Origin of the sequence: Streptomyces mirabilis (assembly GCF_018310535.1) — a bacterium.
Taxonomy (GTDB): Bacteria; Actinomycetota; Actinomycetes; order Streptomycetales; family Streptomycetaceae; genus Streptomyces.
The window spans coordinates 916,597-1,028,767 of the sequence record NZ_CP074102.1 but is presented as its reverse complement, the minus strand read 5'-3'; the positions used below and the strand labels follow the sequence as shown (position 1 = coordinate 1,028,767).

The window sequence follows — 112,171 nt, the reverse complement described above, 5'->3', positions numbered from 1 at the left end:
ACTTCGGGATCGACGGCTTCGGCGCGGGGTTGGTCTGGTACGGATTCGCGCAGTTGTAGATCATGTAGCCGCGCACCTTCTTGCCGTCGGACTTCCGTGTCACGGTGCCGCGGGTGTACCAGGTCCGCTCGGCCTTCTTGTACGCCCACTGGTCGTAGACGACCTTGTCGCTCCGGTAACCGATACCCACGACCGCGGACGTCTTCGACGGGGCCTTGCGGATCTTGACCGCACTGCAGCTGATGGTGGTCTTACCGGTGTCGTACGCCTGTGCCGTGGTGGCGGTGACCAGGCCGCCGGCGGTGACGGCCAGGCCCAGAGAGGCTGCTGCGAGGGCGCGGTGGCGGGTTATCAAGGATGCTCCTTACTGTCGGGGTGATCTCGGTCAGAGGTGGTGTGTCGGGCGGTCGCGCCCCGGCCGGTGTCAGAGGACGCGGCGGGCGGCGAGGATCGTCCAGTCCTTGATCGGGGTGATCCGGACCGGCTTGGTGGTGCGGGGCGCCTCGATGACGAGGCCCTCGCCCATGTACATGCCGACGTGCTCGGGCCGTGCGGCGCTGCCGCGGCTGAAGATCAGGTCACCGGGCTTGAGGTGAGCGGGCGAGACCGCTTTGCCCTCGCCCACCTGCGTGTACGTGGTGCGAGTGAGCGTGACGCCGGCGTGCGCGTACGCCTGCTGCATCAGCGAGCTGCAGTCGCAGCGGCCCATGGGATCGGGAGCGTGCGAGTTCGTGCAGGATCCGCCCCACTGGTAGAGCGTCCCGAGCTGCTGCATCGCCCAGGCGATGGCCTTGCGCGCCTTCGGATCCGCGTCCTTGGGGATCGAGTAACCCTTCGGGACGCTCCCCTCGGGGATGCGGCCGAATCCGGAATTGTCCTGGCCCGGCGCGCAGCCGGTCGTGGCCGACGGCTCCTTGTCCGTGTCATTGCCATCCGCGTCACCGCCGCCGGGGAAGGTCTTGGCGATGGCGCCCTGCAGGGCGGTGGCCAGCTTCTCCCACTGCGCGTAGGCGTCCGGCAGGCCGGACTTCTGTACGGCTTGGGCGGCCTGGGTGACGGTCATCTGCTGCCACCCGCTCACCTTGAGCAAGTGCTTGTAGAACTGCTCGCTCGCGTAGGTGGGGTCGCGGATCTGCTCGGCGCTGCCCCAGCCCTGGGAAGGGCGCTGCTGGAAGAGGCCGAGGGAGTCGCGATCGCCGTAGGAGAGGTTGCGCAGTCGGCTCTCCTGCATCGCCGTGGCGAGCGCGATGATCTGTCCCTTCTTAGGGACGTCGAGGGAGAGGCCGGTGGCCACGATGGTCTGGGCGTTGGGGACCTGCTCGGCGGGCAGGTCCAGGCCCTCGACGCGCACATCCTTGCCGGACGCGCCGTCGAGGATCTTGGTGACTTGTTCGGCGACCTTGTCGCTGTCGATGTCGGTCAGGCAGCTGGTGAAGGAGCCGCTGCTCTGCACGGCGTCGGCCGAGGAAGCCATCATCATGCCGGTACCGGCGATCAGGATCGGGGAGAGGAAGACGACGCCGATGCCGGCGGCGAGCCCCTTCAATCCGAGCGGACCGCTCGCCGGTCAGCGGTTTCGGGCATGGGTGGGTAGCGCGACGTCATGAACGTGTCCTTGGGCGGTGCGGTGTCCGACGTGCCGCGTGCGCGAGGCGTGTCGGAAGGGCGCGGCAGCCGGGGTGGGCGATCGGAGGCGGGCCGGTGCGGGGCGAGTTGCCGCTCGCTTCCTGTGGCCGGGCCGTGAGCTAGGTGTGCCAGGGCAGGGGGGTACCTCCGTGAGGTGTGGCAGGGCAGTAGCCAGCGGTGGTGTGCGCCGGGCGGTTCAAAAACAGTAGGCGCGGATCGGCGGTTGACCAAAAAGTCGGCGTGAGGTGCCGGAAACCGATACCTCGACAGGGCACTTCTTGGTCGTCGGCGGTTTCGCCTCTACAGTTTTTGGACTCCCCCTCGCCCTCCTCGGTCTGCGGCCCTGGGCTTCTACATGCCCACTTCCGGCCCCCGAGGACTCCTGCGCGAGGCGGCTATTTCCCTCCGTGTTTCCGCACCCGAATCGGGGTCCCTCTTTGCCTTTTTCCCTTCACCAGGGCGACGCTCTGGCCGTTCTCTCCGGCCTTCCGGACGGCTGCGTCGACTCCGTCATCACCGACCCGCCGTACAACAGCGGGGGCCGGACCGCGAAGGAGCGCACCACTCGCTCCGCGAAGCAGAAGTACACCTCCGCCGACTCCAAGAACGACCTCGCCGACTTCACCGGCGAGAACATGGACCAGAGGTCCTACGCGTTCTGGCTGACGCAGATCATGACCGAAGCCCACCGCCTCACCAAGACCGGCGGGACGGCTCTGCTGTTCACCGACTGGCGCCAGCTCCCCACGACAACGGATGCGATCCAGGCTGCCGGATGGCTGTGGCGCGGTGTCCTGGCGTGGCACAAGCCGCAGGCCAGGCCGCAGAAGGGCCGTTTCACCCAGAACTGTGAATTCATCGTCTGGGCCAGCAAGGGGCCGATCGACGGCTCCCGCAACGCCGTCTATCTGCCGGGAATGTACTCGGCGTCGCAGCCCTCGGGCGCGAAGCGCCAGCACATCACGCAGAAGCCGGTCGAGGTGATGCGCGAGCTGGTCAAGATCAGTCCCGAGGGCGGCACGGTCCTCGACTTCTGTGCCGGCTCCGGCTCCACGGGCGTGGCCGCCCTGCTGGAGGGCCGGGATTTCATCGGCGTGGAGAAGACCGAGCACTACGCGTCGATCGCGGCCGACCGGCTCACCGAGACGATCCGCGCGACCCTCACGCAGGACGACGTGGTTCTTACCGCCTGAGCCGCGTCCGTGCTCGTCGCCACGGCGACCAGCTCCCACGCGCAGCCGTCGGCGGCATACCGCTGGAGCAACGTGCAATCCGCCGGCGGCGCCGCGCGAGGGCGTCCTCGCATTTCCCTCATTCCGCGTCTCGTAGGAGGCCGAATTTCTCAATGCCCGAATCCGCAAAGCCTGCCGACGATGGGGAGTTGGAGCCGATTCGTATTCCGGATCCGCAGCTGGAGGGAATCGAGGCGAGCGTGCGGCGGCTCATGGAGCAGTCGGCGCAACAGGCTCAGCAGCTCGACCACCTCGCGTCCGCCCCGTCGCCGAGCGGATCACCGTTCGCCGCGTTCGGAATGCCGGGACTCGGCGGCCCGCCGGCTGCCGCTCCGCCGGAGCCCCGCCCGATCCTGGAACTGGACGGAGAGGAGCGCGAGGACGAACTCGACGCCCTGTCCGACTGGGTCGACGATTTCTTCCTCCCGGTCTATGGGGCGGAGGTCACCACCGCGGCGCCGTGGTGCCTGCAGTGGCAGGAGCACGACGACGTCGTGGCCTGGCTCCACGCTCTGTGGCTCTCCTACCAGCAGCACAAGGACCCCGAATCCGGGCTCTCCGGCCTGTTCGTGTGGCATCGGGACTTCCTCACCCACGCCGTCGCGGCGATCCGCGCACCGGGCGGCCCGCTGTCGGCTTGCATGACCTCTCCCGACCGGCCCGCACACCGTCTCCTGCCCGGCCCGCCGCCGTCCGTACGCACGGAGACGGCGGCCACGGCGGAAGCCGCCGACCCAGACGAGCCGGCGTCATGAGCACGGGACAGGGACAGCCCGCCTTCGGACTGAGCTTCGACCCTCGCGCGCTGACCGATCTCCTCCAGGCCCCCAGCGACATACGCGACCTCACCCTCGCCTACCTGCAGGAAGTCGTGAACGCGCAGCGCTTCGGGCTGCGGCTCGACGGTGACCTGGAGGGATTCAGGAAGCTGTTCGTGGACTCGCGCAAGGACTGGCGTGTTGTCTACGGCGTCCGCCCGGCGCCCGCGGAGTCTGCCCATCCCAAGGAGATCCATGTCGTCGCGATCCGGCCGCGCGCGGGCAACGACGTCTACGACGAGGTCGGCCGCCGTCTGGGCATGACCCGCCGGCCGCTGAGCGCCCGCACCCATGCGGCTCGCTCCCGTTCCCCGCAGCTGGCCACTCGCGCGCCTGTGCCCCGGCCCGGTCCTCCGCCCACCGCGACGCCGCGTCTGCCCCGTCCCGCAACGGACCCCGCGCACCACCACACCCGCTGAACGCACGGAGCGTCGCCTATGCCTCGTGAACCCGCGCCGACCACCCGGCGTGCGGTCTCCCCGCTCGACCATCGCCTCGAAGCCGCCACCGGGCACGACATCGACACCCTGTGGGCCTACCGCGACCGCGGCGTGCTCGACGAGCAGCACGCCCTGCTGGTCGACCGGCACCGGGAGCTGGCCAAGACCCAGACCGGCGTCATCTTCTACCTGCGTCTCCTCAATCGCCTTTCCAGCGGCGAGTTCGACGTCGACGGTGCCCTGTTCACGCGTATCGACCGCACCGTGGACCAGTTGGAAGAGGCTGCCGATGCGCGGGACGCCGCCGTCCGGGCGGTGCTCGCCGCCCTGGAGCCCATCGAAGCCGCAGCAGCGTCCACCGCGCCCGACGCGCGGCAGCTCTCGACGGACGACCAGGCGGCGCTGCTCGCCATCGACGGCGGCGCCAAGCTCTACGAACACCTGCTGACCGGCCGGATGTCCGTGACAGCCGCCTCCGGCACCCGCATCTCCCACGCGAAGCTACGGCGGCTGGAGGACGCCGGCTTGGTCGCCCGGGACACCGGCCACCCCGTACACGCTGGCCAGCCGGCCGCGCTTACCGACGCCGGAAGAGCCGCGCTGTTCGCCGCCCGCAGGACCCCCACGACGCGGACGCCGAAGGTCCCAGCTCGACCCGGCACATCGCCGTCAACTCCGGCGCAGCGGCGCTGAACTCCACCGAAAGGCCCCTTGTTGTCTCCCACCGAACCGGCGCCGGTCCGGAAGCCCATCCCCCAGGTCGACTTCGATCTGGACGATCTCGACGCCGACGAGGAGAAGTACCTCGACTTCTACCGCAAGGTCGGTGTCCACGAGGACATGCTCGTCCCCCTCGCCGAACACCACGACGGGCCGCACAGCTACTACGTCCTGTTCGACCGCACCGCGACCTGGGGACACCCCGGCATGCCCCAGGTGCTCGCCGTTCATCTGCAACGGGACTACGAGAAGCAGACGTTCAGCTTTGAGCAGGCCCCGCTGCCGCTGCCCGCGATGGCGCAGTCCTGGCTCATCCACCGCGGCTGTCCGCACGATGCCATCGGCCTCGACCCCGAGCTGGGCCCGCCGCCGGCAGACGAGGCCACGCGGGCGCTGGAGCGACGCCTCGCCGGCGACGGCGACCACTACGCCATGGGCTACTCCTACACCAGCGGCGACCCGGACGACATGGTCGTCGTCGTGGCCCTGCGTGCCTTGGACGAGCGAGCCCCGTCGCCGTTCCGCGTCGTGGTCGAAGAGGTTGACACCGAGACGTGGACGCACACCCTGCGCGAGGGCGGCTTCGACACGGTGGGCGAGGCCCTGCAGTGGTGCGACGACCGGCTCACCGGCGAGGCTGGCCCTCTCCCGGCAGCCGCCGCCAGCCGCCCGGCCGGTGTGGCGAAGGCCCCTGCCGCGCACCCGCCCGGCCGTTCACGCTGAGCGCTCACCCCGACGCGGGCGGCGCAACATAGCCGACGATCGCCGGTTAGCCAAACCGGCGATTCTCCGGACTCTTATACAGCCGCCGGGACAACCCCGCGGCACCTCTCCCCGTAATCCCTATGCCCTCACGGAGGTTTCTTCCGCATGCGCTCCACCCGAATTGCAATATCCGCGGCGATGCTCGGCGCACTCGCATTGCCGATGCTGTCTGCCACTACCGCCGGCGCGACCCCGCTCCCGACTGCGGCCTCCATCACCAACTGCCACAACCTCCCGCCGCTGCCGTACGCGGTCCACACGAAGGCCGTGACCATCCGGTCCAAGGCCACCACGAAGTCCACCGCGGTCGGCGTGCTCTACAAGAGCCACAAGTTCACCGTCTCCAAGAAGAGCGGCAACTGGCTCTACATCAAGGACAGGACGACCGGCGTCAAGGGCTGGGTCTCCGGCACGTACGTCTACCGCGACGTTCGTATGTGCCTGGACTAACCGGAGTCCAGCACGCCCCGGTAAGCGGCTGAGCCGCCGGGTACGGCCGCCCCTCACATTCCCCTCCAGGCATCGGCCTTTCCAGAACAGGAGATCCCCCTTGTCCGACGGCATATCCGAGGATTCTGCGGATGTCGTGGGTGTGCTCACCGAACGGATCGAAGCGCGCTTCGACATGGGCATGGACCAGTTGAAGGCCGCGGTCGCCGCCGCGCCGACCGCGAACCCTGACGCCACCGACGTCGTCAAGTGGCACGGCCTTCTCGTCGAGGCCCAGTCCGTGCTGGAGCGCACGGAGGACGACCTCCTCGCCGCACTGCAGACCCAGCCCAGCGAGGTCGACGACCCGACGATGGGCCTCGCCCATCGGGTGAACGCAGCCGTCACCGCCCGCGACGGCCGTGCCCTGGTCGTGCGATGGCTCCTCGACCCGGACGCCCCGGGGAAGAAGGACCTCGCCGCAGAGCGCCTCGCCCGCCTTCGACCCCGCACCGGCCCGGCGGTGCAGACCAGCGCCCCCAACCGGCCCGCGGGTACAACCGCACCGGCGACGGCGTGGCGATCGGCAAGGGCCGCCCGATGAGCCGGGACAAGCCCAGCACCATGGATGCCGACCTGTAGAAAGTCTTCGGTAAGCTGGCCCCCGAGCTGTACGAAGCGGCGGGCGGCCACGATGCCTCGCCCGCGCTCGCCCGGGCCCTGGAGCTGCGTTCCTTCCTGGCGCTCACCGAAGAGCAGGTCGCCCGCGTCCGCGCCCGCGTCCACGCCGACATGGATCCCGACCGCGACATGGGCGAACTATCGGCGGACAAGCTCCGCTTCGACGCGCAGTGGCTGGAAGCAGCACTGGAGGCTCGCGACGGCTACCGCGCCGCCCTCGGCGAGCTGCTGCGCACCATGCCCCCGCCCGCCCAGCAGGCCCGGCCCGTATGAACGGCTCAGCTCAGGGCCTCCGCAACCCCGCCCCGCCTGCCGCCCCGGCACCCCAGCGTGCCGGGGCGGCCCGGGCCCGCCGACCGTGAAAGCCCCCGCTTGCCCCACCCCACGTCCACCGACATAGCCGGACGGATCGAGGACCTGTACGGCGCACCGCTCGCCGACCTCGAAGCCCACGCCCAGGACCAGCCGCCCGGCATGCTCTCCGCCCTGCTCGGCATGCACGACGACCTCGCCCTCGCCGAGCGCAGCATCGACTTCCACCGTGACCACCTCGCCAGGCTCATCCACCCCGAGCGGCAGATCGGCCCGCACGAGGTCTCCCACCTCCTCGACGGGACCCGCCGCCTCGCCGAAGCCGTCGCCGTCCGCGAGGTCCAGGCCAAATCGGTCGCCGCCGTCCTGCAGAGCCTGGCCCGCGTCCCGGCCCCGACGCCTGTCCCGCCAGCTCCCTCGCCGCCTGCTCCGGCTCCGCCTCTTCCGGCCCCGAGTCCGGCGCACAGCCGCTGACCCGCAGGCGATCCCCCTTTCATAACCCAGGAGTTCCTCCCTTGGCCATCACCGCTCTGCCCCCTGACACCGACGCCGACATCGCCCGGGTCACCGAGGCCCTCGCCATGATCACCCCGCGCTGGAACGTGAGGATCCTCCTGGCCCTCTCCGGCCCGCCGCTGCGCTACAGCGAGCTGGCGGCCAAGGTGTCCTGGCTGCAGAACGGCCAGCTCCACCCCAAGCTCAAGGCGCTGTGCGACGCAGGACTCGTCGAACGCACCGAACACACCGCACGGCATGTGACCTACGGCCACACCGAACGTGGCGTTGCCCTGCTGCCGGTCCTGCCGGTGATCGTCACCTGGGCCGAGGAACACCTGGAGAAGGCGGACCGCCCGCTGCCCGCGATCGAGCAGATCGAGGACAGCCTCACCCTGCTCACCCGCCGCCATGCCGCCGCCATCCTGTGGGTGCTCAAGTCCCGTGAGGAAGTCAGCGGCCGTGCTCTGGCCCGGATCGTGATGCCCAGCAGCGACTGGACCAACATCTATCCGCCTCTGCGGCAGCTCGTCTTCGACGGCCTGGTCGACACCGACGGCATGGGCCAGCCCTACCGGCTGTCCGCAGCCGGCGACGGCCTGGGCCCCGTGCTCGGCACCCTGTCCGCCTGGTCCGCCGGGCAGCCCCTCGACCAGGCGGCCCAGCACCCGGTCTGGGGGCACCCGCAGACGAAGCCCGCGCCGAGGCCGTGGACCAGCAGCCAGCCCCGGCCGGCCCCCACGGCACTCCCACCCGCTCGGACACCCCAGTCCCCTCCCGCCTGGCACAACGGGGATCTCTTCTCGCACGCCACGACCGCCCGCCCGAAAGCAGCCATCCCGGCGGGAGGCCCGCGCCGATGAGCACCCCCTTTACCTCTGCCGAAGCGCAGCGCGCTGTCGAACTGCTCGCCTCGCGGCCCCTGGTCCGCCTGGTCACCGAGATCGACGACAACGGCGCCATACCGCCGCGACGGCTGGCCGGCACCCTGCCCGACCTCTCCACACACCAACTGCGCAGCGCATCCGACACGGCCCGCGCCCACGGTCTCATCCGGACCGCGCCAGGCACCGGTCTGGAACTGACCGAGCCCGGGATGGAGTTGGCCGACCTCTACGACGCGATGGCCCGCTGGGCCCGGCGTCACGCCGTCCCGGCCCCCGTCTGCGAGTTCAGCAGCCGCATCCGGCACGCCCTTGACCTGTTGGCACCATCGCTCACCACCGAGCGCGCCGACGGAGCGGAGACGGGCCTGGCCCGTCTCCGCACGCTCCTGATCCACTGGCTGGCCGACAACCCCCAGGTAGCCAGGTTGTCCGAACCCGAGCCGGTCGCGTGAGCGAAGCGGTCACACCCCGGCACGCACGCCACACCGGCGGGCTGATGCGCAGCATCTACCTGCCGCGCACGGCGGACGCGCTGGCGTTCGCGATGTCCACCTACGGCATCCCGCTGCTCGTCCTGTCCACGACGCGCTCCGCCGCGCTGACGGGCGCAGCCTTCGCCCTGGAGTGGATCCCGCGGCTGGCCGCGTTCGGGTGGGCCGGATCGGTTGTCGACCGGCGCGGTGCCGCCGTGGTCTTCCACCGGGCCTCCCTGGGACGGGCACTGGCCCTCGCCGCCGGCGCGGTCCTGCTCCACCTCCACCCGTCCGGCACCGTGGCGAGCGCGACCGTGATGGTGCTGGCGGCGACGACCGGCGTGCTCACCGAGTTCAGCTATATCGCCGCCGAGACAGCGGGCGCCGCCGCCGGACGCCGAGCAGGACGGCGGGCCCACCGTGTCCAGGCCGTCCTGCTCGGCATCGACCAGACCGCGACCCTGGCCGGCCCGGCACTCGCCGGGGTGCTCCTGCTTGCCGGGCCACCGTCGATGCTCGCGGTGATCACCGTGCTCTCGCTGCTTGCCGCGCTGCTCGCCCTGCGCACCCCGCCCTCGCCCGTGGCACCGGCCCGTGCGCCGAAGGGACAGTCCGGCGCCGGACTCCTCACCGGGTGGCGCACCATCCGCTCGCTTCCCGCGCTCGGCTGGCTCGTGACCGGACTGACCCTGTCCAACCTGGCCACCGGCCTTCTCCAAGCGGCCGGCCCCGTGATCGTCGTCAAGCACTTCGGGCAGTCCACCACGGCAGTCGGCCTTGTCTGGTCCGCCGCTGCCGCAGCGACGCTCCTCAGCGTCACGCTCTGCCGGTTCGCGCTCGACCGCCTCGGCCTGTGGCCGGTCGGCGCCGCCTGCGCCGCCCTCGCCTCGCTCGGCTGTCTCGCCGCCGCCCTGGCCCCCGACTACCGGTCCTACCTCGTCCTGGTCGCGGTCCTCATGGCAGCAGATGGCGGCCTAGCGGTCGTCCTGCGCACCCTGCGCTCCCGCCTGATCCCTCCGGAGAAGTTCGGCAGCACCCTGTCGGCGACCATCCTCATCCTCCTGCTGCCCTTCCCCGTCGCCGGCGTGCTCACCGCACTCACCCCGCCCGACGCGCTGGGCCACGTCATCACCGTCTGTGCCGCGCTGCAGGCCCTCGGTCTGTTCTGCGCCTTCGCCCGCCTGCGAACCGATCCCGCCCTGCGCACCTGAACTCGCTGCGCCCCCAGCCTGTGGAGAACTTCATGTCCATCGCCGCCTTCGGATCGCACCGCGCGACCGGCCGCACCATCACCGAGCAGTTCCACGCCTTCGACGCCCACAACCCGCACGTCTATTGGGCCCTGGAACGCATGGCCGCCCGCCGCCTGGCCGCCGGCGCCACCCGGGTCAGCTTGAAAGACCTGTTCGAGGACCTGCGCCGCCAGCTCCCTCACGGAGTCGCCGGGCTGAACAACAACTACACCTCCCTCTACGCCCGCCGCTTGATCGACGAACATCCCCACTGGGCTGCGGCGTTCGAGCTGCGCCGCCGCCGTGCCGCCTGAGACACCCCTCTCCTCCCTCGTCCTGCCGTCCACCGATACGGAGAACCCTTCTTGTCCGCTCGCCCCCTCGTCCTCGTCGTTTCTCCCGGCGACGAGACCTATCGCGGCTACTGCCTGGAGCAGGTGGCCGCCGCGTACGACGTCGTCCTGCTCACCGGCACCGAGCCGTCGTGGGAGAAGCCGTTCATCGTTGACCACACCGTGGTCAATCTGAGCGCCCCCGCAGCACTGCTCGCCGGCGGCCGGGCGCTGGCCGAGCGCCACGACCTTGCCGGCGTGGTCACCTGGGACGAGTGGCACCTCGTCCCCACCGCCCGTCTTGCCCGCGCGCTCGGTCTGTCCTCGACGTCCGTCGAGGTGATGCGGGCCTGCCGCAACAAGGCAACCGCCCGCACCCTGTTCGCCCGCCACGGCGTGCCTTCGGCCGCCTCAATGAGGGCGCGGACCCTGCTGGAGGCCGGCCTGGCGACGATGACCCTCGGCCTGCCAGCGGTCATCAAGCCCGCGGCGTTCGCGGGCAGCATCGGCGTGATCCGCTTCGACCATCCCGAAGAACTGCCCGCCGCGTTCGCGTTCGCCTCGGCCGGCGCGAGCCGCAGCCGCGAGGACACCGGGGTCCTGGTCGAGGAGTACCTCGACGGTCCGGAAGTCTCGGTCGAATGCGTCACCCACCGCGGCGAAACCACGGCGGTCGCGGTGACCCGCAAGCACCTGGGCCCCGCGCCGTACTTCGATGAGACCGGGCACACCGTCGATGCCGCCGACCCGCTTCTGGCCCAGGTCGCCCCGGCCGCCGCTGCTGCGGTCAAGGCCCTGGGGATCACCGACGGCGTGCAGCACGTCGAGCTGCGCCTGGTGGACGGCAGGCCCCGGCTGATCGAGGTCAACGCGCGCATCGGCGGCGACATGATCGGCCACCTCGTCCGCCTCGCCACCGGCATCGACCTGCCCAGGGCCGCCGCCGACCTCGCCTGCGGCCGAGCGCCGGACCTCACCCCGACCCGCAGCGGAGCTGCAGGCATCCGCATGCTCTACCCAGACACCTCCGGCACCCTCACCGCCCGGCACATCAACCAGCCCTTCGCCGCCCACACCCCCTGGCTGCGGCAGGTGCAGTGGATCCGCGAGATCGGCGACCAGCTCGTTCTGCCGCCCGAGGGCGACCTGTTCACCGCCCGGGCCGGGTTCTACATCGTCACCGGCCGCACCACCGTCGAGATCACCGAACGCCTCGACCTCGCCGCTGACGAGATCACCGTCACCACGAGGGCGGACCGATGAACCCACAGCCCGATCCGCACCATGAAATCGACGGCGACGTCTACGTCTCCCCGCGCCACCTCGCCTCCACCACCGGAACCGGCGACCCCGCCCTCGCCCCGCTGCTCGACCTCGGCTGGGACCTGCGGTACGACGAGGACTCCAACGTGTACGTGAGCGCGCCCGACCGGCGCGTACGCCTGGGCTACCTGCCCGAAGGCGAGGACGACGGACTCTGGCGCATCAATGCTTATAAGGACTCCTTCGGACCGCCCGCGTGGGGCGTCTGCTTCAACGACCGCGTTCCCACCGAGTTCGTCCAGGCGTTCACCACGGTCCTGGCCACGGCGTACGAGCAGGGACCGGATGCTTACCTGGCCCGGCCGGTCTCCGGCATCGACGAGCACGATCCCTTCCTCGCGGTCGTGCCGTTTCTGAAGCAGGGCTGGGAGATCGACCGTCCACGCTGGGGCGTCTTCGCGGTCCAGGCCCCGGACGGGCACGCCGGCCTGGAGTTCACCACCGGCGACCTCGATCCGGAAGCCGAACTGACCACGCGCGAGTCCCGCTGGCAGCTGTGGGCGGGCAAGTCCATCGACCGGCCCGTCTGGTACGCCACGGCCAGCACCGACACCCCGGTCGCCCTGCTCACCGCCGTCACCGAGTGCGTCGCCGATCCGGCTCCCCTGCCCCGGTGGCGCGAGGTGACCTCCAGCTACATCAAGGGGATGGCCCAGCTCACCCCGATCCTCCCGCCCGGCCCGCCGGCTCCCACTCCGCTCGACGTGCAGCGGGCCGTCTCCTCCCGTCGTCCGGCTGCGCTGCCCGCGGCCAGCGTCCCGCGCTGGAGCACCACCAGCCGACCGGCCCTGCCCGGCCCGCGCCGGTAGAACGCTCCTGACCCGACCGGAGATCCTCCTTGTCCCTGCAAGCCCCTGAGTTCCTCGCCGAACTCCGCCTCCCCTTTCACGACAGCACCGTCGTGGGCAACACCTACCTCGCCGCGCCGACTCCAGGCATGCACCTTCGGCTCCGAATCGACTTCACCCGCACCATCTACGCGGACACCTACGGCGGTCTACGCCTTGCGGTCGTCCACCCGGACCGCGGCGAGATCGACGCGGTCGCCCTCAGTTTTCTGGACCACGGCACCTTCGACCGCCGCGACGTGGCCAGCAACCGGCCCCTGAACAATTCCACTCGCGGCACCTTCGACAAGTACCGCCGCGCCGGTCAACCACCCTGGGAGGGGGCTGAGTTCACCGGGCTCCGCGACGCCATCAAGGAATACACCGCTGTCTGGTTCCCAGGGGCATGGGCGGCGTCTGCGCCGAGCCGGGCTGCCAACAGGAGCACGCACACGGCTCCCGCCCCGCCGACCGCGCGCGGCGGCGCTCGCACTCGCTGAGCCGCGCCCTTCCAACCCGGCAGCCCGTCCTTTCTCCGCAGGAGCCCTGCCCGTGCTCACCCACCCCCTTGAGAACCTCGACCCGGCACAGAGCGTGCAGGTCCTGCCTCGTCACCTCGCCGGTCCCGGCGCCGTCGACCCCCGCGTCGTGTGGGCCTTCCCCTTCGAGGAGGGCTGGCCGTTCGCCCAGACCGATGCAGGCACGGCCGCCGCATTCAGCCCGTGCCTACGCCTGCAGACCACCTTCGACCCCCAGCCCGGCAAGCCCGGCAGGGGCACGTGGACCATCAATGCCCACAAGGCGCCGTTCACCCCGCCGGCCTGGCGGGTCACCTTCGACGCCACCACCCCCGCCGAAATGCTGCACGACATCCACAGCGAGCTGCTCGACCTCTATCTCGAAGACAGGTACAGCGACCAGGACCGGCTGTTCCAGGACGAGACGGCACCGTACGAGGCGTACGCGCTGCTGCTCACCCGCGGCTGGAGCCACGCCGTCAAGACCGACGGCACCCAGACCTTCCTCACCCCGGAGGGACTCGGCGGTGTACGCCACCGGCGGTTCCAGCGAGCCGGCCTGGCAGGCTCGGGGTGGGTACCCCAGTGAGCCGCACTGGACGGCGCGCTTCTCGTTCGGTACGCCCACCACGCTCGTCGCGGCCTTCACCGCCTCGCTCATCTCCACCGACCCACTGCGGCGCACCGTCCAGGACGTCCCCACCCAGACCTGCCCCGCGCCCTCTACGTCGCCACCCCGACAGGCAAGCAACCGAACGGCAACACACCCGTCGCCCCGCCACCTCCCGCCCCGGTCTCTGGCCACACCCGATGACCTTCCCCGTTCCCTGTCCCAAGGAGTCCTCTTCCTCGTGCACGCACGATTCGTTCGATCCGCTGCTGCCGTCGCCGTCGCGGCGGCCGGCACCCTGACCTGGGCGCCGGTCGCCAGCGCCGAGCCCTCCGAACCGACCCCCTCGGCCTCCGCCGCTCCCGCCGAGGCCCCGGCCCCGGACGCGGGCAGCGTCGAGATCACCACGAAGGACACGGCCGGAGACTCCCTGCCCGGCGCCGCGTTCCTGCTGCTCGACTCCACCGGCCAGGAAGCCGGACGCAGACAGAGCGACGCCCAGGGGAAGCTGACCTTCCCCGACCTCGCACCGGGCGTCTACCGGCTCAAGCAGACGGCTACCGGCAGCCCGCTCCACGAGGTCGTCGCCGACCAGGACGTCATCGTCACCCCAGGCGCGACCACCCGGCTGACGATCACCGACCCGTTCAAGGTCGCCAAGGTCCTCCTGCAGGCCAAGGACGACAAGACCGGAAAGCTCCTGCCCGGCGCGACCGTGAACATCGGCACCGGCAGCTCGACGCTGCTTACCCTGACTACCGGCGCCAAGGGCACGGCCTCCGGCGAACTGCCCGTGTCGAGCCGCAGCACGCAGTTCTGGGTCAAGGAGATCAAGGCCCCCGCCGGCTACGACCTATACAAGCCGACGAAGACGTTCACCGCGGGTCCCGGCGCCCCGGTGACGGTGACCGTCACGAACGCCAAGACGGCCACCGACCCGAAGCCCGACCCCTCAGACAAGCCCACCCACTCCCCGTCCAGTCCCGGCAAGCCGAGCAACGGAACCGGAGGCACCACGCCCTCCGCCTCGGACAGCGACACACCGGAGCCCGACTCCTCACCCGTGGCCGCGACCCCGATCGGAGACCCCACGCCGAAGGCGCCGACGGGCTCCCTCGCCCACACCGGAGCCGACGCCACACCGTGGCTGATCGGCGGCGGCGCCGTGCTGATCGCAGCAGGCGGAGGCGCTCTCCTCCTGGCACGCCGCAACCGCACGGACAGCCCCACCGACGACTCCACCGAGAGCTAACCCGCACTCCACCCTCTTCACGACTCCGAGCCCCCGGATTCCACAGCCTGGAATCCGGGGGCTCTGTCGTTCACGAACGCGCGCGGCCCTCGTTACGCTGCCGCAGTGATCGACCCCTCTTCGCTCCCCGGCGATCCCTCCGAGCTGCACCTGCGCATCTCCTACGACGACGAACTCTGGGACACCCCGCAGGCCGACACGCTGGAGCGCTGGAACGTGGCCGTCCTGCACCGTCGACGCACCCGCGCCGCGGGGCACGAGCTGGTCGGCCCCAGCGGGTGCGCGGCCCCCGATGCCCCGCTCCGCACGGTCGAGAACGCCCCCGTCGGGTCCATGACGTTCTTCCGGGTGCACCTCGACCGAGGCCGCAACGCCTTCTGGGCCATGGAGGAGGAGTCCGAGGAACTGTACGAGACTGCCCAGGTCCTCCTCGATCCCGAGACGGGCTCCTTCACCGACGAAGTCAGCGAACGACTGGAGTACGTCGGCTCAGCGTTGCTCGTCATGGATCGAGTGACGCTGGATCCCCCGTGGCGCGGGCACGGCCTGGCGGCCGTACTCGCGTGTGAGGCGATCACCCGGCTCATGTCCGGCTGCCGGGCCGTCGCCTGCTCGCCCGGCATCACCGACCTCAGCAGCCACCGGCTGACGGACAAGGCCGAATGGGACCGAGTGAACGCCAGGATCGCCCAGGGGTGGGAGCGCCTGGGCTTCCGCCCCTACCGGGACAACGTCTATCTCCTGTCGCCTGCCTCGCAGGACCTGGAGGAGCAGCGCGGCGCACTCCGCAGGCACCTTGCCGATCTTGGCGCGTCCTGGCGGACCTCTGCCTCATGACCGGCCTTGCCGACGCGTGAGGCGAGCGCACCAGGAAGGCCGCCACCCCCGAGGGCGAGCCGGTGCCTCCTCTTGGTCCAGCGGTGTCTTCGGAGGCGGCGCGATCCTGTCGGGCTTCAGGTTGATCTTGTCCGGCTACACGCAGGCCGGGACTCCCTCGTCGAGGGTGTAGCGGTGCCCGTCCGCCGGGTTGAAGGGGCACTCCCAGGAGGGCCTGCTGTAGACGACGAACTGCTCTCGTGGGTAACGGGTGGCCGGGCAGATTCCGCAGACCGGCCGCTGCGGATCCCCTCGGTCGGAATCGAGGTAGGGCGGGCCGGCGGGCTCCGGGATCTCCATAGCAGGCAGAGGGTAGCGACCGTCGCTGCGCTATCCGTGCCCTTGGCCGAGTTCGAGCGCCGGGACCAGTACCGCCGCCGCGTCACAGTCGGTGCAAGCCCGAAAGCCGTCTCGCATCAGGGCGTCCACGGCTTCCTGCGTGCCCAGCTCTGTTCCGCCGCCCGAGGCGTGGCGGCATGCGGCGTCGTGTACGACCGTCCGCCCCCGACGCTCGGGCGCGGGACGTAATACCCAGCCGGAGGCCGGCTGTGGTGGAGGGCCGGGCAGACGCCGGGTCGGCACGCCGGACAGATCCACTCCTTCGATGGGCGTCAGCTGCCGGTCGGTCACCCAGACGTTGTACTCGGCCGCCTCGACCCCGTTCGGTCGCGCGATCCAGGAGGGGACGCCTACGAGGTAACGCCATGGATGGGGGCCGGCGACCTCCTGGCGTGCTTGGAGCCGGACCCGCACGGTTTGCCCGTCGGGCAGCGTGAGCGATATGGCGGCCGGAGTGGGTCCGGCCGCTCGCCGGTCACCGCGCGGGCTGGTCACCTACCGGGGTCCTGGTTCCAGCTCTCGGGCCGAGGAGCGCAGCGCTGCCCGCTGCCGGCCTGCTGCCAGTAGGGATGCCACCACACCTGGACCGACAGTCGCAGCAGGCGGCGGCGGAGGGCCGTCGTTCGCTGCCGGTTGGCCGGGTCGGCAAGGCTCCGATAGGTCCGTTCCCAGGCACACTGTGCTGCGACCAGGTCCTCGGGGAGAGCAGAGCAACGCATACCAGCTATTGCATCATGTGTTCGATTTGCAGCGCATCCTTGCAGGTCGGCTGCGTAGGCGCGGCTGCGACTAGGCGCGCCGGTTGGCTGCTGAGCGCGATAGTTGGCCAGCGTGCCGCCGAGCGAGCCTCTGTGAGGCGGTCCTTAGGTGCGGCCTTGGTAGCCCTGAGAGAAGGCGGGCGCGACCATACGTTGTCGCATAAGCAGTTCAGCCAGGTCCTGAGCGAGGCGGGGGTGGACGCTGGGCCACTCTGGGGCGTGCGCCACGAACTCTCGGCTGTTGAAGATCGTGAAACGATTGAGCTCTGCGACGCGGAGGCGCGAGATGTCCTGGGGGTCGCGGGAGATGATCACCGCTAGACGGCTGCCGAGCGCCGCGGTCAGCCGTTGAAAGTTATGGAAACCTGTCCCGACACCATGGTCGAAGAAACCGACCGGTATTCCCGGCGGCGGGGGGCCTACGACGCCGGAGAAGCAAACCGGGTTGTCGCTGACCAGCAGACCACCGTCGCGTGGGCGATAGCAGGACCAGTACATGTCACTGGCCAGCAACGTTGAGACGAGATGGTTCCACTGGTCCTTGTAGTACGCGTCATCATCGTTTCGCAGGCGCCAGGGCTCGACCACGGTGCGAGAGATCATCCCCATCATGCTGGTCTGGATCTCTTCGTCGGACAGCCCACTGTCCTCGGCGCCGATCTCCTTGGACACCACGTACCGCAGGAAGCGGCTTCGCTGCCACTGCAGGGCCAGCAGCCAGGAAAGGGCATGGCGGGCATGCATGGGAACCGCACGCTCCCGACTCTGGACCAGTTCCCGGACGGCAGTGGCGGCCTCCCCCTCGATGTTGCTCATGGCGGTCTCCATCGAGGCGTGATCGGGCTCCCGACCGGGCCGGTATATGGAGTGGCCAAGATTGCGATGGCCTACGTTACGCACCGTCGAGTTGTACCGCTGCTCGCTCATCACCTGGTGAATGACTAGCTTGCCCTGCTGGTCGGCGAAGTGCTGGAGCAGGAACTGCGGGACGAAGTGGTGCTTCTTGGCGTGCGGCGGCATGACGCGACCTTAACGAGGACGGCGCTCGCCCTGGTCCATACCCCAGCATTGGTGCGGGAAGCGGATGGGGCTTCCACCGGCGACCCAAAGCGCCGCAGTTGGCCACCCCGGCCACCTGCGGCGCTCAGTCACAGCGGCAGCCTCTCCCCGGCCTAGTCCTCGACCCGGCCGCCGCCCCAGGCGGACTAGGCGCGTGCGGGGGGCAGGTCGTAGCGGCTGACGGCCAGGTATGTTTCCGGCGTCGCCGCTTCGAGGAGACCCTCGTCGCCCTCCAGATCGAGTTCCGGCTCCTGGGGACGGCGCAGCAGGTCACTCCAGTCGCTTGCCGCACCCCGCTCATAGGCGTCGCGGAGCAGGGGACGCAGCCGTGGGCGGGCTTCCTCCTGCTGTTCGCGGAAGATGCGCCGCTGCGTGAGTCGCTGTTCTTCCTGGGCTCCGTCGCTGAGTTCCAGGTCGGCCGCCGGCTGGTCCTCGGCGCGCAGTCCTGGGGTGCGCCGGGCGATCGCGAGGTCTTCCTCGTGGAGACGCTCGCAGGCGGCGAACAACTTCCGGGACATGCCGAGGTGGACCTCGGTTCCGGGGATGCGGCAGCTGAGGAAGTCGTCTAGGCCCATGGAGCGGATTCCGGCGCGCAGGGTGTGCTGTTCCGCGTCGGTCGCTGCTCCGCGGGCGTCGGCCCGCATGGCGAGAGTGAGGCCATCGTCTTCCAGGGGCGTGGTCAGCCCGGAACGCCGGTGACGGGAAGCACGGTCGGCGGGAACGGGCACGGTGCGCAACTGCGAGGTGGGAGCTGAGCGCAGCGCCAGGTAGGCGAGCATCTGGGCGCGGGCCGCGCCGATGAGCGCGTCGTCGCTGTCGCCGAGGTGGTCTTCCAGGTTGCCCGGGCCCGCCGCTTCGTCGTCGGTGTCGGACCCGGCAGGGGTGAGGGGCGGCTGGCCGGGGTGCAGCTCGTGGTCGATGGTAAGGAAGAGATCGTCACCGGGCCGTACGGACGCCCCGACCAAGACGGTGCGGTGCGCGTACGCACCGAGGACCTTGCTGCCGGCCGCCAGCTGCGCCCACCCCTTACGGAGCGTGCCGAGACCCACGTCGCCGCCCTTGGCCTCGATCAGCCAGTACAGCTCCTCTGCCTCGTGGCGCCCCCACAGATCGGGCAGCTTCTTCTTCGGATCCTTGAACGTGTTGAGCAGAGCGGGGATGGGGCCGCCGAGTTCGAGGTGCTCGGTCTGGCCGAGGCCCAGCAGCGAGCGGCAGGCCCACTCGGTCATCGTCATGCCCAACCGGTAGCTGGCGGCACTCTTCGCGCTGCGCTCGGTGCCGTGCGCGTACACCGGGTTCCAGGTCAGGCGCCGGCCCTTGGCGCCCGGTACGGGATGGCGGGGCTCGACGGGGTGGGCGCCGAGGTAGGCGTACAGCGGGGAGACCCGGGCGACGAGTTCCCCGTGTGCGTAGCGCGGCTGGTTCTGCAGGTGCGGGGTGACGTCGCGGCCGACTTCGGTGGCTGCCTTGATGATCTCCCGCCATGTGGTGGTCGGGGCGTACCAGCCGTCGGCCGCCAGAAACCCGTCCGATCCGGTCCACGCCTTGTGCTTGGCCGTCCGCCACTGCCTCCGAGGCTTCTTCGCAGGCCCACTTCGGAACAGGACCGGTATGTCGAAGCTGTCGGTGTAGGTAAGCGGTGGCCCGTCGGAAACGTGTGCGGGGATCATGCGGATCACTCTGGCACGGGCCCAGACCGCGCCCACCGCCGGGGATCGAGCCTTTTCTGGGACCGAGGTGGGGAATGCGTCCGCGGATTCCTGCTCCACTCACGTCTTGGAGACATTTAGCTGAGTCGGCAGCACGACGGCAAAGCTCTCATCAGCCCCCAGCGGCAGGGAAGGCTCGAGTGCACGCGGAGGCGTCAGTCGAGCCTCAGATACGCGGCCACGTCCTTGTACAGGGCAGCAACCGCCGGCGGCGTTCCGTGGGGGTAGCGGGTAGCAAAGAGGGCACCCACCCGCGGTTTGCTGGTGGTGTCCTTCTGGGCTTGGTCGAGGATCTGGGGGTCCAGGCGCCGCAGGTAAGCCTCCAGTTCGCCCGACTTGCTGCCGTCGTCGCCAAACTGGTCGGCGAGAGAAAACACGCCTGCGGTCCTCCAGTAGTCGGTCCAGGCGGTGAAGTCGTCGGTGTCACCAGGCGGGTTGGAAGGCCGAAGTCGTTGCTTGGCAAGTTGCTTGGCGAGTGCGCTGGTGCCGCGCAGAGCTGGCCCGTCGGCGATGACGGCCCAGGGGATGCCGAAGGCGGTGAGGTAGTTGATGTAGCCGCCGAAGTTGTTCTGGCCTCCGACGTCCAGCAGCGGGACGTTGGCCGACTCCGGCCCTCGCTCGGTGGCTGTGTTCCACCAATGGCCCAGGGCGCCGGTTTCCGACGCGCCCTCGCATAGGATCACGGCACGGGCGAAGAGCAGGGCCCTGGTGTCGGCAGCGGCCAGGTTCTGGATCCAGCCGGCTAGGTGTGAAGCAGTCGTTGCCGAAGTGCGTCTAACCGTAGTCGCTCCGCCTGGCCCCGGGGCTAGGCGAACGATGCGCTTGAGGTCGGCCGTCGTAGTCACCGGGACGAGGTCCGCGCTGTGGGTGATCAGGAGGGCTTGTACATCACGCAGGGCGGTTATGGTGATCCGTCGCTGCATGGTCGGATGCAAATGGACCGCCGGTTCGTCCAGGACGATGATGCGGCCGGGTCCACCCGTTGTCAGGGCCGCCAGCAGGATGGCCTCCTGCAGTCCTGCTCCGCTGAACTCAGCACGGCGTTCACCGTGACCGGCGTCGATCACGACGTCGATGGCCATCCCGTCCGACTCGGCCGATGCCTGCACGTCCAGGTGGGCCCCGGTGATGGTGCGAAACATTTCCTGGGCTCTGCGGAAGCTCTCACGCTGTTCCCGCGCACCGTTCTTCAGCCTGTACAACTCGGCCGGGATGCGGCTGCCGTCGCTCAGGTCAAGGGGGCCCTTAAGTTCATCGAGAGAGAAGTGTCGGCGCGCGGGCACCCGCCGATTGGCAGTCACCGTGACTCCCGCGGCCCAGATCTTTCCGAGTACGGCAACGAAGGGTACGGAGTGCTGCTCGGTCAGCTGCATCGCCTGGGCGAGCGCGGTCATGGAGACAGGCCGGGGGCTGGACCCGTCGTTGAGCGTGGGTACGTTGAACATGACCGGCTGGTCAAGCCCATCCAGGAGGGCTTCGAATTCCACCAGTTCAGGCTCGGGTGTTAGTACCCGTTCCATGGCCGTGGTCTTCCAGCCCTGGGCAGCTCCAGGGCGGAGCTGCTCCCGCCATGGTCCGTCCAGCTGGATGTGGTAGGTGTCCTCGCCGTGGTTGAACTGCCAGGCGCAGGACCAACCAGTGTGCTGGTGGGAGTCGAAGTCCAACCGGAGTGTGCCGTGGAACAGCGCGGCCACTGAGTCGGTGGAAATGCTGGTCTCAGCGGCCTGCTCCAATTCTTCGGTGCTGGGGCCCATCCCGTCGTGCTTCTGAGCGGCGATGCTGATGTAAGAGGCTTTCACGAACGTAGTGACCAGGTCCTGTTCCCACGGCTGGTCCAGTTCGAAGGAGACCGTCAACGTGAAGGCGGAAGCCCCGTGGTGGCCGGCCTGCTCGTACAGGGCGAGCAGATCGCGCTGCTCCGAGTCGCGGTAGCGGCCCAGGAACGCGGATACAGCGGAGAGTACTTGGCCCAGGTTCGACTTGCCCGCAGCGTTGGGGCCGGTGACCACGGTTAGACCCTGTCCCAGGTCCATGCTCAGCTCGGCGAAGGACAAGAAGCCCTGTGCCGTGATCCTGCTGATCTTCACCCTGTGCCCCCGTCCATTGGCTGCTGGCGACGATCCTTCCAGAATCTGCGAAGGCCAGCTGCTTCTCGCCAGATCAGGAAGACTGACACGCCGGATCCTGGTTTGATGGGCCTGCCGACTTGCGGCCTTGAGGATCGACTGACGCGCTACGCCACTCGCCGGGACTCCGGTGCCGGGCCCCGCACCCCGCAAGCCTCCAAGCACAGTCCCGCAAGGGCCATGGCATGTCAGTGGGCCCCCGTACAGTCGAGACCGTGACCTCTTCCACGCCGGGCGGCGACTCCTATGTGTACGTGATCGGCTCCGCCGGATCGACCCGCGTCAAGATCGGCACTAGCGTCAGCCCGAAGAAGGGGCTCAAGGAACTACAGACCGGCAACCCCGATCGTCTCGAAGTGCTGTGGTACACGCTCGGTGGCTGAGAGCTGGAGGCCCTACTGCACCAGGCATTTGCCGACTATCGACGCGAGGGCGAGTGGTTCGACTTTGGTGGCCTGGAGCCGGTCGGCGCGATTCCCGCGGCTGTCCACCAGTACTCCAGTCCCACATCGCAGCCTGGCCGCCCCAACACACGCACAGCACCAAGGCGTTCCGGTGTACGCACTGAGCGCGGCGAGCACTTGGTCACGCCGGAACGGCTGGCAGGCATCGTCAGGGACGTCGTCCTCGGTGTCATCCGCCCGGAGCCCGAGCAGGAGGAGAGCGGCGGCAACGGCCGAGAGGTAGTGCTGATCAAGCGGCGGCGCAACGCCGATGAGGACATGAACCGTCTGATGGCGTTCATGTACGAGTCCGCCGCCATCCGGCACGCGCGGCGTGCTGTAGCGGGGAAGGCAGGGTTAGCAGCCCTCGGCGGCTGGCCCAACCTGTTCCTCCTCGCCGTGCTGACGGTCGTCGCGATGCCCATCGCCGCGTTCCTCGGGCTGCGCGTGTTTACGCGGGACATCTGGCCCGTACGGAAGCTGCCCACACTCGCCATCGTGGGCTACGGGCTCTGGGGCCCTTTTGGGTTCGACAAACTGACTCGGGACATCGTCCTGTCCCGCCTACCAGTGGACGACATCGAGACCTTCGCCCGCACATACTTCACGCAGGCCGCCGTCACGAGTGCCTATCTCCTTGCCTTCACCTCTCTCGGGATGTGCCTCATTGGGTACGCCCAGCTGGTCAGGGGCAACACGGAGGACCAGCGCGCCAAGGCCAAAGAACAGACGAAGCGCAAGCCCCTTGACGGTGTGCAGCTCGCAGCGCAAGCCGCCGCCGCCTTGGACGCGGCTCTTATGACCGAAGCGACGAGCGGCAGGTCCGGCGCCAACACGGTCATCCCATCGGCCCTGTTGGCCGATCTCACTCAGGCCGTCCCTCGGCAACCGCGCGTCACGAACCCCTGATTCCCGTACGGCTTCCTTGGCCCGTTGAGGGGGCGGGCCTCAGCCGCGAATTGAAGTCGGCCTGTTGTCTGGTCGTCGCCCCGGTCACTGCCCGGCAGTGCAAGCGCGACTAAAAGCGGGAGAACCCGCCCGTGGCGCTCGCGATGCCTGCCAATCGTCCATCCCCACCTGTCAATTGCCGACTCCGCCGCGACGGGGCATCTGACCTGCGGTTTTGTCTGGCGTCTCACGTCGTGTCATCGGTCGGTTGTCTCAGCTTCCGTGTCATTTCCTCAGCTCTCGTGTTCGATACGAGCCGCTGACCTGCGATATGACATCGGCATGAGACTGCGCCGGAGAAAATGACACGGGATGTGAGATCCCACAATGGGACAGACCACAAGTTCGCCGGGGGCAGACAGGAAAGACCGCGGAAAGACTGGCCAACGTGCGTGAGGGCATGTCAACGTAGACGACCTTGCAAGAAACCCCAGGTCAGAGAGGTGATTGCCCGTGACCGTAGCGTCTGTTGGTCCCGGTTTCTCCACCACCGTCGAAGCCCTGCGGCTGCGCGAGTGGCAGCTAGGTCCCGGCCAGCCCACGCTGGTCATGGACCAGTTCTCCGCGGAGGACTTCCACCTGATTGTGGATGACCGCGCGGACGTGCACGTCAGTTCCAAGGACGGCCGGTTCTACCTCGGCTGGTTCCCGCTCGGCCGCCCCGGCACGGACGGCGAGGGATGGAAGATCGCCGTCACCGGCACGGCCAAGGTGCGCGGGTACCACCTGTCGTTCGACACCGAGACGCCGGCCGACATCGTCGCCGCCGCCGTGGCGCGCGTGCTGGAGACCTCACGCCTCCTATGACAGCGCGGGACACCGACAGACAGCCCTCGCCCTGCGAGCGGTCGGCTGTCTGCCGGCCGCTGACCGTTTCCACTGCTCCCCGTTTCCCCGTACCCCAGGAGGCTGTTCGTGACGTCCCCGGAGATGACCGTCGGCGATCTCATCGACCTGCTGTCGGGCTTCGACCGGAGTGCTCCGGTCCGCCAGGCCATGAATCCGTTCTTTCCGATGGCCCACCGCTTGGCGCAGGTCGTGCAGTCCGTGGACGAGACCGGCCGGACCGTCGTCTACCTCGCCGAAGGGCGCGACGAGGACGCACAGCTCGGCCACTTGCCGCCCGAGGTCGCCGTCGCCCTGACGTGGCAGGGCCCCGTTCAGGCGCCCCCGCGCCGCCCCCGCCGCCGTGCTGGCGGCAACTAGACCCGCATCGAGCCCTTGGAGGCGCCCCTGTACCCCGACTTCTCGCTCGACTCGTCCACTCCGCGCGGCGGGCAGCCCGCGTTCTGGGTCGGTCCCCGGCATCTGGCCGGTGATGATGGGCGCCTATTCGACGTCGTCGCCGACACGCTCGCCGGCCTGGGCTGGACGAGCCTGACGATCGTCCGCGGACGGCATGAGCCGGACGAGGCCCCGGAGGACCGCCAGGTCCTGCGCAGCACCGTCCTGCACATCAGCCCCGACGCCCTGCGCTGGGCCCAGTGGGGCCTGGCGGACGAGCCGTTCCACCTGGGCGAGCTGCCGATCGCCTGGCAGGTCTCCGCCCGAGCCGAGGCGAGCAGCCCGCTCGCCCAGTGGTCGGCCTACTTCACCCGCGACGTCCCCGGGGAGGCGGTGGTCGACTTCCTCGTCGCGCTCGACGCAAGCGAGCAGCCTGCCGTGTCGCTCGCCGGATCCGAGGTGGTCCTTGATGCTGTCGCCGCTCACGGATGGTTCCGCGATATCGACCAGCCCCAGGCGGCGGCGACGGACCCGACGTTCACCTCGCACATCAGCCTCGGCGAGGTCCCGCCCCTCATCCAGGACGCCGACCTGCGGACCCTGTCCGCCGAGGCCGACGACACGGAACCGGTCGGATGGCAGGCGTGGGCCGAGCCCGCGCTGGGCGCACCGTGTCTGTGGGCGGCATCGTTCGCCGCCAGCGTCCCGCACGATCTCGTCGCCGCGTTCGCCGCGTCCCTCAGCTCGACCGCGCCGGTCCTGCGGCGGGTACTGCCCGAGGCCACCCGGGAGCGCCTCCTGCGCGCGCCGGCCATCTAACGTCCCGCTCGTATCTCTCGACGATCGCAGTCCGGCACCCTCCCAGTTGGGGGTGCCGGACTTTCTTGCTTCTCGGGTGAAGTGGCCGTTCGGTCTTCGACGCCGAGGAAGAATGGCCGCCCGTTGATGGAACGATGCAGGATGCGGCGATGCACCCCAGCCTCGGCGTCTTTCTGGTCAGCGTTCTCATCATCGCCGTGATGATCGCGTTGGTGGTCCGTTCACGGCGCCAGCGCACAGCCGCCCTCGCGGCGCAGTGGTAGGCATTCCAGCAGCACTGAAGCTCCGGGCAGGGGCAGCTCCTCCAGGTTTCACGGGTCTACCAGCACGGCCGCCGTGGCTCCAAAGTTGTCGTGACCTGGTGCGACACCGGGCGGCAGCAGGATGCCTGGTTCTGGAACTGGCACGTTTCCCCGGGCGCGTACCTGCTCGTCGACGCCTCCAGCGGCTACGGGCCGCGCAGTCACAACCCGAACGTGCTCTACGTACAGCCCGGCCAGGTCCGAGCCTGGGTGCCAGGCCAAGCCGCTCGCGCTGCTCCACGTGTCAGTCCGTAACGCACTGCTGCCCCCGACCTGTGGTGGTCGGAGGCAGCAGCGTGACGTGCACGCAGGTCAGCTCGTCGCCGTGGCCTTGGCGAGGGCCTTGTCGAGGTGGCGGTCGACGAGGGCCGGGGAGCCGGAGACGACCAGCAGCAGGCTCCCGTCGCGGATCGCGGTCTGCTTGACCACGGTGCTCCGTCCCCCGGCGGTGAACGTCAGGAGCTGGCTCCACTGCTCGTCACCGCCGGCGTGGGGTGCGGACAGCTTCTGCGAGGTCACGTCGACCGGGGTGCCGCCCGCGACGACTTGATAGGTGGGGCAGCCGGTCATGGCGTCGAAGATCCGGTCGATGCCGTCGGAGAGCTTCTTCGCGCTGTCGCTGTACAGCTCCTCGGAGATCTCCGAGGAGCTGTTGCCGTAGGTGAAGTCCGCCTTCGCCTTGTGCGGGAAGGCGAGCGTGCCGCCGGTCGCCGCGTCGCCGCCCAGTCCGCTCAGGGCCGGGCAGCCGATGACGGTGACGTCGTCGTGCTGGGCGGGACTCTCCGGCTTGGGCAGGTAGCCGTTGCCGAGGTCGCTCGGGTCGAGCAGGCGGGACGCGAGCGCGGCCGAGGAGAGCGCGGCCGTCACCTGGACGCCACCGGACGGCTTTTTCGCCCGGGCGGCGGAGGGGGTCTTGTGCTTGTCTCCGGTGGTGTCGGGGGAGCAGGCGGGCAGGGCGAGGAGGGCGGCGGTGATACCGAGGGCGGTGGTGGCGACGCGAACGCGCATGACGGAACTGACCCCTTGGTGCTAGGCGACGGGTGGTCAGTGCAGGCCCGCGGGCCCGGTGGGGGCGTAGGGGTGGTGGTCAGTGCCCGAGGTGGCGCAGGCAGTCCTCGAACGTGGCGTGCGTCGCGTCCGCCGGCCCGGAGTGCCGGTTGTACCAGGCGGTGTCGATGCGGGTCTCCTGCTGCTGATGGCCTGCCCGGCAGCGCAGCCAGATCTCACCGCGGGTCGAGAGGATGAGCCAGTCCCGATACGCGCCGCACTCGGCACAGGCGACCATCTCGCCGTCGAGGACGAGCGGCTGCGCCCAGGGCATCATCTTGCCGTCGACCTGGTCGTGGCTCGGTACCCGCAGTTCCGGCGGAAGGAAGTCGTCCACGACGGCGGCCGGCTCGGCGGGCTCCGGCTCAGGCGCCGGCACTCCGAAGCCGGGCGGAACCTGGCCCTGCAGCTGCGCGTGCAGCTCGGCGAACTGCCTCTGCCCTTCGCTCGGCTCCTTGGCCCGGCGGCGTCTCCGGTGAAACACCCTGGCGTCCTCCTCTACCTCGTCATCTCGTCCTGCGCGCTTCATGATCGTGCCCCACGCCCCCGGCGGTTTCAATTCACAAAGTCCACAGTCACTTTCGGGCAGGTCGTAAGGTGTTTCCTCGCTTCCTGGGGCCGGGGCCCGCTCTGGGCGAGGCGCTTCCAGCGATGTGAGGACCGTCTACCGTGGCATGCCATGACTGTCCTCATCGTTGGCGGCAGCGGGTTCCTGGGCACCGAGTTGGTCCGCCAGGCAGCTGCCGCCGGGTATCTCACCGCCGCGACCTTCGCGACCAGGCCGGGCAGCAGTCGGGAGGCCACTTGGTACGACCTGGACCTGCGGGACGGCGACCGTGTCGAAGAGGTCGTCGCCTCGCTTGCCCCCTGCCTGGTCATCAACGCGAGCAGCGGCAGCGCCAACTGGGCAGTCACGGCCGAAGGTCCCGTCCGCCTGGCGATGACCGTCGCGAAGCACAACTGCCGCCTCGTTCACGTAAGCAGTGACGCCGTGTTCTCCGGCACCCGCGTCCACTACGACGAATCCTGCCTCCCCGATCCCGTCACCCCGTACGGCGCGGCGAAGGCCGCGGCGGAGACCGGCATCCGGCTTCTGGCCCCGGACGCCGCCATCGCCCGTACCTCACTGATCATCGGCGGCATCCAGTCCGAGCATGTACGCCTTGTACACGACCTCGCGACCGGCTGCCGAACCGGATCCCTGTTCACCGACGACATCCGCTGCCCGGTGCATGTCGGTGACCTCGCCGCCGCACTGCTGGAGCTGGCCTCCACCGACGCGCGCGGCATCCACCACCTTGCAGGTCCCGACGCCGTGAGTCGTCACGGCCTTGGACTTCTCATCGCCCAGCGCGACGGGCTCGACGCTTGCCGTCTGCCGGAGGGCCTTCGGGTAGCCACCGCGCTTCCCGGCGCACTCGACGTCCGACTCGACAGCCGTGCAACCCAGGTCAAGCTGCGCACCAGATTGCGCGGCGTCCACGAGTTCCTCTGACGTACAAGCGCAGTCGCACCTGCGGCGGGGCTCATCGTGTATTGCCCGGCGCCTCTTCACCGAAACGGCGGCCAGAGGCGGTGGTGCGGGCCGCCGCCGGGCGCGCGGTCGTCGGGCTCTTTGCCGTGCTGTTCTCCGGCATCGGCATCCCGGTAGCGTCGGCTGCCAGATCGGCCATCCGCCGTATCCGCCACACCAGTACGTCGCTGACCGATTCCGCGGTGTCGAGTTCGCGACGCTCCACTGCGTCGGACAGGAGAGTGGCCGGGTCGTGGCCGGCGGCTTCGGCTTCCACGATGGTCGCGGCCAGGGCGTACCAGCCGGGCTCGGCGAGGATCTGCTTGGCCAAGGTCGGCAGCGCCTCGCGCAGCACCACCGTCTGTCGCTGAAGCGCCGGTCGGTTCAGGCGCCGGCCGTGCTGGTAGAGCACGCCGAGGGGCTGGGCGGCGGCTTGTTCGTAGGCGGCGCGAAGGTGCTCGGCTGCCTCACGGGCGGCAGCAGCCTGCTGCGCGTGTCCCTTCTTGGCGTGCCAGTGCTTGGTCGCGGTGATGAGGAAGAACAGCATGTCGATCGCCATTGCGGTGCTCGCTCCGTCCTCGCCCCGGCCGAGTGCGGGACCGCCGTGGACGAGGTCGCGGGCGGCCTGCCGCAGGGCGCGGTCGTGCCCGCGCTCGGCACGTACGTGGGAGCGGGAGGCCCGCTCGAACGCGAAGGCGGCGTCCCGTAGTTCGCGGCGGGTGTGTGCGGCGGACGTCTTCGCGAGGGCGTCCAGGACTTCGCCGGCCGCAGCGATGTGGGCGGCGGCGACCGCGTCGTCACCGTGCTCGACGATGGTGATCGCCTTCCAGGCGGCCGACGCTGTTTTCCGGCGTGCGGCAGCCGGGTTGGCCGCACTGGCACGGCCGGGAGCATGTGTGGATGGGGTCTGGTCGGCGGACCAGCGCTCACGGATCCGTGGCAGGGACAGGTCCGGGGCCAGGCGCACTCCGGGGTAGAACACGGGCTCGCCGTCCTTGTTGTGGTCGTCCAGCAGAGCGACCTTGTATCCGAGCAGGTCGCCGGAGGGGGCTTCGCGCGTGCGGATCAGGAGGCCGGCGGCGGCGAGGCGGTCGAAGAACTCCGCTTCGCTTCGAGCGCCGGTCACCGCTCGGCGTACGGTCTCGCGCAGTTCCTCCCGCGCGGTGCGCTCGCGGCCCTGGCGCTGGGCCTTGTGTCGCTCGGCGCTGGTGGGGCGCTTCGCCGAGGTGCCGTCACCCTTGTTGAGGCGGCGCAGGCTCAGCTCTGCTTCGAGGGCGCGGGCCTGGGCCTGGACGCGGTGGGCGTCGTTGTCGAGGTCGGGTTTGTACCCGTCTTCGCGGACGAGGGTCGCGACGATGTGGATGTGGTCGTCGGCGTGCCGCACGGCCGCCCACCGGCAACCCGCTCCCGCCTCGGGGTCGTCGATCCCGGCGGCGGCGACCATGCGGCGGGCCACGTCGCCCCATTCCTCGTCCGTCAGGATCCGGTCCTCGCCACCGTTGCGTACGGACAGGTGCCACACGTGCTTCTTCGGGCGTTGCGCCTGGTCGATGTTCTCGACGGGCTGGTCCAGGAGCTGCTGGAGCTGCTTGAGGGTCGCGGTGGCGTCCCGTCCGGGGTCGGGAGCGTTGTGATCCCAAGAGGCGACGAGGTGCGGGTCGGTGTGCTCCTCATACTTGCCCGGCCCGTAGAGGTAATACAGGAGACCGATGGTGCGCTGGCCGCGCTTTTGGATCCGGGGAATCATGCTGCTGTCCTCGACCGGTTGATCAACGAGAATGGGCAGTGGGAAGCGCGCGTTCCACGCGCGCGGCGCGGGAAGTGCTCACGGATGAGCTGGATATCACCGCTGGCCGCGCTGCTTGGAGTTCTGCTGGGGGCCGGCGCGACGGCGCTGGCGGACCGGCGGCGTTGGCGCCGGGAGGCGGTCACGCGCCTGCTGGAACTGCGTACGCAGCTGTACGCCGAGTACCTGGTCGCGACGGAAGACACGGGCAGGGACCTGCTGCGCGTGCTGCAGACCACGGCAGTCGAGGAACGCGAGACGGCGGTTGTAACTGCGTTCGTCGGCTTCAATCTCGGTGCCACGCGGCAGCGGATCCATGTCCTGGCTCCGCTCGACGTCGTTCGGGCAGCAGACGAGATCTTTCGAGGTCTGCGACGCGCGAGCGACTACGTGACCACCGCGGACGCACAGGACACCCCAGCGCTCCTCGCCCTGAAGGACGAGGTCGGGACATTGCGCGACCGGTTCCAGGAAGCGGTTCGCCGCGACATCCGAAGCCTGCTGGCCGGCAGTGCCTCGTGGTCCTGAGCCGCTCGGTCAATCCGGTTCCAGCAGCCGGTCGGTGACCGTCTGCACGCGAGCGACCGCTCGCTGAACGGCCGAAACGACGGCGTCGAGTTCCGGCGGCTGTCCGCCGCTGTTGATGGCACGGGCGACCTGGTTCAAGTTGTTGCCGACCTGCCCGAGATGACGGCGCGCGGCGAACAGCTCGGCTATCAGGTCTCGGTGGCCCGCGATGACCGCAGCGGTGTTCTCGGCGTCGTCGGCGGCGGCGAGACCGGCGCGCACGAGGTAGGCGGGCAGGCTCTTGCGCGAAGCGCGTGCTGCGGTGGTCAGACGACTCCACTCGTCGTCACTGAGACGGATGTTGCAGACGCGTGCTCGCTTGTTCTTCTGAGGGGAGCGCTTACGCGCGGTGAATGCTGATGCGGCGCTCGCGCTGCTTCGCGGCTGCTCCTCCACCCCTGGCTGCGATCCGCCCTCGGTCGCCGCCTGACGGTCCAGCGCCCCCCGGTGCTGGACCACTCCCGCCACCCCAGGGGCGGGAGATGGCCAGGCTGCCTTCCCCGACGGGGAAGAGTAGCTTGGCCGATAACTTGCTCGCCCCGAGACCGAGTTGGAGTCGGGATCAGGTTCCGGGGTGGTGCCGTTCTTGGGTGCGTTCGTCATCGGGATTCGGGCCTCGTGGAGCGGGTGTGGTGCTGGATGGTCGCGGCCAGCGCGAGGAGATCGGCGGGGCCCGCAAGGACGCGGACGGGTCCGTCGGGGTGGTCCTGGACGAGCCACTGGCCGGTCGGCGTGAGGACGGCAGCGTGCAGGAGTCGCTGGCGGACCAGGACGTCCGCCCAGGCGCTGGCCTCGGCGACGGTGGGCTCGGACGAACGAGGGGGACGCGGAAACACGGCGTACCTCCTAAGCGGGGCGGTGGCCCGGCACGGAGCCGGGCCACCCGTTACGGATAGGGGCTTTGAGCTGGGGTTTTGTCGGTTCAGCCGCACTCGGGGCAGCGCCCGACGTGGCTGTTGAGCGCGCGCGCCATCCGCTGCTTCGTCGAGGCAGCCTGCTTCGCGCTGGACTTCGCCGCCGGCCTGCCCGCGTGCCGCTCGGAGTGAGCGAGCATGAATCCGATCTCTCGCTCGTACTCCGCGCGGGTGGTGTCGAACTGGTGGCAGGTCTTCATCGGGCGGTGCTCCTTGTCGTCGTGATGTCGTCGCTCCGCAGTTCTCGGAGGACGAAGGTGATTCGGTCGTTCCCGACCCCCATCAGGCCCTCGCGGCGGATGATTTCCCGCAGCTGCACCCGGGTGATCGCTTCGTTGCCGTCCCGTGCGAGCAGGGCGGGGACGTGGGGGCGGACCTCCCGGACAAGCTGGCGCTCCGACTCGTCCAGCTCGCGTACCGGGCGCTGCGTCTGCGGGGAGCGGGACCGGGCACGCTTCCCCTTGTTCTTCGTCCGGGGCTTCGTGGTCGTCTTCCGGCGGAGGGGGACCTTGTGTCCCCGGTCCGCGGTGATCTCGGTCCCGGACTCGGTGTCGGTCGGTCCCCGGTCCGCGGTGGTCTCGGTCCCGGACTCGGTGTCGGTCGGTCCCCGGTCCCCGGTGGTCTCGGTCCCTGAATCGACGGCGCTCGGTCCCCGACGCGAATCGGGGCCCTGAGCAGGGGCTTCTCGCGTGCTGCGGCTGGTCCCCGCGCCTGCGGCGTCCCCCTCCGCGGTCTCCGGATTGGCGGGACCGGTCCCCGGGACCGGGCCATTTTCCGGTGCCTTGGTCCCCACGACGGTCCCCGTTTCGTCACCTCCGGTCCCCGCGTCTGCCGATGCCTTCCAGTCCGCGATTTCGGGGACCGGTCCCCGCGGGCCGCCCGGTCCCCGGTCCGAGTCTGACTCGTCGGGACCGTGGAGATCGTGGACGCGGACCGGCACATTCGGCGTTGGCTGTGAGGGGACGGTTGCTGCCGTTGTGGGGCTGTGCGCCGGGGACCAGGGAGAGGGAAGCGGGACCGTGGCGAGCGCGAGGGCGTGCCGACGTGCGGCGAGCTGGTCGAGTAGCTGTGCGCGCTGGAGGGGGTCGGTGCCGACCGAGGCCCTGCCGACCGCCTTCGACAGGCGCCGTGTCAGCCGTCGACCGTTACGGTTTCGCTGCTGCTCGGGCGTGCGCTCGGCGAGGCGGGCGGCGAGGGCGACTGCGCGGGCGGTGGCCCGATCCCGGGTGATCTGTGCTGCGTCGCGGTCTCGCGCGGCGATGCCGAGGCGGGACAGGAGCCGCTCGCGTGCCTCCCGGCCCAGGACGGCGATCAGTCCGTGGGAGGCGGCGCCGGGGGTGCGTAGGCGCAGTTCGATGCCCATGGCGAGGTGCCACAGCATCGCTGCCATGACCGGCCCGACGAAGGCGCGGACCGTGCCGCCGACAGGGCCGCTCTCGGCGTAGGCGGGGATCACCTGCACTCCGGTGATCACCCAGACCAGGGTGCCCGGCAGACCGGGGGCGCCCTGGGTGGCCAGGTTCTGCCGGGCCATGAGCGCGGTGGCGAACAGGGCGAGTTCGGCGGCGGCGAACATGCCGGCCCGCTCGGCGGTGCCGGCCATGTCGAGGTAGTCGGCGGCGAAGCGCCAGCTCGTGTCGGCGCTGTAGGCGGTACAGCCGAGGGCGGCAACGGCGGCGACCTTGACCGCCGGGCCGCCGAGACGTTTCTGCGGGCGGGTTCCCCGGCGCCGGATGGTCCAGGCGGTCAGCACGAGCGCGAGGGCAGCAGGCACGACGGCGGCGAGAGGGAGCGGGAGGTCCGAAGCGGCACCGAAGCCGAGGACGGGGTGGGTCATGCGGCCTTTCCGAGAGGGGCGGGCGCCGTGGTCGACGCTGCCGGGCGGGCTGTCGGCTGCTGAGTGCCGGGAGCGGCGGGCGTAGGGGTGCTCGCTGCCTTGGAGGTCTTCTTCCGCTTCTTCTTGGGGCGGGGCACGCCATAGGTGCGGTCGCGGTCGAGGACCTTGTTGGCGGCTTGCCGGAGCAGGTCTCGGGCGTGCTTGTGGCTGATCTGCAGGGCGGCGGCGAGCCGGTCGGGTCGCCAGCCCCGGACGTAGGCGTGGTCGATGACGACCTGCCGCTCGGCCTCGGTCAGGTGCACGTCGCGTCCCTGGAAGAAGGCGGTCACGCGCCGGTAGTCCAGGCGCTGGTGCAGGCCGTCGTGCAGCGGGCGCCGCTCGGCTTCGGTGAGTCCGCCCCAGATTCCCTCCTTGAGGACGTTCTCAAGGGCGAAGTCCAGGCACTCGCGGCGTACGGGGCACCAGCCGCACAGCTCCTTCGCCTCCGCGATCTCTTCGTGGTCCCGGGGCCCGGGGAAGAACACGGCGTCGGCGTCCTCGACGTCCATGCCGTGACACCCTCCGCGGGTGTGCCAGCTGGTGTCGCCGACGGCGCGCAGGCCGGTGGTCGGCGCGTCGTGGGTGGTGATGTGGCGCAAGGGGGGTCTCCGATGTGCTGCCGCGTCGGCTGGCCGGGGCGGTGCTCGGCGGGCGCGGCGTCGGGTGCCGGCTGCGGCGCGAGGGCGTGCGCCGCAGCCGGTGCGGGACGGTGATGTTGTGGCGGTGCAGCGGACGGGATGCACGCGCCGGATGCGCCGGTCAGGCCATGGCGGGCTGCTGGGCCTGCTCGGTCTGCTGTGCCTGCTGGGCGGCTGCGAGGTCGAGGCGGCCGGGGTGCGGGGTGGCGCGCAGGGCGGTTGCGCGTACCCCGTCGTCGGGGCCGATCCGCCGTCGGCGACAGGGCTCGCCGGGCTGGGCCTTGCACCACTCGCAGCGGACGCTGAGGGCGTCGGGCTGTCCCTGGGCGATGGCCGCCTCGCGCGCTGCTCGGGCGGGCCGGTAGGGAGCGAGGGCGGCTCGGGCGGCGGGCGGTATGCAGGAGCCGATCTCCCGCAGCATCGCCTCCAGCCGCGGGTCGTTCTCGTCGCGACCGCTGGTGATCGCGCGGGCCTGTGCAGGCTCCGCGAGGCCGGCGGCGACGGCGCGGCGCGTGCCGACCAGCTCGGCGGTCCAGGCGGCCTGGTCGTCCGGATCGGCGGACGGCGTCGGGTCGGAGTGCCGGGCCAGGCGGTCGCGCCGGTAGCTCTCCCAGGGACGGGCCACGTCCGCGGGCAGGATCTGGTACGGCGAGGTGCGGATGTGCTGGCGGGCGGCGACACGGGCGTCCCAGCCGTGCGGGGTCGCCATCGGCACGTCGCCGAGCAGCTCGTGCCACTGGGCGAGCTGGTCGCGGGCCTCGCCCTGGTCGGTGCGGATGGTGCGGGGGTCGAGTCGGCCGATGTAGGCCAGCAGGGCTGCGGTTTCGCGGCGGTCCACGGTGTGGCTACTCCGTTCCGGTCGGCTCTTCGAGGGCGGCGAGGAGGGCGGCGGTGTGGGCCTCGGCCCGCGTCATGCCGCCCGGCTGAGCGGGGCGCTGGCCGGGCACGGCGTAGAGATTCGGGCGGCCCGGGGCGTGCTCCCGGGCGACCCAGGAGCGCCAGTCGGCAGCCCAGGCAGCCGCGGTCCGCGGCTTGAAGTCGGCGCGGTGGGCACGCCACTTCGCATCGGCTGCCTGCAGGCCCTCCTCGCCGAGGCGGTCGAGGTGTCCCTGCTGGCGGGTCCAGGCGTGGGTGGCTGGGTCGACCTGCCACTCGGCAGCCGAGGTGACGGCGGCACCACCACTGCTGTACCTACGGTTCAATTCCGGTTCACTACGGTTCTGTGTGCCGGTTTCCGGTACATCGCTGTGCCGGTTTCCGGTACGTCGAGGTGCCGGTTTCCGTCGGGACCTGCCGGTTTCCGGTACTGCCGGTTTCCGGACCCTCGCGGGGGATTCCGGTACCTCTCGCGGGCGGATTCCGCACCGTCGCAGGGCCGAGATCCGGAGTGTCAAGGCGGCCTCGGACTCGTCGGGCGACGCGGCGTCGCTGTCCTCCTGCTGCTCTCGCGGGGCCTGCGCGACGGCCTTGGCGGCGAGGGGCAGGCGGTAGACCGTGCTGCGCTGTGGGCCGGTGAGGTCGTCGAGCTGCTCCAGCTCACCGTCGTCGACGAGTCGGCTGATGGCTTCGCGCACCGTGGATACAGAGGCGCGCGTGCGCTTGGCCAGGCTGGTCAGGGAGGCCCAGGAGACGCACTGCTCGTCGGTCACCCGGTCGGCGATCGACAGCAGGACCAGGCGTGCGGTTCCCCGGCTGGAGCTGTGCTCCCACACCCACTCGCGGGCATCGCTGCTCATCGGCTGCTCCCGCTCTCGAGGCGGGGCCGACGGTTTGCCGAGGCCGGGGTGGTGTTCTCCAGCCCGGGTCGGGAAGGCACCGAGACGGAGGCGGCTGCCGCGCAGGCCAGGCAGTTTGGCCTTTTGCGCAGGGCAGGAGGCATGCAAGAATCCCCTTTGCAGTGTTGCCATGCTGAAGCGCCCCGTGGAAGGGATCAGCGTGGTGATGGTGGGCAATCTCCGCCCTTGCCGGGGCGGGTTATGCCGCTGAGCGTTCGGCGTCCGGGAGTTACCGCTCTCGGGCGCCGCCGCTGTATGTGGACCTACACGGTCTGGTCGGTACCTGCCGTGCTCCTCATGTTCGTGGCGCCGGGCGGGCTGCCCGGGGACGACGAACATACGCACGGACCCGTGTCAAGATCCAGAGTTGGTTCTTAATCTCTGTACTAGTCGCAGAGCGTGACGACGCGAAAAGCTCTCGTAATCGCTCGCGGTTGGCGGCGCGGTCTGCGGCAAAGCCTTCGGGTGGTCCATGGTCACGGTTGCCCGGAACTTGCGAAGTGCGCCAGAATGTCCGAAATAGAATGGGCGCGCGGAATTGGCCGCACTGCCATTGCGAAGTGGATTGAGTGCTCCCACCGCCGCCCCTGCACCTTCCGCTCGAAGATCAAAAACACCCTGCAGCCCCAGACGCGACGCATGTCGCCGGGTGAATATGGCACGCGTCACGTCGGCCAGTGCGCCTCTGCCGGTAAGCACGAACGGGCCGACCGAGGAGGCGCGCGTAAACGCGGAAACGTGCTGGTGAGAAAGAACTATCCATATTCAGGATCGGTGCGTCAACTGGTGTTAATGGTGGAGTACAGTGGCTCAACCCGAATGAACCCGCGTCCCGGAAAGGATCATGAAAGAGTTGACAAAGGAGCCGATGAGTCCGCGCGCGCGGAAGCTCAGCGAGCGGCTCAACCGCCTGTTTGACGTGGTGCACCCGCCTGATCGCGGCCCGTACAGCAATGCCGAGGTGGCCGAGCTGATGGCCGCGCGAGGGCTTGAAACGGTGACGTCCACCTATCTGTGGATGCTGCGCACCGGACGCCGCGATAATCCGACGATGCGTCATCTCGAAGCGCTCGCAACGTTTTTCGGTGTTCCTGCCGCCTACTGGTTCGACGATGAAGTCGCCGAAAAGACTGCGCAGGAGCTGAAGTTGCTGGAATTGCTCCGCGATTCGAAGATCAAAAACGTTCTTCTTCGCCTCTCCGATGTCTCGGCGGACGGGAAGGACGCGGTTCTCGGTCTCGTGGACGGCGTGCGAAAGATGGAGGGGCTTCCGCCCTCCAACTAGCCGACTTCTGGCTGCAGTTCAGGAAATGAGCAAGGAACGAGAATGTGGTCTGTACGTAGGCGACGCCAGGGGGATCTCCTGGCCGAGTTGGACCTCCCCCACGTCACAAGCGTCCGCGACCTACGGGACGAGATCTCCCGTCGCACCGGCCGCGAGGTAATTCTGGAGCCGCAAGAGCAGGCGCCGTCGGTCTGCGGGGCATGTGCCGTCACCGAGAGTGCCGTCTATGTGTTCTACGACCCGCGGACCAGCCCTCTGCACCAAGATCACATCATCGCTCACGAGTTCAGCCACCTGCTGCTCGGGCACCATGAGTCCCGCCCTCTGTCCGCCCTGGCGCCGGCTCTCATCACCACCATGGACCCAGCGGTCGTGCAGATGATGCTGGGGCGGACCAAGTACGACGAGGCCGAGGAACGCGACACCGAACTCCTCGCTTCGCTCGTCCAGAGCCGGATCATCGACCGTTGGCTGCGCAGCGACGAGTCCTCCGGCGACGACGTCCAGGACCGGGTCACGCACACCCTGCTGCGCCGACGGGAGGCGCGACGGTGAAGGACCTGCTCCACCCCATCAGCCTCGTCGTCGCCGCACTGGGATTCCTGTGCCTCCTGCGGGATGTCCCCGCCCGGCGACGCGACCCCGCCTCCACCGCCCTGGCCGCCGTCTTTCTGCTGTCGGGCCTGTCGTTCCTGTTTTCCATCACCCCGATGTGGAAGTACCTCGACCGAGTGCTGGGCACCGTGAACCTCTCCGTGCCGCTGGCAATGGGATGTGTGGTCGCGCTGATCGCCTGCCAGCAGGTGGTTCTCACCTACTGGGGCTCGCCTCCCGAGGTCGCCCGCAAGAGGGCGCGGACGTGGCTCAGCGTGGGCCTCGGGGTGATCGCGGGGCTGCTGGTGCTGTTCGCCTTGCTGACACCCAGCGCCCCCAGACCGATCGACTTCACGCTGTACTACGCCCACGACAACCTGTACGCGGCGTACCTCACCCTGTACGTCACCGCCTACACCCTCGGAGAGCTGTTCCTCGTCCGGGCCTGCTGGCGACTCGCCCGACGTAGCAGCCGCGCCTCCGTCCGCATCGGCCTGCGGGTCGTCGCCCTGGGCGCCACCATCACCCTCGGATACAGCGCCGTCCGGATCGGCGACGTCATCGCGGGCGCCTTCGACAGGTCCCTGGCACAGTGGGAGAGCTTCGCCTGGACCTGCGGCGACGTCGGCGCCATGCTCACCCTCATCGGCTGGCTGGTGCCCACGGTCAGTGACCAGGCCCGCAGCGTCCAGCACCGGATCAAGCAGCACCGCAGCTACCGTGGCCTGTGCCCCCTGTGGCTGGCCTTCTACAGCGAGGTGCCCGAGATCGCCCTGCCGATCGACCGGGCCGACCCCGACCAGCGACGTCGCTTCCGCGGCATCGGGATCAAGCTCTACCGGCGCGTGGTTGAGATCCGTGACGGCCGCTTCGTGATCCGCCCGTACCTCGACACAAGGGTGCGCGAGAGCAGCGAAGCCCATCACCGGGCGGAAGGGCTCCATGGCGAAGAGCTGAACGCCGCTGTCACCGCCGACCAAATCGTCGCCGGCATCGCTGCCCGCGCCGCAGGCGAACGTCCCGACCCCGACCAGCTCACCGACTTCGCCGACGCCGACCGCCAGACCAGTGGGCCCCTGGATGAGATCGCCGCACTCCTCGCCGTCGCCCGACACCTTCCCCACGAACCAGCCCGCACCCCCCACACCGAGCGAGCCTGCGCATGACGACCGACCTGACCCGCCAGCCCGCGCACGTCCAGCTCCGCGCCCTGGACCGCCGCGAGATCTCCAGCCGCGAACTGCTCGATCTCCACCTCGACCGGATCGACGGCAGCACCGTCAACGCCGTCATCACCCGCGACGACGCGGCCTGGCAAGCCGCCCACGCGGCTGACGAACGCCGAGCCCGCGGCGAGAATACTGGAATCCTTGATGGCCTCCCGCTCACCATCAAGGACAGCTTCGAAACGGCCGGCCTGCGCACCACCAGCGGAGCCGACGACCTGAAGGACCACATCCCCGGGCGGGACGCCGACGCGGTCGCACGACTCCGCCACCAAGGCGCGGTGATCATGGGCAAGACCAACACCCCCGCCTACTGCCAGGACCTCCACACCGACAACGCCCTCTTCGGCCCCACACTCAACCCGCACGACCCAGCCCGCACAGTCGGCGGCTCCTCCGGCGGACCCGCCGCAGCGGTCGCCGCCCACCTCACGCCCGCCGACCTCGGCAGCGACCTCGCAGGCTCACTCCGCCTGCCGGCCCACTACTGCGGGGTGTACGGCCTTCGGCCCACGCACGGGCTCGTCCCGGCCCGCGGCCATATCCCCAGGCTGCCGGGCTGGCTCACCAGCAGCGACATGGTCACGCCCGGACCCCTGGCCCGCCACCCCCGAGACCTCGACCTGCTGCTTGCCGCGCTGACCACACCGTCGCCGAGCGAGAACACACCCTGGCGCGTGGAACTGCCGACGCCGAGCAAGAGCATCGACCAGCTGCGCGTCGCGATCTGGGCTGAGGACCCGAGCTGCCCCGTCGACCAGGCGACCGCACGGGCCCTGGCCGCCGTCGAGCAGACGCTGTCAAGGACCGGGGCCCTGGTCCGCCGTTCCACAGGCCCCGTGCACTTCGGTGACTCCACGCGCCTGTTCGAGCAGCTCCTGCACGCCACCGCGACGGCCACCGCCGGCGACGAAGCCGCAGCCGAGGAACTCGCCGCCGCACGAGCACTACGGGACGACGACGCCAGCCCCCGCGCGGCATTCCTCCGCCACCGGACCCAGACCCATCGCACCTGGCTCCGTGCGGACGAAGACCGAGCCAGGCTCCGACAGACCTGGCAGCAGTTCTTCACGGAGCACGACGTCCTCCTCACGCCAGCCGCCCCCACCCCCGCGATCCCCGCTGGCAGCCGTTCGCTCACAGTCGACGGCACGGAGCGCAGCTTCTTCGACCAGACCGGGTGGGCCAACCTCACCAGCCACGTTGGCCTGCCCAGCCTGGTCATACCGGTGACCACGACCGAGGAGGGGCTGCCGATCGGCGTCCAGATCATCGGACCGGCGTACGCAGACCGTGTCCTCCTCGCCTTGGCGGAGGAGCTGACGCCGCTGCTTCGGGCTGTTGCCTCAGGCGCGTCGAGTTGAGGGCCGGGGGTCCAGCAGAGCAGCGGCACCGAGAATCGGACCAGTTCCCCCGCGCCAAGCCGAGCAGGGGCTTCCTGTCTCCCAGTCGGCCGGCGTCGCGTGCGGGTCTCACTGCGTCATCGAGTAGACCGCGTCGATGTCGCCGTGGTACTCCGTGGCGTCCTCGTCCTCGGCCGGGGGCTCGAAGCGGGCGAAGAAGTCGTCCAGGGCTTCGGGGGTGACGGCGAGCGCGTTGGCGTCCTGGCGCTGGTTGCGTGCGGCGAGGCGCCGCAGAAGTTCCTCCTTGGACGCCGGCAGGTAGACGATCAGCGGGCGTCCGCCCGCGGCGCGGACTGTCTTCTTCCACTCGTCGCGATCGGAGCGACGCCACAGGCCGTGGTCGAGGACGACGGAGTGGCCGACGAGCAGGTGCTCCGTGAGCTGCGCGCGTACGGTTTCGACCGCGGGGGCCTCACGCTCGAAGTACCCGTGTTCGGGGTAATCGACGCCGTACCGCCCGTGGAGACGGTGGACCTCCTCGTCCACGCTGAGTCGGACGAGGCCGTGGTCCGCGAGGGCCTGGGCGAGGTGGGTTTTGCCGGAGCCGGTGATCCCGATGAGCAGGATGGCGGTCGGCTCGCTCACGATGTTGTGCTCCCTCGTGGTGCTCGTACCGGTGGGGTCATTGTGGCGTACCCGTGGTTGTGGTTCTAGCGGGGGTTTGAACGGCGGGGGGCGCCGTGAAGGAGTCGGTGGGTGAGGTGGACGCCGAGAGGATGCGTGGCGTCGAGGCCGGTGTTCGGTGGCCATGGGGCGGTGGTGCCGTCGGCGGCGATCCGGTGGAGCGTGAGCCCGCCGAGGGCGGATTCTCCGGCTTTTTCGGCGACGGCGATCATCTCGGCTAGCGCTTCTTGGCCGACAGGGGGGTCCACGGGCCGGTCTCCCACCACGAGCGGATGGGGGCGGCTCCGCTGCCCTTGGCGAGGGATCCGTCCGGGTGGCGGTCGGGCAGGCCGAGGAGCTGCTGCTCGATGGGGGTGAGAGCGGAGTCTTTCCGGAGGTTGGTGGCAGGGTCGTCGACGGGGTGGAGCCAGCGGTATCCGTACTGGAGCATCAGGGCGATGCGGAGTCGGCCGGAGAGGTTGATGCCTCCGGTGTGCCAGGTGCGGTTCTCGAAGAGGACTGCGTCGGTTCCGGTGATGTTGGGGGTGATGGCGCCGGGTGGGTCGATGGCGCCGGCGGGGACGACTGGTTCTTCGGTGAGGCGGTGGCTGCCGGGGAGGAACATGGTCAGCCCGCAGTCGGGGGTGACGGGGGTGAGGTAGTGGGCAGCCTTGATGGCCATGCGGGGGGTGTGGGGGAAGCCGAGGTCGGCGGTGACGCCGTACATGTCGCGGTGCCAGCCGTGGCGTCCGGGGATGCGGATGGTGCGGGGCGGGCCGCTGGGCAAGGCGATGAGGTGGGCGGACAGCAGGTGGATGTTCGGGCTGAGGAGCTGGACGACGGTGGGCAGGACGGACGGGTTGGCGAGGAGCGGGAGGAACGCGGGGTCGAGGTTGAGGCATCCGCGGAAGCCGTCCTTGCCGTCGCCTCCTCGGTCGCGGCCCTGGGTGATGTCGCTGGCTAGTAGCTTCTCGGCGGCGGTCAGGAGCTGGTCGCGCAGGGCGGGGGTGATCGCGTCGCGGATGACCGCGTACCCGTCGCGTTCGAAGTTGTCGATGACGGCGGCGGCGGGGGCGACGGGTGGGAGCGGGGTGCTCATGCCGGTATCTCCTTCGGGGTGTCGGTGAGGGTGGTGGCGAGCTGCCACAGGCTGGCGTCGTCGAGGCCGCAGAGCTGTCGGAGGCGGGCTTGGGAGACGGGGCGGCCGGGGTCGCGGTAGCCGAGTACGGTGAGCCGGGGCCCGGGGTGACGGCGGCCGAGGAGGGCGTGGATGTCGGCCGGGTGCCCGCTGGTGGCCAGGACGATCGGCGCCCGGGTGCCGAAGTGGCGGGCGAACGCGTCCGGGGCGAGGGCGAGGGGGCGGGTGCCGTCCTCGGCGAGGGCCGTGAGGTCGTGGACGTGGACGTACCGCAGGCGCAGGCCGGGGCGTTCGGCGCGGAGCCGCTGGGCGAGGGTGGTCAGGGCCTCGGCGGGCAGGTCGCCGACGGAGACGAGGATCAGGTCGGGTTCCCCGGGGCCGGGGTGGGTCAGGTTGGGCCAGATCGCGATGCCGTGCCGCAGTTCCTCGTCGAGGGTGTCCAGCGGGTGGTGGACGCTCGTGTGCTTGCCGGCGACGACGAGCGTGCACCGGCCGAGTTTGCGTAGGGCGAAGGTGAGGGCGGCGGCGGTGCGCGCGGGGTCGGCGGGGGTGAGGACGTGAAGCGTGGGGTCGCCGCCGGCCAGGAGCGCCGAGGTGAGGCTGGGGTTTTGGTGGGTGAGGGTGTTGTGCCAGCTCAGGCCGGTCAGGAGGTAGACCAGGCTGGGCAGCGGGGCGAGCCCGGCGTGCCGACGCACGGACCGGTGCTTGAGCTGCTGCTGGACGAGGCTGAGGGTGATCGGCGCGAACGCCTCGTAGGTGGCGACGAGTGCGTGCCGGCCGGTCTCCGTGTAGCCCTGGGCCCAGGCGTGGCACAACTCCTCGCTGAGCACTTCCACCGTCCACGGCACCGGGCGTCCGTCCTCGTCGGTGAGGTCGAGGCGGTTGGAGGCCAGCTCGTCGGGGCTGAACACGCGGAACGGTCCCTGCTCGGCGCGGGCCCGCAGGACCTCGGGAACCACCTGCGAGAACGGGCGCCCGGCGGCGCGGCTGGCGACCTGGGCGGAGGCGGCGACGCAGCCGCGCGGTGCCGGGAGGCCGTCGGGCTCGGGGCGGGGCAGCGGGAGCGCGGGCAGCAGGTGCGGCCGGGGCCGGCCGCTGGAGGTGAGGAGCTGGGTGGGCTGGTAGGAGGCCAGCCAGTCGGCGAGCGCGTCGAACTCGGCGGGCACATCGGCCGGGTCGCGCAGCGGCGTCTTGTGGACCGCCGGGGTGCCGGCGAGGTGGGCGGGGGCGCCGTGGCCCTTGTCGAGGGTGAGGACCAGGACGCTCGACGGTCCCGGAATGCCCAGGGGCTGGGCGGCGCCGAGCGCTTCGGCCACCGCCTGGCGGAGCTGGCCGGTGTCGAGACCGTCGCTGTAGACGGGCCGGTGCCCAAGGCCGGCGAAATAGGCGGTGAGTTCGGCGCGGCTCAGGGTGGACAGCAGGCTCTTGCCGCCCATGCGCATTCCGTTGAGCAGGACGACGGGGAGAACGGTGCCGTGGTCGCCCGTGCCGTGCAGGGCGCGGGTGGCGAGCCAGGAGGCGGCGGTCGTCCCGGTCTCGCACTCGCCGTCGCCGATCAGGACCACGGACAGCCGGTGGGGCGCGTCGAGGACGGTGCCCTGCCCGATCGCGAGGGCGGGGCCGAGCTGGCCTCCGGTGTGCAGGTGGCCGGGGATCATCGGGGTGATCTCCCCGCCGATGTCGGCCCGGGGGAAGCCCGCGACGAGTTCGCGCAGTCCGGCCGCGTCCTGGCGCAAGTGGGGGTGGGCGTGACCGAGTCGGCCGATGAGGTAGGCATGGGCGAGGGCGGAGGGGCCGGCGTGCCCGGCGCCGTGCAGGACGTGCAGCTCGTAGCCGTCGGGGACGGCCGCCTGGAGCGGGCCCAGGGCAGCGAGCATCCGGTTGACGGGCGGGCAAACTCCCCAGTGGCCGGCCGGTCGCGTCTTGACGTCGGCCGGGGACAGAGGCCGGGCCAGGAGGGGGTTGTCGCGCAGGTAGAGCTGGGCGAGACAGAGGTAGTCGAGCGCGTCGGCGACGGCGGCCACCGACGCGTCGGGCACCAGGCGGTTCGTGCGGCGGGCGAGGTCAGCCCACATGCGGTCCTCCTGCCGGGATGAGAGCGGCTTCGACGGCGCGGGCGTGGACGGTGCCCTCCCGCTCCAGGCGGGCGGCGGCGTCCGCGGGGCAGTCGACGATGGTCATGTGCCGGCCGTACGGGCAGATACCGCCGTCGACGACCGCGCCGATCCCGGCCCCCGTGGTCCGCTCAAAGGCGGCGACCTGGCCGGCAGTGAGCGCCGGGTGGTCCTTCTCGCCGGCGGCGGGGGTGGAGATGCTGCACACGGCGGCGGCCAGCGGTTCGCCGGCCAGGGCGACCAGTTGGCCCAGGATTCCGTCGGGGCATCCGACGAGCGCAGGGGAGCCGACCGCCGCGACGGGCTCCACGGCGGGCTTCCACGGGAGACGCAGTGCGAGGTCCCCCGGCCATAGGCCGCCGGTCAGCAGGCGAGCGTCGCTGCTCAGGTTGAACAGGGTCTCGGCCGTGGCTGGGGAGTCGAGCAGGAGCAGCAGCGGCTTGGCGGTGGGGCGCTGCTTGGCGCGGAAGACCGCGTTCGTGGCGGCGGGGTCGTCGGCGTGGGCACACAGCATGTACCAGCGGGGGGTGGGTACGGCGACCATCTGCCCGGCGGCCAGGAGCCGGGCCGCGTCGGGGAGCTGGGCGGGGGTGAGGATGTCCACGGTGCTCCCCTTTCTCACGCGGTTCCGGGGCGGGCGAGGGCGCCGAGCGCCGGGTACTCCAACCACGGTTCCGACAGGGCGCGCAGGGCGAGGTCGGGGTGCTGGGCGTGCTGGACCCGGAAGTACGCCATCACCCTCGGGGTGCTGCTGGTGTTGAGGCCGACTCGGTGCGGGACGAGGTGGTGCATCACGACCACGTCGCTGGGCTCGGCGGTGAGGGGGGTGCCGTCCTGGGCGTCGATGTCGTCGGGGGTCTGGGCCGGCTGCCCCAGGACCCAGTCCGTGGCGAAGTAGTCGGCCATGCGGTGGTGCCCTCCGGGCACGTAGTGCAGAGCGCCGGCGTCCGCGGTGGCGCTGCCGTCCAGGACGACGCCGACGATGAAGGTGAACGTGGGCAGGTCGCGCGGTTCCAGGTGGGGGCAGGAGACGCCATCGACATGCATCCGCTTCACCGGCTGCTGCGCGCCGTGCGGAAGCCGGATCTGGATCTGCGCCCGGGTGACCGGGGCGGGCCTCGCGGGCCGCAGCAGGTCTCCGGCCAACTCCGCCAGGCCGCTTCGCTGGTAGAGGGCCAGGAGGTCGGGGTGCTCCTCCAGCTCGGGGGCGAAGCTGCGTTCGGTGTAGGGGGTGAGCCGCGCGGGGTCGTACGCCTCGGCCAGCCAGCCGCCGACGAGGTCACGGGCCCGGGACAGGACGGCGCCGTGGACCAGGCCACGGCGTATGAGGACGCCGTCAGCGACGAACCGGCGCCGCTCGCCGTCGCTCCACGTCACAGGACTGGGCATGGTGGATCTCCTTCCAAAAGGACGGGATAAGGGGCCGGGGCGGGAAGGGGGGGGCCGCCCCGGCGCGAATGGAGAGGAGCGGGTCAGCCGCGCCGGCCGAGGACGATCTGGAAGGAGGCGTGCTCGATCAGGCCGCCGCCGGCGACGTGCTCGTCGAGCAGAGCCCGGGCACGGCGCTCGAAGTCGTCGACCCGCTCGCCGAACAGCGGCCGGGCGGCGAAGGAGGCCGAGTACAGGTAGCCGATCACCGTCTCGGTGCTCCACTCCCGCTCGACGGCGACGGTGTGCTCCTCGACCTGGCCGAACGCGGACTCGGCGAGGATCTCGCGGTACGGCCGGTTGTGCGCCGCGTACTTCTTGCCCACCCCGGCCCGCCGCTCCTCTCCCAGGTACTCCTGGATCAGGGCGCGCAGGGCGTCGGTCCACGCGGTGCGCGCGGTCCACAGGCTTCCGTCGCCCATGACCGCGACGGTCGCGTCCGGCGTGGTCATGCCCTCCAGACGCGACAGCACCACGTCCTGCTTCATCCAGTGAAAGGCGCGGCAGACCGTGACGACGTCGGCCCGGTACGAGGCGGGCGGGGTGAACTCCTCGGCGTGAGCGTTGTGCAGGCGGACGGTGACCGGCAGCCCGGCGAGCGCCTTGTCGGCCTCGGCGAGCATGCCCGCGTCCTGCTCGACGACGTCGATCTCCGTCATCGCCCCGGCCAGGGCCAGTGGGACCTGCCCGGTGCCGGACCCGAGGTCGAGCAGGGCCCGGTGCTCCTTGCCGGCCACCCGCTGAGCGAGCAGCTCGACGGCTTCCTTCGGGATGCCGGGCCGGTAGGCGGCGTAGTACGGGGCAGTGGTGTCGAACTGGCTCACGGGGTGAAACTCCTGATCATCTGGGTTGACGGAAGGACGGTCTGCTCGATGTGCTCGACCGCACGGGTGAGGTCCGGTACGGCCGTGACCCGGCCGGGGTACTCGGCCAGCAGCCGGAGTGCCTCGGACGACGGCGGGCGCGAGGTGATCCACAGTGCGTGGGCTCCGGCGGCGAGGGCCCCGCGTACGTCGTAGTCGAGGCTGTCCCCGACGTGCAGCACCTCTGCGGGGGCGCGGCCGTGCAGCCGGGCGACAGTCTCCACGGCGCGCGCGTCGGGTTTGGCGAACCCGAGCTGCCACGACGGGTGATGAGCCCGGAGGTGGGGGGCGAGGAGGGCTGCGACGTCAGTCTCCTGCTCGTCCCAGTGGCTCACGTTCGACAGGGTGACCACCGGCACGACCCGCGCGATCCGTGCCACCGCCTCCACCGCGCCAGGCCACAGGGCGAAGCCGGGCGGACGGTGGTCGTGGGGGAAGGCGGACAGCGCGATCCCCAGAGCGGCACACACCGTCTGCGGTGCTGTCGCGTCGGCGCGCGGGTCCAGGGCGTGCAGGATCTGCTGGGCGATCTGCTTCGCCTGCCGGGCCGGGAGCGGGGACAGCTCCACGAGGCGCTGCGTCAACGTCGTTCCGGACGGCTCGCCCAGGGTGTATCCGACATCGAGGCTCACCAGCCGCACCGGGGCCGCGTTCACGAACGACCCGCCAGAGCCGCGATGATCAGGCCGATCCGCTCGGTGCGCACGGGCCCGGAGCCGGATTCGCCGAGGAAGGTCAGCAGTTGCCTTGCTTCGGCTGGCGACCAGCCGCTGGTGTCGACCCCGGCCTCGGCAGCGGCCTGGGCGAGGTCGTCGGGGATCGTCGGCGGGCGGGCGCCGTGCGGAATCAGCAGCGTGCCGCTCCACCCCTCGCCGGCCTGCGCCTGGGGCAGGACGGATACGAGGGGCGCAAGGACGGTGACGTCGTCGAACGTAAGGATCCGGACCGGGAGTTCGGGCAGGTGCACCGGCCGGTCGAGGCGAAGGGTCGTGGACAGGAAGGTGTCGTAGCCGCTCAGCCGCTCGTCCACGACGAACAGCTCTGTCCCTTCGCGCCGCTCCAGGCGGCCGCGGACCGCCAACTCGTCTGTGTGCCTGGGCATTACCGGCGCACCTCCATCCCGAGACCGGGCCGGTCGGGGAGAGCGATGTGCCCGCCGTCCGGCTGGAGCGTGCCGCACAGTGCCCGCTGGCGGCGTGGCTCCCACACCACCTGGTACTCCACCGCGCCCGCCGCGTCGGGGAAGGCTGCGGCCAGGTGCACGGCGGGCAGGAACGCCCGCCCGTGCAGGTGGACGGGGACCCCAACGTCGTGGGCGGCGCCCAGCCAGCCCCGAGCCTCGGTGATGCCGCCGCACCACACCGCGTCGAACGTGAACGCCTCCGGCCGGCAGTGCTCCAGCAGGGCCCTGGCATCCTCCACATGGGACAGCCGCTCGCCGAACGCGATCCGCAGCCCCTTCGCCTGCTCGTGCAGATGCGTGTACGCGGTCCGGTCGGTCCGCGCGAGCGGGTCCTCCACCCAGCGCACCGTCTCCGGAGTGAGGAGCGGTGCAACCTCCATGGTCCGCAGGTGCCCCCATGCGCCCAGGGCGTCCACCGCCACACTGTCCCCCGCCCACTTCGCCGCCAGTTCGGCCAGCAGCACCATCTCGGCGGCTTCAGCGCCGCGCAGGGCCCACTTGGTGAAGGCGAACCCCTCACCGGCGGTGGCCTTGACGGACTCGGCGGCCGACTCGGCGGCCAGGTCCAGTGAAAGCCAGGAGGCGTAGACCGGCACCCGCGGCGCGGGCCGGTCGCTGAGCAGTGCCGCGACCGGGAGGTCGGCGAGGCGGCCGTGCAGGTCCCACACCGCGCAGTCCAACGCCCCGACCGCCCAGCGCCCGAGCCCCGCCGCCTGCGGACCGAGTTCGGCCAGGAGCCTGCGCAGCAGACCGGTGTGGTCGGCCACGGGGTGCCGCAGAGCGCTCTGCCCAAGCCGGGAGGCGACGAGCGCGGCGGGCAGCTCGTCGACCGGGGCGAATACCCCGTTCACCTCGCTGGCCTCGACCACTACCGCGAACCGACTGTCGCCAGCCTTCCACGGACCCGCCACGCTCTCGTCGAGGCGCTCGACCTGCACCCGGTCGATGACCGCGTCAGCGGGGTCCATCGACGAGGTCCTCTCCCGCGTAGGTGAAGTACCACAGCGGCCGGTAGCACTCCCAGCCCACCGGCCGCAGCCCGGTCGGCGCCATGGCCCGCTCGATCGCCGTACGCGCCCGCAGGTAGTACTCCAGGCTCTCCGCGCCCGGCGTCCGCATCCCCTGCATCATCACCGTGTGTGCCTGGAAGACCTGGAAGTTCGGGAACGCGGTGACCTCGCCCGCCACTGCGTTCACCCCGCGCACGAGGTCCTCCATCGGGTCCAGCCCGACGATGTACGTGTATGAGGTGTCCAGCCCCGCCTCCCGCGCCCGCGTCAGCAGGTCCGGCATCTGCTCCGGCCGAAGGTCGGCCTTGGTCGCCTTCATCAGTGCCTCCCGCCGGGTGAAGTGCTCGGCCGTCAGCCTGAGCACGAACGGTGACACCTGCGACGCGATGGTCTCGAACGCCTCGTCGCTGCGCAGCACGGAGGTGAGGAAGCCGATCCGAGCCTTGACGCCGGCCCGCTCCAGAGCGGGCCGCAGGGCGGTCAGGTGCGCGACGGCCGCCTCCTCGCGCTCGAAACAGCCGGTGGAGACGGTGACCTCGGTCAGCTCGGCCAGGCTGCGGCGGGGGTGCTGCTCGCCGAGGGCGCGCAGCAAGGCGTCGAGTCCCTGGTCTTCCTGCATCCTCGGATCGGCGGCGGCCTCCAGGGTGTTCGGGCACCAGCCGCACCCGACGCACCGGCTGCGGGCGTTGGGGTTGAGGGTCGCGGCGCGGCCGTCGTTGCGGAAGTACCCCCCGACCGCCTCGTCGGCATCGATGCGCTCGACGTGCGCGACTACCTCGCCGTTCAGCGACAGCTCGTCGCCCCGGAGCTGGAACGGGCTGGCCGGCTGGTTCAGCGGGACGATGATCTGCCAGGGAACGTCGGGACGGCGTGCGAGGCGGAGGTTGACCCGGGCCCGGTGACGGTCCTGGTCGGAGGTGATCCCGTACAGGTTGACGGCGATCAGCACCACGTCCTCGACGGGTACTCCGTGGCGCACGGCAGCCCGCTCCAGATCATGCAGGCGTTCGGTGCCGACGGCGCCGTCCGAGGATATGGACCGGCGCATGGAGAGATGCGACATGGAGGACTCCAACTTGAGTTTGAGCGGTGGGGTGTTGCAACCGGGGGCGCGGCACCTACGCCGTGTCGCGGGAGGGCATCGGTGTCGGCTGTTGTGCCAATGCGCCGCCTACTTGGCTGGGGCGAAGGCAGTGAAGTGCGCCGACGGGTGGTCGATGGCCAGGTCGGGCCGCCAGGCGGTGAGAATCTGGGCGCTGCATACGAACAGGCCGTCGGGGAGCTGATCGAGCGGGTACCACGCCCAGTCGCCGACGCTCTCGTCCGGCTGCGTGGCGGGCTGCCCCTGCCAGGCGTGCACGAGCGCGCCGACGGTGACCCGCAGGACACCAGCGACGTGGTCGATGAGCGTGCCCAGGAGCCTCACGTCATCGGCGCGAGCGACCAGACCAGTCTCCTCGGCGAGTTCGCGGATCACCGCGTCCTCGAAGGATTCCCCGGCCTCCACGCTGCCGCCTGGTAGTTCGAGGGTGCCGCGGCGGTGCCGGCCCAACAGGATGCCCTGCTCGCTCAGCAGGATCGCTCCGACGCCGACGGCCGCGTGTGCGGCTGGTGCTCTAGTGCTGCGTGTGCGGCTGGAGACGCGCGCCGGCCGGTCGGGCAGTCGCCGGGCGCGGATGAGCTGCTGGATTACCGTGGCGCTCTCGTCGGGGTGCGGGAACAGGTCGATTGCCTCGACGCGGAAGCCGTACTCGGTGAGCAGGTCTTCCCACAGCTGCGGTGCCAAGACCCACATCTGTGTCGGCAGGGGCGGGTCGTCGCGCAGCAGGATCATCTGCTCGCGCGGCGCCACCTCCGTGGACGGGCCGCGGCCGTGCAGGTCGGTGTGCAGGAGCGAGAGGATCAGAGGAGCGCCGCGACGCAGGCCGTCGCGCAGTGCCGGCAGCGAGCGGTGCGGGTCGATGAAGGCGAGAGTCCCGATCGCGTACGCGGCGTCGAACGGCTCGGCTCCGGTCAGGTACGCGGCCACGTCTGCTTGGACGAACTCCACGCCGTCAACGTCCGCGTGGGCGGAGACGGCGCGTTCGTGCTGGGTAGGGGACAGCTCGATGCCGGTGACGCGGGCTCCGTACGTCTGGGCGAGGTGGACGGCGTGGTGGCCGGCTCCGGATCCGATGTCCAGAACCTGGCGACCGGCCACGTCACCGAGGACTTCTGCTCCCGGTCCGATCCCTTCCCAGGGCGCCCAGCCGAGCCGGTCGGGGATGGGCGGGGTGTAGGCGCGGGCCAGTTGGCGCTGGCCGTAGATCTGCCAGGCCCTGGTGTTGGTGTCCTCGGCGGGCACGGTTGCCTCCTGGGTGGGGGTGCTGGGGATCAGGTGTGCGTGATCAGGTAGGCGAGGCCCTCGCCGCGCCGGGCTCGTTCGATGGCGTCGAGGCGGGCGAAGGCGCGCGGTGCCATCAGCTCCTGCCAGGTCGCGAGGTCGTGGACGGCCCACATGTCGTGCTCGGCGGGATCGAGGCGGATCCGGCCGAGCTGGCCGGCGGTCAGCCGGCCTCCGTCGAAGATGAGCCCCACCTTGTTCAGCGGCTGGCGCGGCCCGGCGTGCAGGAAGTGCGTCAGGAGCAGCTTCGGCGTTTCCAGACCGAGTTCGAGGCTCGTTTCCTCGACTGCCTCTCGCCGTGCGGTCTGCAGCGGGTCCTCGCCTGCGGTGTCCAAGTTGCCGCCCGGGAACTGCCAGAGTCTCGAGCCGTAGACCGAGCGGAGCTGGACCGGCCGGTCGTTCGCGTCGCGGATGTAGAGGCAGCCGTACACCGTGTGGTGGGGCACGGTCTGCGCGTACTGCGTGGGCGTCATCGGCATGGGGCGGCCCGGCCGTGCAGGGCGGTGGTCGAACGCGAGGGCGAGAGCGCCGAGGGCTTCCTTGGCCGGCGGGTAGATGCTGCGGAGGTTGGCGAGCAGGTCTCCGGGCGGCCCGTCGGGGTCGATGCGTGCGGCGTCCTCCGAGCTGAGCAGGTCCTCGAAGGAGGGGTACGGGGTGATCCGCTGCACGATGACGTCGAGTTCCTGGCCGGTGTCCCGGTCGTGGAAGACGACCGTGTCGCCGACGCCGATGTCGCGCTTGTTCGGCGTGGCCACCCTCACTTCGATCGTCTTGCGCCCTGCTTCCACTTGGCGGTAGTACCGCCCGAGCAGGTGCATGTGGTGCTCGGGCGGTACGTCTCCGTCCGCCGGGCTCGGGACGGCTGGGATCGCCTGCTGGGTGTCGTCAGGCATAAGTGCCTCCGTTCGATGTGCTCGGTCCGTCGCGGTCTTGGGATTGCGTCAGGCCAAGGAGCGATGGCCGCGCTCCCGTGTCTCCGGAATCGGAAGGGATGGCGAGGAAGTGGACGAGTCCGGCTGCCCTCTAAGGCAGTTCGATCGGTCCGTAGCGAGCGTGCGACTTCTGCCGCATCAGCGCGTCGTACCGGTCCGCCACTGAGAAGTGCCAGAACTCGGTTCCATAGTTCGTAAAGCCCGCGTTCTCCATGGCGTTGAGCAGCAGCGTGCGGTGGTGACGCGCCTGATCGCTGAGGTTCGGGGCGTGCGTGAAGCAGGCCCCGTCGCTCTCCTCGGGGGAGGCATTGACACGGGTACCGAGGTCGAGTTCGTGGCCGTCCTGGTCGACGAGGGTGACGTCCACGGCCGCGCCCGCGGAGTGGGGCGCGATCTCTGGCGGTGACACGTAGCGGCTGGCGGCGTGGTGCAGCTGCTCAGCTGTCCAGCCGGGCTGAGCGGCGGCCAGCTCGTCCCGGTACTCGGTGAAGTAACGATGCTGGAGGGAGAGCGGCCGGTAGCCCTCGATGAACAGCAGGTCGGTGCCAGCGGGCAGGAGCGAGCGGGCGTGCTTCAGGCGGGCCAGGACGCCCTCGCGGACGTGGGTGAACGCGCCCAGCGGATCCTGCTTGCGGGGATCGACGCGGAAGTTGTAATCGCGCACGTCGACGAGCGGCTCCCCGCACTCGCGCACCGGGATCGCGGCGACCTGGGGATCGGACATCAACACCAGAGGCTTCATCGAGTCTCCCTGTGACGGCTGGCACTGCGGTGGCGGGACGGGAGAGGCAGAGGCCAGGTCGATTTCGCGCAGGATGCGCGCGACGGTGTCCTGTAGCGTGCTGGCGGCCGGGATCACGGTCTCCAGACCGCCGGGCAATAGATCCAGCTCGCGGTACCAGGAGGCGAGGTGGGTGTCGGTGACTTGCTCCAGGTACGCGGCATCCGCCTTCGACGCATGTCGGACAAATGTCGTTTCCAGCGGCACGTTCAGGTAGTAGCAGCTGGAGACGCCGCGGTGGTCCCGTACCAGGGACGTGATCATGTGGCCGTAACGGTCGGCGTACAGGATCCCTTCGAGTACGACGTGAAAGCCGGCGTCCAGGGCGTCACGCGCGATCCTGCCCAGCAGAGCGATGTTGGCGCCGCGCGCGGTGTCGTGTTCCCTGAGCACGTTCCGGCGGATCACGTCCTGGCCCACGATCGCGATACCGCGGCCGTAGTGGTCTCGCAGGCCCTGGGCCACGCTTGACTTGCCTGACGCCGAGTTGCCGCGGATCACCACGAGGCGAGTGCCCGGACGTCCGGCCGCAGTTGCAACAGACACGTGACAGGGTGCGCCGCTCGGTGTGCCGGTCATGCGGGCCAGCCCGTCTCGCTGTACAGCTCCCCGTTCTGGATCTTTCCGATGGCCACCCGAGTGTAGGAGACGAGGTTGTCGGGGAGCGCGACCGGGTCCCAGAATCTCCACTGGGTGCACTTGTCCGGCTCGCGCAGTTCCGGCTCGCCGCTCCAGGTGCGGGTGCGGAAGAACAGGCCCATGCGGGGCCGGTCCCCGGCGCGGTCGATGTGGTGGACGACGTGGACGAGTTCGACGTCCGGTCGCTCGATGTGCAGGCCGGCTTCCTCCCGTGCCTCCCTGATCAGGCAGGTGATGGCGTTCTCCTGCTCGCAGTGGCCGGCCAGGACGTGCCAGGTGGACGGCGCGAACGCGGAGTCGGGGTGGCGCAGTCCGAGCAGTACCGTTCCGTCGGGCCGTTCCAGGTAGAGGTGGACGCCGATGACGTTGAGGACCGTGCCGTGCGGGGAGGTAGACCGGCACTCCTCGTGGGATGAGAGCCCGCTCTGTGGCGCGGTGCCGGCGGGGCGGCTGGCGGCGTGGCGCCGTGCGAGGTCGCTGGTGGTGTCTGTGATACGGAGGCGGTGGAGGTCGTCGGGGGTGAACCAGGCCAGCATCACCCCTTCCGTCAGGTGGAGCTCGCGGGGATCGCCGTTCCAGCGGCCCGCGTAGATGGCGATGGGCACGGTCGCGCCGGCGTCGTCGGTGGCGTACTCGGTGCCGAACGGGGTGAGATCGGCGATGTCGAGGCCGGCTTCCTCGGCCAGTTCGCGCCGCACGGTGTGTTCCAGGGTGGCGTCCTGGGGCTCTCGGCCGCCGCCCAGCAGGGACCACATGCCCGGCTCCCAGATCCGGCCGGGGAAGTAGTCGCGCAGGTGGAGCAGGTACTCGCCGCGGTCGTTGTAGATCAGGGCGGAGGCGTTGGCCGTATCCGGTTCGGTCTTCGGCGGGAGCTTGAGCAGCTTCTCGCGCAGGGACGGGGAGGTCACCCTGTCCACGGGCCGCCACTCGATGCCGCCGACCTCTTCTTCCTGCAGCACCACCGGCACATCTGTCGCAGTGTGCAGGCGGAAGAGGAACCGGAGGTCGAAGTGCTGGTGTCCGGGTTCGCCTTTGCCCGGGTGGGCGTCGATGTCGTGGATGTCGATGTCGAACGGCACGGCCTCGTAGCCGGGCCACGGCGTGACGGCCTGGGGCGGGATCCCGGTCTCCTCGTGCAGCTCCCGCAGCGCCGCTGCTGCCAGGGACTCGTCGGCGGGCTCGGTGTGTCCGCCGGGGGCGAGGACCTTCCCGCTCGCCAGGTGCAGCACGTGCAGGACGCGGCCGAGCGGGTCGACGACGATTGCGCCGCAGGTGACGTGTCCGGTGAAGGTGGAGCGGCTGGCGATGTCGGTAGGACGGTCGAGGGCGTCCAGGAGGCCGCCGAGCTGCTCGCGCTCGTGAGGGTGGCGAGCGAGGTAGGTCTCGACAGTGGTGCGGATGTGGTCGTGCGACAACGGCATGGGGCTACCTCAGAGGGACGTGGAGCGGGACGAGTGGAGGCGGGGCGGTCGTTCGGGTCAGCTCAGCCGCATCCCCTCCGCCGGGATCTCCTCGATGGAGGCGGCGCGGGCCGTGGGCAGGCCCCACCGATCCCGTGCTGTTTCCCCTGCGAGCTGGGCTTGCCGCGTGCCGGGCGGGCCCCAGCCCAGCAGGGCGGCTGCCTGGGTGGGGGTGGTGAGCAGGCGGGCGAAGGGGTGGCCGGTGGCGGGGTCGACGGCCGCCGGCCCGATGGCGGTGACCCGGGCGGCCAGGCGCAGCCGGGCGTTGGGCCCCACGCCGCCGTAGACCTCGCCGGTCTCGTCCAGCACCCAGCCCAGTCGCACCGGATCGGCCAGGGTGAGCTGGGCTTCCTCGGCGGCTTCGCGGTGCAGGGTGTCCTCGGGCGTCGCGTCGGTGCTCTCCATGGTGCCGCCGGGCAGCATCGGCAGCGCGCCCCGCGGGCCGGGGTCGGCCACGAGGACGACCCGGCCGTCGGGGACGAAGCACCACGCCCAGGCTTGCTGCATGGGCAGCTGCCCGGGGACGGGGCCGCGGTTGAGAGGGCTGTCCCACAAGGGCCGGTAGCGGACGTGCACGTCGTGGCGGTCCAGCGCCGGGACGTCGAGGATGTGCCGGCCGTCGGCGAGGTGAGCGGTGGCGGTGTTCCCGAGCCGGGCACGGTAGGCGGCGAGCATGATCTGCCCGTCCACGGGGCGCAGCCGCTGCACCGCGTCCCGGCTCTCCAGGAAGGCGTACTCGGACAGCTCCTCGTGCGGCAGGCGGATCGCCTCCGCCTGGTCGGGGGTGAGGGTTCCCCCGTCGAAGACGAACCGGACCTCTCCGGGGCAGGGCGTGCCGGGTTGGAGGTCGGGGTGGTGCGGGGAGAAGGAGTGGACGGCGAGCACGGCCGACAGGGGCAGATCCAGGCCCAGTTCCTCGGTGATCTCGCGCCGGCAGGTGATGTGCGGGTGTTCGCCGGGTTCGACGACGCCTCCGGGCAGCAGCCACGAGTCGTCCTTGCGGTAGGTGGGGTGCACCAGCAGGACCCGGCCGACCTCGTCGGTGATGATCGCGGCGGCGCCGAGCCACGCCGCATGCCGGGATGCGGCGTACTGCGCTGCGGGCAGAGCCGTACGCGGTGTGACGTGATCCGAAGGGGAGACGGGAGAGGTCACGTATCTCTGCCTTTCGCGACGGTGGACGGGCGAGTGCGCAGCGCGGACCGGCGAGCGGTGATCAGGAGGCAACGCCGCTCATCCGGCGCTGCAGCTCCCACAGGGTCCGGAACAGACCGGGCTCCTGGGTGAGTTGGGCGTAGGTGCCCTCCTGGACGATCCGCCCTTCATCCAGGACCACGATCCGGTCGGCGACAGCCACGTTGGTGAGCCGGTGCGTGATCAGCAGGATGGCGCGGTCCTTGGCCAGTTCGCGCAGGCCGGCGAAGATCCGGTGCTCTGCGCGGGCGTCGAGGGCGGCCGTGGGTTCATCCATCACCAGCAGCGCCGCCTGCCGGTGGAACGCGCGAGTGAGGACCAGGCGCTGCCACTGCCCGCCGGAGAGCTGCTGTCCGCCGAACCACTCACTGGTCAGGAGGGTATTCAGGCCGGAGCGGAGGCCCGGCAGCATCTCCGCGGCGCCGGACGCCTCGCATGCGGCGAGCAGAGCCGCGTCACTGGTGTCGCCCTGCCCGAACGTGATGTTGTCACGCATCGTCAGCGGCAGGTACGTGAACTTCTGCGGCACCAGCGCGACGTGCTCCCACGACCCCCACGGGTCCAGGTCCGCGGTGGAGGCGTGGTCCCAGGCCACGTCGCCCTCGGTGGGCAGCAGCAGCCCGCACAGCAGGCGCGAGAGGGTTGTCTTGCCGGAGCCGTTCTCCCCGACCAGCGCCACGATCTCCCCGCGCCGCACGTGCAGGGAGACGTTGCTCAGGCTGTCCTTCGGGGCGCCGTCGTAGCGGTAGGTGACGTCGCGGACCTCGAAACGCTCCGGGGGCACGGCCACGGGCGCGGTGCCGCGGGAGTCGGTCATGGCCTGGCCGTGGGCGTTGTCGAGGAAGTTCTGCCAGTCCTGCACGTACCAGCCGGTGCGCACCAGGCGGGCCCCGCCGTTGATGATGCCGCGCACCGAGCCGGTGGCGGTCTGGAGAGCGAAGACGGCGCCGCCGCCGGCCGCCAGGCTCATCCGCCCGGAGGCCAGGAGCCACAGCAGCGCCGCCCACACCGCGGTCGAGGCGATCCCGCCGGCCACGGCTCCGGCCAGTCCCATCCAGGCACCGGTGTTCGCGGCTTTTCGTTCGGCCGCGTTGACCGAGGCGGCCAGCCGCCGGTACCGGTTGATCAGGAAGGGGCCGGCCAGGCAGGCGCGCATTTCCTCACTGGACTCCTGATAGGCCATGTGCCAGCGCAGCTTGCCCAGCATCCGGCGGCGCCCGGAGGTCTCCAGCCCGGCGAGGTAGAGCACGCGGGCGGAGCGGACGTAGGCGGCGGCCTGCGGCAGGCAGGCGAGGAAGAGCAGGGGAAGGAGCAGGGGGTGCAGGACGGTCAGGACGGTGGCGCTGGCCGCGAGCGTGGCGGTGGCCGCGAGGACGTCCTGCGCTTCTTCGACGAGGTCGGGGGTGACCTGGGCGCCGCGGTCGGCGATGTCGTAGGCGTCGTTGTAGCCGGGCTTGTTGTTGGCGGCCAATTCCGCGCCGAGCGCGGCCTCGATCATCGTCAGCTCCGCTGCCCGGCCGAGCACCGGGCGCAGACGGCCGGTCAGCCAGACGACGGCGATGCCCAGTAGCGCGCGCAGGCCAGCGGCGGCGGCGATCACGGCCAGCTGCGGGGCGGCATCCCACAGCCGCTCGGTGATGTCGCCCGAGGCGATCAGCGCGGTGATCGTGCCCGTGACGGCTAGGAGGCCGAGGGCCGCGAGGACGCCGGTCCCGATCTGGCACACCAGCAGTCCGATGGTCGCGCCGCGGTCCACGCGCCAGGCCATCTGCACCGAGCGCCGCACGAGTGAGGGAAGGCGCCGCGCCATGGTGCGGGAGGTCAGCAGGGAGCCGGCCTGGAGCCGTGACTCGTCGCGGTAGAGGTATTCCTCTTCTCGAACACCGGCCTCCTGCGGTTCGTTGTCCGGCGCGGTCCCCTTGGGCGGTTGTGGCGGCTGGTCCTGTGTAATGGCCGAGGTCATCGTTCCCCCTAGGACGGTCGCTGCGGCAGAGTCGTGAGGTCTAACGACACGGCTGCGATATCGAACACACGTCATTCGGTCGTGCTGGGGAGCCCGCTATTTCCTGCGTCAGGGAACCCCGCGGGCGCGGGATCCCTGGTCTGGCTTGGAGCGGCTGCGGGCAGGAAATGGCCGAAACGCCGACACCGTCAAACAGCGTGGGGATGTACGGCGGGGCATCCGGGTCGTCCCCTCCTAGCCGGGGTCTGGTTCGGCCTGCAGCAGCTTCACCAGCTCTGTCTCGGCGTGGCCGACCGCGCCCGTCAGAGCCTCCTGGTGGTGGGCGGACAGGACGCCGGATCCCAGTCCGGCCGTGGCGATCACTGCGTTGAGCGCGTCCGTCGCCCCGTCGCCTAGGGCGGACGCGGCGACGGGGTGGTGCAGTGCGTCTCGTGCGGCGTAGGCGTCGAGTCGGGCGACGCTGACGAGGGAGTTGAGTACGCGGGCGGCGTGGCGTCCGGTGCGGTCCAGCTCCAGGGCTGACAGGCCCGTCCGAGTCTGGAAGGCGGCGGTCGGCGGATCCGGATGGGCAAGGAGCTGGACGGCTTCATCCAGGGTGCGGTCGAGGTCGGGTTCAGGGACGGGAGTGCCTGCGGGTCGGCAGTGGGCGTGCAGGAGGAGGGCGATGGCTCTCTCCCAAGGCTCGGCGGGCTGGGTGGTGTCGATCAGGTCGCGGGCCTGCTGGTCCAGGCCCTGCTCCATCAGGGCCATGATCTTGATCTGGCGGCCGTCGAGGAGCCGGTTGCCGATGCCGCGGTGCTGGGCCATGGCGTCGGCGGCCTCGGTCCACCGCCCGATCTGGGCGAGGGCGCGGGCGCCGTCCACGAGCAGGGTGACGTACAGCTCCTGGCACACCGTGCGGTGGTCCTCGTCCGTGCCGGTCAGAGCAGACAGGTCGACGGTGCGGCCGTCGATGTCAGTCTTGTTCCGGTGTCGGGCAGCGTCGTTGAGGCAGTACAACAAGTCGTAGGCGAGTTCGCCGTGGCCGGCGCGAGTCTGCAACCGGGAGAGGTTGACGAGCGGCATCAGCGACATGACGGCGACCCGTCCGCTGAGGCGTCCGGCGTTGGCGAAGACCTGGTGCTGCCGCCAGCACAGATCCTCGGCCAGGTCGGGCAGGCCGACGTCGGAGGCGATGAGCGCGGCGTAGTTGAGGACCCCGCAGGTGCGGGCCACCAGGTCGTGGTGGCCCGCACCTGCGGGCGCGACGGTCAGCCCGGTGAGATGGTTGATGCGCTCCTCCAAGGGGAGCGCGGGCGCTTTGGTGCGGCGGACCAGGGGGATGCGGCTGGCTATCGCGGGGATCATCGGCTCAGCCCTTGCGCGCCCAGTCGACGACGAGACGGCTGTAGGGCTTGTCGACGACGAAGCGCGGGTCGTCTGCCGTCAGCCGGTCACGCGAGTCCGCGACGGCCATCCGGAAGCCCGGTTCGGGGGCGTCGTTGCGGCCGGTCGCGTCCCAGGCGCGGATCTCGCTCACGACGCGCTCGGCGAGGTCGGCGCCGCCCTCGCCGTGGCCGATCACGCCGACCTCCCAGTACCGGCCCTTCTCGTCCTCGCCTTCGCGGATGGTCAGGTACGCGAGCGACCCGCCGTCGAGGGCGGCCATGGACCCCCACCCGAAGTGCGGAGTGAACCCGGGGCGCTGGCCCGGCAGCCGGGACAGGCCGTTGGGCAGCACGCAGGCCAGGTACAGGTACAGCCACTCCCACGCGGAGCCCTGCCGGAACTTCACCCCGGTGTAGAGCTTGGTCTGCTGCTGGTCGAGGACGGTACGCAGCGCGTCGCGGTCGACGTCCTGCTCGCTGAACGTCTCCAGGCGCACGTTGCCCTCGCCGGCCATCGGCACGAGGGTGTACACGTCGTCGCAGACGCCCTTGCGCAGCGGGATGAAGGTGGCCATCTCGCAGGAGACGGTCTTCCACGTGTCGCCGTCGCGTTCGAAGGCGAAGCTCCGGGAGATGCTGCCGCGGATGCGCATCGGCAGGACCAGGCGTCCGCCGGGGGCGAGCTGGTCGAGGATCTTCACGGGGACGTCGCCGGCGCCGACGGTGAAGATGATCCGGTCGTAGGGGGCGTGCTCGGGCAGCCCGGCCGCGCCGTCGGCCATCACTGCGGTGGCGTTGTCGACGCCGGCTTCGGCGAGGTGCTGGCTCGCGCCGGCGACGAGGTCCTGGTCGACGTCGAGGGTCCACACCTGCCCGCCGGGGGAGACGATCTTGCCGAGGAGGGCGGCGTTGTAGCCGGTTGCGGCGCCGGCTTCCAGGACCTTGTGGCCGGGCTGGGCGCCGAGCTGTTCGAGCTGGGTGGCGACGATGGACGGCGCGGAGATGCAGGAGATCATCTCCCCGTGCTCGTCGTGCTTGATCGGGACCGCGTCCTCCTTGTACGCGCTCTCCAGGTCGACGCCGGGCAGGAAGGCGTGCCGGTCGGTGGTGTGGAAGGCGTCGATGGCCGCCTGGCTGCGCAGGTGGCCGCTGTCGACGAGCCGCTGGGCGAGGGCTTCGCGCAGCTGGTTGGGGTCGGTCACGGGTGTCACGGTGGTCTCCATTCGAGGGAGGCTAGGGTCCGCGGATGCGGACTTGCGGGTACACACGTCAGCTCCTTCTCCGGCGGAGAAGGCGACGTGACGGCCGAGCCACGCGGTGGCGGCCTGCGCGTCGGCGGGCACGCCCGCGCGGTTGAACGCGAAGATCGCGTGGTGGGCGATGACGCCCCGGATTCCGCGTATCAGTCGGCCGTCGGCGGCGAGCCGGCGCAGGTGGCGGCCGGCGTCCTCGAACGCGGCGACGCGCTCGCCCCAGCCCGCCTCCGCGTCGGGGCGCCGGGCGGCGTCCGCGTTCATCAGCCGCCGCATCGCGGAGACGGCTTGCTCCAGCGCGGTCCCCTGGGGCGGGGTGACGGGGGGCCGCAGGGCGGCCCACCGGGCGTACACGTCTCCGGCTTCGAACGGGTCCAGCCCGGCCTCGCGGATCATGGCGGACAGCAGCATCACGTTGCGCTCGCGGGCGCCGGGGGTGCCGGTCTCGGCGAGCGCGGCCGGGCTGTCGGCGCAGAACACGTCGTGCGCGACCTCCATGCCCTCGGGGCCGCCGAAGGCATGGGTCTCCGGCTCGTAGATCCCGCTCGTCCAGCCGGTGATCACGCGGTCGGCGACGAGCTGGTCCAGCAAGCCGGTGGCGGGCTGTTCGGTGCGCAGGCGCACGCCGGCGTCCTTGCGCAGGAAGTGGAAGCGGCGCCCGGCCAGCGCGGTCGCCAGGGCCCGGGCGGCGTCCGTGTGCGGGTCGGGGAAGGCCACGGAGGCGTGCCACCAGGAGATGTCCGGAGGGATCGGCAGGTTCTCGTCGTCGAAGGTCATGGGCAGAAAACTCCTTGCGAGGCGGCGGGGAGAAGAAGATCAGGCGAGCAGGAGGACGCGGGTCCAGCCGGTGGTGTCGGTGGCGTTCAGGGCGAGTTGGGCTCCGGCGCGGCCTTCCATGAATCCGGGTTTGGGCAGGTGCTCCCAGTCGGCGGCCAGCCGTCGGTGCAGGTCCTGGATGATCGGGGTGAAGCGTGCGGGTGCGGGGCTGTCGGCGGCGACCGTGCGGGTGAGCATCAGCAGCCCGGCCCAGCCGTGGCAGAGCGTCGAGTCGGTGATGCGGGCGAGCCGCAGCGGGTCGGTCAGGATGGTCTCGACGGTGTCCTCGGCCGCTCGGCGCCGTGCGGGGTCGCCGAGGGCGAGCGCGGCGAGCTGCTGGGCGCGGGCGATGCCGGGCTGGCCGTAGCACCAGGACTGGCGGGCCGGTTCCGCCTCGGGTGGCTGGTCGGCGTCCAGGTGTGCTGCGGTGGACCAGTAGTGGGCGCCGTGCCGGTCGAGCCAGGTCGCGAACGTGCCGACGGCTTCCTCCTGGCCGGGGACGCTGACTCCGGCGCGCAGGGCGAGGGAGAGCACGGCAAGGGGCCCCGCGATGCCGTGGGCCATGCCGTTGTTGCCGTGCCCGCCGGCCATCTCCTTCCCGTCCGGGCCGACCGCCGACCACCACCCGGGCAGCATCCGGCCTTCACCACGGGCGGGGTGGGCGAGCGCGACGAGGCAGGCGAGCACGTCGGGCAGCCGGGGCGCGATCGGGCGGCGGGACAGCAGCAGGGCGGCGAGTCCGGTCAGGCCGCGGATGAGGTCCCATTCGGCGAGGTGAGGCAGCGCGCCGGCCGCCTGACGGCGGTGGGCGGCGGCGAGCCGGGCGTCCACGACGCGGTCGACGGCCGCGCGGACGTCGTCTCCGGCCCCGTGGGCGCGGGCCAGGACGAGCTCCAGGGCGGGTGCGCCGTGGAAGAGGCTGGCGTTGCTGCCGGTGCTCACCCCTCGGACGGTGGCCTGGGCGAGGTGGCGGCGGGCGGTGGACAGGTCCCGGCGCTCGATGTCGAGCAGGGCCATCCCCAGGGCGCCCTCGGACAGGTCCTGCGTACGGGGCACGGTCGTCGTGGTCATGAGCGCCTGGCCAGGGGGACGACGATGCTGTGGGGCCGGCCGCCGATCCACCCGTCGGCGTCCGGCGGGGGCGCGTCGTGCAGCGTGGCGATGCCGAAGGGGTTGGCGTCCAGGTGGGCGCGCAGGAGGTCCAGGTCGACGTCGCGGGTGAGGTCGAGGGGCAGCTGCTGGTCGTCCTCGGCGAGCAGGACCCGCTCCGGCACCCGGAACCGGGCACGCCAGGCGTGGAGTTGGTCCGCCCACTGCTGGAGTGGGGCGGTGCGGGCGGGCAGCGTGCGGCTGCGGATCTTCCACCGGGCGGTGGTGAGGATGGTGCGCCGGTAGGTGAGGGCCGGGGTGAAGGGCAGGGTCCAGGCGGCGCCCCAGTCGAACCAGGTCACCTGCGGGGACGCGGCCCGGCTGATCTCGCCGAGGAAGCGGGCCATCGGCGGGGTGTAGTTGTTCCACAGGAAGTTGATGGCGGTGGGGGCCAGCAGCTCCAGCGGCTTGCCCGTCGCGGACTCCACCAGCTGGGGGCGGCCGTCGGCGACGGTGACCGACAGGTCGCGGGGGAAGAGGACGTGCGGTTCGGGGCGGCGGAATTCGCCGACGCTGACGATCCGGGGCAGGGCCTGGGGCGCGCGGGTGAGCAGGTCGGCCGGCACGCGTCCGGCGTGGAAGGAGAGCTGCGCGAGTTCCGCCTCCGGATCGACGGTGGGCAGGTTCGCGTACGCCTCCTCGGCGCCGGGGAACAGGTGCCAGAACCGACCGGTCATTGATCCGGCCGAGCGGGAGACGGTGAGCACGCGCAGCCGGAAGTCGCCCCGGTCCAGGGCCGGAACAGAGGTGGCGTGGACCTGTGCGGCCAGTTCGAGGTGAGGCGCCAGGCCGTGGGGCTTGTCGCCGGCCGCTGCTTCCAGTTCCTCGATCATCGCCCCGGTCACCGCGACGGTGCGGCTGCCTTCGGCAGCGGCGGTGCCGGCCAGCTCCAGCAGCAGGCGGTCACGCCGGGACATCGGTCGGGGCGGTTCGCTCGCCGTGGCGAAGCCTGCAGGGAAGCCCACGCCCCGGTCAGGGTCCGTCACCGCTTCCACCGGCACCGCGGTGTTCTCGCCGTAGCGCTCGGAGAACTGCTCGATCCACCGCCGCCAGGTCGGTGTCCCGGTCGGATGGGTGACCAGGCGGGCCAGGACGGTCGCGGCGGTCTCCGCTTCGGTCAGCACCTGCTCGGGCAGCCGCACGTCGGAGTCCAGCCGCAGGTCGCACGCGGTCCGCAGGCCGGCTACTTGAGCGCGCGCCGCGGGCGGTAAGACGTCGGTGGGGTCGGCGACGGTGGCGGGCGCGCGCAGCGAGGAGCGCAGCAGCCGCACCCGCAGCAGATCACCGAGCAGCCGGTCACGCGCGGTGCCGCTCACGGCGGGGAACTCCGCGGCCAGCTTGTCGGACAACTGGCGGTACCCGATCGGCGATCGGGCCAGGTCGAGTACGAGACGCAGCGCGGGGCTGAGGGTGAGGCGGAACTCGGCGTCGCCCTCGGAGGGCACGTGGATGTGCTGGTCGCGCTGACAGATCAGGGTGTTGACGCAGACCTCGGCGTCGGCCATGCGCGCAGCGTCGCTCTCCCAGGCGCTGAGCATCTCCTCGAGTCCGACCGGCTCGGGGCGGGCCACGGCCTGGTGCTCGTCGCCGATGCGGACGGACGTGACCTGGGCGAAGCCGAGCGGGGCGACGCCGGCGAACAGGCCGTAGGGGGTGGAGCGGCGGGCGTAGCGGATCGCGTAGCGGGCGGTGGCCAGCGCCGCCCGGCGTATCCGGCGCACCTTCGGTGTGCGGCCGTCGATGATGGCCTGCACCTGGTCCGCCAGGTGAGGGCTCGCCTGCGACACGGTCCGGCGGAAGCCGGTGTCGGACCACACCGTGCTCAGCCACGCGCGCCACTCTTCCACGGGCGCCGTGGTCGTCGGCCAGGGCGGCATGGCGGGCTCGGTCGTGTGTACCGCGGCGCGCAGCATGGCCTGCCCCGCGGCCTCGTACAGGCTGGGCCGGTGCCGTGTCATCAGGGCTCTCCTCATCTTCTGCGTGGCGGGCGGGGCGGGCCGGACGGGGAGAGCCCCGTCCGGCCCGCGTTGCCGGGGTGGTCCGGCTTACGAGGTGGTGCAGGCGCTGGGGCAGGAGCTGCCGCAGGTGTCGCCCGTGCTGCACATCAGGACTGTCTCGGTCGCCGGCGTGCCCTCGATGAAGGTGATGTCGAGCCCGAACGGGTCGGTCTCGTCGGTGGTTGCCAGGTCCGACTGCACGGGGGTGGTCGGCCTCTCCGTCTGCACGGCGGTCATGCTTGCCTCCTTGTGGCGATGGGTGGTGCGGGATCCCGGGACCCGGCCGGGGCCCGGAGCTTGGTGCCAGACGGTGGCGGGCGAAGGCGTCGCCTGGTCCAGGACGTCTGGGAGTCGATGGGACCCGTGCCGTCAGGCTGCTACGGGCTGCGCTTCCTGGTGGGCCTTCGCGGCCTGGTTCAGGACCTTGGTGAAGTGCTCGGCGCGTTCGTCGCCCTCGGCCTCCTGGGCGCGAAGGTCTCCGAAACGGGCCCAGTAGCGCCGGCAGACGTCGCTGTTCATGAGCATCGAGGCGTAGAAGGGCAGTTGTCCGTCGCGGACGAAGCCCAGGCGGTCGCGCAGGCTGAGGGTGCAGATCTGCTGGTTGGCATGGAGCAGCTGCATGTACTCCTCGACGTCCATGTCCTCGGGCGCCCAGAGCTTGGCGAGGTCGGCGTTGGCGGACATCTGCGCCAGCCAGTCGAGCTGGTTGCGGGCGACGACCGCCTCGTTGCGCTCGGCCTGGTGCCGCGCGTCCTGCCTGAGCCGGACGGCTCCGACCACAGCGGTGGTGAGGGAGACGGCAGCACCGGCAGCGAGGACGGCGGTGGTGAGCTTCATCTGTCAACGATCCTTTCGCGGAGCGGAGTTGCGGCCGGGAGGCCGACTGGTGGAGAACCTGGGGTTCCGCTGCTTCACGCGGCCCCCGCGAGGACGACGGTCGGGGCTTCATCGGCAGAGTTATGCGCGGTGTACCGGCGGCGCACCGCCTTCAGAGCGACAGCGATCGGCGGCAGACCCACGGTGGCCCTGCGTGCGTCGACTGACTCCGGCGCGCGCAGCGGGCACAGTTCGATGCCGTCGGCGCGCAGCAGGAGCTGGGTGCCGTACTCCTGGTCGCGCCCGCTGGTGATGAGGGCGCGGTCGTGAAGGTGCGCCCAGTGCTGGACCAGCGCGTCGCCGGCCTGGACCGCACGTCCCAGCAGGGTGGTGGCGGCGCGCTGGAAGTCGGGTTCGTCGTCGCTGTGCAGGGCGATGCTCCACGCGGCACGGGCCGCGTCGGGGCCGACGAGGCGGTGCCCGGGCCAGTCGTGGTCGGCCAGGATGCGGCGCAGCACCTTGGTGTTGGCGTGGTCGGTGTGCCGGCCCTGTCCGAGTTGGACGGCGTCGAGCTGGTCGCGCACGCGTTTGGCCCGGTGCGCGGCCGATTCCGTGGCGCGGGCGATCAGTTCGCGGGCGAGGTCGGGCCGCTGCGGTTCGTCGGTTGTCACGCGTTGCTCCGATCATCCGGGGCCGGCTGAGGCGCGTGGACCTGGCAGCTGATCAGCGCGCGGAGCCCGGGGCGGTGCTCGGCGGGGAGTTCGAGGCGGGCGACTCGATCGCCGTCGCGTCCGGGGCCGGATCCGCACACGTCCCAGCCGGTGTCCGTGAGCCGACGCAGAAGGGCAGCGAGGGGTTCGGCTTCGAGGGCGTGGCGGGCCAGGGTCTCGGCCCGTACGACGTGGAGGTCGACTCGGGCGGCGAAGTCGGACGCCCACAGGGTGATCAGGCGGGTGATGTCGTCGGACTGGCCGGGCAGGGTGTGGACGCTTTGGAGGAAGAGGCACGGACTCTGGCCCCATCCGAGGTCGGGGTCGTGCTCGGGGATCATGCAGGCCAGCAGCCTCCCGTCCTCGAACAGCCCGGCGGGCATGGTCTGCGCCTCGCGGAACTGCGCGGGGATGTCGGCTCGGGCGGGTACGGGCAGGCCGTGCAGGGTGAGCCAGCGCTGGCGGTCCTGGACGAGGGCGGCGGCTTCCTCGCGCTCGGCCGCGGTGCTCAGCATGCGCATCTCGTAGATGGCGGCCGGCGGCGCCTGCGTGAACGGGACGGGGGCGGAGCGGTCCTCGTTGGCCGTGGGGGTCGTGGGGCGGATCACTGGGTTGCCCCGCTTCGCGTCGCGTGGGCGGCTTGCTCGGCCGGCAGTAGCTGCCAGCTGTGCGCCAGGACCACCAGTTCGGTGGTGTCCTGTGCGCCCGTGTCGGCGAGGAGCTGGTCGAGCGCGGCGCGCAGGTCGGCCGGGGCGATCTTGGCGGCGACGGCGATGTCGCGGGTATCGCTGTGCTCAGCGACGGCTCGAAGCAGCAGCAGCTGCTTCGAGCTGAGCTCCGGCGTCGGCCTGTCGGTCGTGGGAGGGGCCACCCGCTGGGTGGTGAACAGTCGGTGCACGATCACCGGGGGCTTGCAGCGGGGCGGGCAGTGGAGGCTCTCGCGGATGTCGCGGATGTACTGGCGGACGGTGACCGCCGACAGTCCTGTCTTCGTGGCGATCTCTTGGGGTGTAAGGCCGTTCGCGAGGTGTTGGGCGACGCGCTGCAGGGTCGGTGTCAGGGGGGTGATCGGTGCGCTGGTCGTCACGGGCGGGGTCACGATGTCTCTTTCTCGGCTGGAATGGACGGTCACCGGGATGGGTGCCACCGGTCCCCGCGGGGGACGGGGCCCGGCGGCACGGGCCCGTGCGCGGCGGTCTGGATTCACGGGGTGCCGCGCACGGGGGCTCATGCGGCGGTCGGGCCGGGGCGTGCCCAGGCAGCTTCGGCGGCGAGGCGCTCGGACCACTGGATGTGGTCCTCGTCGAAGGCGGCGTCGGCCAGGCGTATGCGCTGGACCTCGCCGGTTCCGGCGGGCGGGTAGGTGTGCTGGATGTCGCGCCACAGGCGTTGGAGGACGTAGTCGCGGTCGAGGGCGTGGGCGCCGTGCAGTTCCATGGCGTCCTGGGCGGACTGCACGGCCCACTGGTGGCCGAGGTACTTGGCGTTGATCAGGTCGGCGTCGCAGGGCAGGCCCTGGTCGAGGAGATGCACGGACTGGTAGGCGAGTATCCGGCCGGCGCGCAGGCGGGCCTCCATGCCGCCGATGCGGTCCCGCAGTACGGGCAGGTCGGACAGGGTGCCCCGGTAGCGGGGACGGGTCTTGAGACGAGCAGCGGTGGTGGCCACGATCGCTTCGTGAATGCCGAGGCTGACGGCGGCCAGATTGGGACGGCCGTACAGGATGCTGCTGCTCTGGGCCACGCTCAGCCCTCGGCCGATCTCTCCGACCACGTGGTCTTCGGGGACGCGGACGTGGTCGAGATCGAGGCGGCCGGCGGAGAAGCCGTGCAGACCGAGGCCCGGGCGGTGGTCGGAGACGGCGAGCCCGGGGCGGTTGGCTTCGACCATGAACGCGGTCAGTGCCTGGGAGGCGCTCACGCCTGCCTCGGCGGTTCGGGCTACGACGAGGTGGGCTCCCGCGAGGTGGCTGTTGCCGATATGGATCTTGCTGCCGGTGATCACCCACTCGCTGCCGGCGCGTTCGGCGGTGGTTTCGATGCCGCCGATGTGTCCGCCGGCCTGCGGTTCGGTCACGGCGATCGACAACAGCAGGGAACCGTCCGCGACTCGGGGCAGCCAGCGGCCCTTCTGTTCGTAGGTGGCGAAGTGCAGCAGGGCGCCGACGGGGATCAGGGTGGCCTGCAGGATGGCCGCGGCAGCTGCCGAGACGCAGGCGATGCGGTGGACCAGGATGGTCTTGGCCACGTGTCCGGCACTCAGCCCGCCGAAGGCGGACGGGACGGTGACGGCGAACCAGCCCCGTGCGGCCATCAGGTCGGCGACCTTGCGCTCTACCCTGCCCGGCGCGGCCTCCATACGAGCGGTGCGCGGCGCGACGTGCTCGGCCGCGAAGGCGTCCGCCTCGTCCCACAGCAGTTCGTGGCGGGCGGTGAGGTAGGGACGCAGCGCTGGTGGCGGTGTGGTGGGTGTGGCGGACATGGTCTCCCTCTCCCTGGGTGAAGGTCGCGACGTGGAGCGGCCGGGGATCGCCTACGGCTCCCGGGTGGGGGTGTGGAACGGCCTAGCGGACGGGGGCGCGGACGATGTGGTCCATCACCTGCGCGCCGGCGTTGATGACGATGTCTCTGAGCCGTCGGGCCTCGCTCAGGGGCCGTTTCTCGGGGTCGATGACGCACACCGTGCCCAGCACGGTGCCGCTGTCGTGGATGAGCGGGGCGCCGAAGTAGGAGCGGATCCCGACCGCGTCGACCACGTGGTTGCTGCTGAAGCGAGGGCTGGCGTGCACGTCGTGCAGCGGGAGGGCCTTCTTTCGGGCCATGACCTCCGGGCACCAGCCGTGGTCGCGGCTCATGGTGCGGCCGACGATGACGTACCCGCTGTCCGCCGACGGCTGGTGCAGTCCGACGAAGGTCTGCTCCTCCAGGAACAGATTGACGAACCCGTACAGGAACCCGGCCTGCGTGGCCATGTCGCGGGCCATCTCGTCGAAGTCGTCGCTGGCAGCGGTAGGCATGCCCAGGCGCTCGATCAGCTCGTACCGCCGCGCTAGTTCGGTCGTCTGCTGGGCCTGCGGGCCGGTGACGGCGGCGGCCGGGACGGACGGCCCAGGGGCGAGGTCCCGCATGTTGCGGCGCGGTAGTGCCTGCGTGGGCGGGGTCTGCGGTCCGAGGTAGGGGTTGGTGGGCTGGTATGTCATCAGGCGTCCTGGAGGGCGGTAGTGGGTGTGGGGCGGACGGGGCCTGCCGCTGCGTTTCTCACGGCGTGGCCGACGAGGGTCAGCAGGACGCCGGCGACGTGGTTCGGGTCGCGGGCGTCGCAGGTGACCACCGGTACAGAGGCGGGGAGTTCGAGGGCGGTACGGACCTGTTCGGGGTGGTAGCGGTGTGCTCCGTCGAACTGGTTCACGGCGACGACGAAGGGCAGGCCGATGTCTTCGAAGAAGCTGACGGGGGTGAAGCTGCTTTCCAGGCGGCGGGTGTCGACCAGGACGACCGCGCCGACGGCTCCGCGGGAGAGGTCGTACCAGAGGTCGACGAACCGGTCCTGGCCGGGCGTGCCGAACAGGAACAGTTCCAGGGGTACGGGCGCGTCGGGCAGGCTGAGGCGACCGAAGTCGAAGGCAACCGTAGTGGTCTGCTTGGCCTCGACGCCTTCCAGGCTGTCCACGTCCGCGCTCGCTTCGGTCAGGTACTCCTCCGTGCTCAGCGGCGTGATCTCGCTGACCGCGCCCACGGCGGTGGTCTTGCCCGCGCCGAAGCCCCCGGCGATCACGATCTTCAGCACGGTAGGTGCACCGGCATGCGGGCGCGCCGGAGTCCGCAGCACCACGGCCGGGTCATCCGGCCTGGGGGTAGGCGATGGCATCGGGCCACTTCCTTTTCAGGCCCGCTGAGAGGGCCGCCAGCAGTTGTGGGGAGGGACCTGCATCCGCGTCCGCGTCGGCTGCGGCATAGGGGGAGGTGACGGGGACGACCAGGGCGTCGGCGTCTAGGAGGTCCGAGACGAGGATCTTCACGGCGGTGACGGGGCGACGGAGTCGGCCCGCCAGTTCGGTCACCGAACGCCGGCGCTCCCGGCACAGGGCGAGGATCTCCTCGCATTCCTCGGCTTGCGCCGGGCCGGGCCGCCCCGGTCCGGCGTCCAGCACGGTTTCCAGGCCGAGCAGGTGCCGCGGCTTGGTGCGCCCGCGCGTCAGGGTGTAGGTCCGCACGAACGTCGAGTCCTCGGCAGCGCGGCCGTGTGTGGTCACCGGACCTCAGCACCCGTGCCGACGCGGACGGGGATCTGCATGTAGGGGGCGAACTTCTGCACGAGGCGCCCCGTCTCGTACCCGACGGTGCCCGCGTCGGCGTCCGTGGTGGCGATGACGGCGAGGACCGTGTCCACCACACCGCGTTCGTTGCCGGGGTGGTTTTCGAAGGCCGCGCTGCGACCAGCGCTCTGGACGAAGAACAGGCAGTCGTCTCGCTCGATGACGACCTGCCTGGCCGGCCTCTTCTTGTGGCTGGGGCCGGTGATGTTCGCCGCGAGGGAGGCAACTCCGCTGAGCGCGGCCGACAGTTCGTCCGCCCAGTCCTTGTCGACGTCGCTGTCCAGCAGCCGCAGCCCGTCCCGCGACAGCAGGACGGCGTGCGTGACGCCCGGGACATCGGAGGCGAACTGACGCAGCAGCCAGGCCATGTTGTCCCGCTGTCCGCTTGCCGTTGTCTCGGATGCGGGCGCGTCGCCGGTCACGCTGTTCATCGCGGGATGGGTGCTCATAGGGATCGCTCCAGAAGGGGGAAGGGCCAGCGGATATAACGGGCCGCCGGGAACGTGGAAGGAAGGGCGAGGCTCAGGGCCTGGGCTGCTCTGTCGAAGCGGTGGGAGAACCGGCGGCCCCGCCGGCCTGGATGCCGTTGCGGAAGGCGGCTGCGAGCCCTGGCGTCGCCGCGGTCACGGGGGCTTGCTCCCGCTCGCGTGGTGGATGGAACGAGCCGACCTGACGTCTACGCGTGGGAAGAGCGGGCGCATCAGCAGAGTGACCTGCCTCTGCGGCTCCCGGTGCCCCTGCGGTGCCGGGGCGTGTGACCTGGCCTGCCGTCGGGATGGCTGGAGTCGCGGCAACCTGCCGCGGCTGCGGCGCGGAGGGGCGGGCTTCCTTCGGCAGCGCACTCGCATCGTCGACGGAGGGAATCGCTACGAGGAGCCGTGCCGGAATAACGACCAGGGCGGTGGTGCCTCCTGTCACGTTCTCCTGCAGGAGAACGGACAGCCCGTGGGACTGGGCGATCTTCGCGGCGACCAGCAAGCCGAGCTGGCCGGCTCGGACTTGGCCGCTGACATCGACCTCGTCGGGGGCTTTGAGCAGGTGGTTCATCTGTGCCCGCGTCTGCGGATGCATGGGGATGGCCCGGTCCTCGACCTCGACCGCCAGCCCGTTCGCCACCCGCTGCGCACGCACCATCACCTTCGTCGCCGGATCGGAGCACTCGCAGGCGTTCTCGATCAGCTCGGCCAGCAGGTGCGTCAGGTCCGGACCCACATGTCCGGGAAGACCCAGCTCGGCGCCCACAGACCCGGCCGCGACGGCCACACGCGGATACTGCACGACCTCGGAGACCGCGCCGCGCAGCGCCGTCGCGACGGGAACAGGCCGGCGCACGCTGCGCAGGGACTGCCCGCCCAGCACCGCCGTGCTCTCAACCTGGCGACGCATCCGCGTCACGAGGTGATCGATCTCGAAGATCTTGGCCAGCAGCTCCGGGTCGTCGGTCAGCATCTCCAGCTGGCTCAGTGCCTGAAGCGCCTTGCCGACCAGGGCGTGCTCGCGCATGGCCAGACGGCGCAGCACTTCCAGGAGGACGACGGACTGGGACTCGTCGTGCACACGTATCAGCGACGCGATGGCCTGCGCCTGGACTGCACTCAACGCCTTGTTGATCTCGGCGTTCGGACTGGCCGATGGTGGCGCCTGCAGGTCCGGCAGCGGCGGGCGTCCCCCGCGGCACAGCTCGTCCGCCGACCACTGCACCGACTTCTCGACGGCTGCCGCTGCCCCCGCGACCGCGGTCAGTGCCGCTACCCGGGCCTCCTCCGCGGCTGTCTGCACGGCCCCTGCGGCCGTTCGCGCTCCGCGAGCCGCCACCGTGGCGACCCCAGCCAGTCCGCAGACCAGACCGACCAGGAGCCAGCCGGGGCCTGCCGCGGACACCGACCAGAGGGGGAAGGCGGCACCGAGCAGCGTGGCAAGGAGCACCAGGGGCAGTGCCACGGCGCGGCGGACACGGTGCAGCGTGAACGCGTCGATCGGAGGCCGCCGTCTGCGGTGGCCGGTAGCGGCCAGCCGTGCCGGGAAGGCGCTGTCAGGCATGGGAATCCTCGTCAGGGTGGGGGTGGCTAAGCGTGCTGCGGCGTCAGGTCTGCGCAGGTCTGGCGTGTGCTGCGTGAGGTCGAGCGGGGCGTCGGAACCGCGACCGCGCCGCGGTGGTGGGAGGACTGCGTCGCCAGGAGCTGAAGGAGCCGGGCGCTCTGGATCAGGCCCATGTGGCTGAACGCCTGCGGGAAGTTGCCGAGCTGGCGCTGCTGGACGGGGTCGTACTCCTCGGCCAGGAGCCCGAGGTCGTTGCGCAGCGCGAGGAGGCGTTCGAACAGGGCGTGGGCCTCGTCCAGTCGGCCGGTCAGGGCCAGGGCGTCGACGAGCCAGAAGGAGCAGAGGACGAATGTGCCCTCGTCTCCGGTCAGGCCGTCCACCCCGGCGTGGTCGCCGATGGTCGGGTACCGGCGTACGAGCCCGTCCGGGGTGGAGAGTTCACGACGTACCGCGTCCACGGTGCCGACGACGCGCGGATCGTCCGGCGGCAGGAAGCCGACGCGGGGGATCAGCAGCGTGGCGGCATCCAGCTCCTGCGAGCCGTAGGACTGGGTGAAGGTGTTGCGCACCGGGTCAAAGCCCTTGGTGCAGACCTCGTGGTGGATCTTCGCCCGCAGTTCGGCCAAGTAGTCCAGGTCCATGTGGAGGGAGCCGGCCTCCACCAAGCGGATGGTGCGGTCGATCGCCACCCAGGCCATCACCTTCGAGTGCACGAAGTGCCGGCGTGCCCCGCGAATCTCCCAGATCCCCTCATCGGGCTCCTGCCAGCGCTGTGCCAGGTGCTCGACGAGTCGCTGGTGCAGCACGGCGGTGTCGGCACAGTGGGCCACACCGCTCTCGTGCGCGAGGTACAGGGTCTCGATCACCTCGCCGTACACGTCGAGCTGAAGCTGGTCCGCTGCCCCATTGCCGACCCGCACCGGCGCTGCTCCCTCGTACCCGGGCAGCCAGGGCAACACCCGCTCCCGCAGGTCACGCTCCCCGGTGATCCCGTACATGATCTGCAGGTTCTCCGGATCGCCGGCCACGGCACGCAAGAGCCAACGCCGCCATGCCTGCGCCTCTTGCCGGTACCCGGTTCCCAGCAGTGCGGCCAGCGTCGTGGAGGCGTCCCGTAACCAGGTGAAGCGATAGTCCCAGTTCCGATTTCCGCCGATCTCCTCGGGCAGCGACGTGGTCGGCGCCGCGACGATCCCACCGCTCGGCCCGTACGTCATCGCCTTCAGCGCGATCGATGAACGGACCACGGGCTCGCGATAGGGCCCCTCGTAGGTGCACTCCCGTGTCCAGTCCCGCCAGAACGTGAGCGTCTCGCTGAGCGCGGCCTCCGGGTCGGGAACGTCGGGCGCCGTCGCGTGGGACTGGCACCAACTGAGGACGAACGCCACGCTCTGCCCGGCGGCGACGGAGAAGGCACTGACGATGACGCCGTCCTTCTCCACCTGCTGGACGCAGGTGTCGAGCCACAGAGCGTCCGCGCCGGCCTCCGCGACCATGCGCCCACCGACCTCGTGAATCCACGGGCTGACGCCGCCGTACCCCGGCCGCGGACGCATGGCCGAGACCATGGAGACCTCACCGGTCAGGCCCTCGACGATCCGGATCACCTGCGGTGCCCCGTCGCGCGGTGGCATGAAGTCCAGGACGCGGACCGAACCGGCCTGGGTGCGCCATACCGATTCAAGGACGAGCGAGTCACCGCGGTACCGGCGCTCGGCGACTGCTTCGGAGCTGGAACGGCCAGCGGGAGCGGCCGGAGCGATCCGCCAGGTGCCGTGTTTCTGCGTGCCGAGCAGGCTGGCGAAGACGGCCGGCGAGTCGAACCGGGGCAGGCACAGCCAGTCGATCGAACCGTCGTCGCAGACGTGGGCACTGGTCTGCATGTCGCCGATCAGGCCGTACTGCTCGATACGCGGAAGGCGCTTCATCGTGTGGATCTCCGTAGGCCCCGCGGATCCGGGGATGGCTTCGGGGCCGCCGCAGCGGTCGGGAAAGTAGGAACGAGCGGCACCGGTGTCACCGGGGCGGGGAAGGGGCGATCTGAGACGGCGGGGACTCCTCGCCGGGCGCAGCAGGGCCGGTTGCGCGCTCGCCGCGCAGAACAAGCCAGGCCATCGGCACGAGGATCAGCCCGATGACGACGGCTCCGGTCGCCGTCATGTCCGCGGCACCGAAGCGGCCCAGACCAAGCAGGCGAGGGCAACAGCGAAGACCGCCCTGCGCAGCACGTTGATCCTCGGCTTCCGCCAACGCCGCCTGCGCCTCGGGAGCATCGCCCCGGGGCCGACGCGCTCCACATACGCGACCAGTTCCTGGGTCGCTTCGGCGAGCTGGACCAGGTACACCCGGCTGGGCATGTAGCCCTCCGGAACGCTCTCCGAGCAGAGCCTCTGCGCGCGCAGCAACACAGGGGTGCCCGAAGCGGTCCGTGCTCCCAACTGGGCAACGTGACCGCGCAGACGGCGAACGAGGTCCTCCACATCAGAAGCGCTCTCGGGCAGCGGCGAATCATCGCCCAGCACGAGCGTCACCGTCTCCGACGCGGCCACCACGTGATCACGCTGCGGCGCCCGCTCCACGGTGACGGACCCTCGCCCTCCGCTCCCGCCCTGGATGTCTCCTCCGCGAGGGACCAGCGAAAGACGCATGACACAACTCCTGTTCGGATCAAGCCAAAGTGAGCCGAGATCGCCCGTTGGCACCGACGGCTGGCGTGCGAAGTGAGTGATCTGGCCGCTACGTTGAGCGAACCGTGAATCCCGTCTGAGGGGTATGCCTGTGCGGACCGGAAGGCCGCCAAAGGCGCCAAAGATCATTTCGGAACCGAGGGGCAGTCCATGGCCCGTGAACGAAACGTCGCCCTCGCCGCACTCCTGCGCGAAGCAGGCTGGTCCCAGCCGCAAGCAGCCGCTGCCGTTGCCCGGGTGGCCGCGGAGAGCGGCGTGCGTGAGCTGGAGGCGATCTCCCGCTCGCACATTTCCATGTGGGTCCTGGGCACGAAGCCGAGTGGCAGAGCGCCGCATATCCTGCGCGAGACGCTGTCCCGCAGACTCGGCCGCCGCCTCACCTTGGCCGACCTCGGGCTGGAAGAAGAGCCGACAGGCACGACCGACAGCGGTTCCGACTGGAGCGTCGACCCTCTGACCGCATTGGCCGAGCTGGGAAGCGACGATCTCGACATGCACCGACGCAAGCTGCTGGCCACCGCCGCCTACTCCGCGGCTGGCCTCGCCCTGCCTACCGCCTCGTGGTGGGCAGCCGCCCCTGCCGCAGCGGCGAACCGTCGACCGGTATCCCCGCGCTCGGTGACCCAGGTGGACATCGACGACGTCCGCGACCTCACGGTCTACTACTCCGCGCGTGACCAGCAGCGAGGCGGCGCCTCCGGCCGCAAGGCCCTTGCCAGCCACCTGCTCGACGAAGCGGTGCCGCTGCTCGGCGGTCGATTCCGCACGGATCAGCTCCGTCGCGACACGTACTCGGCCGTGGCAGAGATGACCTATCTCGCCGGCTGGATGGCCTTCGATGCCAGTGAGCACCGCACCGCCCAGCGCTACCTCACCATCGCCGCCCGGATCGCGGCGGAAGCCGGAGACGGACCGCTCGGCGGCCATGTCCTGCGCGCCCTCGCCCACCAGGCCGTGGACCTCGGGCATCCGCGTAGGGCGCTCGCCCTGGCCGACGCCTCGATGTCCCGCGACCGCTACGGCCAGGCCAGCAATCGTGAGAAGGCACTGCTGGCGATCGTCCATGCACGCGCACTCGCGGCCGACGGCGACCGGGCCGGCACTCTCGCGGCCATCAGCCGCGCAGAGCGGGACCTTGCCCGCGCCGACACAGTCGAGGCGCCGGCCCGCGTCGGCTTCTTCCAGGAAGCGTCCCTCGCCCACGAAACTGCCTGTGCTCTGCGCGACATGGGCCAGCCGCTCGACGCGGAGATCCACTTCAAGCGCAGCGTTGCCACCCGCCGACGCCAGCAGTACGCCCGAACCCACAGCGTCACACTCGGCTACCTCGGCGCCGTCCAGGTCCAGCAAGGCCGCCTCGACGAGGCATGCGCCACCTGGAACCAAGCACTCGACGCCATGACTGGCGTCCAGTCTGGCCGCGCCCGCGACGTCATCGTCCGCCTCCAGAGCGACCTCTCGCCCGTCCGACAACGTGGGGGCCGCCATGTCACCGAACTGGACCACCGGGCACGGAGCATGCTGCGGGCCATAGGCTGATCGCGACACGGGCTCGTGGTGCCCCACAGCAGCTCGTGGATCCGCATCTCCAAGGGAGAGGAACCAGTACCGGTGACGACGTACGAGGTCGAATCGATCGCATCGGTCGTCGGCGGCCACACCCGCGTTCAGGACGACTACCAGGGCGGGGTCCAGTCGGTGATCCGACTCAACCAGGGGTACCCCCTCGAAACCCTTCAGGGGATCGAAGAGTTCTCCCACTTGACGGTGACGTGGCGCTTTCACTTGGCGCAGCCCGAGGATGTCCAGCTCCACGCCCGCAGCCCCCGGGGGAACCCGCAGTGGCCGGCGACCGGAACATTCGTCCACCGGAACCACCGGCGCCCCAACCAACTGGCCATCAGCTACCCAAGGCTGCTGGGCGTGGAAGGCCGCGACCTCCTGGTGACGGATCTCGACGCGGTCGACGGGACACCGGTTGTGGACCTGGCCCCCTACTTTCAGGAGATGGGGCCACGAGGCACCGTCCGCCAGCCGGCCTGGCCGAGCGAGATGCTTGCGACCTACTGGCGTGACGCGTCGGAGCGCTCGTAGACAGGCTTGTCGTAACTCCTCGACGGTGGCGTCCCCGCGGGCATTCATCACGGCCTGCCCGCGGAGATACGGAGGAGGGTAGACCCGGAGTCACGGGCGTCCTCGCTAACGTTCCCCTCCCCGGAGAGGTTCCGCACGGGGGCTGGGCCCCGGACCGAAGCCTCATCCGGGCTCTCCGAACGCATCGTCGCCGCCGATGAAATCCCGTCGGCCTTCGGGTCGGTTGCGTCGGCCCTGGAGAACGGCGGCGAGTGCCGGCACATGGTGGTGGTCCTTTCGCGGCTCGTGTGAGACGGGCAGGTGTGGCTACGCGGAGTGCAGGATCGTGGCCCAAACGTCCTTGCCGTGCGCAGTGGACGAGCAGCCGTATCTGTCGCTGAGCTTTTTGATCAGCACCAGGCCGCGACCGCCTTCGTCGTTGTCGCCAGCCAAGACGGGGGCCGGGAACCGGGGGTGCGGGTCACTGACGCACAGGAAGACACCGTCAGGGGTTCGGGTGAGAACGACCTTCACTGGAACCGAGGACTCGTGCTCCTTGCGGGCGTGCTGGAAGGCGTTCGTCAGCAGTTCGGACACGGTGAGAGTGACCCGCCAGTCGAGTTCGGTCAGGCCCCACAGACGTAGGCACGCCCTGACGAGGTCACGCACGCCCGAGACGGCTGCGGCTGTCAGAGCGATGTCGATTTCGCATGCGCCGGAGCGTGTCCGGACCGTTGAGCTTGTGCCCTCCGTGATGGGCTGTTGAGCCTCCATCAAGTCTGCCTTCATGGGGAGTCCCTCGTTCGACGAAATCTCTCCAACCGGCGCCGGATGCGGTGTGTACTGGGGTGGCGGCCGTGAGCAACCATTGAGCCAGGCCGATAGGACCGCGTGCAGATCTTGATTCGGAAACCTCGATCTTCCGTTTCGCGAGCGAGGAACAGCCCATGCCAAGACCCGAGAAGCAGTTGACTCCGGATGCGTCTCCGCGCGACTGGTTTGGCTATGAACTGCGGACCTGGCGCAAGAAGCGCGGCCCTCTCACGCATGCCGACTTGGCCGCGAGAGTGCAGGTCAGCGGCTCACTCATTGAGAAGATCGAGAAGGGGACTGCTACCTGCTCGAAGGACTTGGCCGAGCGCCTGGACGAGGTCTTGCAGACCGGCGGCGTCTTCACCAGGGCGTGGGGAATGGTGTTTGGTCAAACGGAAAAACCCCGCCCCGAAACGGAAAGTGCACCCTGCGGTAGGGCGGAGGCGTCGGTTCAGGTCCATGAAGGCCGCATCCTGGGCAGAGGTAGTACAACACCTCCAAGCGGGAGCCCTGCCTCTGTGGACCGTCGCGCCTTCCTCGCCACGAGTGGCCTTGCCGCCATCGCCCCCATAGACCTCGTCCACCTCGTCGCCCCAGCAGCCCCTCGGGAGACCCCGACACAGATCCGCCCGCGCGAGATCGGGCAGCTGAAGTCGCTTGCTGATGTCATCCACCGCCAGGACAACGAGCACGGAGGCGGCGGCGCGGTACGAGAACTCGCCCGCGGCGCCATCATGTGGGGAGCCTCCCTGCTGTCGGTCCATTGCCCCGAGCCGCTCCGGCCTGAACTCCTAGCATCTGTAGCCCGGTTAGGGATCGTTGTTGGCGCCTCTCAGTTCGACGCATACGCCCACGACGACGCTCGGGTCAGCTTTCGGCTAGCCGCCGAGTGCGCGGAAGAAGCCGGGGAGTGGCACCTGCGCGCCAAGACGTACTCGTTCATGGCCCGGCAGGAGATCTGGGTCGGAGACCCGGACACCGGCCTCACCCACGCGGAGAAGGGCCTGGTGCGCTCCGACCGCCTCACTGCGACCGAGCGCGCCATGCTGCACACCGCACGTGCCCGCGCCTTCGCCAAGATGCGCGACGTGGGCAACACTCTGCGCGCGGTCGGAGAAGCCGACGCCGCCTTCGAACAGTCCGACCCGGCACAGGATCCACCGTGGATGGCGTACTACGACTATGCCCAGCACCACGGCGACACCGCACACGCGCTGTTCGATCTCGCGGTCCACGCGGACGAGGACCCGGGGCAAGCGGGCCGCCGCTTCGAGATCGCAGTGAAAGGCCACGGCAGCGCCTTCGCCCGCTCACGTGCCATCTCTGAGACGAAGCTCGCTTCCCTGGTCATGGCCAAGGGCGACGATCCGCGGCACGCGGTCGTGCTGGGTCATCGAGCGCTGGACGACGCCGGCAAGCTGACCTCGTGCCGGGCCGCCGACGACCTGCGGGAACTCGCCCGGTTCGCTGGCCGGTACCGGAAGCTCTCCGAGGCCAGTGACCTGCGTGAGCGCATCGAGGCTACGGTGCGAGCGTGACCACTTCACCAACGCCCACCCCAGCAGTACTTCAGGCGGCGTGCCTCGCCGCCGGCCTCGACGCCACGGACGCCGAACCGATACGGCTTGCCGAGAACGCCATATGGCGTCTGCCTGGGGGGATTGTGGTGCGCATCACTCAGCCCGGCCAATCTGCCGCTGCAACGCGTGAGGTTCAGGTCGCCCGCTGGCTGGCGACCCAGGGCGTGCCCGCCGTACGCGCCCTTGACCTGCGGCAGCCGGTAACTGCCAACGGATACCCGGTGACATTCTGGCAAGAACTGCCACCTCACGAAATCGGGACCGTCGCCGACGTCGTCACGCTCCTCAAGCAACTGCACGCCCTGCCGAAGCCGGACCTGCCGCTCGGCGAGCTGGACCCCTTCGTCCGGGTGGTCGAGCGCATCGAAGCAGCAAGCACAATCTCCGACGATGACCGGCAGTGGCTGCACGGCCGGCTCAAAGAGCTCAAGAACCAGTGGGCTACGAGACCGAAGGGCCTGCCGGAGTGCGTAGTCCACGGGGATGCGTGGGTCGGCAATGTGGCGCGCACGGCGGCTGGCCCGTTGTTGATGGACTTCGAGCGCGCTTCGTTCGGCCCGCCGGAGTGGGATCTCGTGTCGACCGCGGTGAAGCTCACCACGACCGGCGCGGTGTCTGCCCAGGAGTACGCCGAGTTCTGCGAGACCTACGGCACTGACGTCACCGAGTGGGAAGGGTATGGACTCCTATCTGGAGCACGTGAGTTGCGGATGGCGACCTACGCCGCGCAGCACGCTGCCTCCCGTCCGGAGTGGCGGCGTGAGGCGCAGTACCGCATTGACTGCTTGCGCGACCGGTCCGGGGCGCCACCGTGGCGCTGGAAGGGGATCATGTAGCCCACGGACCGGGCCAACTACCAGATGATCACGTTTGTACGTATACGGGGAGGCTGCCTTGCCAACCAGACGCCGTGGCCTGATTCTCGACTTCGGCGGCGTACTCACCACCCGCATGAGGCTGAATGGGCAGGCGTTCGAGAGGTCAGAGGGCCGGAATCCCGGAGAATACTTCGCTGCCCTCAACGAGAACCCCGAAGGCGTCGCGATCTACGCAGCGCTGGAGGTGGGGAAGGCGACGCAGGAGGACTGGAACCGTGTCATCGGCGGCATCCTCGGCATCGACCCCACCAACTTGATGCAGCGCGCGCTCGCCAACCTTCACCCCGAGCCGCAGATCGTCGCCGTGGCGAAGCGCGCCCGGGCAGCGGGAATCAAGGTCGCCATGCTCAGCAGCAGCTTCGGGATCGAGCCCTACAACCCGTAGGCCGACAAGGGCATGTGGACCGACTTCTTCGTCGCGGTGATCCTCTCGGAGCTGGAGGGCGTGCGGAAGCCGTCCCCAGCCATCTACAAGCGAGCTCTAGATGCCTTGGGGCTGATCGGCTCGGGGTGCGCATTCGTGGACGACCATGCAGAGAACCTGCCGCCGGCCGAAACTTTGGGCATCCGAACGGTTCACCACACCACGGACCCTGTCGCTACTGCCGTCATCCTGGAGTCTCTGCTGCTCGACCCAACCCTGGCCTGAATCAACGGAGGCGCACATGCGGGACCCGAACCCGGCGGACCGCTCGACGGGCTTACAAGCTCCTCTGCCGAACCGACTTGCTGACCGGGCGACGGCACTGTTCGTATACGGAACTCTCCAGTTCGAGACGGTGTTAGGTGGCCTCATCGGACGCGTCCCCGAGCGCCAGCCCACCACTACGCTGGGTTGGCGCGCAGCGGCTCTCGAAGGCCGCGTATATCCCGGTCTCGTCTCCGCTCCCGGCTCCGAAGCGCGCGGCCTGTTGTTGACGGGGATGAGCGAACGGGAGTGGCGAGTCCTCGATGCCTTCGAAGATGATCGGTACGACCTGCAGCGCATCGATTTGACTTGCAGATCTGCCGCTTGGGCCTACGTCTGGCCGGGCGGAGAAGTGTAGGTGGAGGACTGGGACGCGGCCGGGTTCCAGGAGCGCCACCTTCAGGCGTACGCCGGGCGTTGCGCTCGGATCGCTTCGGACCTGGCGGCCAGAGCTGGCTACTGAAGCCCAGAACGACCCAAGGGCATGTGGACCGACTTCTTCGACGCGGTGATCTTCTCGGAGCTGGAAGGCGTTCGGAAGCCCTCACCGCTCATCTACTGACCTTTTCGGGTTGCGTTCGGGTGGTGACGTGGGGTGATCCCTGCGGTATGCCGGTGTTATGCGGTACGCGGATGGTGGGGGCCTGACTGCTGAGCGGCGGGCTGCGCGTGAAGGGATCCGGCTGGAGGCCGGGCAGAGGTTCGCACGAGGTGACAGGACTTCGGACATCGCCAAGGACCTGCGGGTGAGCGAGCGTTCGGTGGAGCAGTGGCGCCGGGCCTGGCGTGAAGGCGGCATGGAGGGCCTGAAGTCGAAGGGACCCGCGAAACTGCCGAAGCTGTCGGACGAACGGTTCGCCCTGCTGGAAAAGGAGCTGGCCAAAGGGCCGGCCGCGCATGGCTGGGAAGATCAGCGGTGGACGCTGGAACGCGTCAGAACGCTGATCGGCCGCCAGTTCAAGGTCAGTTGCTCGATCGCGGGAGTGTGGCGGCTCCTGCACCGTCACGGCTGGTCCTGGCAGAGCCCGGCCCGTCGCGCACTGGAACGTGACGAACACGCGGTCGAGCTCTGGAAGAAGGACGTGTGGCCGCAGGTGGAAGCACCGCGGCGGCGCTCGATGCCTGGATCGTCTTCGAGGACGAGGCCGGGTTCGCGATGACGCCGCCACGAGCCCGCACGTGGGGCCGGCGCGGGCAGACTCCCGTGGTGCGAGTGCGGGGACGGTCCCGGCGCCGGATCTCGGTCGCCGCGATGTGCTGTTACCGGCCCGGCGAGAGGTCCCGGCTGATCTACCGGCCCCGCTTCCACTCGTTGCTCAAAGGAGCACGCAAGAGTTTTGCCTGGCAGGACTACCGAGACCTCCTGGTCCGCGCGCACCTGCAACTCGGCGCCCCGATCGTTGTCGTCTGGGACAATCTGAACACCCATCGTGCCGCCGGGATGAGGAAGTACGCGGCCGACCACGAATGGCTCACCATCATCCAACTTCCTTCCTACAGCCCGGACTTGAATCCCGTTGAGGGCATCTGGTCTCTGCTGCGGCGCGGGCCGATGGGCAACACCGCATTCACCGACCCCGACCACCTCACCCGAACCCTCCGCCGAGGACTCGCCCACATCCAGCGCCATCCCGAACTCATCGACGGCTGCCTCATCGAAACCGGACTGACCCTCGCTTCAGACCCCCCGAAGCCAACCCGAAAAGGTCAGTAACAGCGAGCCCTCGATGCCTTGGGGCTGACGGGCCCGGAGTGCGTGTTCGTGGACGACCACGCGGAGAACCTGCCTCCCGCTGAGGCCCTAGGCATCCGTACCGTGCACCACACCGCAGATCCCGTCGGTACCGCGACCATTCCCGACTCGCTCCTACGCGATCCGACGCTGGTCTGATCGAACGGAGACGCGGATGGAGAACGCGACCCCTGCCGAGCACTCGACCGGCACGACCAGATGGTGACGAGCTGGGCGGCGGCGGAGAACAGCCGCAGGTGGAGCTTGAGACGATCTCCAGCCAGATCCGGTTCTGCGCGGTGTCGTGCAGGGGCAGGTTGCGCCTCGCACTCGACCTTCTCGCCTGGATGCCGGTGCTCACCCTGACCGGCAAGGCCGGTGTCGCGGGCGCCTCGGATGCGGTCCTCGCAGCGGGCCCGCTTGCGGTGACGCAGTTCGAGGTCGGCGAGCTGGCCGCCTTTGGTGTTGGTCGCGACCCTGGACCGACGAGATCACCCGGGCAATCGACCGGCTCAATGCCTTGCCGAGCCCCGGTTGACCAGCCACTTCAACCGCCCCAACGATCCGCACCACCACACCGGGAAAGTGGAACCCGGCGTCCACCCGACGCGACAACCGGGCCGTCAACCTGCCCCAGCCCGAAAAGACCGCACCTCGCAAACACAGAGTCCCCGTCAGCAGACCGACGAGGACTCATGAACGATCGAGGCTAGCCGATCCGCCCCAAGGAGTCCCACCTGCCGAAGGCCGCTCTCCGATCCGCTGGCTTCCCCTTGGCGCTTGGCGGCGTGAACGCGTGGACCGCATAGGAGCATGACCTCACCAGGGTGTGGTGCCGTCCATTGGGCTTCGTGCTGACCGCCAGGCAGGCCGGCGAGCCCCTGACTTCCGGGGGCGACGGCGCGTCGGCGGGTGCCTAGCGGAGAGCGAGCGGCGGCCCGGACGAGGTCGGTCGATAGGGCGAATTCTTTCTGTGTCGCCAGGCCGACTCGGCATTTCGCCCATGGCAGACGAGAAAGGCCCTCGAAAGACTGGAACCCTCTCCGGGTGTATGTCAACGTACAACACCCCGGAAGTGCGAGGTCGGTAAGCGATCAGCCGGGTGATCCGATGAGGAGTCTTTCCGCCGATGCGCGCCCTCCGACCAGTCCGGCCGACCGTCCCTGTCCGCTTACTCTTCGTGCGATATACCGGTGGACCGCTCATACCGAATCCACATACGGGGGCGGATCGAGCGGCGTCGAGGCTGGCAGTCGGGGCGAGTCTCTTTTCGGAGCGCGAGCGCAACATAGACCAAGATTGCCGGTTGGCCAAACCGGCGATCGTCGCGACCATTGAGCAGGTCCGCATTTGGCTGTACTTGGCGGTGGAGCCGTAGTGGACACAGAGGGCAGCGCTCCCCAAACCCACCGGGGAGGAAGAGAAGGGGCACCACCTGCTGCAGCCCTGATGCCCACGGCGCCCTTCGCTGAAGCGCAGCGGCTCCTCTACTCCTGTGCAGTTTCCACACCCTCAAGGAGAGTGAGTTTCCTGTCCGAACCAATAAAAAAGCTTCCGCCGAACTCGAAGGGGAAGGTTCGATACCGGTTTGTTGTCGACGCAGGAATCGACCCCGAAACTGGGAAGCGTAAGCAGTTGAGGCGCACCTTCGACTCGTTGAAGGAAGCTAGGGCTGAGTACGCGAACATAACTAATCGGCGGCATGATGGGTCGCTTGTGCCGCCCAACAAGATCACCGTGAATGAGTGGCTCGACCGATGGATGGCCATGAAAGCGGAGGACCTCGAAGAAACCACCATCTACAACTACGGGATTACCCTGGACCGAGTTCGGGGGAGGCTCGGCAGTATCCGTCTCCAGGACCTTACTGAAGAGCATGTGGAAGAGTGGAGGGACTGGGCGCTGGCGCATGGCCGCGTGCGTGGTAAAAGGGCCGGGACGCCACTCAGCGTCACGAGTGTGGATATGAGCCTCGCTCGGCTGAAGGAGGCGCTAGGGAGAGCCGTTACCCGGCGATTGGTGTACGTCAACGTCGCTGCGTACGTGACCATTCCCCGGAGAGCGCGCAAGGAAGAGCGGAAGACTAAAGAGGAGGTGCCGCCCTGGAACGTCCAGGAGGTTCAGAAATTCATAAATGGAATTAGGGGTGACCGTCTCTATGCTGCGCTTCTTCTTTCGCTGATGGGGCTTCGTCCAGCTGAAGTCTGCGGCCTCCGGTGGGAAGACGTTGACTTGGAGAACGCCACGATCGTCATTGCCAACACGCGCACAATGATGGGCAACCGGTACGTGGTGGAGAAGGACACCAAGTCTCTTGCGGGTGAGCGGGATCTGCCGCTGCCGGCGCTGGTGCTGGGAGCCCTCAAGGCATTCCGGGCTCTCCAAGCCGAGGAGAGGCTCGCTCTGGGGGAGGCGTACACGGTGTCGGGCTACGTCCTGGCGCACGAGGCGGGCCACGCCTTCACGATCAAGCAACTTCGCCGACGCGCGTACCGGCTTATGGAGCTTCTCGGGCTCCGTCGCGTCAGGCTCTACGACGCACGCTCGTCGTGCTTCACCTTCCTGGCCAACAACGGTGTCCCGGACCACATCCTCGCGCGATGGGCCGGACATACGAATGTGAAGACCACCAAGAAGTGGTACGTGAAGCCGGACGTGGAGGATCTTCGCGGAGCCGCCACCACTTGGGATGGCCTGCACGGGGGTGCGGCGGAGGGGTAAGAGTGAGCCATGCGGTCTACTGGCCGAGCGACTTGCCGAGCCGTATGGCCAGGAAGATTGAGGTGGATGCGGAGTCCGGCTGCTGGTTGTGGACCGGCAGCTGTAACCGGGCGTCCGGCCACGGCCAAGTCTCCTACCAGGGGAAGACAGATCTTGTTCACCGTGTGGCGTTCAAGCTGCTGGTGGGCGAGATTCGGGAAGGTTTCCAGGTGCGTCATACCGATCCTCGTCGGTGCCGCCACACTCGATGCTGCAATCCGAACCGCTTGGAGGCCGCGATCAAAGAGGAAAGCGTTGCTCGTAGCGACTGAAGGAGGGCACGCGCCCGGAGGGCCCACTGCCGACACGGCCACGAGTACATGCCGGAGAACGTATGCCTGGGCTCTCGTCGGCAGGTCCGGCACTGCCGGAGCGGGGCAAGGCCCGCTAGGTCCACCCCGGCGATGTGACATCTCGTGACAGATGAAAGGGTCAGGCGGGTGAGTGAGACACCGATGAACACCCTGCAATACCGCTTTGACGGGCCAGAAGAGGCTCCCGTCCTGATCCTCGGTCCCTCACTGGGTACCACATGGCACATGTGGGACCGGCAGATACCGGAGCTGTCCAAGAACTGGCGGATCTTCCGGTTCGATCTGCCGGGCCACGGCGGCGCCCCGGCCTACCCGGCGGGTTCCGTCACCGAACTCGCGGGGCGGCTGCTCGCCACCCTCGACGGGCTCGGCGTGCAGCGCTTCGGTTACGCGGGCTGCGCGTTCAGCGGGGCCATCGGCATCGAGCTGGCCCTGCGTCACCCGGAGCGGATCGCCTCGCTCGCCGTGATCGCCGCCTCGCCCCGCTTCGGTTCGGCCGACGAGTTCCGGCAGCGCGGGGTGATCGTGCGCAGCAACGGGCTCGACCCGATCGCGCGATCCTCGCCCGAGCGCTGGTTCACGACCGGCTTCGCCGCCGCGCAGCCCGCGATCACCGAGTGGGCCGTGCAGATGGTGCGCACCACCGACCCCGGCTGCTACATCGCCGCCTGCGAGGCGCTCGCCGCGTTCGACGTACGCGCCGAACTGGGCCGCATCGGCGTCCCCACCCTCGTCCTCGTCGGCTCCGACGACCAGGTCACCGGACCCGCCGAGGCCCGCACGCTGGTCGCCGGGATACCGGACGCCCGCCTCGCCGTCGTACCCGGTGCCTCGCACCTGGTCCCCGTGGAGCAGCCGGCAGCGGTCACCGACCTGCTGGTGCGGCACTTCTCCACCGCCTGGCAGCCCGCCTACGGCTCGACCACGGGCCAGATGGCCATCCCGGCGGCCCCGGTCAAGCCGGTGCTCGCGGCACCCCCGCCGGTCGGCCCCGTCGCCGAGATCGCCCCGGCCGTCGTACAGCCCGCGGTCCTGGGCAGGCCTGACCCCTACGACGCCGGGATCAAGGTGCGCCGCGAGGTGCTGGGCGACGCGCATGTGGACCGGGCGCTGGCCTCGGCGGACGAGTTCTCCGGGGACTTCCAGGAGTTCATCACGCGCTACGCGTGGGGCGAGATCTGGGACCGGCCGGGCCTCGACCGGCGTTCGCGCAGCTGTGTCACGCTCACCGCGCTGGTGGCGGGCGGTCACCTCGACGAGTTGGCCTTCCACACCCGCGCCGCCCTCCGTAACGGCCTCACCCCGGACGAGATCAAGGAGGTGCTCCTCCAGGCGGCCGTCTACTGCGGTGTCCCGGCCGCCAACAGCGCCTTCAAGGTGGCGCAGCAGGTCATCCGGGAGGAGACCACCCCCCAGGAGTGATCTTGAGCCTGGTAGTGGGAGCACCTGTCTCGGCAGCCCTCCCTGGCACCGGGAGGGGGAGGATGGACCCATGAAGCTCACGAAGAAGTCGCATGCCTGCATCCGTCTCGAGAAGGACGGGCGTGTGCTCGTCATCGACCCGGGGACCTTCACCGAGGAGGACGCGGCCGTCGGCGCGGAAGCGATCCTGGTCACGCACGAGCACCTCGACCACTTCAACGAGGACCGGCTGCGGGCCGGCCTGGAGTCCAACCCGGCGGCCGAGATCTGGACCCTGAAGTCGGTCGCGGAGAAGATCTCCGCGGCCTTCCCGGGCCGTGTGCACACCGTCGGTCACGGCGACACGTTCAGCGCCGCGGGCTTCGACGTCCAGGTGCACGGGGAACTGCACGCCGTGATCCACCCGGACATCCCGCGCATCACGAACGTCGGCTATCTCATCGACGGCGGCCGCGTCTTCCACCCGGGCGACGCCCTCACCGTCCCCGAGCAGCCGGTCGAGACGCTGATGCTCCCGGTCATGGCCCCGTGGAACAAGATCGCCGAGGTCATCGACTACGTCCGCGAGGTGAAGCCGCAGCGCGCGTACGACATTCATGACGCCCTCCTGACGGACCTCGCGCGTCCGATCTACGACCACCAGATCGGCTCCCTGGGCGGCTCTGAGCACCTGCGGCTCACGCCGGGGGCGTCGGCGGAGGTCTGAGCACCCGCGGGCGGGGGCGCCGGGCGGACACGGCGACTCGTTGTCGTACCCGCCCGGTAGGTTGTGAGGCATGCGCATCGCGACCTGGAACGTGAACTCGATCACCGCTCGCCTCCCGAGGCTGCTGGCCTGGCTGGAGAGCAGCGGCACGGACGTGCTGTGCCTCCAGGAGGCCAAGGTCGCCGCCGAGCAGTTCCCCGTCGACGAGCTGCGCGAGCTGGGCTACGAGGCGGCGGTCCACGCGACCGGGCGGTGGAACGGCGTGGCGGTGCTCTCCCGCGTCGGCCTGGAGGACGTGGTCAAGGGGCTGCCCGGCGACCCCGGTTACGAGGGCGTCGAGGAGCCCCGGGCCGTCTCCGCGACCTGCGGCCCGCTCCGCGTCTGGTCGGTGTATGTGCCGAACGGACGCGAGGTGGACCACCCCCACTACGCCTACAAGATCCAGTGGTTCGAGGCCCTCAAGGCCGCGGTCGCGGGCGACGCGGCGGGCAGCCGCCCCTTCGCCGTGCTGGGTGACTACAACGTGGCGCCGACGGACGACGACGTCTGGGACATCTCCCTCTTCGAGGGGGCCACCCACGTCACCCCGGCCGAGCGGGCCGCCCTCGCCGCGCTGCGCGAGTCGGGCCTGTCGGACGTGGTCCCGCGGCCCCTCAAGTACGACCACCCGTTCACGTACTGGGACTACCGCCAGCTCGGCTTCCCCAAGAACCGAGGCATGCGCATCGACCTGGTCTACGGCAACGAGCCGTTCGCCAAGGCGGTCACCGACTCCTATGTGGACCGCGAGGAGCGCAAGGGCAAGGGCGCGTCGGACCACGCGCCCGTCGTGGTGGACCTCGACGTGTGAGTGCCCCCGGGGCGCGCCTGTGGTGCGACCCGGAGTGCGAATGTCACGCTGGGAGTATGAACATCCCTTTCCTCGGCACCTGGCGCAAGAAGCACGGTCCCGCCTTCGGCGTCGCGGTGTTCTCCGACGGTGATCATGACTCCGAGGGCGTCGCCGAACTTCTCTCCGAGTGCGAGCTGCTGCGCTCGCAGGCACATCAGGCGGGCGTCGAACTCGACGACTCCGTCGCCTCGTTGGAAGCGCTGGACCAGCTGCTGCCGCGCTGGCGCGACGACGAGGAAAGCCTGCCGTGGCTCGGCAACGACGCGGGGCTCTATCTCGGCTCGGTCATCGTGCGCACGGTGCCCGGCGCCCGCTGGGAGGTCTGGCCCAACGGCCACCCGGCGGTGCGGCTGGCCTCCGGCCGGGAGATCGATGTGGTCGCCTCCGGCCACACCTGGGCGTCCAGTGGCGCCCCCGAACTCTCCCAGTTGTACGCCGAGGTGGCGGAGGGGTGAGCCGTCCCGCCGTGACGCCGTAAATCAGAAACTTCATAAATACGGCTAATGCCCGAAAAGTGCGTGTCGCGTATGGGGGGCCATCCTGCCCGGATAGTTTGCGGCTTCTGCGACACAGCTGAGAGTGGGTAGGGCCGGGCATGGCTGTCGATCCTCTGATCGAACTGCAGGACGTGAACAAGCACTTCGGCGAGTTGCATGTCCTCCAGGACATCAACCTCACCGTCGGCAAGGGGGAGGTGGTCGTGGTCATCGGCCCCTCGGGGTCGGGCAAGTCAACCCTGTGCAGGGCGATCAACCGGCTGGAGACCATCGAGTCCGGTGCCATCAGGCTCGAAGGACAGCCGCTGCCGGACGAGGGCAAGGCGCTCGCCAGGCTCCGCGCCGAGGTCGGGATGGTCTTCCAGTCCTTCAACCTCTTCGCCCACAAGACGATCCTGCAGAACGTCTCGCTGGCCCAGATCAAGGTCCGTGGCCGCAAGAAGGAGGAGGCCGACCGGCGCTCCCTCGAACTCCTGGACCGCGTGGGCCTCGCCTCCCAGGCCCCGAAGTACCCGGCGCAGCTCTCCGGCGGCCAGCAGCAGCGCGTGGCCATCGCCCGCGCCCTCGCCATGGACCCCAAGGCCCTGCTGTTCGACGAGCCGACCTCGGCACTCGACCCCGAGATGATCAACGAGGTCCTCGAAGTCATGCAGCAGCTCGCGCGCGACGGCATGACCATGGTCGTCGTCACCCACGAGATGGGCTTCGCACGCTCCGCGGCCAACCGCGTCGTGTTCATGGCCGACGGCCGCGTCGTCGAGGACCGCAACCCCGAGGAGTTCTTCACCAATCCGCGCAGCGACCGTGCCAAGGACTTCCTCTCCAAGATCCTCAAGCACTAGGCGGGGGAGTACGACCATGATCCGTACGACACGTACGCGCCTCGCCGTGGCCGCCCTCGTGTGCGTCGCGCTGCTGACGGCCGCGTGCGGCAAGGAGGGCAGTCCGCCCACCAAGGGACCGGCCGCCGGCAAATTGCCCCACTACCAGGTGGCAGAGGGCTTCGAGCTCCCCTCCTCGCCCACCTGGGAGAGGGCCAGAAAGCGCGGCTACCTCAACATCGGCGTCAAGGAGGACCAGCCGTACCTGGGCGAGAAGAACCCGGCGAGCGGCACCTACTCCGGTTTCGACATCGAGATCGCCAGGATGATGTCGGCCTCGCTCGGCTTCGACCCGAGCACCATCCGCTTCAAGACGATCGCCTCGGCCAACCGCGAAACCGCCCTGCAGAACGGCCAGATCGACTTCTACGTCGGCACCTACACCATCAACGACAACCGCAAGAAGCTCGTCGGCTTCGCGGGCCCCTACTACATGGCCGGTCAGTCGCTGCTCGTGCGCAAGAACGAGAAGGACATCCACGGCCCCCAGGACCTCGCCGGCAAACGCGTCTGCTCGGCGGCCGGCTCGACGCCGTACCAGCGCATCCAGACCGACTACCCGAGGGCGACGCTCGTCGCCTACGACACCTACTCGGTCTGCGTCGACAACCTGCTCACCTACCAGGTCGACGCCGTCACCACCGACGACGCGATCCTGATCGGCTACGCGGCGAAAGTGCCCGACGAACTCAAGGTCGTCGGCAAGCCGTTCTCGAAGGAGCCGTACGGCATCGGCGTGCCGCGCGACGACAACGCGCTGCGGTTCGCGCTCGACGACGCGTTGGAGGCCCGAGAGAAGAACGGCGACTGGAAGAGGGCGTACGAGGCGACGCTCGGGCTCTCCGGAGTGCCGGCGCCCACCCCGCCCGCCATCGACCGCTACCCGGCGAGCTGAGCGAGGCCGACGTGAACGTACTGATCGACAACTTCCACACCTTCGCCCAGGGATTCCTCGGCACGGTCGAACTCACCGTCTACGCGAGCGTGCTGGCCCTCGTGCTCGGCTTCCTGATGGCGTCGTTCCGGGTCGCGCCGGTCGGCTCCCTGCGGGCCTTCGGCACGGTGTGGGTGACCGTACTGCGCAACACCCCGCTCACCCTGCTGTTCTTCGCCGTGCTGCTCGGGCTGCCCCGGTTCGGACTCGTGCTGCCCTTCAAGGTGTTCGCGGTCCTGGCGCTCGGCTGCTACACCTCCGCGTTCATCTGCGAGGCGCTGCGCTCGGGCATCAACACCGTGCCCAAGGGGCAGGGCGAGGCCGCCCGCAGCCTCGGCATGACCTTCAGCCAGACGCTGTCCGTGGTCGTCCTGCCACAGGCGTTCCGGTCCGTGATCCCGCCCATCGGCTCCACACTCATCGCCCTCGCCAAGAACTCGGCGATCGCCGGGGCGTTCAGCGTCAACGAACTGCTCGGGACCTACAAGACACTGAGCGAGCTCGGCTACAACATCGTCTGGACCTTCATCTGGATCGCCGTCGGCTATCTGATCATCACCCTCACCATCAGCGCGATCTTCAACTACCTCGAACAGCGCTGGGGAGTCGCCCGATGACCACCACCGCCCCCGATTCCACCGCCCTGTACGACGTTCCCGGACCCAGGACCCGTCAACGGCACCGGCTCTACGCGGCCGTGTCCACCGCCCTGATCCTCGCCCTGGTCGCCTGGATCCTCTATCTCCTCTTCGACACCGACCAGTTCACGTACACGAAGTGGATGCCCTTCGAGTACAAGGGCATCCAGGAACTGCTGCTGCGGGGACTGGGCAACACGCTGAAGGCCTTCGCGATGGCCGCGGTGCTCTCCCTGGCGCTGGGCACCGTGCTCGCGACAGGACGCCTCTCCGACCACCGTCCGGTGCGCTGGATCTCCGCGCTGGTCGTCGAGTTCTTCCGCGCCATGCCCGTACTGGTGATGATCTTCTTCATCTTCGTGGCGCTGAAGGTGCAGCCGCTGCCCGCGCTGGTCGCGGGGCTGACCCTCTACAACGGCTCGGTGCTCGCCGAGGTCTTCCGCTCCGGCGTCAACTCCGTCGAACGCGGCCAGCGGGAGGCCGCGTTCGCGCTCGGCATGCGCAAGACCCAGGTCATGACGTACGTCCTCGTCCCGCAGGCCGTGCGGGCCATGCTGCCCGCCATCATCAGCCAACTCGTGGTGGCCCTGAAGGACACCTCGCTCGGTTATCTCATCACCTACGAGGAGTTTCTCCACGCCGGGAAACTGATCGCCTCGAACCTCGACTACGATTTGCCGTTCATCCCCGTGGTGATGGTGATCTCGCCGATCTACATCGGGATGTGCATGCTGCTCTCCTGGTTCGCCCAGTGGGTGTCCCGGCGGGAGCAGCGCAGTCCCAAGACCGAGGCCGTGAATGTGGCACCGGCCGAACCAGGGACGCTGCTGCCGGGTGGGGTTCCCCCCACAGCCCCGCGACTGTAGGGGGAGCAGCAGCTCACAGGGCCAGACCCGGCCGGCGCCAGCAGCCGGAGATCACTGCTCGCGCAGGGGAACGGACACGTAGGACGGGTCGTTCGCCGGTGAGGAGAAGGTCAGCTGCGCGCCGGACGGGTTGTGCTCGATGTAGAGCGGGTCGACCGTGTCGACGACCAGGGCGAGCCGATGCCCTGCCGGGACGTCGTAGGCCGTGGAGTACAGCTCCAGGTCGACGCCGAACGGCTTTCCGGGCGTCTGCCCGTGGAAGGTGTACGGCGCGTTGCTGACCAGCTTGCCGAGGCCGAGCGGGCCCACGTCGTAGAGGTAGGCGACGAGGGTGCCGCTCTCCTTGGTCGGAGTGAGCGTGGTGTGCAGCGTGGTGGTTCCGCGCACTTGCTGGACGCTCGCGTACTTCTCCGACTGCCAGACGGCCGCCCAGCGGCGCGGCAGCAGCGGGATCGACGCCATCGGGGGCACCTGGGCGATCTGGTCGAGGATGCTGGAGAGGAAGATGATCCCGCCGTCCGCGCCCGAGTCGACGTTGGTGTGGATCGTGGTGGTGCCCGCGAGGGCGATCTTCTTCCTGGTCGCGCCGACCGACTTCCAGTCGGGGTAGCCCTCGTAGACGCCGGTGGTGCGGGGCTTGAGCTGGACGGGCTGCTCACGGTCGATGCCGTTGTCGACGCCCCTGAGGTAGTGGTCGAACCAGCGGCCGGTGTCCGTCCACACGTCGTTGGGGAGCCCGAACAGACCGGTGATCTCGGCGGTGGCGTGGTCGCCGGGGCGGAACTCCAGACGCTTGGGGCCGGTCAACTCCTCGTAGAACTTGGCGTACTGGTTGGGTGGGAAGATCGTGTCGCCCCAGCCGTTGGCCATGAAGACGGCCGCGCCGTTCTTGTTGAGCTGGTCGACATAGGTCTCGGGGGAACGTTTCTTCCCCCAGGCGATCATCTCCTGCTCCTTCGACAGGTTCGAGGCGAAGAAGTCCTTGAGCGTCTGCTGGAGTTCGGCGCTCGGGCGCCCGGTGATGGTCCCCGCGACACCGAGCAGGGCGGTGGCCTGGGAGTGCTGGGTGCGGCCCGAGTAGATCGAGTCGATGAGGTCGGCCCAGCCGCTCATGGCGGAGACCGCCTTGATCCTCTTGTCGTGCGCGGCGGCGAGCAGACTGATCCCGGCGCCGTACGAGACGCCCGCCATGCCGACCTTCTGGGCGTCGGCCGGGGTGTTCGCCAGCGCCCAGTCGATCACCTTGGAGGCGTCGGCCACGTCGGGCGGTCCCGCCACTTCTATCTCGCCGCCGGACTGCCAGAAGCCGCGCACGTTGTACGTGAGCACCACATAGCCGGAGTCGGCGAGCTTCTGGGCCTGTGCGAGGTACTCGACCTGGGGCAGGCCCCAGCTCGTCGGCATGACGAGGAGCGGGTACCTGCGGCTGCCGTCGGCGCCCGCGGGGGTGACGACATTGGCCTTGAGGACCGTGCCGCCGTCTCCGGTGATGTCGACGAAGCGGACGCCGGCGGAGGTGGCCTGGGCGGTGGGGGCGAGCCCGAGGGCGGTACCGGCGATCAGGGCCGCGGATACGGCACCGACGGCGGACGTGCGCAGGGCATGACGATGGTGTCCCACGGGCCACTCCTCACTCGTGTCAGTAGAATGTGACCCGACGGTAACCTCGCTGCCTTACCGGAAGTAACCCGTCGGTAAGTTACGCACGGGTAAAGATTGTTGGATGGCCGTGAAATCTACGATGCGCGGTGGGAGTTGCGGGCCGGCGCGGGTGTGGGCAGCGGGGTCTGGGCGGCCCGGGTCACGTCCGCGACAAGCTCGACGACATCGGGCCCGTACGCGTGCGAGTTCACCACCTTCAGCAGCAGTACGAAGGAGTTGCCGCCGTGCTTGCGTGCCAGCCGTTCGTGGTTGCGGGCGAGATAGCGGGTCGCCGCCTGGTTGGTGATCGCGCGCTGCCCGCAGAAGAGGAAGACGGGCCGCGTCCCGCGCTCCTGTCCCGCGATCAGCCGGGCGAGGATCACGTACTCGCCCTTCCCCGGCTCCAGGAGGTAGCGCTCGCTGCCGATCTGGAAGGCGCCGCGGTCCGGGCCCGGTTCGGCGTCGGTGTTGACCTGGATGCCCGGGAGCAGGCTGTGAAGATGCGCGGCCATGCGGCGATTCGACGCCGGCCCGCCCACGCAGAACTCGGTCCGCTCCCCGAACCCCTGCTGCGCGGCGTCGTGCGCGACGACCTGGGCGTGCGCGCCGCAGTCCTTGATCAGCGCGGCGAGTTCGAGCAGTGCGAACACGTCGAAGCGCATCACCGTGAGCTCCGGGCCGCCCGCCTCGCGGTTCACCACCAGGAGCGACTCGGAGTTGTCGGGCAGCCCGAAGAACGCCTGCTTGCGCCGGAGTCTGCGCTTCCAGAGGTAGGTGCGGGCGAGCCAGCCGAGCGCGGCGCTGATGGCGGCGGCGACCACGCCGAGGACGATGTTGCGCACGTCGTCATTCATGGGCGCGCATGGTATCGGGAGTGCGGACCGGTGTTCGAGGGGGTCCTGACGGGAAGGGCGCGGTGAAGTTACGCTGCGCGGACGGCTGTTGACTGGAGGTACGGATGCGTCGCCCTGTTGCGCGGAATCTGGCGGTCTTGGCGGTTTCGGCCGCGGTGGTGTCGGTCGGCGCGGCGGCGCCACCCACCGCCGGGGCGGCCTCCTCCCGCACCACCCCGGCCAAGGTGCCGGTCGCCGTCGGCTACGGCGGTGCCGTGGCCAGTGTCGACGCCGACGCCTCCGCCGCCGGGATCGAGGTCCTGAAGAAGGGCGGCAACGCGGTGGACGCGGCGGTCGCCACCGCGGCGGCCCTCGGCGTCACCGAGCCGTACTCCTCCGGCGTCGGCGGGGGCGGCTACTTCGTCTACTACGACGCCAAGTCCCGTACGGTGCATACGATCGACGGCCGTGAGACCGCGCCGCTGACCGCCGACTCGGGGCTCTTCCTGGAGAACGGCCGGCCGCTCGCCTTCGCGGACGCCGTCACCAGCGGGCTGAGCGTGGGTACACCGGGTACACCCGCCACCTGGCAGACGGCGCTGGACAGCTGGGGCAGCGAGCGGCTCGGGAGCGTACTGAAGCCTGCCGAACGGATCGCACGCGACGGGTTCACGGTCGACGCGACCTTCCGCTCGCAGACCGAGTCCAACCAGGCCCGCTTCAAGAACTTCCCCGACACCGCGAAGCTGTTCCTGCCCGGCGGCTCGCTGCCCGTGGTCGGATCGACCTTCACCAACCCCGATCTCGCCAGCACCTACGAGGAGTTGGGCAAGAAGGGTGTCGGCGCGATCTATCACGGCGACCTCGGCAGGGACATCGTCGCCACCGTGAACAAGCCCCCGGTGGACCCGGGTTCGGGCTACAACGCCCGCCCGGGCAAGCTGTCGTCGAAGGACCTGGCGGCCTACCGGGCGAAGCGACAGGCGCCGACGCAGACGTCGTACCGCGGACTGAAGGTCTACTCGATCGCCCCTTCCTCCTCCGGTGGCACCACGGTCGGCGAGGCCCTCAACATCCTTGAGAAGACGGACCTTTCGAAGGCGAGCGAGGTCCAGTACCTGCACCACTACATCGAGGCCAGCCGGATCGCGTTCGCGGACCGGGGGCGCTGGGTGGGCGATCCCGCCTTCGAGGACGTCCCCACGAAGGAACTCCTCTCGCAGAAGTACGCCGACTCGCGCGCCTGCCTGATCAAGGACGACGCGGCCCTGACGAGCCCGCTCGCACCGGGCGACCCGCGCCACCCGGCGGCCTGCTCCACCGGCGGCACGGCCGCCCCGACGACGTACGAGGGCGAGAACACCACCCACCTCACGGTGGCCGACAAGTGGGGCAACGTCGTCTCCTACACCCTCACCATCGAGCAGACCGGCGGCAGTGGGATCACCGTCCCGGGGCGCGGATTCCTCCTCAACAACGAGCTGACCGACTTCTCCTTCACCCCGGCCAACCCGGCCGTCCACGACCCGAACCTTCCCGGCCCCGGCAAGCGCCCGCGCTCGTCGATCTCCCCGACGATCGTCCTGGACCGGCACAACCAGCCCGTGGTGGCGCTCGGCTCGCCCGGCGGCGCGACCATCATCACCACCGTCCTGCAGACCCTGACGGAGTTCCTGGACCGGGGTCTGCCGCTGGTGGACGCCATCGCCGCGCCGCGCGCCAGCCAGCGCAATGCGGCCCAGACCGAACTCGAACCCGGCCTGTACGACAGCGCCCTGCGGACCCGGCTCGAATCCCTCGGGCACTCCTTCAAGCTCAACCCCGAGATCGGCGCGGCGACGGGCGTCCAGCGCCTTCCGGGCGGCCAGTGGCTGGCAGCGGCCGAGAAGGTACGGCGCGGTGGCGGCTCGGCGATGGTGGTGCGACCGGTGTCGTAGCGAGCGGCGCCCTCGCGCCCGTCGACGTCAGTGCGCCTGCGGGGATCAGCGTGCCGTGAGGATGCGTGGGCCCGTGTGGGTGATGGCTACCGTGTGTTCCGTGTGGGCCGCGCGGGAGCCGTCGTCGGTGCGCAGCGTCCAGCCGTCGGGGGCCGCGTGGAAGCCGTCCGTGCCGCCGCCGATGAGCATGGGCTCGATCGCGAGGACCATGCCGTGGCGGAGGGGGAGGCCGCGGCCCGGGCGGCCCTCGTTCGGGACGGGCGGGTCCTCGTGCATGCGGCGGCCCACGCCGTGGCCTCCGAAGCCGTCCGGGATGCCGTACCCCGCCGCGCGGCACACCGTGCCGATGGCGTGCGCGATGTCCCCGATCCGGTTGCCGACGACGGCCGCCTCGATGCCCGCCGCGAGGGCCCGCTCGGCGGTCCGCACGAGCCGTACGTCGGCCACGCGCGGCTCGCCCACGATGAAGCTGATCGCCGAGTCGCCGACCCAGCCGTCCAGCTCGGCTCCGAAGTCGATGGAGACCAGGTCGCCGTCCCGCAACCGGTAACCGGTCGGGATGCCGTGCACGATCGCGTCGTTCACCGAGGCGCAGATGACCGCCGGGAAGGGGGTGGGCGCGAACGAGGGCCGGTAGCCGAGGAAGGGGGAGCCGGCGCCCGCCTCACGCAGCACCTGGTGGGCGACCTCGTCCAGCTCCAGCAACGAGACCCCCACGTCCGCCGCCTCGCGCACCGCCGTGAGCGCCCGGCCCACGACCTGCCCCGCCTCGTACATCTCGTCGATCGACGTGTCCGTCTTGAGTTCCACCATGCCAATTACTATACCGGTATTAGAATGGGGCCATGGTGCGTAACCCCTTGACCCCCGAAGAGCGCGAACGCGGCGAGCGGCTCGGGCAGTTGCTGCGCGAGGCCCGCGGTGGCCGCAGCATGGTGGAGGTCGCGGCGATCGCCGGGATCTCGGCCGAGACCCTGCGCAAGATCGAGACCGGGCGGGCCCCCACCCCCGCCTTCTTCACCGTCGCGGCGCTGGCGCGGGCGCTCGGACTGTCCATGGACGACATTGATCACAGGACTCTGCGTCCAGTCCGAAAACTCCCCGTAGCCGTTCCGTAACACGAAGGGTGTTTTCTACCGGACCGGAGTACTCCAGTCGGGCGGGGAGTCGTGTGATGGCTGTGGAACAACTCCCGGGTCAAGTGCGGGAGTTCGCGAGTTACCTGAGCGGGCTGATGAAACGGCTCGATCAGGACGGCGGCTGGTGTGCGGTGTTCTGGCAGCGCGACCCCGACGGCATGCGGGCCTGCCTGGACGGCTGGGAAGTGCCCCCGTGGGATGTCGTGGAGGCGCTCCTCCAGGACCTCGCCGCGGAGCAGGGTCCCCAGGTCGCGGCCCAGGAGGCCCAGCGCGCCCGTTCCCTGCACGGTGCCTCGCTCGCCGCCTACGACGGCCGGCCCGGCGGCAGGGACGCCCTCGGCGACCGTCTCGACGTCATGCTCCGCGAACAGCGCTACGCCGCGGAGCGCCAGGCCGAACTGAGCCGGGAGTTCCACGCGGCCACCACCCAGGAGGAGGCCGACACCGTCCGGCTCGACCTCGCCTGGGCCCACGACGACCACGAACGGGCCACCGCCCGATGCGTCGAACTCCGCCACCGGATGGAGCACCTGGACCGCCGCGCCCTGCGTACCCACGTATCGGGCGCGTTCGACTTTTCGGGGGGCGTGGGCGGGGATGTCGTCCGGGTGGGGGAGCCGGCGGCCCAGAGCCGCCCGGCGATCCCGGAGCAGTCCGGCCCGCGCCCGCGCTTCGCGGACCCGGCGGCGACCGACCACGACGCCCCCGCCCCGGCTCCCGTGGCGCCGCGCGACCCGGCGAACCCCGGTTCCGGGCCGTACGATCCGGCGGCCGCCCGTTCGGCCCGTAGCGATTCGGCGGCCGCCCGTACCGGTCCGTACGACCAGGCCGGTGCCAGTGCCGGTTCCGATACCAGTGCCAGTACCACCCCCAGCCCGGGTACCACCCCGAGCCGGGGTACCGCCCCCACCCAGAGTGCCGCCCCCGTCCCCAAGCAGCGCTCCAAGCGGCGCCCCCGCGGCAGCGCCCGCTTCGCCGGGATGATGGAGGCCGAGGCTGCCCCTGTGGCCGCCCCGGAGACCGCGGTGCCGCCGGTGTCCGCCCCGGCCGCGCCGAGCGGCCGTACCCCCCGTGGAGCCCGTTTCGCGGGTGCCGCCGAGGCGCCGGCGCCGCCGGCGCGGACCGAGGCGCTGGACGAGGACGCGCGGCGGGCCACCGCCGAGACCGTCCAGACCCTGACCCGGCTGCGCCGCGAGGGCCGCAGCGGCGAGGCGCACGCCTTGCTCGTGGAGGTCACCCACTGGCCCGCCGCCCGCTTCCCCCTCCTCGCCGCCGAACTGCACCGGGCGGGCCTCGACGCGGACTGGGCCACCCTGCTGTGGGAGGCCGCCTCGCTCCCCGCGGACCGACTGGTCGGCGCCGCGGACGCGCTCGCCGCGGCGGGCCGCAGCGCCGACGGCAGGCAGATGCTGCGCCAGGGCGTCGCCCGCCCCGCTCCCGAGATCGGGGCCGCCGTGCTGAGCCTGGCCGACCAGGGGCGGCAGCGCGAGATCCGGGCGCTGCTCGACGCCTACGTCCGCGTCCGCACCCCGGAGGAGGCGGCCCGCAGCGCGGAGGCGGACCCGGGACGTCTCGTGCCGCTGCTGCTGGCGGCCGCCAAGGGTGTCTCGGAGGAGCGCCACTGGGACCTGGTGCACGCGCTGAGGGTGGCCGGCTTCACGGCCTGAGAGCGTGGTCGGCCGCACGGCCAGGGAGCGTGGCCGGTTTCGCCGCCCGAGCGATCCGGGAAGGCATTCCCGAGCCGGTCGAGCCGCCGCGGACCGGATCGACCGCTCACCCACAGGGGTGCGAAACGTGATCGACTCAGCGGGTTAACGGCGATGGTCTTGGCAAGGCTGTCCGCTGGGCTTACTTTCGAGCCTCTACCGCCTTTGTCTACGGGCGTAGAGGCTCTCTGACGTCCCGTCGAAGGAGCAGCTCATGGCCAACGTCGTACGCGCCGCTCTGGTCCAGGCCACCTGGACCGGCGACACCGCATCCATGGTCGCCAAGCACGAGGAGCACGCCCGCGAGGCGGCCCGGCAGGGCGCCAAGGTGATCGGATTCCAGGAAGTCTTCAACGCCCCCTACTTCTGCCAGGTCCAGGAGCCCGAGCACTACGGCTGGGCGGAGCCGGTGCCCGACGGGCCCACCGTCACTCGTATGCAGGAGCTCGCACGCGAGACCGGCATGGTCATCGTCGTGCCCGTGTTCGAGGTCGAGCAGTCCGGCTTCTACTTCAACACCGCGGCCGTGATCGACGCGGACGGCTCGTACCTCGGCAAGTACCGCAAGCACCACATCCCGCAGGTGAAGGGCTTCTGGGAGAAGTACTACTTCAAACCGGGCAACCTGGGCTGGCCGGTCTTCGACACCGCGGTCGGCAGGATCGGCGTGTACATCTGTTACGACCGCCACTTCCCCGAGGGCTGGCGGCAGCTCGGCCTGAACGGCGCCCAGCTCGTCTACAACCCCTCCGCGACCTCCCGCGGCCTCTCCGCCCACCTCTGGCAGCTGGAGCAGCCCGCCGCGGCCGTCGCCAACGAGTACTTCATCGCCGCGATCAACCGGGTCGGGCAGGAGGAGTACGGCGACAACGACTTCTACGGGACCTCGTACTTCGTCGACCCGCGTGGACAGTTCGTGGGGGAGACGGCCAGTGACAAGGCCGAGGAGCTGATCGTCCGCGACCTCGACTTCGACGTGATCGAGGAGGTCCGCCAGCAGTGGGCGTTCTACCGCGACCGGCGGCCCGACGCCTACGAGGGGCTGGTGCAGCCGTGAGCGACCTGTACGCACGCCACAAGGCCGTCCTGCCCGACTGGCTGGCCCTCTACTACGAGGACCCGATCGAGATCACCCACGGCGAGGGCCGCCACGTCTGGGACGCCCAGGGCAACAAGTACCTCGACTTCTTCGGCGGCATCCTGACGACGATGACCGCGCACGCCCTGCCCGAGGTGACGAAGGCCGTCAGCGAGCAGGCCGGGCGGATCATCCACACCTCCACGCTCTACCTCAACCGGCCGATGGTCGAACTCGCCGAGCGGATCGCCCAGCTGTCCGGCATCCCCGACGCCCGCGTCTTCTTCACCACCTCCGGCACCGAGGCCAACGACACGGCCCTGCTGCTCGCCACCGCCTACCGGCAGAGCAACCAGATCCTGGCGATGCGCAACAGCTACCACGGCCGCTCCTTCAGCGCGGTCGGCATCACCGGCAACAAGGGCTGGTCGCCGACCTCCCTCTCGCCGCTCCAGACGCTGTACGTCCACGGCGGCGTCCGCACCCGCGGCCCGTACGCCGATCTCGGCGACGCCGAGTTCATCGCGGCCTGCGTCGACGACCTGAAGGACCTGCTCGGCCACGTCCGCCCGCCCGCCGCCCTCATCGCCGAACCCATCCAGGGCGTCGGCGGCTTCACCGCGCCGCCCGACGGCCTCTACGCGGCCTTCCGCGAGGTCCTGGACCAGCACGGCATCCTCTGGATCGCCGACGAGGTGCAGACCGGCTGGGGCCGAACCGGCGAGCACTTCTGGGGCTGGCAGGCGCACGCCGCAGCGGGCCCGCCGGACATGCTCACCTTCGCCAAGGGCATCGGCAACGGCATGTCCATCGGCGGCGTCGTCGCGCGCGCCGAGATCATGAACTGCCTCGACTCCAACTCCATCTCGACCTTCGGCGGCTCGCCGATCACGATGGCGGCGGGCCTGGCGAACCTCACGTACCTCCTCGAACACGACCTCCAGGGCAACGCCCGGCGCGTCGGCGGTCTGCTCGGCGAGCGGCTGCGGGCGATCTCCGTGCCGCTCGACCACGTACGGGAGGTGCGCGGGCGCGGGCTGGTGATCGGCGTCGAGCTGGTCAAGCCCGGTACCGACGAGGCGTACCCCGAAGGTGCCGCGGCCGTGCTCGAAGCGGCTCGCCAGGACGGCCTGCTGATCGGCAAGGGCGGCGGTCACAACACCAGCGTGCTGCGCATCGCACCGCCGCTCTCCCTCACCGTCGCGGAGGCGGAGGAGGGCGCGGCGATTCTCGAGCACGCGCTGAGGTGTCTCCAGTAAGAAGTTCTGAGCAAGGGAACGTGCCATGACCACCGCCACCGCCTTGGAACCCGCCCTGTCGGTACGCCAGGTCCTCGCCCTGGACCGGGTGCTCGCCGGAGAGCCCGAGGTGGTGGCCGGCGCGGGCCACCTCGACCGGTCCGTGCGCTGGGTGCACGTCGCCGAGGCCGCCGACGTGGGCGTGATGCTCAGCGGCGGGGAAATGGTGCTCACCACCGGGGTGCTGCTCGCCGGCGACCCGGACGCGCAGGCCGAGTACATCCGTTCGCTGCACCGCGCGGAGGCCGCGGCCGTCGTCCTCGGACTCGGCCGGGCCTTCCCGACCCCGCCGGACGTGATGCGCCGGGCCGCCGAGCGCTGCGGACTGCCCATGGTGGTGCTCCACCGGCCCTTCCCGTTCGCCGAGCTGACGGAGGAGGTCCAGTCCCGGCTCGTCCGCAGCAAGTTCGCGGCCGTGAGCCTCTCCGAGGCCGTACGGACCGCGCTCACCGGGCTCATCACCACGGGAGCGCCCCTGCAACGGATGCTCGACGAGATCGCCGTGCACGCCGCGTGCCCGGTCGTCGTCACCAACCTCGCCCACCGCGTCCTCGCCACGGCGGGGGAGCGGTCCGCGGTGGACGACGTATTGCGCGACTGGGAGCGCATCGCCCGGCAGGCGGGCGGCAGCGAGGGCGACGGCTGGATCCGCGCCGAGCTGGGCGGGCGCGGCGAGAGATGGGGCCGGATCGTGCTGTGCGGCTACCGGGGCGATGCCGCCACCGGGCGGCTGCTCGCCGACCGTGCCGCCGAGGCCCTGGTCCTGCACCGGATGCTGGGTGGCTCCGTGCACACCTGGGAGGAGGAGTCCGCGCAGAGCCTGCTGACGGACCTGGTGAGCGGGGTCGTACCGGCGCGGCAGCTTCTTCCGAGGGCCAGGGCGGCCGGGCTGCCCGTCAACCGGCGGGCCTTCGTGCCGCTGGTGGTACGGGACGGAGACCCGGGCCAACTCGACCGCGTACTGCGTCTGCTGGGGCTGCCCGGACTGGTCGCCGAGCTCGCCGACGGGGCCACCGCCGTGCTGCTCAGCCTCGCCCGCGATCAGGACGCGGAGGCGCTGGCCGCCCACTTCGCGCTGCGACTGCGCCATGAGACCGGCATCCGTACGACCGTGGCGGCGGCCGCGTCCCGTACCGCCTGGGACGACGTTCCCGGCGGCCTGCGTGAGGCACTGCACGTCGCCGAGGCCGCCGCCGACGCACCCGCCGACCAGGACCAGCCGGTGCTCGTACGACTGCGTGACGTCCATCTGCGGGGCCTGATACGGCTGTTGCGCGACGACCCGAACGTCCAGTCTTTCGCCGAAAGGGAGTTGGACGGGCTGTTGTGCGGGGCCGATGCCGAGTCGGAGCTGCTGCCCGTGCTGCGGACCTACCTCGCGACCGGTCGCAACAAGTCCCGCACCGCGCAGCTCCACCACGTCAGCAGGCCCGCGCTCTACCGCCGACTGGAGGCCATCGAGGCCCGGCTCGGCGTCGACCTCGACGACTTCGAGCAGGCCGCCTCCGTGCACATCGCACTGCTCGCGCACGACGCGCAACAACGGTGAAACACGGGACGGCTCAGGTGAAACATGGGACAACGCGGGGGTGACACCGTGGAACGGCACAGCGCCTCAGACGTGACACGGTGCAACTCAATGCGGCCGTCCGGGCTTCCTAGGCTCCTCGCACACCGAGCGACCGGAGGTCCCGATGAGCAGAGTGATCCGCGCCGCCGTCTTCCAGACTGCCTGGACCGGCGACAAGGAGTCGATGATCCAGGTCCACGAGCAGGCGGCCCGCGACGCGGCCGCACAGGGCGCACAGGTGATGTGCTTCCAGGAGCTCTTCTACGGGCCCTACTTCTGCCAGGTCCAGGACAAGGCGTTCTACGAGTACGCCGAGCAGATCCCCGAAGGCCCGATCGTCCGGCGCTTCCAGGCGCTGGCCAAGGAACTGGGCATCGTCCTCGTCCTGCCGATGTACGAGGAGGAGCAGCCCGGCGTCCTCTACAACACGGCCGCCGTGATCGACGCGGACGGCTCGTACCTCGGCAAGTACCGCAAGCACCACATTCCGCAGGTCGAGGGCTTCTGGGAGAAGTTCTACTTCCGTCCCGGCAACGCCGGCTGGCCGGTCTTCGACACCGCCGTCGGCAAGATCGGCGTCTACATCTGCTACGACCGGCACTTCCCGGAGGGCTGGCGTGCGCTGGGCCTCGCGGGCGCCGAGATCGTGTTCAACCCGTCGGCCACCTCGCGCGGCTTGTCCTCCTACATCTGGCAGCTGGAGCAGCCGGCGGCGGCCGTCGCCAACGAGTACTTCGTGGGCGCCATCAACCGCGTGGGCGTGGAGGAGCTGGGCGACAACGACTTCTACGGAACGTCGTACTTCGTCGACCCGGAGGCCCAGTTCGTCGGGGAGGTGGCCAGCGACAAGGAGACCGAACTCGTCGTCCGCGACCTCGACATGGCCAAGCTGCGCGAGGTGCGCGACCGCTGGCAGTTCTACCGGGACCGCCGTCCCGACGCGTACGAGCCGCTGACCGCGCCGTAGCCCGGCGGGGCCCTGGAGTCCGCCGGGCTTCCCGCGCCCCCGAAAGGGGCGCGGGGCTGTGGCATCGCGCGGCTTTGCCGCTCGGGCGCGACCAGCCACGAGTGACCCGCAGTTTTCAGCGCACGGCAGGAGAGAGGGAGCATGAGCAGCCGTACCGTCATCCGTAATGGCCTCGTCATCACCGCGTCCGACGAGATCCACGCCGACGTCCTGATCGAGGACGGCCGGGTCGTCGCCCTCGCTGCGACCGGCACCCCGGCGGCCGAGTCGTGGACGGCCGAGAAGACCATCGACGCCACCGGCAAGTACGTCATCCCGGGCGGCGTCGACGCCCACACCCACATGGAGCTGCCCTTCGGCGGCACCTTCGCCTCGGACACCTTCGAGACGGGCACCCGGGCCGCGGCCTGGGGCGGCACCACCACCATCGTCGACTTCGCGGTGCAGAGCGTCGGCCACTCGCTGCGCGAGGGCCTCGACGCCTGGAACGCCAAGGCCGACGGCAACTGCACCATCGACTACGCCTTCCACATGATCGTCTCCGACGTCAACCAGGAGACGCTCAAGGAGATGGACCTGCTGGTCCAGGAGGGCGTCACCTCCTTCAAGCAGTTCATGGCCTACCCCGGCGTCTTCTACAGCGACGACGGCCAGATCCTGCGCGCCATGCAGCGCTCCGCCGAGAACGGCGGCCTGATCATGATGCACGCGGAGAACGGCATCGCGATCGACGTCCTCGTGGAACAGGCGCTGGCGCGCGGCGAGACCGACCCGCGCTTCCACGGCGAGGTGCGCAAGGCGCTCCTGGAGGCCGAGGCCACCCACCGGGCCATCAAGCTCGCCCAGGTCGCGGGCGCTCCGCTGTACGTCGTGCACGTCTCGGCGCAGGAGGCGGTCGCCGAGATCGCACGGGCGCGTGACGAGGGCCTGAACGTCTTCGGCGAGACCTGTCCGCAGTACCTTTTCCTGTCGACCGACAACCTCGCGGAACCGGACTTCGAGGGCTCGAAGTACGTGTGCAGCACGCCCCTTCGGCCCAAGGAGCATCAGGCCGCCCTGTGGCGGGGCCTGCGCACCAACGACCTCCAGGTCGTGTCGACGGACCACTGCCCCTTCTGCTTCGTGGGCCAGAAGGAGCTCGGCCGGGGCGACTTCTCGAAGATCCCCAACGGCCTCCCGGGCGTCGAGAACCGCATGGACCTGCTCCACCAGGCCGTCGTCGACGGGCACATCTCGCGCCGCCGCTGGATCGAGATCGCCTGCGCCACCCCGGCCCGGATGTTCGGCCTGTACCCGAAGAAGGGCACCATCGCGCCGGGCGCCGACGCCGACATCGTCATCTACGACCCGCACGCCGAGCAGGTCATGTCGGTCGAGACCCACCACATGAACGTCGACTACTCGGCGTACGAGGGCAAGCGCGTCACCGGGCAGGTCGAGACCGTGCTCTCGCGCGGCGAACCGGTCATCACTGAGCGGGAGTTCACCGGACGCGCGGGTCACGGCGTCTACACCCCCCGCTCCACCTGTCAGTACCTTCTCTGAGCGACTAGGAGTGGCGCCATGGACTTCGGACTCGTCCTGCAGACCGACCCCCCGGCCTCCCGCGTCATCGACCTGATGAAGCGCGCCGAGGGCAACGGCTTCACGTACGGCTGGACCTTCGACTCGGCCGTGCTGTGGCAGGAACCCTTTGTGATCTACAGTCAGATCCTCGCGAACACCGAGAAGTTGACGGTCGGGCCGATGGTCACCAACCCGGGCACCCGCACCTGGGAGGTCACCGCCTCCACCTTCGCGACGCTCAACGACATGTACGGCAACCGTACGGTGTGCGGCATCGGGCGCGGCGACTCGGCGATGCGTGTCGCCGGCCGCAAGCCCAACACGCTCGCCCGGATCAGCGGCGCGATGAAGGTCATCCGTGCCCTCGGCCGGGGCGAGGAGGCCGACCTCGGCGGCACCGTCGTCAAGTTCCCCTGGGTCAAGCCCGGCGCCGAACTCCCGGTCTGGATGGCCGCGTACGGTCCCAAGGCCCTGAAGATGACCGGTGAGGAGGCCGACGGGTTCATCCTCCAGCTCGCCGACCTCTATCTCACCGAGTACATGGTCAAGGCCGTGAAGGAAGCGGCCGTCGAGGCGGGGCGCGACCCCTCCGAGGTGAAGATCTGCGTGGCCGCGCCCGCGTACATCACCGAGGACGACTCGCCGGAGGCCCTCGCCCACGCGCGTGAGCAGTGCCGCTGGTTCGGCGGCATGGTCGGCAACCACGTGGCCGACCTGGTCTCCAAGTACGGCGAGCACTCCGCCGCCGTGCCCGAGGAACTCACCGACTACATCAAGGCGCGCGAGGGCTACGACTACTCCCACCACGGGCGCAGTGACAACCCCGACACCAAGTTCGTGCCGGACGAGATCGTCGACCGGTTCTGCCTGATCGGCACGGCCGAGCGGCACATCGAGAAGCTGAACGCGCTGCGCGCGCTGGGCGTGGACCAGTTCGCGGTGTACGACATGCACGACGCGCAGGAGGCCGTGATCGACGCCTACGGGTCGAAGGTCATCCCGGCCGTCAACGGCTGACAGCTCCGCTCCGGGCGGCCGGCCTCCGGCCGCCCACCGCACCACCGGCCGTACCCCGGCCACCGCTCCCCCTCCCCATACGTCCCCTTCCCTCCGTCCGGGGAAGGGGATCACCGCACCACCGCACCCGCACAACCCCCCACGGCGTCACCCGCACGGCCTCTCCCGTCACTCCTCACTTGATTGGCCTGCCCATGACCGAGACCGTCCCCAGCGAGGGCCCGCCCGTCGCTCAAGTCACGCTCACCGACGGCCGGGTGGAGATCGCGCCCGACGCGCCCGCGCCCAGCGGCCCCTACGCCAACGAGGACCTGCTGCCGGTCCCGGTCGAGAAGCGCACGTGGACCACGTACAACTTCTCGGCGCTGTGGGTCGGCATGGCCCACAACACCGCTTCCTGGACCCTGGCTTCCGGCCTGATAGCCGTCGGCATGGACTGGAAGCAGGCCGTGTTCACCATCGCGCTGGCCAACCTGATCGTGCTGGTCCCGATGCTGCTCACCGGGCATGCCGGGCCGAAGTACGGCATACCCTTCCCCGTCTTCGCCCGCGCCTCCTTCGGTGTCCGCGGCGCCAACCTGCCCGCTGTCGTGCGGGCGTTGGTGGCCTGCGGCTGGTTCGGCATCCAGACCTGGATCGGCGGCGAGGCGATCTACTTCCTCGCCGGGAAGCTCTTCGGCGACAGCTGGGCCAACGCCTCGAAGGTCGGCGGCTACGCCTGGACCATGTGGCTGTCGTTCGCGATCTTCTGGGTGCTGCAGGTCGCCATCATCTACCGGGGCATGGAGACGATCCGCCGCTTCGAGAACTGGGCGGCGCCGTTCGTGCTCCTGGGCGCTGGTGTGATGCTGTGGTGGATGAGCAGCAAGGCGGGCGGCTTCGGCCCGCTGCTCGACCAGCCCTCGAAGCTCGGCTGGGGCGGCGATTTCTGGAAGCTGTTCTGGCCCTCGCTCATGGGCATGATCGGCTTCTGGTCCACGCTGTCGCTGAACATCCCCGACTTCACCCGGTACGGCAAGAGCCAGAAGGCGCAGACCTGGGGCCAGGCGCTCGGTCTGCCGACCACGATGACGCTCTTCGCCTTCCTGTCGGTCATGGTCACCTCGGGCTCGCAGGCCGTGTACGGCGAGGCCATCTGGGACCCGGTCCAGCTGGCCGCCAAGACCGACAACGTCTTCGGCCTCCTCTACGCGCTGGTCACCGTGCTGGTCGCGACCCTGTCCGTGAACATCGCGGCCAACCTGGTCTCGCCGGCCTTCGACTTCTCCAACCTCGCACCACGGAAGATCAACTTCCGTACCGGCGCACTCGCCACCTGTGTCCTCGGCGTGCTGATCTTCCCCTGGAAGCTGTACTCCGACCCGCAGGGCTACATCTTCACCTGGCTCGGCCTCGTCGGCGGTCTGCTCGGCACCGTCGCCGGCATCCTCATCGCCGACTACTGGATCCTGCGCCGCACCAAGCTCGACCTCGCCGACCTGTACCGCACGGGCGGCCGCTACTGGTACGACGGCGGCTGGAACTGGCGGGCCGTCGTCGCCTTCGTCACCGGAGGCGTCCTGGCCGTCGGCGGTGCCGACTTCCATCCGCTGATCGACGGGCGGCCCATCCCGGCGCTGAAGTCCCTGGCCGACTACGGCTGGGCGGTCGGACTCGGTACGTCGATGGTGCTGTACCTGGCCCTGATGCTGCTGCGGGGCAAGGAGAAGACCGCCGTCTGACACGTGAGGGAAGGCAGCCGTCGGAGAACGGCTGATGGAGAACAGCTGTCGGATCGGCGCGGCGGTTGGAGAACGGTCAGCCCTTCTGGCCGTTCTCCAGCGTCGCCACCACGTCCTTGGCGGCCTTGATGGCCCCCTTGTTGATCTCGTCCGTACTGGGAGCCTTCTTCGTCTCGAAGTTGCTGCCGTTGTACGTGACGACCACCAGCGCGTTGGACGCGCGGGCGATCACCACCCCCTCACGGGTCTGCTGCTTGTCCGTGGTGGTGAGGTTCACGACGGAGTAGGCCGAGTCACCGAGGCCGGGAACCGCACCTCCGCCGCTCTTGTCCGCGACGCGCCCCGTATAGGACTTCTGCGCCGCTTCGTCCGAATCCTTGATCTCGTACGAGACGTCCAGCCAGTGGTAGTCGAAGCCCTTGAGCGCGTTCCAGGAGCAGGTGCGGCGCACCGTCCTGTCGGTCGACGGAATCTCCTGGCCGGCCGTCTTGGCGCCCGGGACAAGGGCCTTGACCGTCTTCTCCGTCACGCCGGTGCAGGGCGCGGGGGCCGCGGTGTACGTCTTCGCGACCGCCGTCGCCGCGGGACCCGACGGGGACTGCGTCGTCTGGGGCGACTTGTGGTCGGTGGCGGCCGGAGTCGTCGTCGACGTGCCGGACGACATGGCCCAGCCCGTGCAGGCGAGGACCGCGACCGGCAGCAGGCGCGCGGTGAGGGCGAGTGGCAGAGGAAGAGAATGCACGGCGCACTTCTCGTGGGGGACGGTGCGGAGGGAGTCCACACTGCGGACGGAACGCCAGTGTCACATGACTCCCTGTGGGGCGGAAGTGCCAACTCACTCCGTGGCTGTGTGGTGACTGTGCCTCACTGGGGACCGTCCGTGCGCCACTTCGCCGTCACCAGCCACACCGCCGCCCGGAGTCGAACACCGCGATCCGTCTCATAAGGGCGCAAGGTGTCCTGCAGCGCCGCGCGCGTGTCGGCGTCGACCGTCCGGCCGGGCGCGCGGGAGAGGATGAAGCCGACGGCGTCCGCGGCGTCGCGCCCCCATGTCGTCTCCGTCGCGACCGGAGTCACCGTCACGTCGTCCCACCCGTGCAGAACCTCGCGGATGCGCGCCGGGTCGGACAGGGAGGCCATGGCGGCCTGGACGGCGACCGTTGCGGCGTCCGGTTCGTCCAGGAGTTCTCCGAAAAGGCGCAGGGCGCGTGACTCCTCCACCTCGGGACCGGCGGGCTGCGGACAGACGAACGCGAGCCGCCCTCCCGGCCGCAGCGAGCGCGACAGGTTCCGGAACGCCGCCGCGTGGTCCGAGAAGAACATCACCCCGCCCCGGCTGATCAGGACGTCGTATCCGGCGGCCGGGAAGGGGTGGATCTGGGCGTCGGCGAACTCGTACGCGACGTTGGTGACCCCCTCCGCGGCGGTCGTCGCCCGGGCCTGGTCGAGCAGGGGCGCAGAGATGTCGACCCCGACGGCGTGCCCGTGCGCCGCCAGTCGGCCCGCGATCCGGGTCGTCGCACCGGCCCCGCAGCCGACGTCCAGGACGCGGTCGCCCGAAGCGATCGCCGCCGCGTCGAAGAGCGCGGTGTTCAGGCCCGACACGAGCGTGTCATAGCGCTCGTGGTGGCTCGCCCAGTGGTTGCCGAGAGTGCCGTTCCAGGCCCGCGCCTGAGCATGGTTGGCGATCTGTGTCATGAGGTCTCCTCGGCCGTGCGGGCGGGAAGCGTGCTCTCTATCCGGTCGACGGCGGCGAACGCGCCGTACGCCACCAGATGCACCAAACAGTGGTCGGTATGGATGGGTTTACGCCAGGCCGTCACGTCCTCGTCCGTGATCCGGTACGGGGCCAGCGCGGCCAGCAGCGCGAGGCGCGCTCCGGGCCGCGAACGGTCGGGGAGTCCGTCCCACGCGAGTGGCGGGTGCGAGCCGTCCCAGTCCCGGAGCGTCTCCCGTACGAGGATCCGGTCGGCCTCGTCGAGAAGGCCCTCCCCCTCGGTGGCGGCGGCTCGCAGCGCGGCGTAGGCAGGGCCGACGGTGGTCCCGCGCGCCCAGTCCGGACCGGGCCCGGGGTCGTCGAGGAGTTCCAGGCCCGCACCCGGCGCGGGTCGCCGGCGCACCGTCCGGGCGACGGACCGCCCGGCCAGACTCCGCACCGCCCGAAACCGTTGCGCGTTGCCGGGCAGCAGACTCTCGGTGAGCAGCGCCGACACCACGCGGTTGATGAAGTGGAAGGACAGCGCCGTGCCGATGTAGGCGGGGGCGTGTGCGACGGGGAAGGGGTACGGCGCCAACTCCGCCGCCCCCGGGATCCGGGTCGCCCCGCCCCACGCCAGCACACGCGCGTGCTCCTCGTCGGCGGGGGTCCCCCCGCGCGCCACCGTCTCCGCGAGCCGGTGGTCCCCGGTCGCGTGCAGCAGCATCGTGTGCGCGTCGACGCAGAACGGGCACCGATTGGCCACGGACACCCCGAGCGCCGCGAGTTCCTTCCCCGTCCGGCTGCCCGCGCCCGCGATCAGCGACTCGCGCATCAACGCCCAGGCGGAGGCCATGAGATCGGGAGCGGGCGAGAGCACGACGAAGGTCACCGCGCGCTCGATGCCGAAGTCGTCGGCGAGCTGGGCGTAGACGCTCGCCACACGGCCGGTGGCCGACTTCGGCGGAGACGGGGTGGTGTATCGGAAGGGACTGGGCATGGGGCGCCTCCTTGTGGGGAATGAGCGCGGGGCCGCAGGCTCGGCCGCCGTTGTCACCCTCCTCCGGGGATCCGTCCACGGTCGTCGTCCACCGGAAGGCAGTGCGGGCTACGCCCACCCGGCCCGCGCGCGCCGTGATCTACTCCAGGCGGAGTACGCCGGGCCCCCTCCACAGGTCTGACGCCACTGTCCGAACGGCCGTCTATCGTGCGGAACATGGCGCTGGAACAGGTCACCCGCAGGCATCTGGCCGACGCGGCCCTCGGGGTCGTGGTCGGTGCCCTCGTC

118 protein-coding genes and 1 pseudogene (2 of these 119 running past the window's edge) are annotated in these 112,171 nt (G+C 70.1%); 59 read left to right on the top strand and 60 right to left on the bottom strand.

What is annotated here, in order from left to right; translation table 11 throughout:
- Window positions 1–355 carry the 5' portion of a hypothetical protein gene (locus SMIR_RS04770; RefSeq protein WP_212726613.1) on the bottom strand. 2 nt of this gene lie to the left of the window's left edge, so only the first 355 of its 357 coding nucleotides appear in the window; its start codon is at window positions 353–355; the stop codon is cut by the window's left edge — 1 of its three bases falls inside, at window position 1.
- A gap of 69 nt (window positions 356–424) precedes the next feature.
- Complete coding sequence (locus SMIR_RS04765) at window positions 425–1,546, bottom strand: C40 family peptidase (RefSeq protein ID WP_212726612.1); 1,122 nt, start codon at window positions 1,544–1,546, stop codon at window positions 425–427.
- A gap of 517 nt (window positions 1,547–2,063) precedes the next feature.
- Between SMIR_RS04765 and SMIR_RS04760 the strand changes: the two genes are divergently transcribed.
- The 19 genes from SMIR_RS04760 (at window position 2,064) to SMIR_RS04670 (ending at window position 15,809) form a co-directional block, all read left to right on the top strand.
- Window positions 2,064–2,819 (top strand): DNA-methyltransferase, encoded by a 756-nt coding sequence (locus SMIR_RS04760; RefSeq protein ID WP_212726611.1) that lies wholly within the window; start codon window positions 2,064–2,066, stop codon window positions 2,817–2,819.
- A gap of 251 nt (window positions 2,820–3,070) precedes the next feature.
- Window positions 3,071–3,613, top strand: a complete 543-nt coding sequence (locus SMIR_RS04755; RefSeq protein WP_212728288.1) for a DUF4913 domain-containing protein — start codon at window positions 3,071–3,073, stop codon at window positions 3,611–3,613.
- A complete protein-coding gene (locus SMIR_RS04750; RefSeq protein WP_212726610.1) occupies window positions 3,610–4,095 on the top strand; it encodes a hypothetical protein in 486 nt (161 codons plus the stop codon). Before SMIR_RS04755 ends, SMIR_RS04750 begins: the two co-directional genes overlap by 4 nt.
- A gap of 18 nt (window positions 4,096–4,113) precedes the next feature.
- On the top strand, window positions 4,114–4,809 hold the full coding sequence (locus SMIR_RS04745; RefSeq protein ID WP_212726609.1) for a hypothetical protein: 696 nt from the start codon (window positions 4,114–4,116) through the stop codon (window positions 4,807–4,809).
- Window positions 4,810–4,827: 18 nt separating this feature from the next.
- Window positions 4,828–5,559, top strand: a complete 732-nt coding sequence (locus SMIR_RS04740) for a hypothetical protein (RefSeq protein ID WP_212726608.1) — start codon at window positions 4,828–4,830, stop codon at window positions 5,557–5,559.
- A gap of 180 nt (window positions 5,560–5,739) precedes the next feature.
- Window positions 5,740–6,051 (top strand): SH3 domain-containing protein, encoded by a 312-nt coding sequence (locus SMIR_RS04735; protein ID WP_212728287.1) that lies wholly within the window; start codon window positions 5,740–5,742, stop codon window positions 6,049–6,051.
- A 100-nt stretch (window positions 6,052–6,151) separates the two neighbouring features.
- The gene (locus tag SMIR_RS04730; protein ID WP_212726607.1) at window positions 6,152–6,634 is read left to right on the top strand and encodes a hypothetical protein; all 483 of its coding nucleotides are present in this window, start codon (window positions 6,152–6,154) and stop codon (window positions 6,632–6,634) included.
- A 206-nt stretch (window positions 6,635–6,840) separates the two neighbouring features.
- Entirely contained in the window at window positions 6,841–6,984 is a 144-nt protein-coding gene (locus tag SMIR_RS44850; RefSeq protein ID WP_422664400.1) for a hypothetical protein, read from the top strand.
- A 99-nt stretch (window positions 6,985–7,083) separates the two neighbouring features.
- A complete protein-coding gene (locus tag SMIR_RS04720) occupies window positions 7,084–7,497 on the top strand; it encodes a hypothetical protein (protein ID WP_212726606.1) in 414 nt (137 codons plus the stop codon).
- A gap of 41 nt (window positions 7,498–7,538) precedes the next feature.
- The gene (locus SMIR_RS04715; protein ID WP_212726605.1) at window positions 7,539–8,381 is read left to right on the top strand and encodes a winged helix-turn-helix transcriptional regulator; all 843 of its coding nucleotides are present in this window, start codon (window positions 7,539–7,541) and stop codon (window positions 8,379–8,381) included.
- Complete coding sequence (locus SMIR_RS04710) at window positions 8,378–8,857, top strand: regulator (RefSeq protein WP_212726604.1); 480 nt, start codon at window positions 8,378–8,380, stop codon at window positions 8,855–8,857. Before SMIR_RS04715 ends, SMIR_RS04710 begins: the two co-directional genes overlap by 4 nt.
- Window positions 8,854–10,089 (top strand): MFS transporter, encoded by a 1,236-nt coding sequence (locus tag SMIR_RS04705; RefSeq protein WP_212726603.1) that lies wholly within the window; start codon window positions 8,854–8,856, stop codon window positions 10,087–10,089. The genes SMIR_RS04710 and SMIR_RS04705 overlap by 4 nt, the downstream gene beginning before the upstream one ends.
- A 32-nt stretch (window positions 10,090–10,121) precedes the next feature.
- A complete protein-coding gene (locus SMIR_RS04700) occupies window positions 10,122–10,424 on the top strand; it encodes a hypothetical protein (RefSeq protein WP_212726602.1) in 303 nt (100 codons plus the stop codon).
- 51 nt (window positions 10,425–10,475) lie between these two features.
- Complete coding sequence (locus SMIR_RS04695) at window positions 10,476–11,705, top strand: ATP-grasp domain-containing protein (RefSeq protein ID WP_212726601.1); 1,230 nt, start codon at window positions 10,476–10,478, stop codon at window positions 11,703–11,705.
- Complete coding sequence (locus tag SMIR_RS04690) at window positions 11,702–12,574, top strand: SPDY domain-containing protein (RefSeq protein ID WP_212726600.1); 873 nt, start codon at window positions 11,702–11,704, stop codon at window positions 12,572–12,574. Before SMIR_RS04695 ends, SMIR_RS04690 begins: the two co-directional genes overlap by 4 nt.
- Before the next feature lie 29 nt (window positions 12,575–12,603).
- Entirely contained in the window at window positions 12,604–13,092 is a 489-nt protein-coding gene (locus tag SMIR_RS04685) for a hypothetical protein (protein ID WP_212726599.1), read from the top strand.
- 52 nt (window positions 13,093–13,144) lie between these two features.
- A complete protein-coding gene (locus tag SMIR_RS43275; protein WP_349636892.1) occupies window positions 13,145–13,699 on the top strand; it encodes an SPDY domain-containing protein in 555 nt (184 codons plus the stop codon).
- A gap of 262 nt (window positions 13,700–13,961) precedes the next feature.
- A complete protein-coding gene (locus SMIR_RS04675) occupies window positions 13,962–14,972 on the top strand; it encodes an MSCRAMM family protein (protein ID WP_212726598.1) in 1,011 nt (336 codons plus the stop codon).
- A 105-nt stretch (window positions 14,973–15,077) separates the two neighbouring features.
- Complete coding sequence (locus SMIR_RS04670) at window positions 15,078–15,809, top strand: hypothetical protein (protein ID WP_212726597.1); 732 nt, start codon at window positions 15,078–15,080, stop codon at window positions 15,807–15,809.
- 135 nt (window positions 15,810–15,944) lie between these two features.
- Here the strand turns inward: SMIR_RS04670 and SMIR_RS04665 are convergent, their stop codons facing one another.
- From SMIR_RS04665 to SMIR_RS04640, 6 genes are all read right to left on the bottom strand, one after another.
- Window positions 15,945–16,148, bottom strand: a complete 204-nt coding sequence (locus SMIR_RS04665) for a hypothetical protein (RefSeq protein ID WP_212726596.1) — start codon at window positions 16,146–16,148, stop codon at window positions 15,945–15,947.
- 30 nt (window positions 16,149–16,178) lie between these two features.
- Complete coding sequence (locus tag SMIR_RS04660; RefSeq protein WP_212726595.1) at window positions 16,179–16,682, bottom strand: DUF6233 domain-containing protein; 504 nt, start codon at window positions 16,680–16,682, stop codon at window positions 16,179–16,181.
- The gene (locus SMIR_RS04655; protein WP_212726594.1) at window positions 16,679–16,906 is read right to left on the bottom strand and encodes a DUF8825 domain-containing protein; all 228 of its coding nucleotides are present in this window, start codon (window positions 16,904–16,906) and stop codon (window positions 16,679–16,681) included. The genes SMIR_RS04660 and SMIR_RS04655 overlap by 4 nt, the downstream gene beginning before the upstream one ends.
- A 144-nt stretch (window positions 16,907–17,050) precedes the next feature.
- The gene (locus SMIR_RS04650) at window positions 17,051–17,965 is read right to left on the bottom strand and encodes a DUF4238 domain-containing protein (RefSeq protein WP_212726593.1); all 915 of its coding nucleotides are present in this window, start codon (window positions 17,963–17,965) and stop codon (window positions 17,051–17,053) included.
- A gap of 185 nt (window positions 17,966–18,150) precedes the next feature.
- Window positions 18,151–19,674 carry a gamma-glutamyltransferase gene (locus SMIR_RS04645; protein WP_249938354.1) on the bottom strand — a complete coding sequence of 508 codons (1,524 nt, stop codon included), beginning with the start codon at window positions 19,672–19,674 and terminating at the stop codon, window positions 18,151–18,153.
- 194 nt (window positions 19,675–19,868) lie between these two features.
- Window positions 19,869–21,800 (bottom strand): AAA family ATPase, encoded by a 1,932-nt coding sequence (locus tag SMIR_RS04640; RefSeq protein ID WP_212726591.1) that lies wholly within the window; start codon window positions 21,798–21,800, stop codon window positions 19,869–19,871.
- Window positions 21,801–22,054: 254 nt separating this feature from the next.
- Between SMIR_RS04640 and SMIR_RS04635 the strand changes: the two genes are divergently transcribed.
- The 5 genes from SMIR_RS04635 to SMIR_RS04615 all read left to right on the top strand — a co-directional run bounded on the left by SMIR_RS04635 (window position 22,055) and on the right by SMIR_RS04615 (window position 25,273).
- Window positions 22,055–22,222 (top strand): GIY-YIG nuclease family protein, encoded by a 168-nt coding sequence (locus tag SMIR_RS04635; RefSeq protein WP_212726590.1) that lies wholly within the window; start codon window positions 22,055–22,057, stop codon window positions 22,220–22,222.
- A 198-nt stretch (window positions 22,223–22,420) separates the two neighbouring features.
- Window positions 22,421–23,191 carry a hypothetical protein gene (locus SMIR_RS04630; RefSeq protein WP_212726589.1) on the top strand — a complete coding sequence of 257 codons (771 nt, stop codon included), beginning with the start codon at window positions 22,421–22,423 and terminating at the stop codon, window positions 23,189–23,191.
- Window positions 23,192–23,683: 492 nt separating this feature from the next.
- On the top strand, window positions 23,684–24,037 hold the full coding sequence (locus SMIR_RS04625; RefSeq protein WP_212726588.1) for an SPDY domain-containing protein: 354 nt from the start codon (window positions 23,684–23,686) through the stop codon (window positions 24,035–24,037).
- Window positions 24,038–24,145: 108 nt separating this feature from the next.
- Window positions 24,146–24,436: a hypothetical protein gene (locus SMIR_RS04620; protein ID WP_212726587.1), complete on the top strand. Its 291-nt coding sequence runs from the start codon at window positions 24,146–24,148 to the stop codon at window positions 24,434–24,436.
- A 15-nt stretch (window positions 24,437–24,451) separates the two neighbouring features.
- Window positions 24,452–25,273, top strand: a complete 822-nt coding sequence (locus tag SMIR_RS04615; protein ID WP_212726586.1) for an SPDY domain-containing protein — start codon at window positions 24,452–24,454, stop codon at window positions 25,271–25,273.
- A gap of 614 nt (window positions 25,274–25,887) precedes the next feature.
- Here SMIR_RS04615 and SMIR_RS04610 read toward each other — a convergent pair.
- Both SMIR_RS04610 and SMIR_RS04605 read right to left on the bottom strand, forming a co-directional pair.
- The gene (locus tag SMIR_RS04610) at window positions 25,888–26,583 is read right to left on the bottom strand and encodes a hypothetical protein (protein ID WP_212726585.1); all 696 of its coding nucleotides are present in this window, start codon (window positions 26,581–26,583) and stop codon (window positions 25,888–25,890) included.
- A gap of 79 nt (window positions 26,584–26,662) precedes the next feature.
- Entirely contained in the window at window positions 26,663–27,106 is a 444-nt protein-coding gene (locus tag SMIR_RS04605; RefSeq protein ID WP_212726584.1) for a hypothetical protein, read from the bottom strand.
- A gap of 195 nt (window positions 27,107–27,301) precedes the next feature.
- On the opposite strand from SMIR_RS04605, the gene SMIR_RS04600 reads away from it, so the two are divergent.
- Complete coding sequence (locus SMIR_RS04600) at window positions 27,302–28,117, top strand: SDR family oxidoreductase (protein WP_212726583.1); 816 nt, start codon at window positions 27,302–27,304, stop codon at window positions 28,115–28,117.
- A 31-nt stretch (window positions 28,118–28,148) separates the two neighbouring features.
- On the opposite strand, the gene SMIR_RS04595 is transcribed toward SMIR_RS04600, so the two are convergent.
- Entirely contained in the window at window positions 28,149–29,882 is a 1,734-nt protein-coding gene (locus tag SMIR_RS04595) for a relaxase/mobilization nuclease domain-containing protein (protein ID WP_212726582.1), read from the bottom strand.
- Window positions 29,883–29,900: 18 nt separating this feature from the next.
- Here SMIR_RS04595 and SMIR_RS04590 point away from each other — a divergent pair, with 18 nt between their 5' ends.
- Window positions 29,901–30,449, top strand: coding sequence for a hypothetical protein (locus SMIR_RS04590; protein ID WP_212726581.1), 549 nt, complete (start codon window positions 29,901–29,903; stop codon window positions 30,447–30,449).
- Window positions 30,450–30,458: 9 nt separating this feature from the next.
- Here SMIR_RS04590 and SMIR_RS04585 read toward each other — a convergent pair whose 3' ends face one another.
- The 7 genes from SMIR_RS04585 to SMIR_RS04555 all read right to left on the bottom strand — a co-directional run bounded on the left by SMIR_RS04585 (window position 30,459) and on the right by SMIR_RS04555 (window position 35,652).
- Window positions 30,459–30,947, bottom strand: a complete 489-nt coding sequence (locus SMIR_RS04585) for a plasmid mobilization protein (RefSeq protein ID WP_249938353.1) — start codon at window positions 30,945–30,947, stop codon at window positions 30,459–30,461.
- Between the two features lie 140 nt (window positions 30,948–31,087).
- Entirely contained in the window at window positions 31,088–31,324 is a 237-nt protein-coding gene (locus tag SMIR_RS04580) for a hypothetical protein (protein WP_212726579.1), read from the bottom strand.
- 86 nt (window positions 31,325–31,410) lie between these two features.
- A complete protein-coding gene (locus tag SMIR_RS04575; RefSeq protein ID WP_212726578.1) occupies window positions 31,411–31,602 on the bottom strand; it encodes a hypothetical protein in 192 nt (63 codons plus the stop codon).
- A complete protein-coding gene (locus SMIR_RS04570) occupies window positions 31,599–33,239 on the bottom strand; it encodes a hypothetical protein (RefSeq protein WP_212726577.1) in 1,641 nt (546 codons plus the stop codon). Before SMIR_RS04570 ends, SMIR_RS04575 begins: the two co-directional genes overlap by 4 nt.
- Window positions 33,236–33,877, bottom strand: a complete 642-nt coding sequence (locus SMIR_RS04565; protein ID WP_212726576.1) for a WhiB family transcriptional regulator — start codon at window positions 33,875–33,877, stop codon at window positions 33,236–33,238. Before SMIR_RS04565 ends, SMIR_RS04570 begins: the two co-directional genes overlap by 4 nt.
- 160 nt (window positions 33,878–34,037) lie before the next feature.
- On the bottom strand, window positions 34,038–34,754 hold the full coding sequence (locus SMIR_RS04560; RefSeq protein WP_212726575.1) for a zinc finger domain-containing protein: 717 nt from the start codon (window positions 34,752–34,754) through the stop codon (window positions 34,038–34,040).
- Between the two features lie 7 nt (window positions 34,755–34,761).
- Window positions 34,762–35,652, bottom strand: a complete 891-nt coding sequence (locus SMIR_RS04555) for a helix-turn-helix domain-containing protein (RefSeq protein ID WP_212726574.1) — start codon at window positions 35,650–35,652, stop codon at window positions 34,762–34,764.
- A gap of 883 nt (window positions 35,653–36,535) precedes the next feature.
- On the opposite strand from SMIR_RS04555, the gene SMIR_RS04550 reads away from it, so the two are divergent.
- From SMIR_RS04550 to SMIR_RS04535, 4 genes are read left to right on the top strand one after another with little or no spacing between them, the layout of a single operon-like run.
- The gene (locus tag SMIR_RS04550) at window positions 36,536–36,976 is read left to right on the top strand and encodes an XRE family transcriptional regulator (protein WP_235613867.1); all 441 of its coding nucleotides are present in this window, start codon (window positions 36,536–36,538) and stop codon (window positions 36,974–36,976) included.
- Window positions 36,977–37,018: 42 nt separating this feature from the next.
- Window positions 37,019–37,531 carry a ParH-like protein gene (locus SMIR_RS43265; protein ID WP_249938352.1) on the top strand — a complete coding sequence of 171 codons (513 nt, stop codon included), beginning with the start codon at window positions 37,019–37,021 and terminating at the stop codon, window positions 37,529–37,531.
- A complete protein-coding gene (locus tag SMIR_RS04540; protein ID WP_212726573.1) occupies window positions 37,528–38,736 on the top strand; it encodes an MAB_1171c family putative transporter in 1,209 nt (402 codons plus the stop codon). Before SMIR_RS43265 ends, SMIR_RS04540 begins: the two co-directional genes overlap by 4 nt.
- Window positions 38,733–40,160 (top strand): amidase family protein, encoded by a 1,428-nt coding sequence (locus SMIR_RS04535; protein WP_212726572.1) that lies wholly within the window; start codon window positions 38,733–38,735, stop codon window positions 40,158–40,160. Before SMIR_RS04540 ends, SMIR_RS04535 begins: the two co-directional genes overlap by 4 nt.
- Window positions 40,161–40,268: 108 nt before the next feature.
- Here the strand turns inward: SMIR_RS04535 and SMIR_RS04530 are convergent, their stop codons facing one another.
- Complete coding sequence (locus SMIR_RS04530; protein WP_212726571.1) at window positions 40,269–40,784, bottom strand: P-loop nucleotide/nucleoside kinase family protein; 516 nt, start codon at window positions 40,782–40,784, stop codon at window positions 40,269–40,271.
- Window positions 40,785–40,891: 107 nt separating this feature from the next.
- Here SMIR_RS04530 and SMIR_RS04525 point away from each other — a divergent pair, with 107 nt between their 5' ends.
- Complete coding sequence (locus SMIR_RS04525) at window positions 40,892–41,044, top strand: hypothetical protein (RefSeq protein ID WP_212726570.1); 153 nt, start codon at window positions 40,892–40,894, stop codon at window positions 41,042–41,044.
- Here SMIR_RS04525 and SMIR_RS04520 read toward each other — a convergent pair.
- The 33 genes from SMIR_RS04520 to SMIR_RS04360 all read right to left on the bottom strand — a co-directional run bounded on the left by SMIR_RS04520 (window position 41,041) and on the right by SMIR_RS04360 (window position 75,001).
- On the bottom strand, window positions 41,041–41,901 hold the full coding sequence (locus SMIR_RS04520; RefSeq protein WP_212726569.1) for a phytanoyl-CoA dioxygenase family protein: 861 nt from the start codon (window positions 41,899–41,901) through the stop codon (window positions 41,041–41,043). The two genes, SMIR_RS04525 and SMIR_RS04520, sit on opposite strands and share 4 nt — an antisense overlap.
- Window positions 41,898–44,015 carry a phosphoketolase family protein gene (locus SMIR_RS04515; RefSeq protein WP_212726568.1) on the bottom strand — a complete coding sequence of 706 codons (2,118 nt, stop codon included), beginning with the start codon at window positions 44,013–44,015 and terminating at the stop codon, window positions 41,898–41,900. Before SMIR_RS04515 ends, SMIR_RS04520 begins: the two co-directional genes overlap by 4 nt.
- Complete coding sequence (locus SMIR_RS04510; protein WP_212726567.1) at window positions 44,005–44,658, bottom strand: L-threonylcarbamoyladenylate synthase; 654 nt, start codon at window positions 44,656–44,658, stop codon at window positions 44,005–44,007. Before SMIR_RS04510 ends, SMIR_RS04515 begins: the two co-directional genes overlap by 11 nt.
- Before the next feature lie 14 nt (window positions 44,659–44,672).
- Entirely contained in the window at window positions 44,673–45,443 is a 771-nt protein-coding gene (locus SMIR_RS04505) for a phytanoyl-CoA dioxygenase family protein (protein WP_249938351.1), read from the bottom strand.
- Window positions 45,444–45,526: 83 nt separating this feature from the next.
- Window positions 45,527–46,306: a class I SAM-dependent methyltransferase gene (locus SMIR_RS04500; protein WP_212726566.1), complete on the bottom strand. Its 780-nt coding sequence runs from the start codon at window positions 46,304–46,306 to the stop codon at window positions 45,527–45,529.
- Complete coding sequence (locus tag SMIR_RS04495) at window positions 46,303–47,001, bottom strand: HAD family hydrolase (RefSeq protein WP_249938350.1); 699 nt, start codon at window positions 46,999–47,001, stop codon at window positions 46,303–46,305. Before SMIR_RS04495 ends, SMIR_RS04500 begins: the two co-directional genes overlap by 4 nt.
- The gene (locus SMIR_RS04490; protein ID WP_212726565.1) at window positions 46,998–47,447 is read right to left on the bottom strand and encodes a hypothetical protein; all 450 of its coding nucleotides are present in this window, start codon (window positions 47,445–47,447) and stop codon (window positions 46,998–47,000) included. Before SMIR_RS04490 ends, SMIR_RS04495 begins: the two co-directional genes overlap by 4 nt.
- A complete protein-coding gene (locus tag SMIR_RS04485) occupies window positions 47,447–48,496 on the bottom strand; it encodes an enolase C-terminal domain-like protein (protein ID WP_212726564.1) in 1,050 nt (349 codons plus the stop codon). Before SMIR_RS04485 ends, SMIR_RS04490 begins: the two co-directional genes overlap by 1 nt.
- Entirely contained in the window at window positions 48,483–49,586 is a 1,104-nt protein-coding gene (locus tag SMIR_RS04480; protein ID WP_249938349.1) for a hypothetical protein, read from the bottom strand. Before SMIR_RS04480 ends, SMIR_RS04485 begins: the two co-directional genes overlap by 14 nt.
- A gap of 123 nt (window positions 49,587–49,709) precedes the next feature.
- On the bottom strand, window positions 49,710–50,882 hold the full coding sequence (locus SMIR_RS04475) for a bifunctional class I SAM-dependent methyltransferase/NUDIX hydrolase (RefSeq protein ID WP_212726562.1): 1,173 nt from the start codon (window positions 50,880–50,882) through the stop codon (window positions 49,710–49,712).
- Between the two features lie 29 nt (window positions 50,883–50,911).
- Window positions 50,912–51,814, bottom strand: coding sequence for an NUDIX domain-containing protein (locus SMIR_RS04470; protein WP_249938348.1), 903 nt, complete (start codon window positions 51,812–51,814; stop codon window positions 50,912–50,914).
- A 130-nt stretch (window positions 51,815–51,944) separates the two neighbouring features.
- Complete coding sequence (locus SMIR_RS04465; protein WP_422664399.1) at window positions 51,945–53,213, bottom strand: M15 family metallopeptidase; 1,269 nt, start codon at window positions 53,211–53,213, stop codon at window positions 51,945–51,947.
- Entirely contained in the window at window positions 53,210–54,694 is a 1,485-nt protein-coding gene (locus SMIR_RS04460; RefSeq protein ID WP_212726561.1) for an NUDIX domain-containing protein, read from the bottom strand. Before SMIR_RS04460 ends, SMIR_RS04465 begins: the two co-directional genes overlap by 4 nt.
- A gap of 57 nt (window positions 54,695–54,751) precedes the next feature.
- Window positions 54,752–55,888 carry an NUDIX hydrolase gene (locus tag SMIR_RS44255; RefSeq protein ID WP_212726560.1) on the bottom strand — a complete coding sequence of 379 codons (1,137 nt, stop codon included), beginning with the start codon at window positions 55,886–55,888 and terminating at the stop codon, window positions 54,752–54,754.
- 61 nt (window positions 55,889–55,949) lie between these two features.
- Entirely contained in the window at window positions 55,950–57,890 is a 1,941-nt protein-coding gene (locus tag SMIR_RS04450; protein WP_212726559.1) for an ATP-binding cassette domain-containing protein, read from the bottom strand.
- A 234-nt stretch (window positions 57,891–58,124) separates the two neighbouring features.
- Window positions 58,125–59,237, bottom strand: a complete 1,113-nt coding sequence (locus SMIR_RS04445) for a hypothetical protein (RefSeq protein WP_212726558.1) — start codon at window positions 59,235–59,237, stop codon at window positions 58,125–58,127.
- Window positions 59,238–59,241: 4 nt separating this feature from the next.
- A complete protein-coding gene (gene fxlM / locus SMIR_RS04440) occupies window positions 59,242–61,287 on the bottom strand; it encodes a methyltransferase, FxLD system (RefSeq protein ID WP_212726557.1) in 2,046 nt (681 codons plus the stop codon).
- A gap of 39 nt (window positions 61,288–61,326) precedes the next feature.
- Window positions 61,327–62,397, bottom strand: coding sequence for a lanthionine synthetase C family protein (locus tag SMIR_RS04435; protein ID WP_212726556.1), 1,071 nt, complete (start codon window positions 62,395–62,397; stop codon window positions 61,327–61,329).
- On the bottom strand, window positions 62,394–64,433 hold the full coding sequence (locus SMIR_RS04430) for a lantibiotic dehydratase family protein (protein ID WP_249938346.1): 2,040 nt from the start codon (window positions 64,431–64,433) through the stop codon (window positions 62,394–62,396). The genes SMIR_RS04435 and SMIR_RS04430 overlap by 4 nt, the downstream gene beginning before the upstream one ends.
- Before the next feature lie 87 nt (window positions 64,434–64,520).
- A complete protein-coding gene (locus SMIR_RS04425) occupies window positions 64,521–64,709 on the bottom strand; it encodes an FxLD family lanthipeptide (RefSeq protein ID WP_212726555.1) in 189 nt (62 codons plus the stop codon).
- A gap of 132 nt (window positions 64,710–64,841) precedes the next feature.
- Window positions 64,842–65,309 carry a DUF6082 family protein gene (locus SMIR_RS04420; protein WP_212726554.1) on the bottom strand — a complete coding sequence of 156 codons (468 nt, stop codon included), beginning with the start codon at window positions 65,307–65,309 and terminating at the stop codon, window positions 64,842–64,844.
- Window positions 65,310–65,383: 74 nt separating this feature from the next.
- On the bottom strand, window positions 65,384–65,959 hold the full coding sequence (locus SMIR_RS04415) for a DUF6624 domain-containing protein (protein WP_143609762.1): 576 nt from the start codon (window positions 65,957–65,959) through the stop codon (window positions 65,384–65,386).
- Window positions 65,956–66,528 (bottom strand): hypothetical protein, encoded by a 573-nt coding sequence (locus tag SMIR_RS04410; RefSeq protein WP_212728280.1) that lies wholly within the window; start codon window positions 66,526–66,528, stop codon window positions 65,956–65,958. The genes SMIR_RS04415 and SMIR_RS04410 overlap by 4 nt, the downstream gene beginning before the upstream one ends.
- Before the next feature lie 74 nt (window positions 66,529–66,602).
- Window positions 66,603–67,097, bottom strand: coding sequence for a LuxR C-terminal-related transcriptional regulator (locus SMIR_RS04405; protein WP_249938344.1), 495 nt, complete (start codon window positions 67,095–67,097; stop codon window positions 66,603–66,605).
- Window positions 67,098–67,225: 128 nt separating this feature from the next.
- A complete protein-coding gene (locus SMIR_RS04400; RefSeq protein ID WP_212726552.1) occupies window positions 67,226–68,479 on the bottom strand; it encodes an acyl-CoA dehydrogenase family protein in 1,254 nt (417 codons plus the stop codon).
- A gap of 82 nt (window positions 68,480–68,561) precedes the next feature.
- Window positions 68,562–69,197 carry a GAF domain-containing protein gene (locus tag SMIR_RS04395; RefSeq protein WP_212726551.1) on the bottom strand — a complete coding sequence of 212 codons (636 nt, stop codon included), beginning with the start codon at window positions 69,195–69,197 and terminating at the stop codon, window positions 68,562–68,564.
- A complete protein-coding gene (locus tag SMIR_RS04390; RefSeq protein ID WP_212726550.1) occupies window positions 69,197–69,784 on the bottom strand; it encodes a GTP-binding protein in 588 nt (195 codons plus the stop codon). Before SMIR_RS04390 ends, SMIR_RS04395 begins: the two co-directional genes overlap by 1 nt.
- A 52-nt stretch (window positions 69,785–69,836) precedes the next feature.
- Window positions 69,837–70,250, bottom strand: coding sequence for a DUF742 domain-containing protein (locus SMIR_RS04385; protein ID WP_212726549.1), 414 nt, complete (start codon window positions 70,248–70,250; stop codon window positions 69,837–69,839).
- The gene (locus SMIR_RS04380) at window positions 70,247–70,762 is read right to left on the bottom strand and encodes a roadblock/LC7 domain-containing protein (RefSeq protein ID WP_212726548.1); all 516 of its coding nucleotides are present in this window, start codon (window positions 70,760–70,762) and stop codon (window positions 70,247–70,249) included. The genes SMIR_RS04385 and SMIR_RS04380 overlap by 4 nt, the downstream gene beginning before the upstream one ends.
- Window positions 70,763–70,835: 73 nt before the next feature.
- Complete coding sequence (locus SMIR_RS04375; protein ID WP_212726547.1) at window positions 70,836–72,353, bottom strand: sensor histidine kinase; 1,518 nt, start codon at window positions 72,351–72,353, stop codon at window positions 70,836–70,838.
- Between the two features lie 26 nt (window positions 72,354–72,379).
- Window positions 72,380–74,281 carry a glycoside hydrolase family 15 protein gene (locus SMIR_RS04370; RefSeq protein WP_212726546.1) on the bottom strand — a complete coding sequence of 634 codons (1,902 nt, stop codon included), beginning with the start codon at window positions 74,279–74,281 and terminating at the stop codon, window positions 72,380–72,382.
- Between the two features lie 88 nt (window positions 74,282–74,369).
- Window positions 74,370–74,513 (bottom strand): hypothetical protein, encoded by a 144-nt coding sequence (locus SMIR_RS04365; RefSeq protein WP_212726545.1) that lies wholly within the window; start codon window positions 74,511–74,513, stop codon window positions 74,370–74,372.
- The gene (locus SMIR_RS04360) at window positions 74,510–75,001 is read right to left on the bottom strand and encodes a DUF6415 family natural product biosynthesis protein (RefSeq protein WP_249938343.1); all 492 of its coding nucleotides are present in this window, start codon (window positions 74,999–75,001) and stop codon (window positions 74,510–74,512) included. Before SMIR_RS04360 ends, SMIR_RS04365 begins: the two co-directional genes overlap by 4 nt.
- 189 nt (window positions 75,002–75,190) lie before the next feature.
- Here SMIR_RS04360 and SMIR_RS04355 point away from each other — a divergent pair, with 189 nt between their 5' ends.
- Both SMIR_RS04355 and SMIR_RS04350 read left to right on the top strand, forming a co-directional pair.
- The gene (locus SMIR_RS04355) at window positions 75,191–76,579 is read left to right on the top strand and encodes an NsdA family TPR-like regulatory protein (RefSeq protein ID WP_201264460.1); all 1,389 of its coding nucleotides are present in this window, start codon (window positions 75,191–75,193) and stop codon (window positions 76,577–76,579) included.
- 72 nt (window positions 76,580–76,651) lie between these two features.
- Window positions 76,652–77,134, top strand: a complete 483-nt coding sequence (locus SMIR_RS04350; RefSeq protein ID WP_143609770.1) for an SAM-dependent methyltransferase — start codon at window positions 76,652–76,654, stop codon at window positions 77,132–77,134.
- Between the two features lie 306 nt (window positions 77,135–77,440).
- Here SMIR_RS04350 and SMIR_RS04345 read toward each other — a convergent pair whose 3' ends face one another.
- On the bottom strand, window positions 77,441–77,782 hold the full coding sequence (locus SMIR_RS04345; protein WP_249938342.1) for an ATP-binding protein: 342 nt from the start codon (window positions 77,780–77,782) through the stop codon (window positions 77,441–77,443).
- Window positions 77,783–78,060: 278 nt separating this feature from the next.
- Between SMIR_RS04345 and SMIR_RS04340 the strand changes: the two genes are divergently transcribed.
- The 6 genes from SMIR_RS04340 (at window position 78,061) to SMIR_RS44840 (ending at window position 82,786) form a co-directional block, all read left to right on the top strand.
- Window positions 78,061–79,464 (top strand): helix-turn-helix domain-containing protein, encoded by a 1,404-nt coding sequence (locus SMIR_RS04340; protein ID WP_212726543.1) that lies wholly within the window; start codon window positions 78,061–78,063, stop codon window positions 79,462–79,464.
- Window positions 79,461–80,342, top strand: a complete 882-nt coding sequence (locus tag SMIR_RS04335; protein WP_212726542.1) for an aminoglycoside phosphotransferase family protein — start codon at window positions 79,461–79,463, stop codon at window positions 80,340–80,342. The genes SMIR_RS04340 and SMIR_RS04335 overlap by 4 nt, the downstream gene beginning before the upstream one ends.
- Before the next feature lie 58 nt (window positions 80,343–80,400).
- Window positions 80,401–80,769, top strand: coding sequence for a hypothetical protein (locus SMIR_RS43250; protein ID WP_249938341.1), 369 nt, complete (start codon window positions 80,401–80,403; stop codon window positions 80,767–80,769).
- Window positions 80,770–80,781: 12 nt separating this feature from the next.
- Window positions 80,782–81,033 (top strand): HAD-IA family hydrolase, encoded by a 252-nt coding sequence (locus tag SMIR_RS43245; protein WP_249938340.1) that lies wholly within the window; start codon window positions 80,782–80,784, stop codon window positions 81,031–81,033.
- Window positions 80,915–81,430 carry a gamma-glutamylcyclotransferase family protein gene (locus SMIR_RS44845; protein WP_422664398.1) on the top strand — a complete coding sequence of 172 codons (516 nt, stop codon included), beginning with the start codon at window positions 80,915–80,917 and terminating at the stop codon, window positions 81,428–81,430. Before SMIR_RS43245 ends, SMIR_RS44845 begins: the two co-directional genes overlap by 119 nt.
- Window positions 81,431–81,692: 262 nt before the next feature.
- A protein-coding gene (locus SMIR_RS44840; protein WP_422664397.1) for an IS630 family transposase occupies window positions 81,693–82,786 on the top strand; the annotation gives its coding sequence in 2 pieces (ribosomal slippage) (window positions 81,693–82,149 and window positions 82,149–82,786; 1,095 coding nt in all).
- A 286-nt stretch (window positions 82,787–83,072) separates the two neighbouring features.
- Here SMIR_RS44840 and SMIR_RS04310 read toward each other — a convergent pair.
- Window positions 83,073–83,292 (bottom strand): annotated as a pseudogene (locus tag SMIR_RS04310) (hypothetical protein); the annotation flags it as partial.
- Window positions 83,293–84,325: 1,033 nt separating this feature from the next.
- On the opposite strand from SMIR_RS04310, the gene SMIR_RS04305 reads away from it, so the two are divergent.
- The 9 genes from SMIR_RS04305 (at window position 84,326) to SMIR_RS04265 (ending at window position 92,714) form a co-directional block, all read left to right on the top strand.
- Entirely contained in the window at window positions 84,326–85,525 is a 1,200-nt protein-coding gene (locus SMIR_RS04305) for a site-specific integrase (RefSeq protein WP_249938339.1), read from the top strand.
- Window positions 85,526–86,004: 479 nt separating this feature from the next.
- Window positions 86,005–87,300 (top strand): bifunctional 3-oxoadipate enol-lactonase/4-carboxymuconolactone decarboxylase PcaDC, encoded by a 1,296-nt coding sequence (gene pcaDC, locus SMIR_RS04300; protein WP_212726538.1) that lies wholly within the window; start codon window positions 86,005–86,007, stop codon window positions 87,298–87,300.
- Window positions 87,301–87,370: 70 nt separating this feature from the next.
- Window positions 87,371–88,006, top strand: coding sequence for an MBL fold metallo-hydrolase (locus SMIR_RS04295; RefSeq protein WP_212726537.1), 636 nt, complete (start codon window positions 87,371–87,373; stop codon window positions 88,004–88,006).
- Between the two features lie 70 nt (window positions 88,007–88,076).
- Window positions 88,077–88,856 carry an exodeoxyribonuclease III gene (locus tag SMIR_RS04290; protein WP_143628782.1) on the top strand — a complete coding sequence of 260 codons (780 nt, stop codon included), beginning with the start codon at window positions 88,077–88,079 and terminating at the stop codon, window positions 88,854–88,856.
- A 56-nt stretch (window positions 88,857–88,912) separates the two neighbouring features.
- The gene (locus tag SMIR_RS04285; protein ID WP_054230384.1) at window positions 88,913–89,353 is read left to right on the top strand and encodes a DUF6278 family protein; all 441 of its coding nucleotides are present in this window, start codon (window positions 88,913–88,915) and stop codon (window positions 89,351–89,353) included.
- 140 nt (window positions 89,354–89,493) lie between these two features.
- Window positions 89,494–90,237 (top strand): amino acid ABC transporter ATP-binding protein, encoded by a 744-nt coding sequence (locus SMIR_RS04280; RefSeq protein ID WP_168497266.1) that lies wholly within the window; start codon window positions 89,494–89,496, stop codon window positions 90,235–90,237.
- A gap of 16 nt (window positions 90,238–90,253) precedes the next feature.
- The gene (locus tag SMIR_RS04275) at window positions 90,254–91,171 is read left to right on the top strand and encodes a glutamate ABC transporter substrate-binding protein (protein WP_168497268.1); all 918 of its coding nucleotides are present in this window, start codon (window positions 90,254–90,256) and stop codon (window positions 91,169–91,171) included.
- A gap of 11 nt (window positions 91,172–91,182) precedes the next feature.
- Window positions 91,183–91,827 (top strand): amino acid ABC transporter permease, encoded by a 645-nt coding sequence (locus SMIR_RS04270; protein WP_168497270.1) that lies wholly within the window; start codon window positions 91,183–91,185, stop codon window positions 91,825–91,827.
- On the top strand, window positions 91,824–92,714 hold the full coding sequence (locus SMIR_RS04265) for an amino acid ABC transporter permease (protein ID WP_168497272.1): 891 nt from the start codon (window positions 91,824–91,826) through the stop codon (window positions 92,712–92,714). Before SMIR_RS04270 ends, SMIR_RS04265 begins: the two co-directional genes overlap by 4 nt.
- Before the next feature lie 51 nt (window positions 92,715–92,765).
- On the opposite strand, the gene SMIR_RS04260 is transcribed toward SMIR_RS04265, so the two are convergent.
- Window positions 92,766–94,334 (bottom strand): alpha/beta fold hydrolase, encoded by a 1,569-nt coding sequence (locus SMIR_RS04260; RefSeq protein ID WP_168497274.1) that lies wholly within the window; start codon window positions 94,332–94,334, stop codon window positions 92,766–92,768.
- 116 nt (window positions 94,335–94,450) lie between these two features.
- A complete protein-coding gene (locus tag SMIR_RS04255; RefSeq protein WP_211118856.1) occupies window positions 94,451–95,209 on the bottom strand; it encodes a hypothetical protein in 759 nt (252 codons plus the stop codon).
- A gap of 104 nt (window positions 95,210–95,313) precedes the next feature.
- Between SMIR_RS04255 and ggt the strand changes: the two genes are divergently transcribed.
- Window positions 95,314–97,125: a gamma-glutamyltransferase gene (ggt, locus tag SMIR_RS04250; RefSeq protein WP_168497276.1), complete on the top strand. Its 1,812-nt coding sequence runs from the start codon at window positions 95,314–95,316 to the stop codon at window positions 97,123–97,125.
- A gap of 45 nt (window positions 97,126–97,170) precedes the next feature.
- Here ggt and map read toward each other — a convergent pair whose 3' ends face one another.
- Window positions 97,171–97,938 (bottom strand): type I methionyl aminopeptidase, encoded by a 768-nt coding sequence (gene map, locus SMIR_RS04245; protein ID WP_212726536.1) that lies wholly within the window; start codon window positions 97,936–97,938, stop codon window positions 97,171–97,173.
- 32 nt (window positions 97,939–97,970) lie between these two features.
- On the opposite strand from map, the gene SMIR_RS04240 reads away from it, so the two are divergent.
- The 9 genes from SMIR_RS04240 to SMIR_RS04200 all read left to right on the top strand — a co-directional run bounded on the left by SMIR_RS04240 (window position 97,971) and on the right by SMIR_RS04200 (window position 109,187).
- The gene (locus SMIR_RS04240) at window positions 97,971–98,243 is read left to right on the top strand and encodes a helix-turn-helix domain-containing protein (RefSeq protein WP_168497278.1); all 273 of its coding nucleotides are present in this window, start codon (window positions 97,971–97,973) and stop codon (window positions 98,241–98,243) included.
- Window positions 98,244–98,299: 56 nt separating this feature from the next.
- The gene (locus SMIR_RS04235; protein WP_212726535.1) at window positions 98,300–99,931 is read left to right on the top strand and encodes a hypothetical protein; all 1,632 of its coding nucleotides are present in this window, start codon (window positions 98,300–98,302) and stop codon (window positions 99,929–99,931) included.
- Between the two features lie 253 nt (window positions 99,932–100,184).
- Window positions 100,185–101,027: a nitrilase-related carbon-nitrogen hydrolase gene (locus SMIR_RS04230; protein WP_168497280.1), complete on the top strand. Its 843-nt coding sequence runs from the start codon at window positions 100,185–100,187 to the stop codon at window positions 101,025–101,027.
- Window positions 101,024–102,307: an aspartate aminotransferase family protein gene (locus tag SMIR_RS04225; RefSeq protein ID WP_168497282.1), complete on the top strand. Its 1,284-nt coding sequence runs from the start codon at window positions 101,024–101,026 to the stop codon at window positions 102,305–102,307. The genes SMIR_RS04230 and SMIR_RS04225 overlap by 4 nt, the downstream gene beginning before the upstream one ends.
- Before the next feature lie 25 nt (window positions 102,308–102,332).
- Complete coding sequence (locus SMIR_RS04220) at window positions 102,333–103,895, top strand: PucR family transcriptional regulator (RefSeq protein WP_168497284.1); 1,563 nt, start codon at window positions 102,333–102,335, stop codon at window positions 103,893–103,895.
- Between the two features lie 145 nt (window positions 103,896–104,040).
- Window positions 104,041–104,883 carry a nitrilase-related carbon-nitrogen hydrolase gene (locus SMIR_RS04215; RefSeq protein WP_168497286.1) on the top strand — a complete coding sequence of 281 codons (843 nt, stop codon included), beginning with the start codon at window positions 104,041–104,043 and terminating at the stop codon, window positions 104,881–104,883.
- A 141-nt stretch (window positions 104,884–105,024) separates the two neighbouring features.
- Window positions 105,025–106,428 carry a dihydropyrimidinase gene (gene hydA, locus SMIR_RS04210; RefSeq protein ID WP_168497288.1) on the top strand — a complete coding sequence of 468 codons (1,404 nt, stop codon included), beginning with the start codon at window positions 105,025–105,027 and terminating at the stop codon, window positions 106,426–106,428.
- An 18-nt stretch (window positions 106,429–106,446) separates the two neighbouring features.
- On the top strand, window positions 106,447–107,466 hold the full coding sequence (locus tag SMIR_RS04205) for a TIGR03842 family LLM class F420-dependent oxidoreductase (RefSeq protein ID WP_168497290.1): 1,020 nt from the start codon (window positions 106,447–106,449) through the stop codon (window positions 107,464–107,466).
- 194 nt (window positions 107,467–107,660) lie between these two features.
- Window positions 107,661–109,187, top strand: a complete 1,527-nt coding sequence (locus tag SMIR_RS04200; protein WP_168497292.1) for an NCS1 family nucleobase:cation symporter-1 — start codon at window positions 107,661–107,663, stop codon at window positions 109,185–109,187.
- A 76-nt stretch (window positions 109,188–109,263) separates the two neighbouring features.
- Here the strand turns inward: SMIR_RS04200 and SMIR_RS04195 are convergent, their stop codons facing one another.
- The 3 genes from SMIR_RS04195 to SMIR_RS04185 all read right to left on the bottom strand — a co-directional run bounded on the left by SMIR_RS04195 (window position 109,264) and on the right by SMIR_RS04185 (window position 111,883).
- The gene (locus tag SMIR_RS04195; protein WP_168497294.1) at window positions 109,264–109,929 is read right to left on the bottom strand and encodes a hypothetical protein; all 666 of its coding nucleotides are present in this window, start codon (window positions 109,927–109,929) and stop codon (window positions 109,264–109,266) included.
- A gap of 122 nt (window positions 109,930–110,051) precedes the next feature.
- Window positions 110,052–110,885, bottom strand: a complete 834-nt coding sequence (locus SMIR_RS04190; RefSeq protein WP_168497296.1) for a class I SAM-dependent methyltransferase — start codon at window positions 110,883–110,885, stop codon at window positions 110,052–110,054.
- On the bottom strand, window positions 110,882–111,883 hold the full coding sequence (locus SMIR_RS04185) for a carboxymuconolactone decarboxylase family protein (RefSeq protein WP_168497298.1): 1,002 nt from the start codon (window positions 111,881–111,883) through the stop codon (window positions 110,882–110,884). Before SMIR_RS04185 ends, SMIR_RS04190 begins: the two co-directional genes overlap by 4 nt.
- A gap of 216 nt (window positions 111,884–112,099) precedes the next feature.
- Here SMIR_RS04185 and SMIR_RS04180 point away from each other — a divergent pair, with 216 nt between their 5' ends.
- Window positions 112,100–112,171, top strand: partial view of a sensor histidine kinase gene (locus SMIR_RS04180; protein ID WP_168497299.1) — the start only. The gene runs 1,041 nt beyond the window's last position; 72 of the gene's 1,113 nt are visible here — the first part of the coding sequence; its start codon is at window positions 112,100–112,102; the stop codon falls past the right edge of the window.

Coding starts and splice junctions, on each gene's coding strand:
- SMIR_RS04690 (WP_212726600.1), top strand. CDS start 11,702: ATGAACCCACAGCCCGATCCGCACCATGAAATCGACGGCGACGTCTAC.
- SMIR_RS04645 (WP_249938354.1), bottom strand. CDS start 19,674: ATGATCCCCGCACACGTTTCCGACGGGCCACCGCTTACCTACACCGAC.
- SMIR_RS04435 (WP_212726556.1), bottom strand. CDS start 62,397: ATGACCACGACGACCGTGCCCCGTACGCAGGACCTGTCCGAGGGCGCC.
- SMIR_RS04420 (WP_212726554.1), bottom strand. CDS start 65,309: ATGAAGCTCACCACCGCCGTCCTCGCTGCCGGTGCTGCCGTCTCCCTC.
- SMIR_RS04600 (WP_212726583.1), top strand. CDS start 27,302: ATGACTGTCCTCATCGTTGGCGGCAGCGGGTTCCTGGGCACCGAGTTG.
- SMIR_RS04220 (WP_168497284.1), top strand. CDS start 102,333: ATGACCACCGCCACCGCCTTGGAACCCGCCCTGTCGGTACGCCAGGTC.
- SMIR_RS04750 (WP_212726610.1), top strand. CDS start 3,610: ATGAGCACGGGACAGGGACAGCCCGCCTTCGGACTGAGCTTCGACCCT.
- SMIR_RS04190 (WP_168497296.1), bottom strand. CDS start 110,885: ATGACACAGATCGCCAACCATGCTCAGGCGCGGGCCTGGAACGGCACT.
- SMIR_RS04240 (WP_168497278.1), top strand. CDS start 97,971: ATGGTGCGTAACCCCTTGACCCCCGAAGAGCGCGAACGCGGCGAGCGG.
- SMIR_RS04265 (WP_168497272.1), top strand. CDS start 91,824: ATGACCACCACCGCCCCCGATTCCACCGCCCTGTACGACGTTCCCGGA.
- hydA (WP_168497288.1), top strand. CDS start 105,025: ATGAGCAGCCGTACCGTCATCCGTAATGGCCTCGTCATCACCGCGTCC.
- SMIR_RS04570 (WP_212726577.1), bottom strand. CDS start 33,239: ATGACCCACCCCGTCCTCGGCTTCGGTGCCGCTTCGGACCTCCCGCTC.
- SMIR_RS04745 (WP_212726609.1), top strand. CDS start 4,114: ATGCCTCGTGAACCCGCGCCGACCACCCGGCGTGCGGTCTCCCCGCTC.
- SMIR_RS04355 (WP_201264460.1), top strand. CDS start 75,191: ATGGCCCGTGAACGAAACGTCGCCCTCGCCGCACTCCTGCGCGAAGCA.
- SMIR_RS04515 (WP_212726568.1), bottom strand. CDS start 44,015: ATGTGGGCTGACCTCGCCCGCCGCACGAACCGCCTGGTGCCCGACGCG.
- SMIR_RS04555 (WP_212726574.1), bottom strand. CDS start 35,652: ATGAGCAGCGATGCCCGCGAGTGGGTGTGGGAGCACAGCTCCAGCCGG.
- SMIR_RS04425 (WP_212726555.1), bottom strand. CDS start 64,709: ATGACCGCCGTGCAGACGGAGAGGCCGACCACCCCCGTGCAGTCGGAC.
- SMIR_RS04360 (WP_249938343.1), bottom strand. CDS start 75,001: ATGCGTCTTTCGCTGGTCCCTCGCGGAGGAGACATCCAGGGCGGGAGC.
- SMIR_RS04340 (WP_212726543.1), top strand. CDS start 78,061: ATGCCAAGACCCGAGAAGCAGTTGACTCCGGATGCGTCTCCGCGCGAC.
- SMIR_RS04380 (WP_212726548.1), bottom strand. CDS start 70,762: ATGAGCACCCATCCCGCGATGAACAGCGTGACCGGCGACGCGCCCGCA.
- SMIR_RS04710 (WP_212726604.1), top strand. CDS start 8,378: ATGAGCACCCCCTTTACCTCTGCCGAAGCGCAGCGCGCTGTCGAACTG.
- SMIR_RS04395 (WP_212726551.1), bottom strand. CDS start 69,197: ATGACATACCAGCCCACCAACCCCTACCTCGGACCGCAGACCCCGCCC.
- SMIR_RS04290 (WP_143628782.1), top strand. CDS start 88,077: ATGCGCATCGCGACCTGGAACGTGAACTCGATCACCGCTCGCCTCCCG.
- SMIR_RS04465 (WP_422664399.1), bottom strand. CDS start 53,213: ATGACCGGCACACCGAGCGGCGCACCCTGTCACGTGTCTGTTGCAACT.
- SMIR_RS04470 (WP_249938348.1), bottom strand. CDS start 51,814: ATGCCTGACGACACCCAGCAGGCGATCCCAGCCGTCCCGAGCCCGGCG.
- SMIR_RS04485 (WP_212726564.1), bottom strand. CDS start 48,496: ATGGACCCCGCTGACGCGGTCATCGACCGGGTGCAGGTCGAGCGCCTC.
- SMIR_RS43245 (WP_249938340.1), top strand. CDS start 80,782: ATGTGGACCGACTTCTTCGTCGCGGTGATCCTCTCGGAGCTGGAGGGC.
- SMIR_RS04215 (WP_168497286.1), top strand. CDS start 104,041: ATGAGCAGAGTGATCCGCGCCGCCGTCTTCCAGACTGCCTGGACCGGC.
- SMIR_RS04520 (WP_212726569.1), bottom strand. CDS start 41,901: ATGAGCACCCCGCTCCCACCCGTCGCCCCCGCCGCCGCCGTCATCGAC.
- SMIR_RS04205 (WP_168497290.1), top strand. CDS start 106,447: ATGGACTTCGGACTCGTCCTGCAGACCGACCCCCCGGCCTCCCGCGTC.
- SMIR_RS04365 (WP_212726545.1), bottom strand. CDS start 74,513: ATGACGGCGACCGGAGCCGTCGTCATCGGGCTGATCCTCGTGCCGATG.
- SMIR_RS44845 (WP_422664398.1), top strand. CDS start 80,915: ATGCAGAGAACCTGCCGCCGGCCGAAACTTTGGGCATCCGAACGGTTC.
- SMIR_RS04595 (WP_212726582.1), bottom strand. CDS start 29,882: ATGATTCCCCGGATCCAAAAGCGCGGCCAGCGCACCATCGGTCTCCTG.
- SMIR_RS04480 (WP_249938349.1), bottom strand. CDS start 49,586: ATGCGCCGGTCCATATCCTCGGACGGCGCCGTCGGCACCGAACGCCTG.
- SMIR_RS04185 (WP_168497298.1), bottom strand. CDS start 111,883: ATGCCCAGTCCCTTCCGATACACCACCCCGTCTCCGCCGAAGTCGGCC.
- SMIR_RS04650 (WP_212726593.1), bottom strand. CDS start 17,965: ATGCCGCCGCACGCCAAGAAGCACCACTTCGTCCCGCAGTTCCTGCTC.
- SMIR_RS04735 (WP_212728287.1), top strand. CDS start 5,740: ATGCTCGGCGCACTCGCATTGCCGATGCTGTCTGCCACTACCGCCGGC.
- SMIR_RS04575 (WP_212726578.1), bottom strand. CDS start 31,602: ATGAAGACCTGCCACCAGTTCGACACCACCCGCGCGGAGTACGAGCGA.
- SMIR_RS04535 (WP_212726572.1), top strand. CDS start 38,733: ATGACGACCGACCTGACCCGCCAGCCCGCGCACGTCCAGCTCCGCGCC.
- SMIR_RS04430 (WP_249938346.1), bottom strand. CDS start 64,433: ATGACACGGCACCGGCCCAGCCTGTACGAGGCCGCGGGGCAGGCCATG.
- SMIR_RS04665 (WP_212726596.1), bottom strand. CDS start 16,148: ATGGAGATCCCGGAGCCCGCCGGCCCGCCCTACCTCGATTCCGACCGA.
- ggt (WP_168497276.1), top strand. CDS start 95,314: ATGCGTCGCCCTGTTGCGCGGAATCTGGCGGTCTTGGCGGTTTCGGCC.
- SMIR_RS04445 (WP_212726558.1), bottom strand. CDS start 59,237: ATGATCCCCGCGATAGCCAGCCGCATCCCCCTGGTCCGCCGCACCAAA.
- SMIR_RS04230 (WP_168497280.1), top strand. CDS start 100,185: ATGGCCAACGTCGTACGCGCCGCTCTGGTCCAGGCCACCTGGACCGGC.
- SMIR_RS04610 (WP_212726585.1), bottom strand. CDS start 26,583: ATGCGCGTTCGCGTCGCCACCACCGCCCTCGGTATCACCGCCGCCCTC.
- SMIR_RS04655 (WP_212726594.1), bottom strand. CDS start 16,906: ATGCGTTGCTCTGCTCTCCCCGAGGACCTGGTCGCAGCACAGTGTGCC.
- SMIR_RS04700 (WP_212726602.1), top strand. CDS start 10,122: ATGTCCATCGCCGCCTTCGGATCGCACCGCGCGACCGGCCGCACCATC.
- SMIR_RS04505 (WP_249938351.1), bottom strand. CDS start 45,443: ATGCCCAGTCCTGTGACGTGGAGCGACGGCGAGCGGCGCCGGTTCGTC.
- SMIR_RS04200 (WP_168497292.1), top strand. CDS start 107,661: ATGACCGAGACCGTCCCCAGCGAGGGCCCGCCCGTCGCTCAAGTCACG.
- SMIR_RS04755 (WP_212728288.1), top strand. CDS start 3,071: ATGGAGCAGTCGGCGCAACAGGCTCAGCAGCTCGACCACCTCGCGTCC.
- SMIR_RS04460 (WP_212726561.1), bottom strand. CDS start 54,694: ATGCCGTTGTCGCACGACCACATCCGCACCACTGTCGAGACCTACCTC.
- SMIR_RS04450 (WP_212726559.1), bottom strand. CDS start 57,890: ATGACCTCGGCCATTACACAGGACCAGCCGCCACAACCGCCCAAGGGG.
- map (WP_212726536.1), bottom strand. CDS start 97,938: ATGGTGGAACTCAAGACGGACACGTCGATCGACGAGATGTACGAGGCG.
- SMIR_RS04275 (WP_168497268.1), top strand. CDS start 90,254: ATGATCCGTACGACACGTACGCGCCTCGCCGTGGCCGCCCTCGTGTGC.
- SMIR_RS43265 (WP_249938352.1), top strand. CDS start 37,019: ATGTGGTCTGTACGTAGGCGACGCCAGGGGGATCTCCTGGCCGAGTTG.
- SMIR_RS04280 (WP_168497266.1), top strand. CDS start 89,494: ATGGCTGTCGATCCTCTGATCGAACTGCAGGACGTGAACAAGCACTTC.
- SMIR_RS04400 (WP_212726552.1), bottom strand. CDS start 68,479: ATGTCCGCCACACCCACCACACCGCCACCAGCGCTGCGTCCCTACCTC.
- SMIR_RS04490 (WP_212726565.1), bottom strand. CDS start 47,447: ATGCCCAGGCACACAGACGAGTTGGCGGTCCGCGGCCGCCTGGAGCGG.
- fxlM (WP_212726557.1), bottom strand. CDS start 61,287: ATGACCTTCGACGACGAGAACCTGCCGATCCCTCCGGACATCTCCTGG.
- SMIR_RS04235 (WP_212726535.1), top strand. CDS start 98,300: ATGGCTGTGGAACAACTCCCGGGTCAAGTGCGGGAGTTCGCGAGTTAC.
- SMIR_RS04550 (WP_235613867.1), top strand. CDS start 36,536: ATGAAAGAGTTGACAAAGGAGCCGATGAGTCCGCGCGCGCGGAAGCTC.
- SMIR_RS04285 (WP_054230384.1), top strand. CDS start 88,913: ATGAACATCCCTTTCCTCGGCACCTGGCGCAAGAAGCACGGTCCCGCC.
- SMIR_RS04255 (WP_211118856.1), bottom strand. CDS start 95,209: ATGAATGACGACGTGCGCAACATCGTCCTCGGCGTGGTCGCCGCCGCC.
- SMIR_RS04295 (WP_212726537.1), top strand. CDS start 87,371: ATGAAGCTCACGAAGAAGTCGCATGCCTGCATCCGTCTCGAGAAGGAC.
- SMIR_RS04375 (WP_212726547.1), bottom strand. CDS start 72,353: ATGCCTGACAGCGCCTTCCCGGCACGGCTGGCCGCTACCGGCCACCGC.
- SMIR_RS44850 (WP_422664400.1), top strand. CDS start 6,841: ATGGGCGAACTATCGGCGGACAAGCTCCGCTTCGACGCGCAGTGGCTG.
- SMIR_RS04370 (WP_212726546.1), bottom strand. CDS start 74,281: ATGAAGCGCCTTCCGCGTATCGAGCAGTACGGCCTGATCGGCGACATG.